88 protein-coding genes and 1 pseudogene (2 of these 89 cut by a window edge) are annotated in these 115,343 nt (G+C 44.3%); 55 read left to right on the top strand and 34 right to left on the bottom strand.

The genetic code is table 11. The annotated features are described in order from the left end of the window. The 5 genes from RB622_RS00710 to RB622_RS00690 form a co-directional block, all read right to left on the bottom strand. Positions 1-2,653, bottom strand: partial view of a choice-of-anchor Q domain-containing protein gene (locus RB622_RS00710; protein ID WP_308044553.1) — the 5' portion only. The gene continues 875 nt to the left of window position 1, outside the view; only the first 2,653 of its 3,528 coding nucleotides appear in the window; it begins with the start codon at positions 2,651-2,653; its stop codon lies off the left edge, out of view. Between the two features lie 77 nt (positions 2,654-2,730). Beyond that, positions 2,731-7,248, bottom strand: a complete 4,518-nt coding sequence (locus RB622_RS00705; protein WP_308044552.1) for a right-handed parallel beta-helix repeat-containing protein — start codon at positions 7,246-7,248, stop codon at positions 2,731-2,733. A 104-nt stretch (positions 7,249-7,352) separates the two neighbouring features. After that, positions 7,353-8,549, bottom strand: a complete 1,197-nt coding sequence (locus RB622_RS00700; RefSeq protein ID WP_308044551.1) for a hypothetical protein — start codon at positions 8,547-8,549, stop codon at positions 7,353-7,355. A 186-nt stretch (positions 8,550-8,735) separates the two neighbouring features. Beyond that, positions 8,736-9,713 (bottom strand): T9SS type A sorting domain-containing protein, encoded by a 978-nt coding sequence (locus RB622_RS00695; protein WP_308044550.1) that lies wholly within the window; start codon positions 9,711-9,713, stop codon positions 8,736-8,738. Positions 9,714-9,896: 183 nt separating this feature from the next. Beyond that, positions 9,897-14,024 carry a two-component regulator propeller domain-containing protein gene (locus RB622_RS00690; RefSeq protein ID WP_308044548.1) on the bottom strand — a complete coding sequence of 1,376 codons (4,128 nt, stop codon included), beginning with the start codon at positions 14,022-14,024 and terminating at the stop codon, positions 9,897-9,899. Between the two features lie 273 nt (positions 14,025-14,297). Between RB622_RS00690 and RB622_RS00685 the strand changes: the two genes are divergently transcribed. Further along, positions 14,298-14,921, top strand: a complete 624-nt coding sequence (locus RB622_RS00685; RefSeq protein WP_308044547.1) for a response regulator transcription factor — start codon at positions 14,298-14,300, stop codon at positions 14,919-14,921. Between the two features lie 27 nt (positions 14,922-14,948). Here RB622_RS00685 and RB622_RS00680 read toward each other — a convergent pair whose 3' ends face one another. Together RB622_RS00680 and RB622_RS00675 are read right to left on the bottom strand one after the other, a co-directional pair. Next, positions 14,949-16,229: a HAMP domain-containing sensor histidine kinase gene (locus RB622_RS00680; RefSeq protein WP_308044546.1), complete on the bottom strand. Its 1,281-nt coding sequence runs from the start codon at positions 16,227-16,229 to the stop codon at positions 14,949-14,951. A gap of 327 nt (positions 16,230-16,556) precedes the next feature. Next, positions 16,557-18,062, bottom strand: coding sequence for a choice-of-anchor E domain-containing protein (locus tag RB622_RS00675; protein WP_308044545.1), 1,506 nt, complete (start codon positions 18,060-18,062; stop codon positions 16,557-16,559). Between the two features lie 654 nt (positions 18,063-18,716). On the opposite strand from RB622_RS00675, the gene RB622_RS00670 reads away from it, so the two are divergent. Further along, a complete protein-coding gene (locus RB622_RS00670) occupies positions 18,717-21,758 on the top strand; it encodes a TonB-dependent receptor (protein WP_308044544.1) in 3,042 nt (1,013 codons plus the stop codon). Positions 21,759-21,815: 57 nt separating this feature from the next. Then, the gene (locus RB622_RS00665; protein WP_308044543.1) at positions 21,816-23,498 is read left to right on the top strand and encodes a RagB/SusD family nutrient uptake outer membrane protein; all 1,683 of its coding nucleotides are present in this window, start codon (positions 21,816-21,818) and stop codon (positions 23,496-23,498) included. A 116-nt stretch (positions 23,499-23,614) separates the two neighbouring features. Here RB622_RS00665 and RB622_RS00660 read toward each other — a convergent pair whose 3' ends face one another. Continuing rightward, positions 23,615-24,316, bottom strand: coding sequence for a hypothetical protein (locus RB622_RS00660; RefSeq protein ID WP_308044542.1), 702 nt, complete (start codon positions 24,314-24,316; stop codon positions 23,615-23,617). A gap of 162 nt (positions 24,317-24,478) precedes the next feature. Between RB622_RS00660 and RB622_RS00655 the strand changes: the two genes are divergently transcribed. The 7 genes from RB622_RS00655 to RB622_RS00625 all read left to right on the top strand — a co-directional run bounded on the left by RB622_RS00655 (position 24,479) and on the right by RB622_RS00625 (position 33,073). Then, the gene (locus tag RB622_RS00655) at positions 24,479-24,982 is read left to right on the top strand and encodes a methylated-DNA--[protein]-cysteine S-methyltransferase (protein ID WP_308044541.1); all 504 of its coding nucleotides are present in this window, start codon (positions 24,479-24,481) and stop codon (positions 24,980-24,982) included. 160 nt (positions 24,983-25,142) lie between these two features. Beyond that, positions 25,143-25,970 carry a pseudouridylate synthase gene (locus RB622_RS00650; RefSeq protein WP_308044540.1) on the top strand — a complete coding sequence of 276 codons (828 nt, stop codon included), beginning with the start codon at positions 25,143-25,145 and terminating at the stop codon, positions 25,968-25,970. Positions 25,971-26,241: 271 nt separating this feature from the next. Beyond that, the gene (locus RB622_RS00645) at positions 26,242-26,679 is read left to right on the top strand and encodes a hypothetical protein (RefSeq protein ID WP_308044538.1); all 438 of its coding nucleotides are present in this window, start codon (positions 26,242-26,244) and stop codon (positions 26,677-26,679) included. A 90-nt stretch (positions 26,680-26,769) separates the two neighbouring features. Continuing rightward, positions 26,770-28,152 (top strand): TolC family protein, encoded by a 1,383-nt coding sequence (locus RB622_RS00640; protein WP_308044537.1) that lies wholly within the window; start codon positions 26,770-26,772, stop codon positions 28,150-28,152. Between the two features lie 6 nt (positions 28,153-28,158). Beyond that, positions 28,159-31,329, top strand: coding sequence for an efflux RND transporter permease subunit (locus RB622_RS00635; RefSeq protein ID WP_308044536.1), 3,171 nt, complete (start codon positions 28,159-28,161; stop codon positions 31,327-31,329). 12 nt (positions 31,330-31,341) lie between these two features. Then, entirely contained in the window at positions 31,342-32,460 is a 1,119-nt protein-coding gene (locus RB622_RS00630; protein WP_308044535.1) for an efflux RND transporter periplasmic adaptor subunit, read from the top strand. Between the two features lie 28 nt (positions 32,461-32,488). Then, positions 32,489-33,073 (top strand): TlpA disulfide reductase family protein, encoded by a 585-nt coding sequence (locus RB622_RS00625; RefSeq protein WP_308044534.1) that lies wholly within the window; start codon positions 32,489-32,491, stop codon positions 33,071-33,073. Between the two features lie 187 nt (positions 33,074-33,260). Here RB622_RS00625 and RB622_RS00620 read toward each other — a convergent pair whose 3' ends face one another. Continuing rightward, positions 33,261-33,884: a response regulator transcription factor gene (locus RB622_RS00620; RefSeq protein ID WP_308044533.1), complete on the bottom strand. Its 624-nt coding sequence runs from the start codon at positions 33,882-33,884 to the stop codon at positions 33,261-33,263. Between the two features lie 57 nt (positions 33,885-33,941). Continuing rightward, positions 33,942-34,358, bottom strand: coding sequence for a hypothetical protein (locus RB622_RS00615; RefSeq protein WP_308044532.1), 417 nt, complete (start codon positions 34,356-34,358; stop codon positions 33,942-33,944). Between the two features lie 430 nt (positions 34,359-34,788). Between RB622_RS00615 and RB622_RS00610 the strand changes: the two genes are divergently transcribed. Both RB622_RS00610 and RB622_RS30260 read left to right on the top strand, forming a co-directional pair. Then, complete coding sequence (locus tag RB622_RS00610; RefSeq protein ID WP_308044531.1) at positions 34,789-35,352, top strand: TetR/AcrR family transcriptional regulator; 564 nt, start codon at positions 34,789-34,791, stop codon at positions 35,350-35,352. Positions 35,353-35,373: 21 nt separating this feature from the next. Further along, positions 35,374-35,586 (top strand): annotated as a pseudogene (locus RB622_RS30260) (NAD-dependent epimerase/dehydratase family protein); the annotation flags it as partial. 144 nt (positions 35,587-35,730) lie between these two features. On the opposite strand, the gene RB622_RS00605 reads toward RB622_RS30260, so the two are convergent. The 4 genes from RB622_RS00605 to RB622_RS00590 form a co-directional block, all read right to left on the bottom strand. Continuing rightward, positions 35,731-36,027: a hypothetical protein gene (locus RB622_RS00605; protein ID WP_308044530.1), complete on the bottom strand. Its 297-nt coding sequence runs from the start codon at positions 36,025-36,027 to the stop codon at positions 35,731-35,733. A gap of 281 nt (positions 36,028-36,308) precedes the next feature. Beyond that, positions 36,309-38,435, bottom strand: a complete 2,127-nt coding sequence (locus RB622_RS00600) for a DNA topoisomerase 3 (RefSeq protein ID WP_308044528.1) — start codon at positions 38,433-38,435, stop codon at positions 36,309-36,311. A gap of 183 nt (positions 38,436-38,618) precedes the next feature. Further along, entirely contained in the window at positions 38,619-39,230 is a 612-nt protein-coding gene (locus tag RB622_RS00595; RefSeq protein WP_308044527.1) for a hypothetical protein, read from the bottom strand. An 11-nt stretch (positions 39,231-39,241) separates the two neighbouring features. Continuing rightward, positions 39,242-39,733 carry an RNA polymerase sigma factor gene (locus tag RB622_RS00590; RefSeq protein ID WP_308044526.1) on the bottom strand — a complete coding sequence of 164 codons (492 nt, stop codon included), beginning with the start codon at positions 39,731-39,733 and terminating at the stop codon, positions 39,242-39,244. A 238-nt stretch (positions 39,734-39,971) separates the two neighbouring features. Between RB622_RS00590 and RB622_RS00585 the strand changes: the two genes are divergently transcribed. Further along, positions 39,972-40,622 carry a hypothetical protein gene (locus RB622_RS00585; protein ID WP_308044525.1) on the top strand — a complete coding sequence of 217 codons (651 nt, stop codon included), beginning with the start codon at positions 39,972-39,974 and terminating at the stop codon, positions 40,620-40,622. Between the two features lie 338 nt (positions 40,623-40,960). Here the strand turns inward: RB622_RS00585 and RB622_RS00580 are convergent, their stop codons facing one another. Next, complete coding sequence (locus RB622_RS00580; RefSeq protein WP_308044524.1) at positions 40,961-41,176, bottom strand: hypothetical protein; 216 nt, start codon at positions 41,174-41,176, stop codon at positions 40,961-40,963. 231 nt (positions 41,177-41,407) lie between these two features. On the opposite strand from RB622_RS00580, the gene RB622_RS00575 reads away from it, so the two are divergent. Further along, positions 41,408-42,514, top strand: a complete 1,107-nt coding sequence (locus RB622_RS00575; protein WP_308044523.1) for an alpha/beta hydrolase — start codon at positions 41,408-41,410, stop codon at positions 42,512-42,514. Positions 42,515-42,599: 85 nt separating this feature from the next. Here the strand turns inward: RB622_RS00575 and RB622_RS00570 are convergent, their stop codons facing one another. Both RB622_RS00570 and RB622_RS00565 read right to left on the bottom strand, forming a co-directional pair. Then, a complete protein-coding gene (locus RB622_RS00570) occupies positions 42,600-43,700 on the bottom strand; it encodes an NADH:flavin oxidoreductase (protein WP_308044522.1) in 1,101 nt (366 codons plus the stop codon). A 22-nt stretch (positions 43,701-43,722) separates the two neighbouring features. Further along, the gene (locus RB622_RS00565) at positions 43,723-44,016 is read right to left on the bottom strand and encodes a metalloregulator ArsR/SmtB family transcription factor (protein WP_308044521.1); all 294 of its coding nucleotides are present in this window, start codon (positions 44,014-44,016) and stop codon (positions 43,723-43,725) included. 625 nt (positions 44,017-44,641) lie between these two features. Between RB622_RS00565 and RB622_RS00560 the strand changes: the two genes are divergently transcribed. Then, positions 44,642-44,884, top strand: coding sequence for a hypothetical protein (locus RB622_RS00560; protein ID WP_308044520.1), 243 nt, complete (start codon positions 44,642-44,644; stop codon positions 44,882-44,884). A gap of 183 nt (positions 44,885-45,067) precedes the next feature. Then, positions 45,068-45,706 (top strand): DUF1080 domain-containing protein, encoded by a 639-nt coding sequence (locus RB622_RS00555; protein WP_308044519.1) that lies wholly within the window; start codon positions 45,068-45,070, stop codon positions 45,704-45,706. 9 nt (positions 45,707-45,715) lie between these two features. Here RB622_RS00555 and RB622_RS00550 read toward each other — a convergent pair whose 3' ends face one another. Continuing rightward, complete coding sequence (locus RB622_RS00550) at positions 45,716-46,186, bottom strand: hypothetical protein (protein ID WP_308044518.1); 471 nt, start codon at positions 46,184-46,186, stop codon at positions 45,716-45,718. Positions 46,187-46,506: 320 nt separating this feature from the next. Between RB622_RS00550 and RB622_RS00545 the strand changes: the two genes are divergently transcribed. The 8 genes from RB622_RS00545 to RB622_RS00510 all read left to right on the top strand — a co-directional run bounded on the left by RB622_RS00545 (position 46,507) and on the right by RB622_RS00510 (position 55,204). Then, positions 46,507-46,788, top strand: coding sequence for a DUF427 domain-containing protein (locus RB622_RS00545; protein ID WP_308044517.1), 282 nt, complete (start codon positions 46,507-46,509; stop codon positions 46,786-46,788). Between the two features lie 179 nt (positions 46,789-46,967). Beyond that, complete coding sequence (locus RB622_RS00540) at positions 46,968-47,924, top strand: ATP-binding cassette domain-containing protein (protein ID WP_308044516.1); 957 nt, start codon at positions 46,968-46,970, stop codon at positions 47,922-47,924. Beyond that, positions 47,921-49,501: an ABC transporter permease/substrate-binding protein gene (locus RB622_RS00535; protein ID WP_308044515.1), complete on the top strand. Its 1,581-nt coding sequence runs from the start codon at positions 47,921-47,923 to the stop codon at positions 49,499-49,501. The genes RB622_RS00540 and RB622_RS00535 overlap by 4 nt, the downstream gene beginning before the upstream one ends. After that, the gene (egtB, locus tag RB622_RS00530; protein ID WP_308044514.1) at positions 49,482-50,639 is read left to right on the top strand and encodes an ergothioneine biosynthesis protein EgtB; all 1,158 of its coding nucleotides are present in this window, start codon (positions 49,482-49,484) and stop codon (positions 50,637-50,639) included. The genes RB622_RS00535 and egtB overlap by 20 nt, the downstream gene beginning before the upstream one ends. A gap of 81 nt (positions 50,640-50,720) precedes the next feature. Further along, positions 50,721-51,665, top strand: a complete 945-nt coding sequence (locus tag RB622_RS00525; RefSeq protein ID WP_308044513.1) for an L-histidine N(alpha)-methyltransferase — start codon at positions 50,721-50,723, stop codon at positions 51,663-51,665. A gap of 153 nt (positions 51,666-51,818) precedes the next feature. Further along, positions 51,819-53,237, top strand: coding sequence for an ATP-binding protein (locus RB622_RS00520; protein WP_308044512.1), 1,419 nt, complete (start codon positions 51,819-51,821; stop codon positions 53,235-53,237). 33 nt (positions 53,238-53,270) lie between these two features. Then, the gene (locus RB622_RS00515; RefSeq protein WP_308044511.1) at positions 53,271-54,932 is read left to right on the top strand and encodes an FAD-dependent oxidoreductase; all 1,662 of its coding nucleotides are present in this window, start codon (positions 53,271-53,273) and stop codon (positions 54,930-54,932) included. Further along, entirely contained in the window at positions 54,932-55,204 is a 273-nt protein-coding gene (locus RB622_RS00510; protein ID WP_308044510.1) for a UBP-type zinc finger domain-containing protein, read from the top strand. The genes RB622_RS00515 and RB622_RS00510 overlap by 1 nt, the downstream gene beginning before the upstream one ends. Before the next feature lie 97 nt (positions 55,205-55,301). Here RB622_RS00510 and RB622_RS00505 read toward each other — a convergent pair whose 3' ends face one another. Further along, the gene (locus RB622_RS00505; protein WP_308044509.1) at positions 55,302-58,694 is read right to left on the bottom strand and encodes an SNF2-related protein; all 3,393 of its coding nucleotides are present in this window, start codon (positions 58,692-58,694) and stop codon (positions 55,302-55,304) included. A gap of 205 nt (positions 58,695-58,899) precedes the next feature. On the opposite strand from RB622_RS00505, the gene RB622_RS00500 reads away from it, so the two are divergent. After that, complete coding sequence (locus RB622_RS00500; RefSeq protein WP_308044508.1) at positions 58,900-59,724, top strand: DUF481 domain-containing protein; 825 nt, start codon at positions 58,900-58,902, stop codon at positions 59,722-59,724. A 39-nt stretch (positions 59,725-59,763) separates the two neighbouring features. Here the strand turns inward: RB622_RS00500 and RB622_RS00495 are convergent, their stop codons facing one another. After that, positions 59,764-60,204, bottom strand: a complete 441-nt coding sequence (locus RB622_RS00495) for a transposase (RefSeq protein WP_308044507.1) — start codon at positions 60,202-60,204, stop codon at positions 59,764-59,766. A gap of 409 nt (positions 60,205-60,613) precedes the next feature. Between RB622_RS00495 and RB622_RS00490 the strand changes: the two genes are divergently transcribed. The 7 genes from RB622_RS00490 (at position 60,614) to RB622_RS00460 (ending at position 68,529) form a co-directional block, all read left to right on the top strand. Then, positions 60,614-61,534 carry a family 2A encapsulin nanocompartment shell protein gene (locus RB622_RS00490; RefSeq protein WP_308044506.1) on the top strand — a complete coding sequence of 307 codons (921 nt, stop codon included), beginning with the start codon at positions 60,614-60,616 and terminating at the stop codon, positions 61,532-61,534. Then, the gene (locus RB622_RS00485) at positions 61,518-63,593 is read left to right on the top strand and encodes a family 2A encapsulin nanocompartment cargo protein cysteine desulfurase (RefSeq protein ID WP_308044505.1); all 2,076 of its coding nucleotides are present in this window, start codon (positions 61,518-61,520) and stop codon (positions 63,591-63,593) included. The genes RB622_RS00490 and RB622_RS00485 overlap by 17 nt, the downstream gene beginning before the upstream one ends. Positions 63,594-63,692: 99 nt before the next feature. Next, a complete protein-coding gene (locus tag RB622_RS00480) occupies positions 63,693-64,535 on the top strand; it encodes a serine O-acetyltransferase (RefSeq protein WP_308044504.1) in 843 nt (280 codons plus the stop codon). A gap of 361 nt (positions 64,536-64,896) precedes the next feature. Continuing rightward, positions 64,897-66,066, top strand: coding sequence for a glycoside hydrolase family 18 protein (locus RB622_RS00475; RefSeq protein WP_308044503.1), 1,170 nt, complete (start codon positions 64,897-64,899; stop codon positions 66,064-66,066). Between the two features lie 16 nt (positions 66,067-66,082). Beyond that, the gene (locus tag RB622_RS00470) at positions 66,083-66,853 is read left to right on the top strand and encodes a ThuA domain-containing protein (protein ID WP_308044502.1); all 771 of its coding nucleotides are present in this window, start codon (positions 66,083-66,085) and stop codon (positions 66,851-66,853) included. A gap of 274 nt (positions 66,854-67,127) precedes the next feature. Continuing rightward, entirely contained in the window at positions 67,128-67,406 is a 279-nt protein-coding gene (locus tag RB622_RS00465) for a filamentous hemagglutinin (RefSeq protein ID WP_308044501.1), read from the top strand. Positions 67,407-68,010: 604 nt separating this feature from the next. After that, positions 68,011-68,529: a DUF892 family protein gene (locus RB622_RS00460; RefSeq protein WP_308044500.1), complete on the top strand. Its 519-nt coding sequence runs from the start codon at positions 68,011-68,013 to the stop codon at positions 68,527-68,529. 37 nt (positions 68,530-68,566) lie between these two features. On the opposite strand, the gene RB622_RS00455 is transcribed toward RB622_RS00460, so the two are convergent. From RB622_RS00455 to RB622_RS00440, 4 genes are all read right to left on the bottom strand, one after another. Then, complete coding sequence (locus RB622_RS00455; RefSeq protein WP_409021406.1) at positions 68,567-69,841, bottom strand: replication-associated recombination protein A; 1,275 nt, start codon at positions 69,839-69,841, stop codon at positions 68,567-68,569. A 175-nt stretch (positions 69,842-70,016) separates the two neighbouring features. Beyond that, positions 70,017-70,598 (bottom strand): RNA polymerase sigma factor, encoded by a 582-nt coding sequence (locus tag RB622_RS00450; RefSeq protein ID WP_090341629.1) that lies wholly within the window; start codon positions 70,596-70,598, stop codon positions 70,017-70,019. Positions 70,599-70,754: 156 nt separating this feature from the next. Then, positions 70,755-72,389, bottom strand: coding sequence for an adenine deaminase (gene ade, locus RB622_RS00445; protein WP_308044499.1), 1,635 nt, complete (start codon positions 72,387-72,389; stop codon positions 70,755-70,757). Between the two features lie 261 nt (positions 72,390-72,650). Beyond that, positions 72,651-73,532, bottom strand: coding sequence for an AraC family transcriptional regulator (locus tag RB622_RS00440; RefSeq protein ID WP_308044498.1), 882 nt, complete (start codon positions 73,530-73,532; stop codon positions 72,651-72,653). A 323-nt stretch (positions 73,533-73,855) separates the two neighbouring features. Between RB622_RS00440 and RB622_RS00435 the strand changes: the two genes are divergently transcribed. The 7 genes from RB622_RS00435 (at position 73,856) to RB622_RS00405 (ending at position 80,395) form a co-directional block, all read left to right on the top strand. After that, entirely contained in the window at positions 73,856-75,508 is a 1,653-nt protein-coding gene (locus RB622_RS00435; RefSeq protein ID WP_308044497.1) for an altronate dehydratase family protein, read from the top strand. A gap of 108 nt (positions 75,509-75,616) precedes the next feature. Next, complete coding sequence (locus RB622_RS00430) at positions 75,617-76,390, top strand: SDR family oxidoreductase (RefSeq protein ID WP_308044496.1); 774 nt, start codon at positions 75,617-75,619, stop codon at positions 76,388-76,390. Positions 76,391-76,547: 157 nt separating this feature from the next. Next, positions 76,548-77,411, top strand: coding sequence for a fumarylacetoacetate hydrolase family protein (locus RB622_RS00425; RefSeq protein ID WP_308044495.1), 864 nt, complete (start codon positions 76,548-76,550; stop codon positions 77,409-77,411). A 60-nt stretch (positions 77,412-77,471) separates the two neighbouring features. Beyond that, on the top strand, positions 77,472-78,299 hold the full coding sequence (locus tag RB622_RS00420; protein ID WP_308044494.1) for an amidohydrolase family protein: 828 nt from the start codon (positions 77,472-77,474) through the stop codon (positions 78,297-78,299). A gap of 12 nt (positions 78,300-78,311) precedes the next feature. After that, positions 78,312-78,644, top strand: a complete 333-nt coding sequence (locus RB622_RS00415; RefSeq protein ID WP_308044493.1) for an L-rhamnose mutarotase — start codon at positions 78,312-78,314, stop codon at positions 78,642-78,644. Positions 78,645-78,832: 188 nt separating this feature from the next. Next, positions 78,833-79,615, top strand: a complete 783-nt coding sequence (locus RB622_RS00410; RefSeq protein ID WP_308044492.1) for an endonuclease/exonuclease/phosphatase family protein — start codon at positions 78,833-78,835, stop codon at positions 79,613-79,615. A 3-nt stretch (positions 79,616-79,618) separates the two neighbouring features. Further along, positions 79,619-80,395, top strand: a complete 777-nt coding sequence (locus tag RB622_RS00405) for a (Fe-S)-binding protein (protein ID WP_308044491.1) — start codon at positions 79,619-79,621, stop codon at positions 80,393-80,395. A gap of 53 nt (positions 80,396-80,448) precedes the next feature. Here the strand turns inward: RB622_RS00405 and RB622_RS00400 are convergent, their stop codons facing one another. Beyond that, the gene (locus tag RB622_RS00400) at positions 80,449-80,844 is read right to left on the bottom strand and encodes a hypothetical protein (protein ID WP_308044490.1); all 396 of its coding nucleotides are present in this window, start codon (positions 80,842-80,844) and stop codon (positions 80,449-80,451) included. A 242-nt stretch (positions 80,845-81,086) separates the two neighbouring features. Between RB622_RS00400 and RB622_RS00395 the strand changes: the two genes are divergently transcribed. The 9 genes from RB622_RS00395 to RB622_RS00355 all read left to right on the top strand — a co-directional run bounded on the left by RB622_RS00395 (position 81,087) and on the right by RB622_RS00355 (position 94,363). Beyond that, on the top strand, positions 81,087-82,460 hold the full coding sequence (locus RB622_RS00395; protein ID WP_308044489.1) for a lactate utilization protein B: 1,374 nt from the start codon (positions 81,087-81,089) through the stop codon (positions 82,458-82,460). 17 nt (positions 82,461-82,477) lie between these two features. Next, positions 82,478-83,062 (top strand): LUD domain-containing protein, encoded by a 585-nt coding sequence (locus RB622_RS00390; protein WP_308044488.1) that lies wholly within the window; start codon positions 82,478-82,480, stop codon positions 83,060-83,062. A gap of 144 nt (positions 83,063-83,206) precedes the next feature. Continuing rightward, positions 83,207-83,920, top strand: a complete 714-nt coding sequence (cmk, locus tag RB622_RS00385) for a (d)CMP kinase (RefSeq protein ID WP_308044487.1) — start codon at positions 83,207-83,209, stop codon at positions 83,918-83,920. Further along, positions 83,917-84,996: an FAD-binding oxidoreductase gene (locus RB622_RS00380; protein ID WP_308044486.1), complete on the top strand. Its 1,080-nt coding sequence runs from the start codon at positions 83,917-83,919 to the stop codon at positions 84,994-84,996. Before cmk ends, RB622_RS00380 begins: the two co-directional genes overlap by 4 nt. 16 nt (positions 84,997-85,012) lie before the next feature. Continuing rightward, positions 85,013-88,219 (top strand): hypothetical protein, encoded by a 3,207-nt coding sequence (locus tag RB622_RS00375; protein ID WP_308044485.1) that lies wholly within the window; start codon positions 85,013-85,015, stop codon positions 88,217-88,219. Positions 88,220-88,323: 104 nt separating this feature from the next. Beyond that, on the top strand, positions 88,324-89,256 hold the full coding sequence (locus RB622_RS00370; protein WP_308044484.1) for a PorP/SprF family type IX secretion system membrane protein: 933 nt from the start codon (positions 88,324-88,326) through the stop codon (positions 89,254-89,256). Positions 89,257-89,368: 112 nt separating this feature from the next. Beyond that, positions 89,369-92,131, top strand: coding sequence for a 2-oxoglutarate dehydrogenase E1 component (locus tag RB622_RS00365; RefSeq protein ID WP_308044483.1), 2,763 nt, complete (start codon positions 89,369-89,371; stop codon positions 92,129-92,131). A gap of 51 nt (positions 92,132-92,182) precedes the next feature. After that, on the top strand, positions 92,183-93,742 hold the full coding sequence (odhB, locus tag RB622_RS00360) for a 2-oxoglutarate dehydrogenase complex dihydrolipoyllysine-residue succinyltransferase (RefSeq protein WP_308044482.1): 1,560 nt from the start codon (positions 92,183-92,185) through the stop codon (positions 93,740-93,742). A 63-nt stretch (positions 93,743-93,805) separates the two neighbouring features. Further along, positions 93,806-94,363: a hypothetical protein gene (locus RB622_RS00355; protein ID WP_308044481.1), complete on the top strand. Its 558-nt coding sequence runs from the start codon at positions 93,806-93,808 to the stop codon at positions 94,361-94,363. Here the strand turns inward: RB622_RS00355 and RB622_RS00350 are convergent. Both RB622_RS00350 and dtd read right to left on the bottom strand, forming a co-directional pair. Next, a complete protein-coding gene (locus tag RB622_RS00350) occupies positions 94,352-94,681 on the bottom strand; it encodes a nucleotide pyrophosphohydrolase (protein ID WP_308044480.1) in 330 nt (109 codons plus the stop codon). The two genes, RB622_RS00355 and RB622_RS00350, sit on opposite strands and share 12 nt — an antisense overlap. 11 nt (positions 94,682-94,692) lie before the next feature. Next, positions 94,693-95,145: a D-aminoacyl-tRNA deacylase gene (dtd, locus tag RB622_RS00345; protein WP_308044479.1), complete on the bottom strand. Its 453-nt coding sequence runs from the start codon at positions 95,143-95,145 to the stop codon at positions 94,693-94,695. Between the two features lie 218 nt (positions 95,146-95,363). Here dtd and RB622_RS00340 point away from each other — a divergent pair, with 218 nt between their 5' ends. Further along, entirely contained in the window at positions 95,364-96,830 is a 1,467-nt protein-coding gene (locus RB622_RS00340; protein WP_308044478.1) for an L-serine ammonia-lyase, read from the top strand. A 7-nt stretch (positions 96,831-96,837) separates the two neighbouring features. Here the strand turns inward: RB622_RS00340 and mgtE are convergent, their stop codons facing one another. Beyond that, complete coding sequence (gene mgtE, locus RB622_RS00335; protein ID WP_308044477.1) at positions 96,838-98,190, bottom strand: magnesium transporter; 1,353 nt, start codon at positions 98,188-98,190, stop codon at positions 96,838-96,840. A 45-nt stretch (positions 98,191-98,235) separates the two neighbouring features. Continuing rightward, positions 98,236-99,039 (bottom strand): 16S rRNA (adenine(1518)-N(6)/adenine(1519)-N(6))-dimethyltransferase RsmA, encoded by an 804-nt coding sequence (rsmA, locus tag RB622_RS00330; RefSeq protein WP_308044602.1) that lies wholly within the window; start codon positions 99,037-99,039, stop codon positions 98,236-98,238. A gap of 87 nt (positions 99,040-99,126) precedes the next feature. Here rsmA and RB622_RS00325 point away from each other — a divergent pair, with 87 nt between their 5' ends. Continuing rightward, on the top strand, positions 99,127-102,741 hold the full coding sequence (locus RB622_RS00325; protein ID WP_308044476.1) for a PAS domain S-box protein: 3,615 nt from the start codon (positions 99,127-99,129) through the stop codon (positions 102,739-102,741). A gap of 64 nt (positions 102,742-102,805) precedes the next feature. Here the strand turns inward: RB622_RS00325 and RB622_RS00320 are convergent, their stop codons facing one another. Then, positions 102,806-103,036 (bottom strand): hypothetical protein, encoded by a 231-nt coding sequence (locus RB622_RS00320; RefSeq protein WP_308044475.1) that lies wholly within the window; start codon positions 103,034-103,036, stop codon positions 102,806-102,808. 237 nt (positions 103,037-103,273) lie between these two features. Here RB622_RS00320 and RB622_RS00315 point away from each other — a divergent pair, with 237 nt between their 5' ends. Next, on the top strand, positions 103,274-106,144 hold the full coding sequence (locus RB622_RS00315; RefSeq protein ID WP_308044474.1) for a TonB-dependent receptor domain-containing protein: 2,871 nt from the start codon (positions 103,274-103,276) through the stop codon (positions 106,142-106,144). 132 nt (positions 106,145-106,276) lie between these two features. On the opposite strand, the gene RB622_RS00310 is transcribed toward RB622_RS00315, so the two are convergent. The 4 genes from RB622_RS00310 to RB622_RS00295 form a co-directional block, all read right to left on the bottom strand. Then, positions 106,277-106,936 carry a LysM peptidoglycan-binding domain-containing protein gene (locus RB622_RS00310; RefSeq protein WP_308044473.1) on the bottom strand — a complete coding sequence of 220 codons (660 nt, stop codon included), beginning with the start codon at positions 106,934-106,936 and terminating at the stop codon, positions 106,277-106,279. Positions 106,937-106,997: 61 nt separating this feature from the next. Continuing rightward, positions 106,998-107,489: a 5-(carboxyamino)imidazole ribonucleotide mutase gene (gene purE / locus RB622_RS00305; protein WP_308044472.1), complete on the bottom strand. Its 492-nt coding sequence runs from the start codon at positions 107,487-107,489 to the stop codon at positions 106,998-107,000. Positions 107,490-107,528: 39 nt separating this feature from the next. After that, positions 107,529-108,674, bottom strand: a complete 1,146-nt coding sequence (locus RB622_RS00300) for a 5-(carboxyamino)imidazole ribonucleotide synthase (protein WP_308044471.1) — start codon at positions 108,672-108,674, stop codon at positions 107,529-107,531. Positions 108,675-108,778: 104 nt separating this feature from the next. Beyond that, on the bottom strand, positions 108,779-110,839 hold the full coding sequence (locus tag RB622_RS00295) for a BatA domain-containing protein (RefSeq protein WP_308044470.1): 2,061 nt from the start codon (positions 110,837-110,839) through the stop codon (positions 108,779-108,781). A gap of 313 nt (positions 110,840-111,152) precedes the next feature. Here RB622_RS00295 and RB622_RS00290 point away from each other — a divergent pair, with 313 nt between their 5' ends. From RB622_RS00290 to pgl, 4 genes are all read left to right on the top strand, one after another. Beyond that, positions 111,153-111,707, top strand: a complete 555-nt coding sequence (locus RB622_RS00290) for a YcxB family protein (RefSeq protein ID WP_308044469.1) — start codon at positions 111,153-111,155, stop codon at positions 111,705-111,707. A gap of 542 nt (positions 111,708-112,249) precedes the next feature. After that, a complete protein-coding gene (gndA, locus tag RB622_RS00285; RefSeq protein WP_308044468.1) occupies positions 112,250-113,662 on the top strand; it encodes an NADP-dependent phosphogluconate dehydrogenase in 1,413 nt (470 codons plus the stop codon). Between the two features lie 16 nt (positions 113,663-113,678). Continuing rightward, complete coding sequence (zwf, locus tag RB622_RS00280) at positions 113,679-115,184, top strand: glucose-6-phosphate dehydrogenase (protein ID WP_308044467.1); 1,506 nt, start codon at positions 113,679-113,681, stop codon at positions 115,182-115,184. A 12-nt stretch (positions 115,185-115,196) separates the two neighbouring features. After that, positions 115,197-115,343, top strand: the start of a protein-coding gene (gene pgl, locus RB622_RS00275) for a 6-phosphogluconolactonase (RefSeq protein ID WP_308044466.1). 582 nt of this gene lie beyond the right edge of the window; only the first 147 of its 729 coding nucleotides appear in the window; it begins with the start codon at positions 115,197-115,199; its stop codon lies off the right edge, out of view.

Genomic DNA, 115,343 nt, shown 5'->3' with positions numbered 1-115,343 from the left:
GCCTGCGAACATACCTGCCGGTGTTGTATTGGACAATGTTCTGTTCTGTCCAGCTTTGGGCGGTCAGATATCCTTGTACCTGGCTGGCACCGGTCGGCTCTACTATCGCGAGCAGGTTACAGGCAGTATAAAGGTAATTTTTTCCTGGTGAAATCCAGTGAGATGCCGACGGGGCATTGGAGGCGGGTGAAATCACACAGTTATATTCATAAGCACCCCGGTCAACCCGGTTACTTAAAATACGAACGTTCCCAGCCAGATCTCTGTCGCCCGACTGCACAGCGTAGCCGCTTTCATTCGTTTGCGGATCTCCCGTATTAATGGCAGGACTGCCTGATTGCAAGAAGTAAATGCCATCGGTAAAAGGTGCATCGGTATAAGTGCGTGTATTCGTGAAAAGGGGATCGGTTTGTATATTACCTGTTCCTCCACTATAACTTTGTATGTTACAGTAGTTGATAACGGAAGCCGTGGCCCCGCTTGCATCAACGACGCCGGAACTGTTGCCATATACGATGGAGTTGTAGAGCGCCAACCGGGTGCCTGAAACAATATTGTAAATGGCTCCGCCGATGGAGGCGCTGTTGGAAACAAAGGTAGCGTTACGCACGACAGGCATGGAGCCATTGTTGCTATACATACCGCCGCCAGTATTAGCCTTATTGCCGGAGAAGAGCGTATTGGTAATGACGGGGTTTGAACCGGAAGCATTGTTAATACCGCCACCGTTTCCCGTCGCCAGATTTCCCCTCAGGGATACAGCGTTCAATACAGGGTTGGATGCTGCATTGTACATACCGCTTCCATGGCCGTCTGCCTGATTAGCTGAGATCAAAACACCGTTAAGCTGAGGTGAAGAACCCGCCGCATTGTACATGCCAGCTCCGTTTGAAGTGGCTGTATTATTGCTTATTGTTACATTGTCCAGCAGTGGTGCTGCGTTGTTATGGTACATACCGCCGCCATTGCCTGCAGTATTGGCTGAGAAGGTGACATTCGATAACATAGGGGCACCGGAATGTATGTAGACGCCGCCGCCAAGGTTTCGTGCGATGCCGTGCCCCGTCAGGGAAAGGTTTGAACTACCGCCATCGGCGTTACCTGCCGTCACGGTGAAGCCGTTTAATTCAGCATTCCCAAGCGCACCGGCCGCTAACACGACGTGGTAGGAATTATCCGCAGGGTCATCTGCAATACCCAGATCGCCGCTGAGTGTACTTTTGTTGGCAGTCAGTTCCAGTCTGCGTGCTTCAAGGGTTGTTTCCGTACCAGCAAAACCACCATATACTTTTACATTGGATTTCAAGACAAATGCTTTGTCGCGGTCGGTTGTGCCATTGCCTGCCATGGTTGTTGGTTTGTACGTACCTTTGGCGACCCATACCTGTGTCGTGCCGGTGGTATTAATCATCGCCTGAAGGTTGTCGGAAGCATTGGCCCAGCTGCTGCCCGAGCCAGTTCCGCTAGGGGTCTCCCGCACATACCGAATCGGGAACGGGTTCTCCGGAAGTTCGTATGCCCCCATATCGATGACACCTCCGTTGGCATAGTCAAATACCCGCGGATTGCCTGCCAGGTCAGTTGTCACGGCGCTCAGACCTGGGAATCGGGCATTACTCCCCTTGTTGATAACAGGGCTGGCAGGCTGTAAACTGTAATCACCGTTTCCTACAAACAGGGGATCTGTCTCGCCACTGATATTGTTACCAGTGGTGGTGGTATATCCCTGCACCAGACTATGCTGGTAATCATAGAGCTCTCCTGAAATTCCGTTTCCCCAGATGATCGAATTCCGGATTACAGCTGTTCCCGCAGAATTACGCCATTCGCCACCTAAAGTTGCCGGGCTGTTGCCACTGATCGTGACATTGGTGAGGGTGGGGGAAGCCGTGTTTAGAAAGCCACTGCCAATCAATGCTGCCGTATTGCCGGTAATCAGTACGTTGGTAAAATGTGCGTTACCCAAAATGCCGATTGCTACACCGCCACCCAGCGATCCGCTGCTATTTCCGGAAATGACTGTGCGGGTTATTTCCGCTTCTGACTTTTCTGAAAAGACCCCTCCTCCTCCTAATTTTGCTGTATTGTTTTTGATGATCAGATTATTGAGAAGGGGAGATGCGCCTACCAAAGTAACACCCCCGCCGTATTTTTTATCAACAGCTAGTCCATTAATCGTTGCGTTTTCCTCATTATTTCCTGTCGGGTCAGCCTTCCCGTTTTGGATTACAAAGCCATCCAGAACGGCCGTGCCAACCTCGCCTGCGGCTACGACCACATGGTATACACCCGTGTTGGCAGCTGTAAGTTTACCATCCAGATAGGTGGCTCCGGAGAGACGACCATGACTGAGGTTGGTAATGCCGTTATCCGGGTCAAAACCTCCATAGATTTTGACATTATTGGCCAGCAGAAAAGTACGCTCTTCTTCAGGGATGGCGGTTCCTGAAGCGGTAAATTGCGGAGAATAACTGCCTTTGGCAACATATATCTGCTGTACCACTGTAGAATAGTGAGCGACCTGAAGCGCTCCGGAAAGTTGTCCGAGAGGAGTGTTCCAGCCGATACCGGTACCAGTGGCTCCCTCCTTTACATACAGAGTGCCATCAAATGTACCTTGTGATTCATAGGATCCCATATCAATGGTTCCCATTAATATCCTGTTATTGCCTGCCAAGTCTTTGCTGTTTATCGTGGTATTGTTGGACAAACGGCTGTTCTCTCCGGCATTTATGCAGGGACTCCATGGCAACAGGGTAAAATCCCCATTCTCTGGATCGCTAAAAAAGGGATTGAGTGTCCTGCCGTCCAGATTTCCGTTACCTCCGGCGCCGCTTCCCTGTACCAGACAGTTGTATTTGGTCGTGGCATAATCGTAATCACCTTCGTAAATACCCGGACCATAATTGGCCGTGTTTCCCCATACAATACTGTTGCGAAGAACGGCCGTAGCGCGGTCGTCGTGGCAGAGATCACTTTCCCCCGCTGGCAGGTATAGTTGCCGTTATAAATCCCCCCGCCGTTGACTGCTTTATTGTGGGCGATGGTTGTATTGTAAGTCATGGCTATGGCGTTTTCGTCATTGTAAATGCCACCACCGTCGTTTCTGGCCTCGTTTTGATCAATGAGACTATTATAAATGCGGGAGGAAATGTATAATGGAAACGCACCTGTCAGATCATAGTTGGCTATCCCTGCCCCGTTTCTGGCCGTATTTTTTGTAATTCTTGAGTTCCGTATCTCACAGGTTTCACGGCCTTGTGAATAAACATTGTAAACCCCGCCACCTCTATTCCCGCCTGCATTTTCACTGATCAGTGCCCGGGTAATAAAGATCTGGCCCGCGTTGTTCCCCCTGGGGCTGGCGCCATTCCATATCCCGCCGCCATTGTCATTCGCTTTATTTTTACTGAGGGAGGCATCCGTAAAATAGAGATAGGCACTGTTGACATTGAAGATCCCGCCGCCTGCACCGGCAGTCTGGTTCTCGTCAATACGGCCACCATTGACCATGACAGTCGATTCTGAAACCCGCATGCCTCCGCCATCTGAACCCGCATAATTACCTGTTACCTGGGTGGTATCCAAATGTACCACAGTGGAAGGTGTACTGATATACAAGCCGCCGGCATCGGCCGCAGCATAGTTATTGGTGACTATTGAATGTGAAATTTTCCCCTTTGCGCCATCCCTGAGCCCTATTCCCCCTCCGTCACCTGCCCGGTTCTGGGTAATGGTTGACTTGTCGATGGTGACCACAGAGGCATATCCGCTGATTCCTCCACCCCGGTTGGAAGCCTGATTACCCGTAATATATCCATTTCTCAGAATCACTGATTTTGAATTCTGTATGTAAAGGCCACCGGCATTGTCCCGGTAAATATCCATACCATTTACCGAAATGGTGCCATTTCCACTGGCGTATCCCCCTCTTATGGAAATCCCGTCCAGTAAAACATTTCCTATGCCTGCGGCAATCAAGACATGGTAGGCGTTTTCCGTATTGCCCGTGATGGCCAGGGAAGAGCCGCTGCCACTCACGTTATCATTGTTGTTAAAATCTCCGGTTAATATGGTGGCATGCAGGTTACCATTCGCTCTTTGTGTAATTGAAGTTTCGGTCCCGGCGAATCCGCCAAATATTTTCAGTCCGTTTTTCAGGACAAACGAATTGTCCCTGTTGTTAAGTGTAATAATATCCGGTGCATTGGCTTTTCTGGTGGGGCGATAGCTGCCTATAGCTACGAATAATGTGTCGCCGCTACAGGCTGCATTGATGGCTTCCTGCAGGTCGCCAAACGCATTTCCCCAGCTTGATCCGCTGCCTGAACTTCCTGATTTTACATAAATACGGCGGATGTTCGGTATGGCGTTTCGCTCATAAGCACCCATATCGATAGCATCTAAAAACCGGGGATTACCGGCCAGATCGGTGAGCGGAAGCATTCTTGAAATACCGGTGGTGTCTCCCGCATTTTCCACCCAGCAATTCTGCGAACGATAATTGCCGTTTGTAAAGGGGGCGGACGAAAAAGCCGGCGAGGTTAGAAACCCCGGATCTTCATTGACAATATACATACCGGTTGCACCACCTTGAACGACACTGAAGGAGGTGGTTCCAGCGCCCGAAATTCCATCACTATTATCCCAGATGATACAATTTTGGATGGTTTGCAAACCACCGGAGCGATAAATTCCTCCTCCGGTGGTCGCATTATTTCCACTGATTGTACAGTTGTAAAGGGTGGCACTATTGGCATTGTAAAGGCCACCGCCACCATTGCCTGCTTTATTTCCCGACAGCAGCGAGTTGATCACCAGTAATCGGGAATCATTGGCATTGTTAAGCCCCCCACCATTATTCGTAGCGGTGTTTCCGGATACAACGGAGCTGATAACGCTGGTGGAGCCCTCGTTACGGTTATAGATGCCCCCACCGTTTGCGGCCAGGTTATTTTGGATATGGGAACTGCTTAGCGTCATTTTATCGCCACTAGCCCAAATTCCCCCTCCCGATTCAACAGCCTGGTTTATGCGAATGTTGCTCTGGATAATAGAGGTTATTCCCTCGCGCAGGGTTAGTCCACCGCCATCGTCAGCCTTGTTTTGTTGAATCGTGCTATTTTCAATATTCAGATAAGATCTATAAGTATAAATGCCCCCACCAAGATTGGAAGCATGGCTGTTTTGCACTGTGCAATTCCGGAGGGTAAGGCTGGCGGATTCTATTTCAACGCCTGCTCCAATGTTCCGATGGACCACCTGATCATTCACGGTGATATTATCCCCTCCGTTGGCCCGGCCTCCTGTGATTGTAAAACCATCGAGTAGCGCATCGCTGGCACCTGCGGCAATCACGACATGATAGGCGTTTTCGGCGTTACCCGTGTAAGTGATCGCGCCCTGACTTGTTACTGAAATACCGTCATTATCATTAAAATCACCACTCAATGTGGTGTAACCTGAAGTGGTGAGTATTCTTTGGGATACAGCGTTTTCCGTTCCGTTGAATCCGCCAAATATTTTCACACCTGCTGTCAATACAAAAGCATTGTCACGGTTGCCAGCCGTAACGACGGTGAGCGCATTGGCTTTTCGGTTAGGTCTGAAAGTGCCTTTGGCTACAAATATCGTGTCACCACAGGCGGTAACATTGATCGCCTCCTGTAGGTCTCCAAAGGCATTATTCCAGGTGGAACCATTGCCGGTTCCACCTGTTTTTACATAGTAGCGTCGGCCCGCTGGTCCCTGGGTTTCCACTCCGGTATATTCATAAGCACCTCGGTCGATGCGAATGTGATACCTGGGGTTTCCGGCAATGTCCGAACCGGGGATCTGGCCGGAAATATCGGTTGTGTCACCTGAGTTGATAGCCGGATTGCAAAACGGGAGCAACCTGTAATCACCATTGATGAAAGGCGCCGTACTGCGATTCGGGGCGTTAACAAATGTGGGGGCGGCATGCAGATTACCGACCCCACTGTACTCACGATCAATCACACAATAAGACATATCATACTTGCCATATACTTCCTTGTCGTTTTCCCAAAGTATAGAATTTCTGATTTTTAGACTGCCTTTTTCACCATCGACCCGATCAATTGCACTGCCAGTATTGCCAGCAAGTGTACAATTGATGATCAGGGTCTCGCCATCACCTGAACGAACTCCATTACCACGATTTCCTGCGATTACGGAACCAATCAGATGGAGTTTTGAATCCTCCTTTGATGTAGCTGAAAGTCCGCCAGCCTTGAACAGCTTATTTGAATAATTGCCGATAGCAAAGGATTTGATAAAGTACAATACTGCCTCGTCCACTTGAACCCCGCCGCCACCTCCTTCACCCACCACCCTATTGGATGAGACGGTAGTACCCGTCAGGTAGCCACTACCGCTCCTAAGTTTGAGCCCTCCTCCTTCATCTGCCAGGTTTTGCCGGATAAAAGAGTTATTGATAACTATGGTTGAGTGGTCGCTGTAGATACCGCCTCCCATATTACTGGCCCGATTGTTTTCCAGAATACAGTTATTCAAGGTAGTTTTGGATTTTATGCTCGAAAATCCACCTCCATTATTCCGATGAACATCTAACGCATTAACAGTAATCGGGTTCGTGTTGTTTGCATGCCCGCCGGTAATGGTCAGGCCGTCAAGAATACCGCCGCTTAAACCGATGGCCGTTACAACATGATATGCGTTTTCGTCAAATCCTGTCTGTTCAGGTAAACCGTTGACCAACATCGTCTGGTCGTTCCCGCTAAAATCCCCGCTGAGAATACTGGCATTAGCCGGGTTACTGAGATTTCTTTTAGTGGTAGCGGTTTCTGTTCCTGTGAAACCTCCATAAATGCCGACATCGTCTACAAGTAAGAAAGTGTTATCCCGATCGTTCGGGGTAATCACCGTGATGGCATTGGCTTTTCGGTTGGGTTTGTAGGTACCGCGGGCGACAAAAATACTGTCGCCGTAAGTGGCCAGATTGATCATCGCCTGAAGGTCTCCACTGGCATCGTTCCAGGACGAACCGTTTCCGATACCACTGGCAGCGGGTTTTACATAAAAGATAGTCTGTGCTTCGGCGTTCACTGAAAAAAGCAAACCTAGCAGAAGCATGTTTGATTGCAGGAGCAAGGTGCCGACGGTGGACCGACCTGCTCTTGTTTGGTTGTTAAAGCCGGGAGTCAGTAATCCTGCAATCAATCTGACGAGACGTGAAAGATAAACGAAGGTGCAAAGCTTGTACATAAGGGTCGGGATTAAACCGGAATAACGGTCTGATAGAAGAGGGAAACACGAAGGGCAATGCATGCCTCCAATCCGATGCTCGAAGTGAAAAACATTTCTTTAATTCAAGGTTTTAAGACGATAAGACTTTTGGCGTTGGCTCCAGTGCAGCTGCTACCGCCAATGCCGATCTCAAAAGTAGTGGATCCCGTGCTAATCGGTGTGCCTGCTATGCTGTAGGCCAGGTTACCACTTGTCTGATTAAAGTTACCAGCAGGCAAGGTAGCTGTCAACCCGTTTACGGTAAAAGTCTGTGCTGTATAAGCACTACGGTAACCTCCTGTGTATGATATAGTAAGCGTGCCCGAATAGGGCATGCCCGCAGTGGCTGAATTTGGTTCTAAAGTAGTAGAGGCACAATTAATCGAAATATCAGGGACCCGATACCCTACGAAAAGCCTTTTGGCGTTAGTACCAGTGCAGGTATGGCCACCAATGGTGACCTCAAAGGAAGTGGTTCCCGCGATTATACCAGCTATGTTGTATACCAGGCTGCCTGTCCCTGTACCACTAAAGTTGCCAGCCGGCAGGGTAACCGCCAACCCGTTTACGGTAAAAGATTGTGCTGCATAAGCATCGCCGTTGCCGCCTGTGTACGGTAGCGTTAGCGTGCCGGAATAAGAATCGTGGATAGCCCCTTGATCTGGTGTTAAAGTAGCCGAAGCACAAGCAAGCGAAGCGATTGGGTCTACCGTAAGCACTTTTGCGTTGGCACCAGAACAGCTTCGGCCGCCCATCGTGATCTCAAAGGAAGTGGATCCCGCCCTGATCGGTGTACCCGCTATGTTGTATACCAGGCTGCCTGTTCCGGTTCCATTAAAATTGCCTGCCGGCAGGGTAGCGGTCAACCCGTTTACGGTAAAAGACTGTGTCGCATAAGCACGGCCGTTGCCACCCGTGTATGGTACAGTAAGCGTGCCCGAATAGGGAATGCCGCCAATAGCCAATGTTTGCGATAAAGTAGCCGAAGCACAAGAAAGTGAAGTGAGGGCACCAGTACCAGCACCAAAACATTCCGACCATGCACCTGCCTGGTAGGCTTTTACACATTCTTCGGATATATCATAGATCAGCATCCCGTTTACCGGGTTGGCTACGGCCGCTGTATTGGCTACCCGATTGAGCAAAAGAGCCTTGTTGGCCGTGCCCAGCTCCAGATCAGAGCTTGCATGGGGAGTTGTTGTACCAATGCCCACCTGAGCCATCGATACTGTCAGGCTGCTTATCGATGCAAAAAGAAACAATAGAAATCTGATTTTCATGATTATTAAAGGGTTTATCAAGTAGTTGTTGTTAAATTATCGTAGCGTTATATATTTGCTCCTGAGGTGGTTGGTGTATACTGATTTTACATTGTTATCTATTTTAAATAATAATGCAAAAGTTTGCTCCTGCTCATTTTATATGTGTAAGAGATTTATTTTTCATCATATTGAATGGCTAAAATATTATTGTTTGATAACCTTTATAACCTGTACGCTGCCATTGAGGCGCTTAACCTGCACCATGTAAATGCCTGAAGGAAAATCTTTCATGTCAATCTCCCGCGCCGAAAGCGCATTAGCAGACTCAAAAAATGTTTTTCCCTGATTGTTAAAGAGTTTAACGCCGGCAACTTCATGCCAGTCATCGACCTTGATTTTTAGCTTTTCAAGAACCGGATTGGGGTAAAGCGTTGTTTCAATACCCTTGGTAAATGTCAGATCCCGGATCTTACTCAATGCAAAACTTCCGTCTTTATCGACCATCTTTAACCGGTAAAAATTGGCCCCTGCTTCCGGATGATTGTCCGTATAGTCATAGCCGCGCGTCATCCGGCTTTCTCTCCAGGCTGGCATCTCATTCAGCGTTAGCCAGTTTTTCGTATCCCTACTACGCTGTATTTCAAAGAAATTGCTGTTCGTTTCATAAGAGGTTGACCAGGACAGCTGGGCAACTCCACCTTCTTTTTTTGCGGTAAAATCAATCAATGTCACCGGAAGCGCTCCCGGAAATGCCGCAGTAGCCGATTTGAAGGTCATCGGCCCGGCCAGATCGTTATAGATGTAATGCGTCGTCGTATTGACAACACTACCGGTAGTTACAACAGCTACGGCATCCTTGTGCACTACCTGTAGCGTAGCTTCTACGTTGCCATTCAAGTCGGAAGCCTGATAAAAAAGCCCTAGTCTGCCCTCAAAGCTAAAGGCATCATTGAAGTTGTAAACACGGGCAATACCCGGAGGAGACCCCGGAAACGGAGTTCCCGAAATTGTCAAGGTTTTGTTCGTTAAGGTTAAGGCGGTCGTCGGCTTTAACGTCAGTCCGTCTAGGTAAACATCCGTATTCTCTTTAATAAAAAAACTTTCTGACCCAACAGTAAATTGTGCGTCAGCATTAAAGGGATAAAGCAATGCCAATTGGCAAATAAGAAGATATCGTTTCATAGAGAGGTAACATTAAAGACAAATGTACTCCTCAGTACCAGATGCCGGATAGGAAAAAACGGACGTTTAATGGGAAAAATCACGCATCGGTCGGATGCGTGATTGTGTATATGGTTGATTATTAGTGATTTTTTTTATTACAATGGATTCCCGGCAGCCATGCGCAACAGGAGCGTGGGTTGGCTACACTTTATAAGTCAGGATACGGTCCTTTTCGGAGGGTAAAAAGCCGAAATGCTTTTTAAATACTTTAGTGAAATAACCGGGGTCTTCAAACCCAACCCGAAAGGCTACCTCCGAAATCGTGTCGGCTTCGCAACGGAGTAGCTCGAGCGCTTTTTGCATGCGATAGTCACGCATGAGCACCAACGCGGATTGGCCTGTGAGTGCTTTTAATTTTCGGTTCAGTTGTGAAGGGCTGAGATGGAGCGATCCGGCTAAAACCTCCACACCAAATTGAGAATTCGTCAGATTTTCGTCGATGACCTCGATTGCTTTTTGAATGAATACCCTTTCCATTGGCTGGATTGACATTTCTTCCGGATCTGCAAGATCCCGCCTGCTGTATCTTTCGTGCAGGAGTTTTCGATTATCTATTAGGTTATGCACCCGGATCTGCAATTCCCGGGCGGAAAAAGGTTTGGCGATGTAATCGTCGGCCCCGGTTTCCAGACCTATCAGTCTGTCGTGCAGGTCCGCTTTTGCCGTGAGCATCACCACCGGAATATGCGAGGTGGCTTCGGTTGTTTTTAGCAAGCGGCACAATTGTAGTCCATCCATTTGGGGCATCATCAGATCGGAGAGGATCAGATCCGGGATCAGTTCACTGGCCATTTTGATGCCTTCCGAACCGTTGAATGCCTCGGCATACTGATAGGTATTCCCCAGGCATTCACGGATAAATTTTCTGAGTTCCGGGTGGTCTTCCACAATAAGTATCAATGGAAGTTCATCTCCCGACTGGTCTATCTTCCTGATAGGGTCATCCGATACCCGTTTTTCGTTACCTAGTATGATAGTATTGACGATACCGCCTTCGGACCGACCCGCCTTAAGAATAATCCTAAACGTCGCTCCGGCTCCATGAATGGCTTCTGCCGACCCGCCATGGAGCAAGGCCAGTTCCTTTACCAGTGAAAGCCCTATCCCGGAGCCCTCGCTGCTCCGATGCAAGGTATGGTTACTTTGAAAAAAGCGGTCAAATATTTTTGGAATATCTTCTTCCGGAATGCCAGGCCCCGTATCTGAAATCTGTATCTGGATTTGTTTGCCGTCGCGGTCATAGTCCAGTTCGATGGCGATCCCGCCTTTTTCATCCGTAAACTTACAGGCATTTGACAGTAGATTGTTGAGGATGGTCGTGAGGGCCTGGCTGTCATAGACCAATGGGTTATCTGCCAGGTAGTCCGCTGTTTCGGGGGCAATTTTCAAAGATAATTCCAGCTTTTTACGCTCGGCATAGGAGTGGAATGCCAGTACAATGGCCTTTACGTCGTTGACGATAAGGTGGCTTGAGGGCTGCAATTCATATTTACCGCTTTCGAGTTTCGATAAATCCATCAACTGGTTGATCAGCCTGAGCAAATGGGCGCTGTTATGTTCTATTTCTTTGTAACGGTGCTGGGACTGGTCACTCATTTCGGATGCTCTCAGCAGTTCCAGATGCCCGTTGATGAGCGTGAGCGGTGTTCTGAACTCATGCGTAATGTTGGCAAGAAAGTGAGACTTCATTTTGTCCAGCTCCATAACAGTCGCGGCTTGCCTCCTTTCATTCTCCATCTGATGTTTCAGGATGATGCGATTCCTGTATCGTGACCAGAGATAAGCCATACTGCCTAGGAAGATCATAACATAACATATCCGGGCGAGCAGGGAATTCCACCAGGGCGGCGAGATTTCAAATACAACTTCGGCACTTTGGGTGCTCCACCTTCCGAAAGAGTCTGTTCCTTTGGCCTGGAATATATATTTACCAGGGCTTAGGTTGGTGAGGGTGACGTTGCGATTATTTCCCAGTTGAATCCAGGCAGTATCCTCGTTGGCAATGCGGTAGGCGTAACGAATCTTTGTGGAGGCGGTGTAATCCAGAGATGCAAGTGTGATGCTGATGTTATTGGCATGATGGGGCAATGCATTGACACGGCTCGGGGACAAATCAGAAAATTTCCCCTCTTGCTCACCGAGTAGTCGTATGTCAGATACGACGATCGGGATATTGTTTTGCGGTATGCGGATATTCTCAGGATAAAACCGGTTATACCCGTTGATCCCGCCGAAAAACAGTTCTCCATCGTCACTTTTGAAATAAGCGCCCGTATTGAATTCATTGCTTTGAAGCCTGTTTCCTATATCGAAATTAATAAACTCCCGGGTAACTGGATTGAATTTACTAAGACCTTTATTGGTACTCAGCCACAGGTTTCCGGCCTGGTCGGGCAGTATGCCGTAAACGGTATTGTTCGGTAAACCATCTTTGGTTGTGAAATGTGTGAACGATTTGGTTTGTTTGTCGAACCGGTTGAGTCCCACCGGCGTGCCAATCCAAAGAACCTTGTCGGGCGTGACAGGATCGGATAAAATGCACTTGATTTCATTGGATCCCAGCGTACGTTTGTCTGCCGGATTGTTGCGAAATACGCTGATGAACTTTTCCTGTTTTGGATCAAAATGAAACAAACCATTTGTCGTTCCAACCCAGAGTGTCTGGTCCTCATCGGGATGTATCGTCGAATACAATATGTCTTGAGCCCTGCTATCTATTTCAGAAAGAAAAACATATTTACGCTGAACCCGTGATACAGGATTTAGGCAAACCAATGCGAAGGAGGTACTATACCATATATTCTGATGCTTATCAATCGATATGCTCATAATCACATTCCTGCTGGCATTGGCGAAGAGCTCACGCTTTCCTGTATGAGGGTCAAAGCGTAAAAGACCATACATACCCCCCATCCATATATATCCTTGTTGATCTTTAGCAATGCACCGGACCGTAAGTTCATAATTTACTGCCGGAAAGGAAGGTCCCGCAACAGGTAAGTTCATGTGAGCAAAAAAAGAAAATGTACTCAGCATTAAACTTCCTGCTGTACCCGGTGAACCTATGTCGGCATATAAGGCGTAAACGCTTTTTGAGGGTAACGATTCATGATTTGGATGGGCTAAAATGCCATTTTGGAACAATGAAAGATTGGGAGAATAACTAATAATCCCCAGGCCGCTACTCCCCATCCAGACTGTCCCGTCTCGACCTGAACGCATCGAAATAATTCGCCCATCCGGCATACCCAATCCATTTATGCCTTTATATGGATAAAACTGAACACTTTTATCCTGCACACGAAAAATCGCTAGTCCATTGTTGTGTGTGCTCACCCATATCTCGCGTTCGTTGTGACGATTGACCACTGGAAGAACAGCAGTGGCATTTGGGGCTAACTGGTATAAGATAAATGTCTTCTGAGAAATATTGAATTGATAAAGACCCAGCGATGAAGTCATCCAAATTCCACCCTTATCATCCTGTGATATCTCCCCTATATCGTTCTTAAAAGGCGAAAAATCATCATTTCGTACTTTGGTTCCGGGCTTGCCATTGCGGTAAGAAACCACATAGGTGGGATAGTCTCTTAAGGATTCATCTTTGCGTTTTTTGATTATGTCATATTGGATTATGCCCCGGTTCGAATTGATCCAAAGTAATCCATTGCCGGCAAGCAAAATATGTCTTGGTATGGGCAGCAATTCTTCTTTATCCGTTACAAAACGCTGTATGGAAAGTTTGGTTTTATCATTTACGTGGCCCGGCTGAAATCCGACAATATCGCCATTCAGAAAGGATACCCACAACCCCAGCTTGCTATTACCCGTAATAGAGCTGACAAATGTGTTCCCGGGCGCCCTGCTTCCCGGGTCTATCTTTACGAAGACATCTGTTTCTTCTTCATACAAATTCAGTCCACCGAACATGGTTCCTACCCACAAATTTTTGAGGTCGTCCTCATAAATACAGGTAATGTAATTGTCGCTGATGGCCGTAGGATCGTGGGGATTGGTCTTATATATTTTGAACGAATATCCATCATAGCGATTCAGGCCGTCCTTTGTTCCAAACCACATGTACCCTCTGTGATCCTGAAATATGGTATTGACCATGTTTTGCGACAAGCCGTGGTCAATGCCGAGCTGCTTAAACCGGTGTTCACTTTGCCAGGCAAACCCCATACGGGATAGCGACAGGAATGCAATGAGTAAGACAAGGATGCGCGTACAGGTATGGTCAGGAAGATGAGAAGGGGGGGCACTCATAAGTATAGAAAAAATTAAAGGGAGGGTAGGGTGTTTTCCTGCGCAATTTGCTAATAATTTTTCAACTTAGGTAATTCGGGCTTGTTACCCGGAAAAAGTGGGTGAAGTGAGAGGTAACCGGGCGGGTGTTTATGATTTGAACAAAGTACTGGTTGGTGATGTTAATTCTGTTTTTGACTATGATTAATCCCACGCTATACATATCTTCCGGCTCTCGGGTTATCAAACGTTTCTGAATACCCACTTTTACATTAAATGAACGAACCTTTAAAAATGAAACACGTCCTTATCGTTGAAGATCATCATTTAATTAGCATGAGTCTGCGGATCGTTTTACACCAAATAGACGAAAATATAAACGTATCTGAAATCCAGAATTTCGACGATGCAATGCAGGAAATAAGGGCCCGGCATTTTGATTTTATTATTCTGGATATTTATATTCCCGGGGGAAAAGGGATCCAGATGGTCGGCCTGATCAGAAAGGAGTTACCTAAGGTTGCCATATTGATTTGTTCTTCAGCTGAGGAAGATCAAAATGCAGAGCGGTTTATCCTGGCAGGTGCGAACGGTTTTTTATCGAAGTCAGCGGCACAGGATGAAACCCGGACAGCCATTTCGACTGTCCTGAACGGGGACCGGTATGTAAGCGCGAAAATTCACAATAAACTTCTCAGCCATGGATTTAACCGAAAGGAAACAGCTGTGCGCCTGTCTCCACGCGAGACGGAGATTACGAAGCTTCTGCTGGAGGGCAAGTGGACGAAGGAAATAGCGCAAACCCTGAATTTAAGTGTAAGTACCGTGAGTACTTTCAAAGCCAGAATCTTTGAAAAAATGGAGGTAGACAGTGTTGTGGCATTATTCGCAAAGATCAATGCAGATGATTTGATTTAAGTCAGAATGTAAATTGCTGCTGGGAAATTAAATGGGAATTCTGACATAGAATGTTGTTCCACTTCCTTTCTGACTGGTGAAAGAAAGAGTTCCCATGAGCGCTTCTGTAAATTTTTTTGATAGGATTAATCCCATGCCTCCCTCACGTAATGTCCCGGATTGATTTTCCCAGCCTTCGGCGATTGCCTGCTTGGTTGCGTCGGCAATACCCGTGCCATTGTCTGTAACAGAAAACTCGTGGAAGTCGTCGTTTTGTTGATAAGATAAAGTGATGTGGCTATTCTTTGGGCAGAATTTGACGGCATTATTGATCAGGTTTCTGAGAATGACATTCAAATGATAAGGATTTGAAAAAATACGTAGGCTTTCCGGAATCAGCGAATCAAATTGTATCCCTTTGCCCTTCGCAATATCGACGTAAGCGCGCACAGTCTCTTTTAGCTGGTCTTGTACCACGAAGTATTCTTTGGCCCTTTGGCTCTTAAATTTCTCATTGGTCAGATCCAGCAAGTTTAGCAGCAGGTTTTGGGTATTGGTAACGGATTGGCTCACCTCTGTTTCCAACATGCGTTTTTCGTCGGGTTTCAGATCATACATACCCAATATTTCCAGATATTTTTTCATGGAATTCAGCGGCGTATGATAATCATGAGAAATCAATGAAATGAGCCGTGATTTTTCCTCATGCAATTCGTCAAGTAACATCGCCCTTTCTTCGGCTTTTTCCTTCTCTTTGGTATAATTATTTATAATATAGGCCAGACTTACCAGAATCAAAATCATGTTGACCGCATAGGTAGAGGCAATATCAATGAACTGTTGCTTTTTGTCGGTATAACCTCCCTGTATAAAGTTTGGATCCAGATATTCTGTTGTCAATAGCGCCGCCACAACGGTAAGATTTACCACGGTTAGTGGAATGTATTCCTTCCTCGGTGCCGCTGCCAGTGACAGAAAATGAACCAAGCATAAGGAAAGCAGGCTTGATCCGGTTATGCCGGAGCTTATCCGGTAGCTGAAAATAAAGAATATGTAAAAGAGCAGACAGTAGAGATTCAATGATAAGGTGGTTCTGTCTTTAAATCTGGAAAGGTAATAAAGGAAAACCTGGAAGGGCAGCAGGACAACCGTGATTAACGCAGCGGTCAGAAAACTTGTCATCAGGCTAAAAACCAGCGCGTAGATCATTAAAATGATAGTCGCTAGACAGATAAAGTGATAAATGCGACTTTGAAGCGAGAACGTGTCGCTACTCCCCTGAAGGTAGTGCCAGTATCTACGTAACTGGCTGGATATTTTATATTTCAAACGGATGCAGGTTAGAAGTCTGGTGTAATTCCCCAGGTAATTTGGATTGTTTTCAATTTCGATTGGCTGGCCTGAATAATAACGCTTTCAGACCGTGTAACCGGAAAATACAAAAATAGGGAAGGATTTAATTACCAACTACTACTTGCGATTGTTTTAATGTTAAAAATAGGAAGAGATTAATACCATGCGCTTGAAGTAAGAATAATTTCCATACCAGGAAATCTGTTTGCTTCTGAAATTGAATCATTTTAACGGTACAGAAAAGATCCTGCGCCGTTAAAATGATTTCCCACAAAGTGTGTGAATGTTGTGAAATGAGCTGGATCAGTGTACTACGAATATTTTTTGGGATTGACTGCTGCCCGCCTTGTAGACGACTTTAACCGAATAGATTCCGCTGTTCAAATTTAGAATATCTACGGAGTTGCTGTTCTCTTTTGACCGCGCCATAAGTTTTCCGGCCCCGTTGTATATTTCAATTTTTGATATCTCTTCTTCCTGAGCCGACTTTACCGTTATTTTTTCGGAGGCCGGGTTTGGGTAAACAATTAGTTCAGACTTGTTTTTGAAATCAAGACTTACAATCCGGCTGAAAGCGAAGGTCTCGTCGCTATCGATCATTTTAAGTCGGTATAAATTCTGTCCCCTTAAAGGTGAGGCATCTACAAACGAATAGGCGGATAGTACTGAACTTTCTTTGGCAGCTTTCACGGTACCTAGTTTTTCCCATTTTTGTCCAGTGCTGCTTCTTTCAATTTCAAAGCGGTCACTATTCGTTTCCGAGGTGGTTTTCCATTCCAGCGCACTGGCATTCTCCCGCTTTTGGACTTTGAACGAGGTCAATGTCACTGGAAGTGCTCCACTGGCATAGGTATAAACAACGCAGGCACCGGCACTGACGTAGGTTTGCACTAATGTTTCCAGATTACCACTTCCTGTTACTGCCACTGAGCTTTGCGCGAGTGTTGGTATTGTGAACGTATCGTTTCCGGTACCGACAAAATTAGTTGAAATGACCGTGGCACTATTGGTATTTCTGGCTGGATAAGCACTGGCAAATGAGTAACGGTTATAAAATGAATCTCCCGATGTTCCGTCGTAGTCTTTGACGCCATCGAAATCGCCAAGCTGGCCATCGAGGCTTACATCGCTGTTCATGACAAAAGTAGCAGGATTTATCGGCATAGTCATCGTAACCTTCCCGGCAGCCGTAATACTGTATCCATTGGCTGTGGCGGTGTTTTCAATGCCTATGGTCGGATGAAATACGGCTTCCGCTGCAAATATTTTTACATTGGTCGGGAGTGGGGTCACCGTTGATTTAGGAAGAACCAGCATATCGTTCCATTCGGTGGTTATTGATTCCTTTTGGGCACAATAAGTCAGCGTATTTTCTTTGGCAACCAATCCCAGACCATAGTCTGAAATTGTTTGGTTGTTACCGATGGTAAATTCAGGGGCAAAGTTATCGCCGTCAGCCGCGCTGTTAACCGTGTTATCGCCACCGGACCGCTGCGCTGTTACGGTGAAACCGTCTGAAGGATATACGTATTCGATGACGTAGGTTCCCGCGTTAGTTTTGAGGTTAAATTCACCGTTTGCATTGCTTAATGCACTTGCCATAGTTTCCTGTGAGACCGGATCTAAAAGTTTCACTAAAATTCCGGCCACTTTTGTTTCAGTTGTTGCTCTAATGCCATTAGCGGGTTTGGCTTCCTGCCAAATCACGCCTGTGATGGTACTTGTCAAAGCCGGCGTTTGAGCAGATGCCATGGGACTCAGGGATAACATAAGGGCAATAAGCGGAAGGGTAAAATTTTCTTTTTTCATGATATTGTGGTTCAGATATATAGACAAAAGTATATTTCGTGAATCCCGGGATCAAATTATTTCTATTAGAAATGTCTCTATATGTTGCCTTAAAATACTACTACATTGCCACTTAACTTGCTGATATATAGGGTTGTGTGTTTTGTTTTATTTATGTAGCGATCATAGAATAGCGGTTGGTTACGGCGAAAAGACGATGCGTCGGTTACTTACCTTGGCGTATAAATTCGAAATTCAATAAGGTTCTGTTTCAGGAATAAAATTCCTATCAGGTTAATTATAAAATTAATCCTATTCACAACGAGCCATACCGCTCGATTGGAGATTAAAAAGAAATTAAAAAACAGTCGAAATATTCAATAAAAAAATGAATGAAGTCTATTTTGGCGACGTTCCCGACATCGTTTGCGTAAAAAAATATCAGTAAAACCTTTGGCATTTCTTGCTAATAGCTAACCTTCCTTCTGTCAAACGAAGTAATAGTGAATATAACAACCAATTATTTCTTCGATTATTCACATTTTTTTTCGGGAAAAATTCAACTGATAATTTTTGGGTAAGACTTCTTTCACGGCTAAAAATCACATGAAGAACGCCTGTTTTTGAGTATGAATTTTGTATTAATAAATAGAATAATATAAACTGTCAGGATGTATGTTTAGAAAGTTACAAAGTGCGTCGGCCCTGGGGCTGTTACTCATGTATGGAATTTTGCCGGTTGGTAGTCAGAAGCTTTATGCCGGAGATCGTCTGAACTTTACGAAAAATATGGTCGTGTCGGCAGATGGAAAAAACGGGTCAAATGCTGTTTTTGATATTACAGGAAAGGTTACGGGAGATAACGGTGAAGAACTGCCAGGCGTAAGTATTTTGTTGAAAGGTACAACAACTGGTGCGACTTCGGATGTGAATGGATCGTACAAACTCACGATCCCGGCTGGAAATGCAACCTTGGTTTTTTCTTACGTGGGTTATGTCGGTCAGGAAATTCAGGTGAATAACCGTTCGATTATCGACGTCAAACTGTTGACGGACACCAAAGCACTGGAGGAAGTTGTGGTTGTGGGCTATGGAACGATGAAAAAAAGTGACGTGACCGGCGCGATTACTTCGGTAAAATCCAAAGATATCACCGCCATTCCGACGACGAATGCGCTCAGATCGCTGCAAGGAAAGGTTTCGGGGATTGATATTACACAAAATTCGGGACAGCCAGGTGCGGATATTAACATCGTTTTACGTGGAAACAGGTCCTTGAAAGCAGATAATAAGCCGCTTGTTTTGGTGGATGGCATTCCGTACGGTTCGTTTATTGATATCAACCCAACGGATATTGCCTCGATTGAAGTCTTGAAAGATGTTGCTTCCACAGCCATTTACGGAACACGCGGGGCTAATGGTGTGATCATCATTACGACTAAAAAAGGGTCGGCAGGGAAATCCAGTTTATCATTCAATGCATATGTTTCGATGAACAAAAAAGCGCTTTACCCGCGCATGATGAACGGCGAAGAATACGCGCAGCAAAAGCGGGAAGCATACCGAACCACCAATGGTGATGTTTACAGAAAAGATGAGGATATTTTTCAGGTGACGGAATTACAATACATTAAGGATAAGCAATTTGAGGACTGGCAAAGTTATATTTTTCACAGCGGTTTGATGCAGAATTATGAAATCAATATGACGGGCGGCAGTGAGAAAACCACTTTTGCAACGTCGTTTGGTTATCAAAAGGATAAAGGCTTACTGCTCAATGATGTTTACCGCAGGTTAAATGGTAAAGTTAGTGTCGACCATAAATTTAATAACCGCATCAGGGTAGGGGTTAGCGCTATTTATTCCTATAAAAATCAGGATAAACGCGAGAATCCTTTGAATATGGCAAACAAAATTTTACCGATTGCCAAAGCATTTAACGACGACGGAACCCTGATCCTGAATCCTGCGCCGGGTTACAGTGCACAATTTACACCATTGGCCGATGAACAGCCCGGTGTTTTCGTGAACAATATCGTTGATAAACGCTTATTTTCTTCCGCTTATCTGGATGTGAAAATTACGAACGAGTTGTTTTTTAAATCTACCATAGGGCTGGATTTTCGTGATTTTCGAAACGGATATTACAAAGGATACAATACGGTTGCGAACGCAGGGCGTAATTCAACTTCCGGTGTTAAACTGGAAAACTATTTCAACTATACCTGGGAAAATACGCTTAACTACAACAAAACGATCGGGAATCATCAGATTCAGGGACTTTTGGGAACGAGTTCACTGGGTACCAAATTTGAGGAGTATACTTCGTCGGGGAATAACCAGGCTTCTCCGATCACTTCATTTCATGATTTAAATTCGAATACCATTTCCAAAGCAATTGGCAGTACGTTAAGAGAAACTAAAATTGCTTCGTTTTTTGGACGGGTGAACTATAAATTAAGCAACAAATATATTTTCCAGGCTTCGTTGCGTACAGACGGATCTTCGGTACTGGCGGCGGGAAATAAATGGGGCTATTTCCCATCGGTTTCAGGAGCATGGCGTGTGATCGAAGAGCCATTTTTGCGGGATAGCAAAATTGTCAATGATCTGAAACTGCGCGTAAGCTGGGGGAAATCGGGGAATGCTGCTATTGATCCCTATGCGACAAAAGGAGGTTTGGGCTTATCCGGCTATGCTTTTGGTACGAGCGCTGCTTTTGGGTATTGGCCCAAGGTCATTCCAAATCCGAACCTGACCTGGGAGACGACCGGTACCTGGAACGCCGGTATCGATTTTGGTTTACTGGGTAATAAAATCTCGGGAACGATTGATGTGTACCGGTCAAGGACCAAAGATCTGCTATTGCCAAGTTTGTTGCCCACGCATACTGGTTACAGTGAGGTTCTTGAAAATATAGGTCAGGTGGAAAACAAAGGTATCGAGCTGGCTATTACCTCTCAGAATATGAACGCAAAATCTTTCAGCTGGTCGACAGACTGGACGTTTACCGTAAACCGGGAAAAGATTATAGCGTTGAACAGTGGCGTTACACGTAATGAGGCCAGCAGCTGGTTTGTTGGTGAACCAACCAAAGTTTTTTATAACTATAAAAAGATAGGCATCTGGCAGCTTGGCGAGGAAGAAGCGGCTTTGAAATTTGGAAGCAACAAACCGGGCGATGTTAAGGTGGCTGATATCAATGGAAACGGCGTAGTTGATCCGGGGGATCGTACCACTTTTTCTCAGGTTCCGAAGTTCTCATTCGGGGTTAATAACCATTTTGAATACAAAAATATTGACCTGAGTGTTTTTGTTTACGGTCGCATCGGGCATTACATCAACTATGAGTACAATAGCAGTGCTTACAAGCCAAGCGCGCTTGAAAATTCTTCGAACGTAGATTACTGGACACCGGAGAATCCGACGAATGCTTTTCCGCGACCGAACAGTTCTTACTCGACAACAAATTATCTGTACCAGTCGACGCTGGGTTATGTGAAAGGTTCTTTGGTGAAGATCAGAGATGTGTCGTTGGGTTATAATATTCCGTCGACGCTGGTGAAGAAAATCGGTGTTGGTCGTGTGCGGGTGTATGGCACACTGCAAAACTATTTCACTTTCAGCAAGATCAAGGATTACGATCCGGAACGTGGCGGTGATTTGAGTTTCCCACTCGTGAAACAGATGATCTTTGGTGTAAACATTGATTTTTAATCATTCAGGTAAATGAATCCTGATTTGAATTACTGAAATTTTAAAACAGATATTCCAATGAAAATCAAAATAGCGGCCTTGTTAATGGCTTTTTCTCTTGTCGGACTTACTTCTTGCGAGGATTATCTTTCCGAAACCAATAAAAGCGGCCTGACCGAAGATCCGTTTTTTCAAACCGAGCTGGGCATTACGGCGGCTGTGAATGCGTCATATTCGGGAACCAGGTTATGGTATGGAAAGGAATTTCCTTCGGCATTTGCCGAAACCGGAACCGATCTTTTCCTTCGGGGCGGTGACAACAAAGCGAACCAGATTTCGGATTATTCCGTCGACTTAAACGGCGCACAGGCCAATTTGAAAGACTATTGGGGACACTTGTATAAAGCTTTGAATACCTGCAATACAGCCTTGAAACTGCTCCCCGCACCTGTTTTAAGTGAGGCGCTGAACAAACAGTATGAGGGAGAAGTCCGGTTTTTGAGAGCACATTATCTCTGGCTGATTACCGAAACCTGGGGAGACGTGGTGCTTTCAACGGAACCCACGATCGGTGTGGTGACAACGGCAAAAAGATCCAGCGTTGAAGCGTTTTATAAGGTCATTTTTGCAGATCTGGACATTGCGATTGCCAATCTGGCGCCTACCAAATCAACGACGGGACGTATCACCCAGGATGTTGCCAAGGCATTTAAAGCAAGAATGTCCCTGACCCGCGCCAGTGCAACCAACAATGCAGCCATGTATGCACAGGCAGCCACATTGGCAAAAGAAGTGATCGCTTCGGGCCGGTATTCATTATTCTCCGATTTTAAATCGCTTTGGGATATGAAAAATTCTGAGGGCGGGACGAATTCAGAAGTGGTGTACTATGTCAATTATACTAATGATGATACCATGAATGGTGATTACGACGCGGCAGCGGGAAAAGGCAATAACAGTCATTTGCATTTTGTTATGGTGTATGACAAACAGCCGGGCATGGAGCGTTCCGTTGCTTATGGTCGTCCATACCAGCGTTATGTGCCGACGTTACATTTGCTCGATTTATTTAACGAAAATGTGGATCAACGTTATGCCGGTACTTTTCAAACCGTTTGGAAAGCAAACATGGCAAACCTGAAAGCCGGAACGGTTAACGGTTATCCGAAAATGGCTTTGGGCGACACTTCCATGGTTTTCCTGAAAACGGTTGCAACTCCCGAGCAAACGGCTAATGCATCGGGTCGGTATAAAATCTTTGACCGTAATACGATGTATAAAACCGATGGTACGCTTTTGCTGAGATCACAGTTTATTCAAATGAGTAAATTGATGGATCCGACGCGGTTGACGGCCAATCAGGAATGGAGTGCGCGTGATGGCTTCGTAATCCGGATTGCGGAAATGTATCTGATCGCAGCGGAGGCTTTGATGAATTCCAATCCGACAGAAGCATTAAAATATATGAACGATCTTCGTAAAAAACGGGCCATCGCAGGCAAGGAAGCTGACATGGAAATTGCTGTGAAAGATCTGACCATCGACTTTATTTTGGATGAACGGGCCCGCGAGCTGGCTGGTGAATTGTTTCGCTGGTATGACCTGAAACGCACGGGAAAACTCGTGAGTTATGTGCAAAAATACAACATGGACGCCAAAGCAAACATTAAGGAAACGCACAATCTGCGTCCGATTCCCCAGGTTCAGCTCGATGCAGTGACCAATAAGGAAGAATTCAAACAGAACCCGGGGTATAACTGATTTGTTTAAAAGATTATGGCGGATAAAAGATTTCGCTGCGTTTTCGGACTCAGCGAAATCTTTTTTTTAGTAAATGTGGTTTTGTGAAATACTTGGGTTAAGTAGTCGTAATTTTGTTATTTACCAGGAGGTAGCTTCCTTAATTCGCCCCAGACAAATTCTGAAATATTACCTATGTTGCCTATGTCACTTATCGCCGCAGAGATGTAGCCAGACTTCATTTTATCCTTATAAATGTCTTTGTTCTTTAAAAATTCAAATAATTCCATTGCTGGCTTAACGGTTGTAACGGGTCCCAAATCAAATGGATCAGAGGAGTTGGTCGTGTACTTTTTACCGGTGTTCATGCAGTGTAAATTCAATTGGTGAAAATACATCCCGTTCGCAGGAACCTGAATGGCTACCTTTCCTGATAGCATTCCGTTTTGGGTTCCACGGTTTCGGGAAATAAAAATCAACCCCGGAGGCAGTGTGAGGGTGATTGGCCTGGAAGTAGAATTTCTGAAACTCACACATAATATCACATGCGTGCCAATGCCAGATACGCGCTCTTCACCATTTTCCCTGAATGTACATTCTTCTTCGGGCCCCCCGTTTACCTGGGCTGGCACGGCTGCATTAAATGTCAAACCAGCGGGTAAATCAAATTTCGTTCCTTCCGGATCTTCATTCGAAAACGGCCCCCAGCCTTTGTAGAAAACTTCTTCCCCTGGATTATTGTCTTTACCAGGCCCCGTATGCTTGCAGCCGGAAAAGATTAAGGTTCCACAGATTGTTGACAGGATAATTTTAAAAAATAGTGTTCTTCCCTTTTTCATGACTAAATGGTTTAATTTTAGTCTGAAAAGTAGGGCAAGAGTCTCTAAGCAAAAAGTTTTATCGACGGACACACGGTTATGGCTGACACACGCCCGCAGGGGGGATAAATTTTTGCAGATTTCTTTAAATTCGTAGATTACCGTTTTTATTAAAGCAGGCAAATGGAATATTATTTTAAGACAATGGCTTCACCGGTCGGCAGTTTAACGCTGATCGCCAGTGATAAGGGGCTTTCGGCCGTTCAATGGGAGCGTGGCAATCCGGACCGTACCAGAACGGGCATTGAAAATGTGAATCATCCGGTGCTTATGGAGACGGAAAGGCAACTAAATGAATATTTTCAGAAAAAGCGTAAAGTATTTTCTCTTGATCTGGATTTCGCCGGCACTGATTTTCAAATAAAGGTTTGGCAGGCATTGCTTACAATCCCTTTCGGTGAAACAAGAACTTATGGTCAAATTGCTGAACAGATAGGGAATCCCCAGGCCGTACGTGCTGTCGGCGGGGCAGCTAATAGTAATCCGATCTCCATTGTCGCACCTTGCCACCGGGTTATTGGTGCCACGGGAAAATTGGTGGGTTTTGGAGGAGGACTTGCTAACAAAGCTCTTTTGCTGGCCTTAGAACGTCCTTATAAACAAACTTCGTTATGGGAACAGGATTAGTTTACAAGAAAAATCAAGTGCATAGGAACTTCTTTTATTAAAATAGAATTATAAGATAATGCCTGCAATAATTTTCGGGTTATACCGCTAAACTACACTTTCTTTTCTTCACGATTTAAGTCTGATCATCTGTACTGCGTACGCTTTAACAACTTTATTTTTGACAAATTCTGCACCGGAAAAAGACGATGTGTTCAGTCCTTTTCAAGAAACAATGACTGATTATACATTGCCGGATAAATTTACGTTTCCCTTCGACTATCAGCCTCATCCACTTAGTCTTCTGGCCGTGGAAAAATTACAGTCGCACCTGATCAATCAGCAGGAGTGGGACCATAATTTTGGATTAACCGATAGCGAAGAAGGCGCAATCGGAAAGATGTTTGGGGTTTTGGTGGTGAAAACAGAGCAAAATGATATTGGTTATCTTTCTGCATTTTCCGGCAAACTGGCCGGAGGAAATCACCATGCCAAATTTGTTACACCGATTTTTGACGGGATGGCGGAAGGTGGTTTTTTGAATCAGGGCATGCGTGAACTGGCAAGGATTAACGAGGAAATCAAGACGCTTGGAGAGCAGCAGCCAGTAGCATATGAAGCGCAGGTTTCTCTTTTAAAAGACTTAAGAAAGAATAATTCAAATGCTCTGCAAAAGGAAATCTTTGATCAATACCATTTTTTGAACCAGGCGGGAGAGGAGAAAAGTCTTTTCGGGATTTTTGAAGATGCCTCCTATAAAAATCCTCCGGCCGGAGCCGGGGAATGTGCCGCCCCCAAGCTGCTTCAATATGCTTTTCAGCGAAATATGAAACCGCTTGCGATGGCTGAATTCTGGTGGGGACTATCGCCCAAATCCGATAACTGGAAACACAGACACTTTTATCCTGCCTGTAAAGAGAAATGTGCGCCAATTTTAGCACATATGCTTGAAGGAATTGAAATGGATGAAAAACCCGCTTTGAAAGCCGATGTTTTGGCATTTTCATAGTCTGTTTCTATGTAAAAAAGCCGTTAGAGGAATTTTTTGGTGGTTGGCTGTGGCAACTTCCTGTACCGCTTTGTAATGGCTTTCCGGGAAAATGAGTAGGACAATTTGAAAGGTGTAAAACCCGGAAAATCAAGGCGGACGATGCAATGATGATTTTTTTAGATAAAAATGCTATTGTTGATTCAATAAAACTCTATTTATTTTCGTTACCTAAAAAGTGCCGCGGCAATAGCAGCAATGATGCATTAAACTGCATTCCCGATATTTATTTATGAAACAGTATTCAAAAAAACATGAAATTCGAGGATATCAGCCTGTTAGGGCTCTGGTTTTCTTGTTTTTTACTTTGTTTTTATTGTCTAACTGTCAGGTTAAGAAGTCGCTAAACGCAGCACTTTTAAATAAATCAGGCACGGAACAGACTACGGCCCGGATCAATAAGGGATTGCCTGGGTCTACGCGGATCATGACAAATGAGGATTGTCTGCTTGGCAAAAATTCGGCCTATTCAGATTCAGATCTTCATCTTGTATCAGACGTTGCACCCGTGCAGCCCGCCGAGCCGATCCTGCTGTCTTATCTGCCGCTTCTACTGATTTTTACCAGATTTTCTGGTGATGCACACAGTCCTTTATTATCCCTGTTTAAAGTGCTGCCTGCCAGTAATGGGAGTCCTATCTACATCAGGAACAGATACCTTCTGATTTGAGCCTTCATATTTTTCTGATTTACAAATACATAGTTTCAGGTTGTTGATACCCGATACTGTGGTGATTTCATTATTTTAAACAGATCAAATATGATAAGGCATAAGCTTTGTCTGTCAGGCATTTTTTTAGTGCTTGCCAGTTCTTCTTTATATGCACAAACGGGTTTTAAATTGTCGGAAATCTGGGGAATGACGCTGTCAAATTATCCTGGAATGACCTTGAAGCAGGCGCAGGTAGAAGAGTCCAGGTTCGTCCGTAAGATTACCCGAAATACCAGTTACTTGCCATCGGTGCAATTGCAGCTTCAAAATTCAACGGGCACCTATGCGAGCAGTAGCGGTGCTTTCTTTCCTTTGCCGGGCATTGTCAATATCAATGGCAGGGCTTCTACTATGCCTGGACAGCCAGCGACAGCATTTAATACCTTTGGTTCAGTAGTCGCGGACTGGAAATTCTTTGAATTCGGACGGAAAAAGTTAGCCCTGAAAGCTGCCGATCAGGGGATTGACCAAGCCACGAGTGATCTGGATGCACAGGCGCTGCAACTCAAAGCGCGGTCGACAAAGTTGTATTTAAATATATTGAACAGCAAGGTCAATTTGCTGTGGGCACGGCAACATGCGGCACGGACGAAGCAGATTCTCGATCTCTCAGCGAGTCTGGCGTTTGCAGGGCTAAAACCGGGGGCGGATAGTTCTCTGGCACTTTCATCGTATTTACAGGCGCTTGCCGGTCAGGAACTGTGGAATGCCAGGTTAGGATCTGATCTAACGGATCTGACCGAGCTTGCCTTCCAGGCTGATACGGCACAAGGCGTACCGCATGAACGCTATTTAAATCCCGGGCCAATCGTATTGGATAATAATCCGGTCCAGGTAAATCACCCTTACCTGGAAACGCTCGGCGGGGCAGTCAGGTATGGACAAGCCCAGGCCGAATTGGCGGGCCGCAAGGCACTTCCAGCCGTTTCTGCGCTTGGAGGATTGGCATTGCGGGGCAGCGGTATTGGTCCGGATGGTTTTGTAAATAATGATGTTTTGGCTGGATATGGCAACGGATCAGCAAATTACCTTATTGGACTGGCAGTAACATGGGACATCACAGACGCGTTTAACAGCAGCTTGGAAAGGAAACGTATAGAGCAAAAAGTTAGGACATATCAGGCAAATTATGATATGCAGAAACTAGACCTGGATACAAAACTAAGCTCGGTCGCAAAACGAATTGATGGCCAGAAGAAGCAGATTAACAGCATTGCCGCTGCGGTGGAAAATGCGAAAATCGCTTACGATCTGTATTTGTCAAGATACGAAAACGGACTGATCAGTCTGACCGAACTGTTACAGATCCAGTCGATTTTACAGCAGACCGAAAAAAACAATATTGACGTCCATCAGCTTTTATGGGAACAGATACTGATAGAATCAGAGACTTCCGGTAATTTTTTATATCTGCAAAACCAATTTAATTAAGATACTATGAACCTTATAAGGCTTGCTTTGCGAAGACCTTTATCAATAATGGTAGCTGTTATTGGTATTGCTTATTTCTCTTTTATGGCTATCCGCAAGATAAACGTGGATATTTTTCCGCGCGTGGAACTTCCCGTCATCTATATAGCGATGCCTTACGGAGGGCTGTCGCCCGCTTACATGGATGGCTTTATGGCCAATGAATTCCAGAAAGTACTCATTTTTGTCAGCGGTGTCAAGGATATTGATTTTAAAAGTATCCAGGGCTTTACGCTGATGAAGCTTACATTTTATCCAGACACAGACATGGCACAGGCCGCTGGCGAGGTTTCCGCTCAGGTATCCAGGGCCATGGGTTTTTTGCCGCCTGGCGCCGTGCCACCACAGGTGGTCCGCTTTGATGGCAGCTCAATACCCATAGGGCAGCTGGTTTTTGAAAGTCCTCAAAGATCGATTACCGAACTTCAGACTATGGCGCTTACCAAGATCAGGCCTATGTTTGTCACAATTCCGGGTGTGACAGCCCCCGCACCATTCGGAGGAAATGTCAGGACGATGGTTGTAAAGGTCAATGCAGACCTGATGCAGTCTTATGGTCTTTCAGCCGAGGAAGTAACGACAGCCATAGCCAAAAATAACTTTCCGGCTCCGGCGGGAAATATCCGGATTGGTGAACAAAATTTAATGAGTCCGCTCAATTCCATTGCCAATGATCCGCAGGAATTTCTAGATATACCCGTTCGTAAAGGTTCAGGAACCAATGTGTACGTAAAGGATATTGCCAGTGTAGAAGATGCAGCGGATATTACGACTGGTTACGCGATAATCAACGGGAAGCGGTCGGTTTATCTGCCCGTGATCAAAAAAGCAGATGCGTCGACGCTAAAAGTAGTGGAAAACCTGAAAGGCGCTATACCGATGCTCAAGGCGGCGCTTCCGGAAGATGTTGATATCCGGTATGTTTTTGATCAGTCGGGCTATATTGAGCGCTCGCTGGAAAATTTAATCCATGAAGGCATTTTAGGGGCACTGCTCACCGGGTTGATGGTGTTTCTTTTTCTTGGGGACTCAAGAGGTTCCCTGATTGTGGTCTTGACCATACCCATCGCCATTCTTTCGGCGGTTATCATGTTGTACATGCTAGGGCAGACAATTAATGTGATGACTTTGAGTGGATTGGCGCTGGCTATCGGGATCCTGGTCGACGAAGCCACCGTTACCATCGAAAACATCCATCAGCATTTTGAAATGAATAAACCCAAGAAAAGGGCTATCCTGGATGCTTTGCTGGAAATATCGGTTCCGAAACTTTTGATTCTTTTATGTATTCTGGCCGTTCTGATACCCTCTTTCATGATGAGTGGCATCCCCAAGGATATGTTTATGCCGCTTTCGCTCGCCGTGGCTTTTGCCATGATTGCATCCTTTTTAGCTTCCCAGACATTTGTACCAATCATGGCAAACTGGCTCATGAAACCGGAGCAATTAAAGAGCCACGGGCGGAAAATAAAAGGTGCAAAACGTACCCGGTTTGACGCATTTAAGATCTTTTATTTATCACTTACCCGGCGGATGCAAAGCAGGGCCGGCGTCGTGATCATGGCTTATGTGGCGGTGGTAGGGGTCATGGTCACATTGTCTTTTTTGACGGTGGGGACTGATATTTTACCCGCCAGCAACAGCGGTGATATCCAGCTCCGTATTGTCGCGCCCGAAGGAAGCCGACTGGAAAATACAGAAGCTTATCTGAAAAAGGTTACCGGAATTATTGAAGATCTGCTTCCTGAGCAATCTATTAAAATCAGTTCGGCCTTTGTGGGCCTTCAGCCTTCGGCCACCGCAATCAATCCGATCTTTCTTTTTACGAGTGGATCGCATGAGGCGGTTTTACAGGTATCCATTGATCAGAAAATCTTTAAAAAGTCAATAGCGGAATTTAAAGAATCCATACGAACTCAGGTAAAAAAACAGCTTCCCGAGCTCAAAATTAACTTTGAGCCTATGGAACTCGTTGAAAAGATCATGAGCCAGGGAGCCATGACACCGATACAGATCAAAGTGGCCGCCGGGCAATTGAAAGCTGCCAATCAATATGCGTTGAAATTAAAAGACGAGATGGATAAAATTCCCTTTCTCCGGGATGTGCGCATCGCGGAACCGGTTAATTATCCAAGCGTGAAAATCAACGTGAACAGGCAGTTAGCAGCCCAGTTTGGTTTAACGATGGAAGACGTCTCCCGTGCTTTGGCTATTGCCACTTCATCGACGCGTTTTACCAATAAAAACCTATGGATGGATCCCAAATCCGGCCTCGTCTTTCAAGTGCAGGTACAAATCCCGGAATCGGATATGCAATCGCTTGACAAACTGCGGTCATTTCCGCTTAAAGCGGGAGAGCCACGTCCGGTTCTGGAAGATGTTGCCAGTCTGGAAATGGTTAAACAGGCTGCCCAGGTCAACCGGCATGGATCAAACCGGTATGTTACTGTATTGGCTAATATCAACAAGACCGATTTGGGCAGTGCGTCGAAGGCGGTCAAAAAGGTTCTGAAAGACGCAGGCGATGCGCCCCGGGGACTGATTATTTCCACCGAAGGGCTTATGCAGCTTCTTGATGAGACAATGGTCGGACTTCAGACGGGTCTGCTCGTAGCCATTGTGGTTATTTTTTTAATGCTGACGGCTTATTATCAGTCTTTTAAAATCTCCGCTTTGATACTTGCTGTGGTACCTGCGGTGATTGGGGGAAGTATCCTGATGCTTCTGTTGTTTGGAAGTACGCTCAATTTACAATCTTACATGGGTATCATTATGTCCGTGGGAGTTTCGGTTTCCAATGCGGTGCTGCTAATCAATCAGGCCGAGTATAACAGGTTGTCGCTTGGTATGCAGGCCCGGCATGCCGGGCTGGCCGCCGCATCTTCGCGGTTAAGGCCTATTGTGATGACAACACTGGCCATGATTGCCGGTATGTTGCCAATGGCATCCGGCATGGGAGAAGGCGGTGAACAGATAGCCCCATTGGGACAGGCCGTTATTGGGGGACTTCTTTTGTCAACGCTTACGGTTCTTTTTGTTATGCCCCATCTGTTTACAAGCGTGATGCGTAAAGCAGGCAGGGATAGCCGTTCCCTGGATCCGGATGATGTTCAACCACAATTAATAGAAACTCACTAAACTATCAGAAAAATGCTGCCAATGATCATCGTAAATTATAAAAAAACATACCTCCTTGCTTTCGGGACACTGTTGTTAAGCATAGGTATCAATGGTTGTAATACCAAATCACAGGGAGAAAATCAGAGCCGGACCAAGACGCAAGAGCCTGTGACGGTAAAGGTTGTCAGGCCGTCCGTTGACCAGCCTGAATTTAAACTGACATTGCCGGGGGAGCTCAAACCTTATGAACAGGTCAGTTTGTTTCCCAAGATAAAAGGGTTTATTAAAACCATTTCCGTGGACCGCGGAAGTTTTGTCAGAAAAGGACAAATTATGGCTGTCTTGGAAGCTCCCGAAGTATCACAACGCTTTCAGTCTGCAAAATCAGACCAGCAAAAGTTTTATGAAAACTATCAGCTTAGCCGGCAAACTTATGAAAGAGTTTTAAAGGCCGCTCAAAAGGATGGATCCGTTGCCGCCATCGAGCTTGACCGGGCCAAAAGCAAATTAAGAAGCGACAGTGCCGCCTATAGATCAGCGATAGCCAATGCACAGGCATTTGGCCAACAGGAACAATATTTAAAGATCATCTCACCATTTGATGGCGTGGTCGTTGAAAGGAATATGTCTGTGGGCGCGCTTGTGGGAGAAAGTAATACGATGCCGCTGTTCGTAGTCGCTCAGAACAGTAAATTACGGTTAACTGTCGCGGTTCCTGAAAAGCATGCACAGTCTCTCGGGAAAAACACCAGGATCACCTTTATGGTCTCTAATCTTCCCGGGAAAATTTTCACTTCGGTTCTGTCCAGAAAGAGTGGGGTACTCCAACAACAGAACCGTGCTGTTACGGCGGAATTTGATGTTGATAACAGAGACGGATCGCTCGACGGAGGTGAGTATGCACAGGTGACTATGCAATTGCAACGGCCTGATTCTACATTGTGGGTTCCTTCAAGCAGTGTTGTACATGCACAATCGGGTACCTTTGTACTTGTTGTTGAAAACAATACGGTTAAAAAAGTAGATGTTCGTGAAGGGATACGAAAAGATTCACTTCAGGAAATCTTTGGTTCGCTGACAAAAACAGATCAGGTTATCAAAAAAGGTAATGAAGAGTTGCTGAACGGAAGTAAGGTCAAAATAAACTAAAATTACGCCATTAAACAGAAGCAGGATTATGAAAAAGAAATGGTTTTCGGTCTCAAACATATTTTCGACGGTGCTCCTGGTATTCTTAGCAGCTATGGTCATCGACCCTCAGGTAAAAGCCTGGACGATTCAGAATCTGATGAAAATTGGGTTCTTTCAACCCCGGATAGACAAAAAACTAGATGGTGGTATTGCGGCCGAACCTGTGCCCAATATACTTTTTAAAGATGGTGAAGGAAAAACGGTTGATTTAGCCTCGCTTAAGGGTAAAGTGGTGTTTATTAACTTTTGGGCGACCTGGTGTCCGCCTTGTATTGCAGAGATGCCATCCATTAATGCCCTGCATGACAAATTTAAAGATAATGAGCATGTAGTTTTTTTGATGATGGATGTCGATAACAATTATGAAAAGTCAGACAAATTCATGAAGCAACATCAGTATGGTTTAAAGGTCGTTAATCCCGCAGGCGACATACCGCCTGTTTTTACGCAGGGAGCGATTCCGACCACTGTGATCCTGGATAAAAGAGGACAAATGGTCTTCAGGCAGGAAGGTGCTGCGGATTACAATAGTTCAGAGCTGGTTGACATGATCACGCAACTGAGCCATTAGGTCAAGAGATTGCCCTGTAAAAATATGCAGATAGGTTCCTTGCTAAGTGACTGTCATGCCGAGGTGTTCAGGACTTTTTGCGAGATTTACAATGAAAATCCAGTTACAATCAGGTGGCGAATCTCTTTCTTTTACCACCTGATTGCGAGGATTTGTTTAAATGAGTAGTGGTTGGTATGGAAACGTGTCAGGCCCTGTGCTGAAGTAAATTTACTTTTCCCACCAGGTCTACAATGTTGTTTACTTTCATTTTACGGTATATATTATTTTTCATGGTACTGATCGTGGAAACAGCCAGTTTCAGTTCCCGGGCAATTTCAGCGGTACGGTGTCCTTTCAGCAAAAAATTCATGATCTCCGATTCTCGTACGCTTAGCAAACTGATCAGGTCCGGACCGGTAGTTTCCATCAGTAAAAATTCAGTAAGCTGATGGTCCAAGTATTTTTTGCCATTTAAAACTGTTCTGTACGCCGTTTGGAATTCAGATTTGGCAATTGTTTTGAAACAAACGCTATCAACGCCTTTACGCAGATAAGACAGGGCCCATTCTTTTTTTGTTTCCTCACCCAGGACAATAATTTTTATACCTGGTTGTTTATTTCTTATTTTTTCTATGGTAAGAAGATTGGAGTAGCTCGATAGGTCAGTATCGAAGATCAGCACGTCAAATTCGGATTCTTTTAAGATTTGCGGCATGATGGCCTGGTCTTTGACCTTTTCAATATAGACAGTTAGATCATATTCATTGATGGCGGACGCAATGCCCGTGCTGAATATATCATTTTTGATAACCAATAATATTCTTGTCATTTTCAGCGCGTAATGTGGGGGTATGATAAATAATTTTATAAGTCTCCGTAGGTCTGCTTAAACTGCCATTTCCTCGATTACCCTTTGTTTATTGAGCATCTTCTGGACGGATTCGTTAAGTTGGACCGTCACGGTGCAAAAGGGAGGGGCTAAAAGGCCGCAGGTAATGACATTGAGTTTTTCGAGCCAGACATAGTTACTAGAAGCATAGAGTAAAACTTTGAGGCCAGGTTTATTTTTCCCCAGATAAATAACAAAATTCAGTATCTCGGGGTCTGGGGCACTAAGGCCTATGATCAGCAAATTGTCATGATTTCGTTCAACGGGCGCCGGTTTTCCGATCGCCAGTTTTCTAAGCACTTCGCTGATGCTTTCTGCTTCTTCTATTGGTACTGCCGGTTGATGGGTCTGAAGCATACCGACTAACAGCTCCCGATTGTTTCGTTTTCGGTCAAAGACTAAGAGTTTTTTCATAACATCATGGTAAAAGAGGGCGTGTTTGTTCGTTTTGAAATAAATAGATACTGATAAAAATTCATTTTGGAAAATACCACGGCTCTTAAAATGTTGCATCAATTATCTGGGCTGGATGACAAGGTAAGTGCCGGACAAGTGCGTTTAAAGTGTAATGCCTATTATTTTATTACTAAAATTTTAACTTTTTCCTTTGTTGCCTAAAAATAAACGGTGCCGGATAATTTATTCATAGAACTTCACTTTACATTTTGTAGAATTATCTCGAATGAACAAGAAAGTGTATGTAAATGACGAATGGGATTGATCCTTATTGCTGTCTCAGCTGGTTTGATAAAAGTTTGTATTTACTTCGGTCAATAAGATTCCGAAAAATTTGGCTGCCAAAAATTATTAGTTTAATTTTATAGAGTGATCAGTCAATCTATAAATGAATAAGGAAGAGGAAATTAGGGCTGCGGCTTTAAAACTTTTTGTGGAATTTGGTTTTCATGGTACGCCAACGAGTAAAATCGCGAAGGAAGCAGGTGTGGCCAACGGAACTTTGTTCCATTATTTTAAGACAAAGGAAGATTTAATTGTTGCCTTGTACAACCATACAAAAGACAGCTTAAACCGGCATCTTTTAGAAACATACAATGCGGAGAATACGCTGAAAGACAAAATGAAAAACATTTATGTATCATCACTGGAATGGGGATTGGCACATAAACCAGAGTTTTATTTTATCCAGCAATTCCATTTCTCGCCGCACCTGGCGAAGGTATCATCGGAGGATATTGAGAAACAAACGAGGCTCCACGTAGAACTTTTACGAGCCGGAATTTCAGAGAACATTTTTAAACCATTGCCTGCGCAGTTGATAAGCTCAATTTTGGGAGGTCATGTGTATGGCGTGTACCAATATCTTATCAGTACGCAGCTGACACCGGAAAAAAAAGCGGAGATGATCGAGGACACGTTTGGGTTACTTTGGGCTATGTTAACGAAATAAAATATGGGTATTGACAATGGTATGAAAGTTCGGGCGATTATCACCGGCGCGACCGGGATGGTTGGAGAAGGTGTGCTTCATGAATGTCTTCTTTCTAATTGAGTGGAGCAGGTATTGGTTATCAACAGAGAGCCTTGCGGTGTTTCGCACCCCAAACTGAAAGAGGTTATTCACGCGAATTTCTTTGATTTATCCGCCATAAAGGGGCAGCTAGACGGGTATAATGCCTGTTTTTGCTATGTATCCGGGAGGCTTCTGTACCTTGAAAGAACTGGGCTTAGCGATGATTCATGCAGCGCTGTCAGAGCCTGAGAAAAAGATTATTGAGGGAAAGGATATTATAAGTCTGGGTAGCGTATAAAATTGCTTTCCCTGTTTTTAGAAGCTGCTTAATAATGGTAATTTACCAAGAAACGGTGTAGGCGCCAGCGACCTCGCTGCTGAATCAGAAATGGCTATTTCATTAATCGGAAGCTTTTCAGAAGAAAGATTGCTCTCTTCGTTCTGAAGATCTGCATAGGCCGGAGCATCCAGGGCCGGTGTATTGATGTTAAGGCTGTCTGCCAGATATTCGTTGCTCTTCTGTCTTGCAAGATCACGTTGTTTGGCCTCTTTTTCAAGCAGACAAAGCACAAAAAGCGTAACGGCAATCGCAAATGTAGAAAGGGATTTCATAGCTAAAATTTAATTTACAATAGTAAACATGTGCAAATCTAATACAAAGACCGCTAATGATCGCAAAAGGTTGGAACGGATGTGCAGAAAAATGAAGAAAAGTTATTGAATGGTAACAAATGAGTTGATTGAATAGGATTAATTCTATATTAAACAAAATGAATTCTATTGGACGGTTTAAATTTATTTTGTATTGTATTAATTTTAGATATGAAGAAAGAGCTGATGCACGGTTGGCTTGTCGAAACTGATTTTATGTATAGTGATTTTTTACAGGAAAATTATTCAACCCCAATATTAAAGTCTCCGCCCATGACCAGCTTTGCGTCAATCGGCGATGCACTTCCGGGGATCAGCAGCCCTTTGATTTTGGCTGTTTTTCCTTTGCTTAACAAATCGTAAACATGTTTGTCGGTTAGTTTTTTACCCATCAATTCGAAAGGAATTTTAAAGCCGCAAACCTGGAAATTGCCACAGCCATATGCTGTTTTCCCTTTTTTTAGTAAATGTTCCTTGCACTTGGGACATTTGAGAGTTTCTATCGATATTTCCTCCTTCGGCTCTTTGGGTTTGGGCTCTCTTTTTACCTTTTCTTCTTTTTCAACCACGACAGGTGTTTCCTGTGCAATGCTGATCATCCCACCACGGTTTGATAAAACTTCTTTGGTCAGGTCTACTACCATCTGGATAAGCTCCTGCTTGAAGGTTTCCATCGAATATTCGCCTTTTTCAATCAAACGCAGTTTTCTTTCCCAGTTTCCGGTCAGCTCAGCACTTTTCAGTAGCTCATTCTGGATGGTGTCTATCAGATCTATCCCGGTTTGTGTGGCAAAGAGATTCTTCTTTTTCTTTTCAATATACTTTCTTTTGAAAAGCGTTTCTATGATATTGGCCCGGGTGGAGGGGCGTCCAATCCCGTTATCCTTTAACAATTCCCGCACCTCTTCATCTTCAACCATTTTTCCGGCGGTTTCCATCGCTCGGAGCAGTGTAGCCTCTGTGAAAGCCTTCGGCGGCGAGGTTTTTCCCTGATGAACCCGCGGTTCGTGCGGGCCGCTTTCTCCCACGACAAACTCGGGCATTAACTTTTCTTCTTCAGCGGCTTCTTTTTTTGCGCTGGCATCATTGGCATAAACCTCACGCCAGCCGGGTTCGAGAATTTGCTTTCCGGTTGCTTTAAACTCAACCTGCCCCACTTTTCCTAAAACCGTTGTGTTGGATACCTTACATTCAGGATAAAATGCGGCAATAAAACGCCTTACGATCAGGTCATAAATCCGCTTTTCATCAATGCTGATATGATTTGGAAAAACCCCCGTGGGTATGATGGCGTGGTGATCTGTCACCTTTTTATCATCGAAAACCGTCTTTGACATGGGGATCGGTTTTTCCAGAAGCGGCGCCGTCAGGTTGTTATATGGTTTCAAATCCTGCAAAATACCGGCAATCTTGGGATGCAGATCTTCCGAAAGATAGGTGGTATCCACCCTTGGATAGGTTACAAACTTTTTCTCATATAAATTCTGAATATGTTTGAGCGTATCCTCTGCCGAATATCCATATTTTTTGTTTGACTCAACCTGCAAGGAAGTCAGATCGAAGATTCTTGGATTGCCTTCCTTTCCCTCTTTTCTTTCAAAGGAAGTAATTTCAAAAGGGTGTTCTTTTAAATAAATCAGGCCTTTTTCAGCCTTTTCCGCTTTTTTGATCCGGTCAATGGTAGCGGTAAATTCCGTTTCCCGGTATATGGTTTTTAGCTCCCAGTATTCCTCGGATACAAAAGCGTTGATCTCTTTCTGCCGCTGCACGATCACGGCCAGCGTTGGGGTTTGCACCCTTCCGATGGATAACACAACTTTTCCCTGACCAAATTTTTTGGTGAAAAGCCGGGTCGCGTTCATACCCAGCAACCAGTCACCAATAGCCCGGGCGCTGCCTGCTGCATAAAGATTATTGTATTGCTCGCTTTCTTTCAGTTTTTCAAAACCTTCCCGAATTGCCTGCTCGGTCAGTGAAGAAATCCACAGACGTTTGACAGGAACGGCACATTTGGCTTTCAGTAAAACCCAGCGCTGAATAAGCTCTCCTTCCTGGCCCGCATCACCGCAGTTGATAACCTCCTCGGAATTTTTGACAAGATTTTCGATTATTCCGAACTGTTTTAGTGCACCCGGATTGTCAATCAGTTTAATACCAAAATTTGAAGGGATCATCGGGAGATCTTCCAGCCGCCATGATTTCCAGCGCTCATGATAATCGTGCGGTTCTTTCAGGGTACAAAAGTGCCCGAATGTCCAGGTTACCTGGTATCCGTTTCCTTCATAATAACCATCCTTACGCTGTTTTGCTCCGAGCACTTCGGCTATATCTTTCGCTACACTTGGCTTTTCAGCTATGCAAACTTTCATATTCGTTGTGTCAGATTACTTTGGTTAAACAACCTGGGCAGTCTGAGAAATTCAGTTTATGCTTCAATCATTTTGGGAATGCAAAGGTCAGGAAATTTTCGGGAAAATATGGCTTTCATTTTTATCGGGTGATGGGTGCGGGCGTAGGGGCGGGTCTTGTACCCGCTCCCATACGATGGATTGTTATTGTTCCAATTCAGCCAGATTTATTTTTAATTCGGCCAGATTTGTATCGGGTAATTGTTTGAAAACTTTTTTAGCAATCAGATACATGGCGCTCACAAAGATGCCGTTTACAGCTACTACCACTACTGATTTTGTCCAGCCATAGGTTTCAAAATTACGCACCAATAAAGAAATGCCTAAGAGAAAACCGATAACCATGCTGATTTTCCAGACTGTATCCATAACCGATTGGTAGGCTTCATGAAACTGAATGATTTTTTGCAGGCTTTCCCGAAGATTGCTTTTGGTAAGCCGGACTTTACGGATGGCAATCATTTCACGGATAATAATTTCAAGTCCCGCTATTACCAGTAATGCGTAAGCAGCTGCTGGGACATACTCGTACCAGTTGGTATAGTCAAAAGGGTTGCCGGCCAGAATGGCAATAAAAAGCGTGAGTAACCCAATAAAGTACAAAGCCAACTTTTTTAGTTTGGCCTGGATTTTAGAGACAGTGCTTTTGGAGTGCTCCTTCATCATGGAAAGTGCAATTTGTTCACTTAATTCTTGTGTAGCGGCCACTTTTTCATCCAATGATTTCCAGCTCGCTTTAAGTTCGTCAAGATGCATAGCAGTTGTTTTTAACAGGTGATGGATTTCATTATTTTTTCAAGTTTTACTTTGATCCGGTTTAGCTTTACGCCGACATTCGACTTGCCGATACCCAGGATAATCGCCATTTCTTCATAGCTTTTATCTTCCAGATAGAGCAGTACCACCGCTTTTTCAATCTGGGTCAACTGGTCGATGGCTTTGTACAGCACAGCGGTTTCGACGGGCATATCGTCCGCATCAGACAAGTCGGGCAGGGGAGAGCTCATGTTGGAAAAGGCGATCGGTGGTTGTCTTTTTTTCTGCTTTCGATAATTGGAAATGGCCGTATTCATCCCGATCCTGTACATCCAGGTGCTGATGTTGGCCTGCTGTTTGAAAGAGGGATAAGCTTTCCACAATTGAAGCACAATTTCCTGAAACAGATCCTGCCGGTCGGCGGCTTCCATGCAATACACCCTGCATATTTTGTAGAGAATCCCTCGATTCTGATTCAGCAGGTTGATAAATTCTTTTTCCATTATCAATTCGGTCGTGTTTGTAAGGTTAGTCGCTGGCAGTGGGAAAAAATTACATGCTTCAAGGTGAAATTTTTTAACGCCTAACCCTATTTACATGCAAGGGTGTCCGCTTCGTAATGTCTGGTTCAGCGTTTGTAACATATTCCGACTTATATGATCTAAAATAGTTGCCAGTCCATATTCAGGATTCGTAGCGGATTTTGTATTTTGAGTAATTATTTCGTTTAAACGCAACCAAATGGATCACGATTTTTCAGCAGAAGCGGCCAGAGCGGCTTATGAGAAATTACTTGCAGAAGGTAACACAAAAACCGGGGCGGCAGCAAAAAGCGAAAAAACAAACAGGAAAAAATTAAGGTGGGAACAGATCCGGACCGATCAGTTCGGGGTAGATCTGTTCCAGACGAGCATTCCGTTTGGTTTGGAAGAAGAGCTATACCTTAAAAGTGAGGGAAGTTTTTGTGCGTATCATATTTGCACATCACTGATCGTGTCTAAAAGAAGTGATCAGTATCAATTTGAAGTATTTAGTCAGCTTCATGATGAAGAATCATGGAATGAGAACTATGATTCATTTAACCGTGTAGAAATTACAGAAGATATCTTCGGAAATTTAATTGAGGCATATTATTACAAAAACAAAAAGGTAGGCATTATTACCAGCGATGAATCGGAGTGTGACGTTGTCAGGGAATTTGAATGGTATCAATGCCCGGAGAAAGATGGTTTTCGCCTTGAAGGTACCTATACCTTATTGTATACTGAAAAATTATTTTTTAAATGGCTGAACGATGACCAACCAAAACCAACAATACAAAAATTTGGTCCTGGTTTTGGATCCGTTTGGTTCCGGGATTCTGACGTTGTGAGTAAAGTACCGGCAAAGTAGGTCGGGGCGATTTTGGAGGTTATTTACAAGTATTATCTAAAAAGAATACCAACTTTGGGAACGCATCAGTAGGTACGGAGCCCCGGATATTTCCTTGAAATTGGTTTATGTGAGGAAATGTCAGGATCGGTCACGCCTACGGGGTTTCACATCCTGGTGCGTTGCTTCTTTTCTACAATATTGTTCATCCCTTTGGGATTGTGTAAATGGTAAATGTCAGTATCGGTCAGGCCTACGGGGTTTCACATCCCGATACGTTGCTTCTTTTCTACAATATTGTTCATCCCTTTGGGATTGTGTAAATGGTAAATATCAGAATCGGTTCCTTTTACGGCGTTTCACATCCCGGTGCGCTGCTTCATTTCTACAATATTGTTCATCCCTTTGGGATTGTGTAAATGGTAAATGTTAGAATCGGTTCCTTTTACGGCGTTTCGTGTCCTGGCAGGCTGCTTCATTTCTACAATATTGTCGATTCCCTCTGGATTGGGCAATTGGTAAAGATGGTATTTAGGAACGACAAGTAGGCGGATTGTAGTTTGCCATAGTTTCATTATTCATTGATTTAACAGCATGTCATCTATTAGGAACTCCGTAAACCCGAAGGGTTGAAAGTATTATAGCAATCATTGTAAAATTTATCAAGCCAAAATCGCGAAGAGGTGACAGAGCCTGACCCGGAAAGTACGAAGCAGTATCGGCGTAATTCTTCATGAAAAACGAATGAAGATGAAGGAAGTCGTCAACTTATTTATTACTTTCGGAAAGAACGCTAACGCTCGCTTATGAAAAGTAACCTCACTTGCAAAATTGACACATTTTCAGTTAAGATATTCATCATCATTTTGTTATGGTCTCCGCTGGTGGGAAATGCCCAGGAGGAAAATGGTGAAAAAAGTCTGAGCTCGAACGAGATCATTCAGGAAGAGAGGTTCGTTGAAATAAACGGTATTGAGCAGTGGATTACCATAAGAGGAGATAAGTCAAAACCTGCCGTGCTGTTTATTCATGGTGGTCCCGGTAGTCCCATAAGTCCGTATTCGGATAATCTTTACAAAACGTGGGAGAGGGATTTTGTGATCGTACAATGGGATCAGCGCGGTACCGGAAGAACTTTTGGGCGTAAAGCCCCGCAGGAGCTGACACCTGAATACTTAAAGGCAAATCCACTGACGCTTGACCAGATGGCAAATGATGGAATTGTCTTATCACAATATCTTCTCCAATATCTGGGGAAGCAAAAACTTATTCTTTTTGGTACTTCCTGGGGATCCGCCCTTGGTGTTAAGATGGCTGCCAAACAACCGGATCTTTTTTATGCCTACGTTGGACATTCGCAAATCGTTAAGCCCGGTATTGATCTGGCTTTTTATGATAAAATTTATAAAATAGCAGAAAGTCAAAGTGATAAGGACGGATTAGAGGTTCTAAACGGAATTGGAAAACCACCGTACGATAGAGCCAGGAAGGTAGGTCAGTTGCTGAGGATCGTAAAAAAATACGAAAAGGCTGCTTCAGTCCCCGCTCCTGAGTCCTGGTTTGTAGTGGCGCCGACTTATGACAATGAAAAAGATAACCAAAACCGGAGCGATGGCGATGACTATTCATTTGTAAATTATGTGGGAGACACCCGGCTGGGTGTGGCTTCCATGTGTGCGGGAATTGACTTAATCAAAGACAACACGGAGTTTAAGATTCCGGTGTACTTAATCCAAGGCAGCGAAGATCTTTTAACGCCTAGACGGGAGTCAGAGAAATATTTCAATAAAATGACAGCTCCCTCAAAGAAGTATTTTCTGCTGCCCAAGACCGCACATGGTTTTAACGCAGCCGTTTTGGAAACACAGTATAAAATATTTAAGAGCATAAAAACGGGCAAGGCTGATCTGTAATTATCCTTGCCTGTTTTGTCTAAAGCTGAAATAGAAACGGGTTTAGCAGCGTGGGAAGCTGCTAAACCCGTGAGAGAATTTTATATCAAAGCAGTGCGCCGAGGGCTTCCTTCGAGAAACCAACCAGTTCCTCAGTCTTGTTATCGTGGATTTTTTTAACCCAGTTCGGATCAGCCAGAATAGGACGGCCAACGGCTACAAGGTCAAAATCGCCACGCTCGAAACGGCGTATTAACTCATCCAGTGAGCTTGGTTGGGAACTTTCGCCTGCAAAAGCCGCGAGGAACTCTCCGTTCAAACCAACCGAGCCAACGGTGATCGTTGCTTTTCCTGTCAGTTTTTTAGCCCAACCGGCAAAGTTAAGGTCAGATCCTTCGAATTCAGGTTCCCAGAAACGGCGCTGCGAACAGTGGAAAATATCCACGCCTGCTTCTGCCATTGGAACCAGCCATGAGGCCATTTCTTCGGGTGTTTTAGTCAGTTTGAAATCATAATCCGCCGGTTTCCATTGCGACAAACGCATGATAATTGTGAAGTCTTCCCCCACTTGTTTTCTTACTTCTTTGATAACCTCAATGGCAAAACGGCTGCGTTCAGCTATTGTTTTACCCCCATACTGATCCGTACGATTGTTGGTCGCTTCCCAGAAAAACTGGTCGATCAGATAACCGTGGGCACCGTGAATTTCCACACAGTCAAAACCCAGTCGTTTTGCGTCGGCTGCTGCGCGGCCAAAGGCAAGAATCGTATCAGCGATATCAGCCTCCGTCATCGCCCTGCCATTGGCCAGGTTTGGGTTATTGTATTCAGAAGGTCCTTCAAAAGGAACCGCCAGTGTCCATCCGCTGTGGTGGTTGTACATCACACCCATGTGCCAGATCTGCGGGCCCATACTGCCACCTTCCGCGTGGACATCGTCAATTACTTTTTTCCAGCCTTCCAGCGCTTTTTCACCATGAAAATGCGGGACATTGGCATCGTTGGAGGATGATGGCCTGTCGATCACGGTTCCTTCCGACAAAATCAGGCCTACCTGACCTGCTGCTCTGCGGCTATAATAAGACGCCACGTCTGCTGTCGGAACGCCGTTCGGTGAAAATGACCGCGTCATGGGAGCCATAACGATGCGGTTTTTGATATTAAGTGATTTCAAGCTGAAAGGCTTGAATAGTTGTTCAGAATTCATATATATAAAATTGATAATAACACTAGATTTCGGATTCGATCATTTTGCTCAATGCAGCAAAAGCCTCGTCGTTTCTTTTGTAATAGGTCCACTGTCCAATGCGGGTTGCTTCAATCAGTCCGGCTTTTTTTAGTATGGTCAAATACTCGGAAACCGTCGACTGTGTCAGTCCTGCTTTTTCCTGGATCATTCCGACGCAAACCCCCGCACCGTTGCGGTGCTCTTCGGCGAAATGGAGCTCAGGGTTTTTAAGCCAGTTCAGGATCTGCAGCCTGGTTTTATTGGAAAGTGCCTTGAAAATTTCGATCTGGTCCATACGATTGAATATTGGAATATCGAGACTTCTCGATATTCCAATGAACATAACTTATATTTTGAAAAGTTCCTGGTCCGGAATTAAATAAATTGTGCAGATGGTAATAAAATAACCAAACGGAGGTGGTCTCAGATCTTTATTTTTGATCTTTTCGATGCTTTTTACGGTGGATATTTGATTGGATGGCGAGGGCTAACATGCTTTTTTACAACCGATAAATGGATTTGGGACATTTATTTTTAAGTTTTTTTAAATTTTTTTAAAAATATTTTTCGGATTTGAAACTCCGGAAATAAGTCTGCCATAGAAAATTTTGTAAATCAGGTTAATATTGAAATGTTCATTGGTTATTACTAGTAGTGAAATGTAACTGCTGTGCAAACCCGTCAAAGACGAAATATAATGATATGAAAAAATTAAGAATTGCAAACTTAAAATAAGTCAATTTATTAGTATAGTGCAATTGTGTATCGTTCTAGTGCTCTGATTTTGTGCCCTATTTTAATGGTTTTGTCAGAATGTAATTTGTTTTAATGTGCTCTGAACGTTTCTGTTCGAAATATTGTAGTATATTTGTACTCGAAATAAGAGTTGAAACAAAAGAAAAATAAAAATAGACACAACAATGAAAAATACAATTAACATTTTGGCCGGTGCTATGATAGCAATGACCATTTCTACTTACGCGACAGCTAATACAGAAGAAAAAGTAATCGTTTCTTCAGTTAACAATTCTCTTCCGGTTTCAGTAAAACCTTTGGAAACTCCTGCGCCGCAAAAAGTAACGGTTACAAAAGCTCAGAACTACACTGCGCCACAAAAAGCAAGCATCGTAGAGCTAAAATTGAAAAGTGATTCAAATAAATAATTTGAATTGAGCGGGGGCCTCCGGAGAAGGAGGCTTTTATTGGTGGGATGAAAAAAGGGGGATCGTATCTTCCTTTTTTTATTTTATGCCCATCCGTGAAGTGCACGTACATTTTTATTTTTTTGTGCGGTAAAATAAAAGATGTCATGGCTTTTAAATGCAAGTACCTAACACTTCAAAGCCATGCGTAAAAACTTGCCTATCCTTTCTGTTGCCTTCTTTTCACTATTGTCGGCATGTATTTCCTTATCTGCAAAAAAGCAGGAAGTTCTTTTTAATGGTAAAAATTTTCATGGCTGGGAAGGGGACACGGTTAAAACCTGGCGCATTGAAGATGGCGCTATCACAGGCGGATCATTGACTGAAAAGGTGGATCATAACTATTTTTTGTGTACGCGGAAAAGCTACGACAATTTTGTGATCAGGTTAAAATTCAAGCTTTCGGGCACGGAAGGTTTTATCAATACGGGCGTGCAGTTCAGAAGTGTCAGAGCTGCAAAGCCTGATTATGAGATGATTGGTTACCAGGCAGATCTCGGAGATGGTTATTGGGCTAGTCTCTATGATGAATCCAGAAGAAATAAAACGCTTGTAAGTCCGGATTCAATGCTGGTTAAAAAAATACTGAAACGCGGCGACTGGAACGATTATGAGGTCAGGTGCGAAAACCGCCGCATTCGTATTTCGCTCAACGGCCAGCAGACCGTAGATTATACCGAGCCTGATCAATCAATTCCCCAAAAAGGATTGATCGGATTACAAATTCACGGTGGCGGAAAGGCACAGGTAGCCTATAAAGACATGGTTTTACAGGAATTATAACTTTTAAACTTACTTCTGCTTTTTGAATTTTAGCTCCACTTTTGTCATTTGCGGATAATTGTAGGCCGTACTTTGCGTTTTCATGCTGAAAGCATCGTCTGAAACATCTTTTGGGTCGATATGCCATTCGCCGCCCTTGGCCGCGGCGGTATCAGCTGAAAATACAGTAATATTCTTCGGGTTTACCTTCCATTTCAGGTACATCGGTTTGGCGTCGCCAATGAAATAACCCGAGAAAGATCCGTCCCTGGTGAAACTTACGTTTTCCATATACCGCTCAAAGCTGATGCCTCCAAATTGTTCAATGCGTTTTCCGTCTTTGAAAACCGGCGCGTCATTGGCGTAAATCTCGTCAATAAACCATTTTGGATTACCTGTTAATTTCTCCGCTGCTTCCGTGGGATCAGTCGCCGTTTTGTTACAGGCGACCAAAGCTGTACAAAGTAGCACAAGGAGCGTAAGCGTTTTGATCAAATTCATAGATTTTCCTGGTTTTAATGTTGGGTTCAGGGTAAATAACAGTTTTCGTACAAATAACACAAAAAGAACAGGCCTTCTTTCTCTTTTTACCTTTATTCTTTCGCCGAAATTCTGATTCGCTAACAATTTAATAACGACTCAAAAATCATTATTGTCAATTTAAAATCAAAAATTGCCGGCTGCTGAAAGCCAAAGAAATATAAAATATTACTATCGCCGGGGAGTTTTATTAACTCGCCGGCTTTTATTTTATCGGGCAGAATTTTAATGTTATCGGAAGAATTGTTGTTACCTGATTTTACACGTGTCTAACCAATTTTATGAAAGCAATCTGGAACCATCAGGTGATCGCCGAAAGCAATGAAACTGTTGTGGTGGAAAATAATCATTATTTCCCCTTTGAATCTATAAACAAGGCATATCTTATTCCTTCCGATACCAATACAACCTGTCCCTGGAAAGGTGAGGCGTCTTATTACACACTGGAAATTGAAGGCAGGTCAAATCCGGATGCAGGCTGGTATTACCCGGCACCGAAAGAGGCTGCCGAAAACATCAAAAATTATGTCGCCTTCTGGAAAGGCGTTCAAATAGAGTCCTGATTAAGGTATTTTAGCGAGAAAAAATACTACGTAATCGTTATCGATTCCGGGCGGACAGGTACATAAGAAACAGACAACCTGGATCTTGTTATGGCACGCGACAAGTAAATTGATGTATTGTGAAAGGGGGAGGCGATGATTTGTTTTGCTTAAAATGATAATAACCGATACAGATCCCGATGATCATTGCCCAAAATATCAGCAAAGATTTTAATGGAATTCAGGCAGTAAAAGACATTTCCTTTCAGGTAAAGGAAGGGCAGACCTTGGTATTACTCGGTACCAGTGGTTGTGGGAAGACCACTACACTGAAAATATTGAACCGGTTAATTGAGCCTTCATCTGGGGCTGTACGCATCAACGGGGAAGATATTTTTTCCCTAAAACCCGAAATGCTAAGACGCAGTATTGGGTATGTTTCTCAAAACAGCGGGTTGTTTCCGCATTATACGGTCGCTGAAAACATTGCCATCGTTCCAAAATTATTAGGTTGGGATCAGAAGAAAATCAGACAGCGATCTGAGGATTTGCTGAGACAGCTTAAACTCTCGGTTACTGAGTACGCGGGCAAATATCCGGATGAATTAAGCGGAGGAGAAAAACAGCGTGTCGCCTTAGCGCGTGCACTGGCGTCAGATCCGCCCGTTTTACTAATGGATGAGCCGTTCGGCGCGCTGGACCCAATCACCCGGGCAGCGGTACAAAAGGAGTTTCTTGAACTTCCCGAATTGAAAAGTAAAACAATTGTACTGGTGACTCATGATGTGCAGGAAGCTTTTGCGCTGGGGGACCAGATTTGTCTGATGGATAAAGGAGGGATTATGCAGACGGGTACACCAAAGGAGCTGATCTTTGGCCCGGAAAATGAATTTTCGAGAAATTTTTTCAGCCATCAGCGCCTGCAGCTGGAATTGAGTGCGCTCAAATTTAAGGATATCTGGAAGGAATTACCGGATGCAAAACGGGGTTCCGAGGCCAGTTTAGAAAGTGCCCAAAGCTTGTGGGAAGGTATGGAACTGCTAGCTGAAAACAATCAGGAAATGCTCTCAGTAATCAATGCAGACACTGATTCTGTTAAGGAAATTACAATACAGACCATTCAGTCTGTTTATCTTGAAATAAAAAGAAACCGATGAGCGAGCAGCTGAATTTATGGCAGTTTATGTTGCAGCAATCCGATAAGCTGCTTGATCAAACGATCGCGCATATCGGTTTAACCTGTGTTTCGCTGGTTATAGCCGTTGCCATTGGCCTGCCGCTTGGCATTTGGATTGCCGAAAGAAAAAGGACAGCGTGGGTTGTGTTGGGCATCGCGGGAATTTTGCAGACGATTCCAAGTATTGCCCTGTTGGGTTTTATGATCCCGCTTTTGGGAATAGGGGCTTTGCCTGCAATTGCGGCACTTTTCCTTTACGCGTTGCTACCCGTAATTCGAAATACTTATACCGGAATTACCGGGGTAGATCCAGCGGTAACAGAGTCGGCAGCTGCGATGGGGATGAGCAAATGGCAGATTTTATTGAACGTTCAGCTTCCGCTGGCGATGCCGGTTATTCTGGCGGGGATCCGAACGGCAACGGTCATCAACGTGGGCGTGGCAACACTGGCCGCCTACATTGCAGCGGGCGGGCTGGGCGAATTTATTTTTGGCGGTATTGCCTTGAATAATACGAACATGATTCTGGCGGGTGCGATTCCGGCTGCGCTGCTGGCGATTCTGCTCGATTTTTTACTTTCCCTGTTTCAGAAAGCAAGGTTAAAGCGCATGCGGAAAGTGGCGGTTATCCTGCCCGTTTTACTGATATTATTTTCGTCATTTTACATCATTCCCTATGCGAAGGAAAAAATATTAGCCGGGTTTACGCCAGAATTTATGGGACGGGAGGATGGTTCTCTGGGGCTCAAATCCAAATACAAACTCAACATTCCGACCGTTGTGATCAGCGATGCGGTGATGTATAAAGCTGCATTTGAAAGGAAACTGGATGTGATCAGTGGTTATAGCACCGACGGTCGCCTGAAGGCCTATGATCTTGTCACGCTAAAAGATGACAAAACGATTTTTCCTCCTTATTACGCGGCTCCGCTGGTCCGGCAGGATGTGCTGGCAAAATATCCTCAGTTGCAGCCCGCGCTGGACCTGCTTTCGGGGGTGATCAACGATTCTGTGATGACCGAGCTAAATTACCGTGTGGATTATGAGAAACAACTCCCGGAAAAAGTAGCGCTCGACTTTATGCTGGCAAAAGGGCTTTACAAAAAGCCGCAAAGCGGTTCGGAGGGAGGTGTAATCCGGTTGGGGTCGAAGATTTTTGCTGAGCAGTATATTCTGATCAATATCTATAAAATGCTGATCGAAGGCAATACAAATTTAAAAGTTGTAACCAGAACTGGCCTTGGGGGAACAAAAATCTGTTTTGATGCATTAACCAACAATGAGATTGATATGTACCCGGAATATACCGGGACGGGGCTTTTGGTGATTTTAAAACCGGATAAAAAAACGCTTGATCCGATTATCGCCGACCGCAATAAGGTGTTTGATTTTGTTCGAAAAAAATTTTCCGATCAATACCAGTTAAGCTGGCTAAAACCCATCGGCTTTAACAATGCATATGCCCTGATGATGCGCCGGGCTCAGGCACAGTCCCTGAATATTAAGACTATTTCAGATCTAAAAAATTATTTGTCTAATGAAAACCACCAACATTAGAGAAAGATATAACCTTGTCAGGAAGTACACTGAACGGATTTGTCAGCCTCTCGAAACGGAAGATTATGTACCGCAGCCGGTCCCGTTTGTAAGTCCGCCCAAATGGCATCTGGCGCATTCCACCTGGTTTTTTGAAACCTTTATCCTGAAAAATCATCTGGCGGATTACCACGTTTTTGACCAGAGTTTCAACTACCTGTTCAACAGTTATTACAACAATGTCGGTGATCGGGTGCTGCGAACCGACAGGGGAAATATTACGCGTCCCAAGGTCAGTCATGTGTATGCTTACCGCCAATATGTGGATGAGCATATGAATATTTTGCTGGCGACATTGTCGGACGAAAAGGCGCTGTCGATGATCGAGCTGGGGCTGCATCATGAGCAGCAGCATCAGGAACTGCTGCTCACCGATATCAAATATATTTTAGGTCATAATCCCACATTTCCGGTTTACGATCCCGACCATAATCTGGCGGATGATCTTAACGGAGAAACCGGTTTTGTCCGGATCACCGAAGGTGTCTACGAAATAGGGCATCAGGGCGATGATTTTTGCTTTGACAATGAACTCGGCCATCATAAGGTGTATGCGCAGGATTTTGAAATCAGCAAGGCGCTGGTTACCAACGAAGAATTTATCACTTTCATCGAAGCGGGGGGCTATCAGGATTTTAATTTGTGGCTGGATGAAGGCTGGTCCTGGGTGAATGAAAACCAGATAAGCGCGCCGATGTACTGGCATAAGATTGAGGATCAATGGCATTATTTTACCCTGGCCGGTTTGCAAAAAGTCAATCCGAAGGCCATGCTGAGCCATGTCAGTTTTTTCGAAGCCGCTGCATATGCGCAGTGGAAGGAAATGCGGCTGCCGACCGAATTTGAATGGGAAATTGCCTCGTATCATTTTGCCTGGGGCAAGCGATGGGAGTGGACCAACAGCGCCTATCTGCCTTATCCAAATTTTACAAAGGCAAAAGGAGCAGTGGGAGAATATAATGGTAAATTCATGATCAACACCATGGTGCTCAGAGGTGCTTCGGTCGCCACTTCGCCGGGTCACAGCAGACATACCTATCGTAATTTTTTTCACACCAGCGAGCGCTGGCAATACACCGGAATCAGACTGGCGAAGTAGCTTTCGGCAATCGGCGGTCAGCTTTCGGCTACCTATACCGGGATCTGAAAGCCGACCGCTTTTTAAACTCACTAAAACCCCATGACCAACGATACTTTTGCTAAAGATGTAGACCAGGGCCTTAGGGCGCCCTTAAAACATATTTCCTCAAAATATTTTTACGATGATATCGGCAGTGTGATTTTTCAGGATATTATGAAAATGCCTGAATATTATCCAACGCCTTGCGAGTTTGAGATTTTATCGATCCACAGGGAAGAGATTATTTCAAGGCTCGATTTTCATGAGCCGTTTAATATCATTGAATTTGGGGCTGGGGATGGTATAAAAACCCGTCAGTTATTAAAAAAACTGATCGAAAACCGGGTGGATTTTACCTATGTTCCGATTGATATTTCCCAAAAGGCCATCGATGCGCTCGAAGCGAATATGATCAGCCATCTGCCGGGTTTAAAAATTAAATCGCTTGTAGGAAATTATTTTTCAATGGTCGAAGAGCTGGCCGTGTTTAAAAGACCGGGTTTGTTTTTATTTCTTGGAAGCAATATTGGCAATTATACCGACCCTGAGGCCCATGAGCTTCTTGGGCAATTTAACAGCCATATGCGAAAAGGAGATAAATTGCTGATCGGTTTTGACTTGCAGAAAAACCCTGCCACGATCCGCAATGCCTATGATGACAGCCAGGGTATTACCAAGGCTTTTAACATGAATCTGCTTCAAAGGATCAACCGCGAGCTTGGAGGCAATTTTAAGAAAGAATTTTTTGATTTTTACGCACATTATAATCCTGTCAACGGAGAAGTACGGAGTTATCTGGTCAGCTTAAAACAACAGGATGTTCATTTGAATGCGACGAATCAATGCTACTCCTTTCGGCAAAATGAGTTGATATGGACTGAATTATCCAAGAAATATACCTTTGCAGAAATTGAAATGCTGGCAAAAATGAGCGGATTTAAACTGATCGAACATTTCATGGATTGCAAGCATTATTTTACGGACAGTTTGTGGACCAAACCCTGATTTATTGCTGTAATAATTAATTTGGCGGACTTGTTCCGCAGCGATAGCCCGTTAATTTTCACTAATTTAGCTTGTAAAGTAATTGCGTTCAGGAATTTTTCCCCGGCTTATTGATTTAGAACATCCGATATCCAAGTCCTAAAAAATACCACCATGAAGGAAGTCGCAACAAAGCAGGTTACTGTTGAAGATTTGAAAAACATTGAAGTTTTGAAGGAAGTGCCTGATGAACAGCTGCAATGGTTTATTGATGAAAGTGAGCACAGGATTTTTGCAGAGGGGGATTTTTTTGCGAAAGTCAACGATCCGATCGTTCACACGCACATTATTATTCGGGGCAGGGTCGAGTTTTACCGATTGCAAAATAATGAAAGACTATTTGTCGCAGACTTGGTGGGCGGTGCGATTACGGGCCTTTTACCGTTTTCAAGGGCTAAAAGTATTTTTGCCAACGCGATGTGTCGGGAAGAAACGGAGGTAATTTCTTTGCCCAGGGAAAAGATGAGGGACCTGATTCAGCTTAATTATGAACTGACTCAGGTGCTGGTTCATGTGATGGCTTCACGGATCAGGGAATTTACGGAAAGAGAGCAGCAGAGTGAGAAAATGATGGCGTTGGGAAAACTCTCGGCCGGGCTTGCCCACGAACTTAATAACCCTGCGGCAGCCATCGTGAGAGGTTCTGTTTCCCTGGAAAAACATTTACAATGTTTGCCCGATGCGTTCAAACAGCTCATATCGATCAAACTTGATGCGGCTGATGTTGAAAGCGTTAATGCGAAAATCCATAAGGCGCTCGATAACAAGGAACGCCCCAGCTTGACGATGATGGAGCGTGCCGATAAGGAGGATGAAATCACGGACTGGCTTGACGCGCAGGAAGGGATAAAAAATGTATACGATATGGCCGAGAATTTTGTTGAGTTTGGCCTTTCTATTGCAGATCTGGAAGAAATAAAAAATTATATACCGGCCGGGAAATTATCTCCCCTGTTAATCTGGATTAACAACAGTTTTACGACGGAGCGGATGGTTTCGGAAATCGGGCTGGCTTCAAAAAGGATCTCGGAGCTGGTGAATTCGGTGAAAACCTTTACCCACATGGATGGAGGTGGTGATAAGATCTTTGCTGATATCCGTATCGGGATCAGGAATACGATGATCATGCTCAACCATAAGATCAAAAAGGGAAATATTACTGTCGTGGAAGATTATGATGAAACTTTGCCGCCGGTAAAAGCAATGATCGGAGAGTTAAACCAGGTTTGGACCAATCTGATCGACAATGCTACGGATGCTTTGGAAGGTCGTGAAAATCCTGAATTGACTTTGAAAACCCGGCGTGACCGGGAATTTGTTTGTGTTTCGGTTATTGATAATGGCGTGGGAATTCCTGATGAAGTCCTGAAAAAAATATTTGACCCTTTTTTTACTACGAAGAAAATCGGGCAGGGGACAGGCCTGGGACTGGATGTGGTTTCAAGGATCGTAAAACAGCATAAGGGAACCATTACCGTTCATTCCGAACCTGGCAGGACGGAATTTGTGGTTTGTTTTCCAATTGAGGGATAAATTATATCTGAATTCGTTAACTAAAAATCAAATATGGGGTTGCCAATTATTTTTTCAATTGACGATGATGCGCAGGTTTTGAGGGCTATCACCCGCGACCTTAAAACGAAGTACAGGGACCAGTATCGCGTTCTGAGTACTTCGTCGGTAAAGGAAGCGCTGGAAAGTTTGCTGGATCTTCAGAATAAGGGAGAAGAAGTTGCCATTTTTATATCAGACCAAAGAATGCCGGAAATGCAGGGCGTAGATTTTCTGCAAAAAGCAAAAAAGATATTTCCGGATGCTAAACGTGTGTTGCTAACGGCTTACTCGGATACGGATGCGGCTATTAAGGCCATCAATGATGTGCAGCTGGATTATTATCTGATGAAACCCTGGGATCCACCTGAGGAGAAACTATATCCGGCCATTGATGATTTGCTCAACGACTGGCAGGCGCATTACCGCCCGGATTTTAAAGGTATTAAAGTGCTGGGTTATCAGTTTTCACCCAAATCACATCAGATCAAGGACTTTTTATATGGAAATCTGATTCCGTATAACTGGATGGATATTGAGTCCAGTGAACAGGGAAAGCAGATTTGCGGAACAAATAATTTTGAAACGGCTGATTTTCCCGTCGTTATTTTCGAAGATGGTTCGTTGGCGAAAAATCCGTCTGTACTTGATATTGCTACCAAAATCGGCTTGAACGCCGCGGTAAAACAGCAGATCTATGATGTGATCATTATCGGTGCGGGGCCGGCAGGGCTTGCTGCGTCGGTGTATGGCGCTTCAGAAGGGTTAAGCACGCTGCTGATCGAAAGAAGAGCGCCGGGCGGGCAGGCCGGAACCAGCTCACGTATAGAGAATTATCTTGGATTTCCTTCCGGATTAAGCGGCGCAGACCTGGCCCGAAGAGCGGTGACGCAGGCAACCCGGTTTGGAACGGAAATTCTTTCTCCGCAATCGGTTAAGGAAATAAAGATTAAGGATAAGTACAAAACGATCGTTCTGGAAAACGGGACAGAGATTAATGCCAAAGCTGTGGTGATTACGACCGGTGTAGATTACCGTAAACTGGAAATAAACGGTATTGAGGAGTTTACGGGAAAAGGGGTTTATTACGGTGCTGCCAATACAGAAGCGACTTCCTGCGGAAATAAGGAGGTTTATGTTTTGGGCGGAGGAAATTCGGCCGGACAAGCGGCGATGCATCTTTCCAAATTTGCCAAACAGGTCTACATTTTGGTACGAAAAAATGATCTGACCTCATCCATGTCATCCTATCTGATTGATCAGCTCACGGCGACCGAAAATGTGCAGGTTTTGGGATGTACTGAAATTGTCGAAGCCTGTGGCGAGAAACACTTGCAAGGCCTGAAACTGATTGATTTGAACACGAAGGAACAGCGTGCTGTTTCGGCTGATGCACTTTTTATTTTTATAGGTGCTAAACCCTACACGGATTGGGTTGGTCTGGAAATCATCAAAAACAGCAAGGGCTTTATTGAAACCGGCCGTGATATGAATGGTTATAGCCAGTTTAAACAGGTATGGAAAGCGGATCGCGACCCTTATCTCCTGGAAACAAGTTCACCGGGGATTTTTGCGGCAGGCGATGTACGCGCCGGTGCGATGAACCGGGTGACGTCCGCCGTCGGGGAAGGTTCTATGTCGATTAGTTTGGTTCATCAATATTTAAGCGAGATATAATGGCGGAACAGATTTGCAGTCACATCAGTGCGATCACTGACATTAAAACGGCTGAAAAACATGAGTGCGAAGCGTGCGTCAAAGCAGGCGGTAGATGGGTTCATTTGCGTACCTGCCAGACTTGCGGCGTAACGCTTTGCTGTGATGATTCTCCTTCAACGCACATGACCAAACACTACCATGCCACAGGGCATCCGGTTGTAAGCTCGGCTGAGCGGGGTGAAAAGTGGTTGTGGTGTTACGAGGATGAATCCTTTGTCGAGTACGATTAACAAAAGCTACTATGATCCCTTCGGAATTTTGACTCAATGTGCAAACGCTGGGAAAAATTCCGAAGGGATCATAGTATTATAGAAAAAATAGCCCAGATCATAGCAACCCAATCAAATCACCTTTCGAAAGCGATTTCAAAATTGATGTATCGGTTTTAACCAGATCATTGGCTAAATCTCTTTTTGATTCCTGCATTTTCATAATCTTTTCCTCAATCGTATCCGGGCAGATCAAACGCACCGCAACGACATTTTTCTTCTGGCCGATCCTGTAACTTCTGTCAATGGCCTGGTTTTCAACGGCAGGATTCCACCACGGATCAATCAGGTAAACATAATCAGCTTCAGTCAGGTTTAGTCCTACGCCACCCGCTTTCAAACTGATCAGAAACACCCGGATACCCGCATTGCTTTGAAACGATGCTACTTTTTCTGCCCGGTTTCTTGTTTGTCCGGTCAGGTATTCGAATGGGATATTTCTGGCAATAAGTTCTTTTTTTACCAGATCCAGCATGGTCACAAACTGTGAAAAAACCAGGATTTTATGCTGAGGCGCCTTGGTTTCAATTTGCTCGATCAAAACCTCAATTTTGGCTGAGGAATCGCCGTAATATTCCTGGTCATTGATCAGCGAAGGCGCGTTGCAGATCTGTCTAAGTTTGGTAAGCCCGGCCAGGATATTCATGCTGTCACGTCCCAGATCGCCTTCTTTTTTGGTAAGAAGAAAATTCCGGAATTCATTGGAATAAGAATCATAAACCTTACGCTGTTCCGCTCCCATTTCACAATAAAGGATCATTTCGGTTTTATCGGGAAGTTCGGTCGCAACTTGCTGTTTGGTCCTTCTTAGTATAAATGGATTAACTTTTTTCTGCAATTCCTTTGCCCGTTTACTGTCTTCAAAGCGGTCAATGGGAATGGCAAAATGATTTTTAAACTGAATTTTACTGCCCAATAACCCCGGACAGGCAAACGAAAGCTGCCCGTAGAGATCAAAAGTGTTGTTCTCAATCGGCGTACCTGTCAGCACGATTTTATTTCTGGAATGAAGCAAACGAGCCGCTTTGTAACGCTGAGATTCCGGATTTTTAATGGCTTGCGATTCGTCCAGGAAAATATAGTTGAAACGGTATTCCTTTAAAAATTTCACATCCGAAAGCAGCGTGCCATAAGAAGTCAGGACGATCTCATACTGGTCAAATTCATGGTGATCTTTAACCCGGGCAGACCCGTATACGGTATGGATTTTAATGGATGGTGCAAATTTTTCGACCTCCGCCTGCCAGTTGAAAATCAGTGAAGTCGGCACGATGATCAGGTTGGTATTCTGATGCCCTTTGTCTCGCTGCGAAAGAATAAAGGCAATGATCTGGATCGTTTTTCCAAGCCCCATATCATCGGCCAGACACCCGCCAAAGCCAAATTCGTCCAGGAAATTAAGCCAGTTTAAGCCCTCTTTCTGGTACGTACGAAGCGAAGCATTCAACGCTTTTGGGACTTCAACTGGTTGGATGGACTCAAAATCTGAGAATTTGGATTGATAAAGCCGCAGCTCATTTTTGACCGGCTGACTCAACAGTTCATCCTCATACAATTCCAGAACACCCGAGAAATTAACTTTGGGTATCCTGATCTGCTCGCCGACAATTTCCCCGGATTCAAAATATTTTGCAAATTTTACGATCCATTCTTCCGGCAAAATACCCTCCGTTCCATCACCCAGCTGCACAAATTTGCTTTTATTCCGGATGGATTTATGAAGATGTTTCAGCGTGACCGTTTCCTTCCCAAACTTGATCTGGATACTGGTATTAAACCAGTCCGTTCCACTGTTGATCGTAACCGAAACAGTGGCCTTGTTTTGATTTAACTTATTATTTGTTAATTGGTTAAAGCCAAGCACTGTGATGTTTTGATTACGCCATTCCTCGAAAGCATCCAGAAACCACCCTTCATCCAGAAATCTTTCCTTGCTCAGGTAAAAATGATCCTTACCAAGCTGGTCATAAAAATCAGGGTGCTGCCTGAGCAATGTGGCTGTGAACTGCACTTCCAGATCATCATCGCGCTCGACAGTGAAAGGTCTTCCTTTGCTGTCGGTGGAATAAATCTGCTTTTTGGACAGCACCGGAATTTCGATATTTCCATAGCGCATCACCGGCGTGATCAGAATGTAATTATCCAGATCTGAAAGGTAAATGATCGGTGCATTTTCTCTTTCAAAACCGTTTTCTTGGCGTTGTACCTGCGTTGCCGGTTTCAGATAGGCATACGTAACACGGATTTTATCTTCAACTTTTGAAAGGATCGTATGCTGAAATTCCTCAAACTTGCTTCCGTGAACCAGGATTTTATTATTGTTTTGTTTGAAAAAATCAATCACGCGCAGCACGTCCGTATCCTCGATCAGGTGCATGGTGTCATTGATCATCACGAAATAATTGTATCTGATTTTCAGGATTTCCAGCGCAAACGGTTTTCCATCGACAATAAGCTGGCCGGAAACTTCATGAAATTTGTCTTTCACATCCACAAGCAAAGTCAGGTCAACCGGGAGAGTCCGGAGAATAACGGGTACGAGGGAAGCGGCCGAAATACTCTCGGAAACCTTGGTGTCGTGGTAAAACACGTCCAGTTTAAGCGGATTTTTTACCAGCGATTTCAGGCCGTCGATGTCGGAATCTGACTTTCCGGAGCGGTACTGGTTCTGGAATTTTGAGACGCCGGTGTAAAATTTCAACTCTTCGGCGTTGTCGAGTTTCCAGATAGAATCCAGTGGGTTAACCGCGCTCAACGGATTTTTTATTTTCCCGTCCCGGGTGGTTTGCGCATCAAAAAGCCCGACGTAAAAATGATCGTAATACTTATGCTGTCCGAAAACGATGATCATTCTCGAGACGTCCTTTGAAGCAGCCGTCTTTGGCAAAAGCGGATTTTGTCTTGGAACCAGATTTTCCTTTAAATAGGTTTTGGTTGCATCGTTGACCGCAAAAAGATGCTTTAATTTGGGTTTGATCTCAAAAGCCTTGTTGGCATGTTCCAACCGAAAATAATCGTCCAGATTGCTTTCATTGTCAAGGCCATAATCAATGGCGACGAGTTTTATCTGGGAAAAACGGAGTTTGTCATCGAAGAAAACCCGCAGGTCTTTTCGGTCCATGATGTTATACAAAACCTGGACCTGATGCTCACACGGCGTCTTTTTTTCGGCACTGCACGGGCAGGAAAGGGTCAATGCGTGCGCACTTTGTTTGATGGAGACCACAAGGTCCATCGTCACGGACGGAATTGTGAAAGTCCCGAAATTGACTTCAATAACTTTTGGCTGAATATCAAAAAAACCGCGTTTGCTGGTTTCCGTCAACGAGGAGCTATAATTTAAAATGAAAGCATGATTTAATGCTGAAACGTTAAAATTTTCAAAAACATAATCGTTCCGGTGAAATTTTAACTCGTTGATTCGCTCGCTTATACCTGGTTTTTTCAGCATTCTTACAGAGATTCCTGGGATTAAATATACCTGGAAACTTGGTTCCAATGTGTGAAATTAAGTTTATTTGAAGGAATTATCAGCATCGCTGCGGCTTGCACCCGTACGAAATTTTCAGTTGCATTGACGACAATAAACAACGCCCGAAATTGTTAAGTAGGAGAGCAGGCTGAGTTTTTGGCGTGGTATTACAGTAAAACTTGTTATGAGAAAACCATTTTTCAATTTCTTTTTTAAGTCGTTAACTTTTGTCTTTTTCGCTCTTTGTCAGCATGTTTACGGGCAGCAAATCGATAGCTCATCGGTTCCTGCCGCAGATTCTATAACCACTTTCCCACCGGATACGCTGGTTACGCCTTCCGTTTTTAAGCTTGATACGCTGAGCTACCGTTTTATCGGGGACGGAAATTTTACGCGCGGTAATGTAAACCGCAGCCTGATGGTTTTGCGGGCCGAAATCATTCTGGCGGGGCCGGTAATCTCCATTGCGACCAATCCACGATTTACCTATGGAAAGCAAAACGGGATTTTGGCTGAGCGGGATTCCTATGTGGATTTATTTATCGACGTTTTTAAGAAAAAAAAGACTTATGTTTTTGGTTTGGGTACCCTGGAAACAAGCAATTTGAGAGGTATCACTTTGCGGGCCATGGCGGGCGCCGGGGTCGGTTACCGGGTTATCAATACGAGCAAAAACCGGTTGCTGCTTACCAATGCTATTGTGCATGAATCGACCAATTTTAGAAAATTACCCACAAAAAGCGTTCAGCGAAATTCATTCCGCGTAAAGGGTAAACACTCTTTTGCAAAAGACCGGTTCAGGATCAACCACATCACTTTTGTGCAGCCTGCAATCACAGACTTTTCAAATCTGCGCTGGAATACGGTTGTATCTTTGGAGTTTCCGGTCAACAAATGGGTGGTTTTAAGGACGAGCTATGAAAACTCGTACGAGAGTGTTGTGGAAGCTTCAAGAAGAAAGTCCGATTCCAGGTTAACGTTCGGTGTTTCGATTGGCAACCGGCAATAACCGGACATGAACAGCCCGGTTATTCAGTTAACCATCAATTTATAAATTGGTTTCTACTTTTTGCACGATAAAATTCCCGTTCACCACTTCCAGAAAGTCAATGAGTATAGCGTTTTGATCATTATTTTTAAGGTAAAACTTTATTTTTCTCAAAAAGTCATACAGCGGTTCACTGTATTTATGTCCGGTCTGCTCCTGAAATTCTTCGATTTTAAGATCATTCCCCTTTTTTATTAATAGGTGTAAGGCAATAAAAAAGTAAGAAACCGGTAATTTGCTTCCTTCCAGTAAAGTACCACTCTGCAGCGTGGTGCGAAACCTGCATTTTTTACATTGAAACTGTTGCTTGGAGGCTAACCAGTAATGATTGCTGCAACCGCATTTTTTGCAGGCAATACCCTTTCGCATGCGATATTCTTTAAACGCTTCGGCGGCTAAATCTTCATTCTTATAAGCATCGATAAGGTCTTTTGAAAGCATAGTCTATAAGTTCTGAATTCCACTATGTGCCAAATTTACATACTTATTTCAATAAAAATATAAAGTCTATGGAATTAGTATATAAATAATTTTTGTGGTACAATATCCGATTGACAATTCCATAAAATCTATTAAAACCATAGGGCTTTGTGAAGAATTTTCTTCCTTATTTATGTTAAATTACAAAATAAAATTCCTGTTTTAGCATACCTCTGCCGCTGAGTACCAGAATTATTTGGACCGCCGTTTTTTGGAGACAAGTGACTGAACAGGCCCTGTGGTAGACTCCCTGTTTTAGCCGTTTGCTAAAAACGGATTCCTGTATGTTTGCAGTGTGGTTTCTAAGATTTTAGGCCACAGCCGTTTCGAATTGTCAAGTTAATATTCTGTTCAATTAACAAATAAGCAAATGCCAAAATTAAACGAAAAGCAGACTGCGCTTGGTGACGTAGCGGCCAGGCAGTTAGCCATCGCAACGCGTACGGTGCCTCAGATGGTATCGATAACCCCGCGCTGGCTTACTCATTTATTGAACTGGATTCCTGTGGAATCCGGCGTTTACCGTCTTAACAAAGTAAAAGAGGGTAGTGTGGCGGAAGTGGATTGTTCCGGTCGTGATGAGCGTGAGTTACCGCATACCTTTATCGATTACGTTGAACATCCGCGTGAATACAATCTGAATGCGGTCAATACGGTTTTGGATGTGCATACCCGCGTCTCGGATCTTTACAGCAAACCCTATAACCAGATCAGTGAGCAGCTTCGTCTGACGATCGAAAGTATTAAGGAGCGTCAGGAAAGTGAGCTTATCAACAACGAAGAATATGGCCTGCTGGCAAGTATTGTTCCGTCACAGCGTATCTCGACGCGTAACGGAGCACCGACCCCCGATGATCTGGATGAGCTGATCGCCAAAGTGTGGAAGGAGCCGGGTTTCTTTTTGCTGCATCCCAAAGCGATCGCTGCTTTCGGCCGTGAATGTACCCGCAAAGGCGTACCACCTCCAACGGTTTCACTTTTCGGGTCGCAGTTCATTACATGGAGAGGTATTCCGCTTTTCCCTTCTGATAAATTGCCGATTGAAAATGGGAAGACCAAGATCTTACTGCTGCGTACGGGCGAAAGCCGTCAGGGCGTGGTAGGGTTGTATCAGCCAGGCTTGCCGGGCGAGCAGTCTCCGGGCTTATCAGTACGTTTCATGGGTATTAACGACAAAGCCATTGCATCTTATCTTGTATCGCTGTATTGTTCGCTGGCGGTATTGGTGGATGATGCGATTGCGGTACTTGAAGACGTAGAAATAGGAAACTATCATGAGTATAAATACTAATCAATTCCCCGCGGACGGAAATATTTCGGGATTGCCTGATGTGGCAGAGCTTGAAAAACTCGCCAATGAGCTATTCTCGTTACTGCCCAATGAGGTTCCGAAAGCCAATTTTTCACCCGATCTGGCTGATCATCCAAGGTTGGAAAAATCATTGAACCTGGTTCATGACAGGCTTCCTTCGTTGTTTAGCAAGGGTGAAGGGTTTAATGTGCATGATCCGCAGACCAGTTTGCCGGATCCACATTTCCCCGTCGAAAACACGCCGGTTTCCCGGTTTGGGGTATCGCCTTCCGGTGTTCAAAAGGATCGTGAAGTAAATCTGAGTGGCTTGCAAAGCAGCAGGCCTGATCAGCTTACAACACAAACGGATCATCCCGGACTCAGCCATGCCTCACCCTCTGTTGCGGGAAGCGGCGTTTCGCCTTCGGCCGTGCAGCATGGTAATGCCGTAAATCTGAGTGATCCGCAAACGAGTTTTCATGACCCGCATATAGGCGTTCCCAAGGCGCCGGCTTCAACCGGACTTGGGCATGTGCCCCACTCGCTGGCAGGAAGTGGAATTTCTCCGTCGGTTATTCAAAACGGTTCGGCTCCTGGTGATGCTTTTCCTTTTTCTGCTGAGAAAGCTTTTGAGCCGGATGTACACGATCTTTGGAGCTCACTCAATACCTTTCAAAGCACGCCTCAGCTTCCGACAAATCCGGGGCTGGGCAGTTCTCAGTATTATTTTTTATCCGGTGCGGGTTTTCAGGGGAATGATCCGTTCTCGACAACGAACAGTCATGGCTCGCAGCTTGCCGGAAAATCTTTTCCCCATATCCAAAACGGTGCAGGTGCTGCTCCGTTTGATGTGAATTTAATTAAAAGGGATTTTCCGATTTTCCAGGAAAGCGTAAATGGTAAACCCTTGATCTGGCTGGATAATGCGGCAACCACGCAAAAACCCAGGCAGGTTATTGACAGAATTACCTATTTCTACGAGCACGAAAATTCCAATATTCACCGCGCCGCCCATGAGCTTGCAGCCCGCGCCACAGATGCCTATGAAAGTGCACGTCAAAAGGTTCAGCTATTTTTGAATGCGGGTTCTGTCAATGAGATCATTTTCGTTCGCGGGGCTACCGAAGCGATTAATCTCGTGGCAAAAACCTGGGGAGAGCAGCACCTGACTGCGGGCGATGAGATTATTGTCAGCCATCTGGAACACCACGCCAACATCGTTCCCTGGCAGCAGCTCGCCGCAAAAAAAGGATTAAAGCTCCGTGTTATTCCCGTGGATGACGACGGGCAGGTTTTGCTGGATGAATACGCCAAGCTGTTAAATCCAAGGACCAAACTCGTTTCGTTTACGCAGGTGTCCAATGCCCTCGGTACGGTAACGCCTGCAAAACGGATTGTAGAGATGGCGCATGCAGCCGGCGCTAAGGTACTTGTGGACGGTGCACAATCGGTTTCACATTTGCGTTCAGATGTACGTGCCCTGAACTGCGACTGGTTTGTTTTCTCCGGTCATAAGGTTTTTGGACCAACAGGCATAGGTGTGCTTTACGGAAAAGAGGACTTGCTAAATGAAACCCAGCCCTGGCAGGGTGGAGGAAACATGATTCAGGATGTAACTTTTGAGCATACCAAATTCCATGATGCACCTAACCGTTTTGAAGCCGGAACGGGAAATATTGCGGATGCCGTTGGTCTGGGTGCAGCGATTGATTATGTCAACAAGACCGGCATCGATGTGATCCATCAGTACGAGCATTATCTTCTCCTTTATGCGACCAATCTGATGAAAGACATTCCCGGCCTGCGTCTGATCGGCACGGCACCCGACAAAGCGTCTGTTCTTTCATTTGTTTTTGAAGGTTATAAAACAGAAGAGGTGGGTGCGGCGTTAAATCAGCAGGGAATTGCCGTGCGCTCGGGGCATCACTGTGCGCAGCCGATTTTAAGGAGATTTGGGGTTGAAACCACAGTCCGTCCTTCGCTGGCATTTTATAATACCTGCTCGGATGTGGACCTGCTGGTGGAAACACTTTACCGCCTTCGCAGCGCAGGCAGATAGATTATTGAAAAGTTCAGGATAAATTACCCAGGATAACCGGCTGGCGGTTCATTGCTTTTTTAATTTAACAGACAGCCGGTTATCTTCTGACCATGACCGATGAATAAAATAACAAATACGCAGTCGTTAATTAACCTGCTGCGTAAAACCCACCATGCCGAATGGGAAGCCACGCCATCGTCTCATGATGCCATTTCGTGGCTCAATGACCTTGTCCAGTTTTTGTTTCCAAGTAATCATTTGCCCAAGAAATCATCCTATGAGGGGATTTTAAAGAAAAATCAGATTGATCTTGAAAATATTCTGCTGAGTTATCTGGAACCTTCCGGACTGGATATTGTCGGTGTGGTCAGTGAATTTTACAATGCGCTGGAAGGGATTTATCAGGATTTACGCCTTGACGCCAGTAAGATCTACGAGTATGATCCGGCCGCGACCAGTGTCAATGAAGTCATTGTTTCGTATCCGGGGTTTTATGCCATCACGGTTTACCGTATCGCCAACAAGCTCACCCAGCTGAAAATACCGGTATTGCCCCGTATCGTCAGCGAATATGCACACGGGAAAACCGGCGTGGATATTCATCCGAATGCAACGATCGGTGTTCCGTTTATGATCGATCATGGCACGGGAATCGTCATTGGCGAAACGACGGTCATTGGAAAAAACGTCAGTATTTATCAGGGTGTAACGCTGGGAGCCTTGCAGGTTGCCAAAGACCTTGCCGATATTAAAAGACATCCGACTGTGGAAGACAACGTGATTATCTATGCCCGGACTACCATTCTGGGGGGAGATACCGTCATCGGTAGAAACAGTATCATCGGCGGAAGCGTATTTTTGACCAAAAGCATTGAGCCTTATTCGCAGGTTTTCAATACGCATCAGTTACGGATCACGCCCCGTGAAGTGATCGAAGAAAGTAACACCAACAGTTTGTAATTTAATTTCTTACCTTCATATGACCGTCTGGGTGGCCCAGGTGAAAGCCGATAGAGCTGCAAAAAAATCCATCAACCCGCAAAATCCCAAAGGGATGATCTATCAGTTTAAACAACTTCTTTATCAAATTGAATCGATATCGTCTTTCCGATGCTAATTCTTTTTTCAGCCAAATCTGACAGCCGATCGCCGACAGCCGAAGTTAATTACCTAAGAATTTGCGAGCAGCGCCTGATATTCTCCCAATGTAGTCGTTATGTGCAGGTGATAAATTAGATTTCAACGGAATTTTGTTAGAAATTTGGACTGTATCGGAAATTTAGATTCCGGCTGTTTGCATTTCTAAACAAACCCTTATCAAATGACTTCATTATTTCAAAGATCCAAAATTCAAAAGGCAGCATTTTCTCTTCTGGCAGGTGTTGCCCTGGGCGCATCGGTTATGTCCTGTGGTGGGAAAGAGAGCGAAAAATCAGCGGTAACCGAGGCTAAACCGGTGATCATTGGCTATGTTGGCGGTTTCCACGGTCTGGTTAATACCGATGAAATTGCTGCGAACAAGCTTACCCATATCAACTACGCGTTCGTAAATGTGCAGGATGGAAAGGCTTTTCTTACCAATGAAAAGACCGATTCAACCAATTTCAGGAAGCTGAACCTGCTTAAAAAGATCAACCCGGACCTTAAAATTCTTATTTCAATCGGTGGATGGGCCTGGAGCGAAAACTTCTCTGATGCGGTGCTTACGGACAGTTCGCGGTTGGAATTTGCGAAAAGTTCGGTTGACATTATCAGAAAATATAAACTGGATGGCGTTGACATTGACTGGGAGTATCCTGCCATGCCGGGTGAGGAAGGCAACGTTTACCGCCCCGAGGATAAGGAAAACTTTACGCTGATGTTTGAGGCGATCAGAAAAGAACTGGACGTTCTTGAAAAGGAAGATGGTCAGAAAAAGCTTTTGACGACGGCCGTTGCAGGTTGGGAAGAATTTATTCCGCATTCGGAAATGGGTAAAGCGCAGCAATATCTTGACTTTGTCAACCTGATGACCTACGATCTTTTCTCAGGTGATACGACCGTGCACCATGCCGGACTTTATGCAACCGATAAATTCAAAACGAGAAAATCGGCTGACAATGGCGTGAAGGCTTACATGAATGCAGGTGTTCCGGCGGGAAAAATTGTGCTTGGAATTCCGTTTTATGGCCGCTCATTCACTTTGGGGAAAGACTCCAAGACTATTCTGGGCCAAATGTCTGTTGCGAAAGCTTACATCGATGGCTACGGCTACATTAAGGACAGTCTGGTAAATAAAAAGGGCTATAAGGAATATCGGGATGAAGTGGCGAAAGCGCCTTATCTGTACAATGAAAAGACCAGGGTTTTTATCGGTTATGATGATGAAAAATCGGTGAACGAAAAATGTAAATATGTGCTGGCCAATAAACTGGGTGGCGTGATGTTCTGGGAATATAATTCGGATCCGAAGGGCTATTTGCTGGATGAAATTAATAAATCGCTGAAATAAGTTAAAGGGACTTTTCATGAAAATAGTAATGAAAACCGTTGCCTTTGCGATTGGCCTGATTATTTTTTTTAATCAGGCGACTTTCGCACAGATCAAACCAGCCTTTAAAGTCATTGCCATCGCTGAAAACGGGGGGCATCATATCCAGTATTCAAAAGCGGCAAGGATATGGCTGGACAAGCTGGCGGCAGAAAACAATTTCGCCATTGATTACATTGAAAACACGGAGAAAATCAATGATGCATTTTTAAGCCAGTATCAGCTTTTTATCCAGCTTGATTTTCCGCCCTACGCCTGGACACCGACAGCAGGTGCCGCTTTTGAAAAGTATATCAAGGAAGCAAAGGGTGGCTGGATCGGTTTTCACCACGCGACTTTGCTGGGCGAATTTGACGGTTATCCGATGTGGAACTGGTTTTCGGAGTTTATGGGCGGCATCAAATACAAAAATTACATCCCGACTTTTGCTTCCGGGAAGGTTAGGGTGGAGGATAAAACACACCCGGTTATGAAGGGTGTTCCTTTAAATTTTACGATCAAAACCGAGGAGTGGTATATCTACGATAAAAGCCCGCGTCCCAATGTAAAAGTACTTGCCAGCGTGGATGAAACAACCTACCGGCCCGATTCTAAAATAAAGATGGGCGATCATCCGGTGGTTTGGTCAAATTCTAAGGTTGCGGCAAAAAACGTTTATATTTTCATGGGGCATTCGCCGGATCTTTTTGAAAACGAAGCCTATACAACGCTTTTCAAAAACGCTGTTTTCTGGGCTGCGCAAAAGTAGAGCATATCGGGTTTTTAATACATCACCCTTCTTGCAATTCGTTTTTCATTGGTAAAAACGCTTGGGAAGGGTGATTTTCGGTAAGTTTACGACCGTTTTTGACATTTTCCGCTGGATGTTAACCCCAGCTTAAAGCACAATACAGGGTGGTGAAACAGCTTATGTAAACGAAAAGTTTAATTGAACAGCCTGATTTAGACGATAAAAATGAGGCATGGTTATTTTAAGAATGTGGTAAAGAATACTGCATTCTTATTTTTTTAACAGCTATATCATGAAAAAGATAATTAACCCGGGTGACGGATCAGAACAGTCGGTCGTAAGCCAGGGATATCAGCATCCAGATCCGTTAAGCCCGGCCGAAACGCCACCGCGTGACCCGCAACCGGAATATCCGAACCCGGAGATTCCTCAGGAAACTCCGCCATGGGAAAAGGAACCTGAAACGCCGCCAGTGGTACCCGAGCCGGAGTTACCGCCTGGAAGGCCTGATGAGCCGGAAATAAGTCCGGAGCCACTGCCGGGAAAAGAGCGTGACGAGCCGTTGTTATAAGACCTGTCTTGATTTAATGTTTAACTAAAGTCGACCAATCTGCGGTTGGCTTTTTTTTACGTACAAATAAAATTTTTTCGATTGTAAATGTGTTAACACCTAAACGCTTATGCTCCTCGCTTGTTCCTGCATTATTATAAATAATTCAGGAAATTTTTTGAATGCCCAATTTACACACTACTTAGGCCCGGCATCAGTAAAATCTATTTCAAGGGTTATATTTTTGGTTTTAATAAGGTTAAAAATTACAGCGTTTGGATATTCTTTTTGATCAATATTCTTTCTAATTCAACAATTAATGAACAAAAATACGATGCAGGTCCCAGGTTATCGGCGACAAGTGTGCATCGGATTTATCTGGTTATTATTTTTTTTAGACCTGTCTTTTGAAGAAGGATTTACCCAAGTATAACTTGCCACGATGATTTTGAATTAATAAAGTTTAATTGTTTTTGGAATATTTCGATATAGGTAGGATGACTTTTTTTCTTTTTTTACGTCCTATAAATGAATTAATTAAGTTGTTGGATTTGTGGTTGTATAGAATAAAGTTTGTAGAATTGTAGAATAAATTTTATTATCTATAAGTTATTACACGCTATCTATGGAAAAGAATCAAAAGAAAATTAAATACCAGGAACTGTTTCTGTCTGACTTCAGAAATAGTTATTTTGGCGAAAAGAAAATTGAGGAGGCATTACGAGAGATGGAAACAAGGTCGAATATGGAAAAATTAACAAAAGCGCTGAAAAGTATTTGGAAGCAAACGGACGAGCATGTTAAGAATCTGGAATCAGTTTTTCCCAAAGTTGAAATCAAGGAACCGCGACCGGAAAGTCCGGTAAAAGCGGAGATTAAAGTTAATTTGGAGTCCCAACCGGTTAAGACAGATAACATGCAAATGGAAAAACGGCGAATTGACATCAATGATTTGAAAAATCTGAGGGTTGTCTCTTACGATCATCTGGTCGAGTTGGTGGATGATCTGAATATTGATGAGGTTACGGAGATTTTGACCTCTGCTGCCGGAGAAGAAAAAAACAATCACCAGTATCTGACAAAGCTGGCTGAAAAACTATTGAAAAACCGCGATGCTAAAAAGGTGCCTGATTCAAATTCGTGATCAGAAGTTTTGAATCAGGCCATTACACCGGAGTAAGTCAGTATTCGTACCAGTCGCTCCACCAATGTTGAAGCTTTCTTCGTATTTCCTCCTCTCGTGCATTATTTCCGGGCTCAAACAACTTCGTTCCTTTCAATTCGTCAGGTAAGAAATTCTGTTTGGCAAAATTTCCTTCGTAATTGTGCGCGTATTTATACTCTTTCCCATAGCCGATCTGCTTCATCAGTTTTGTCGGCGCATTACGTAAATGAAGCGGAACGGGCAAATGAGCCGAATTTTTTGCGGCTTCAATAGCATCCGCTATGGCCAGATAACTCGCATTGCTTTTTGGTGAGGTGGCCAGATAAATGGCAACCTGGGATAAGATAATCCTGGATTCCGGATATCCGATGACATTCACGGCCTGCATACAGGCGTTGGCCATGATCATCGCCGTTGGATTGGCGTTGCCAATATCCTCAGATGCCATGATGAGCATTCTGCGGGCAATAAATGAGGGATCTTCACCGGCCACGATCATGCGGGCCATCCAGTAAACGGCTCCGTTGGGATCACTTCCACGCAGTGATTTTATGAAAGCGGAGATGATATCATAATGCTGCTCGCCGGATTTATCATAGCGGGCAATGTTTTGCTGGGCTACTTCGGTTACCCATTCATCCGTAATTTCGATTTCTTCGACCTCGCCTTTTCCCAATACAACCAGTTCAAGCAGGTTAAGCAGTTTTCTGCCGTCACCTCCCGAAAGCCGCAGGAGGGCGTTGTAAGAAGTAAAAGTTATCTTTTTTTGTTTGAGCCATTCGTCCTTTTCCAAAGCACGGTTGATGATGGCTTTTAGCTCCTCTTCGCCAAAAGCTTCCAGAATATAAACCTGGCACCGCGATAGCAAAGCAGAATTTATTTCAAAGGATGGATTTTCAGTCGTGGCACCAATCAGCGTTACCTGGCCTTTTTCCACCGCACCCAATAAAGCGTCCTGCTGGTTTTTGTTGTAACGATGGATCTCGTCTATGAATAAAATAGGAGGAAACAAACCGGAAGGCCGCGCCAATATTTCACGCAATTCTTTTACCCCCGAACTAATAGCGCTCAGATTATAAAACTGTCTTTTCGTAGCGTTGGATAATAAAAGAGCCAGCGTTGTTTTTCCAACACCGGGAGGCCCCCAGAAAATCATGGAAGGGATCGTATTTTGTAAAATCGCTCTTCTTAAAGGTCCGTTTTTACCAAGTAATTTTTCCTGTCCGATGTAGTCGTCCAGCACATGCGGGCGTAATCTTTCGGCAAGAGGTGTGGCAATCGGGGATATCATAGTTAAGGAACTTGGTTTTGTTTGTTGTATTTTAATAACAACAGTTGTGACGGATGCATTCAATTTCTTAAAAATAGGCCCAAAACGTTAACGGCCTATGTTTTCAGCGAAGCGGAAATAAAAAAAGCGTAACAGAATTGCTACGCTTTCTCTCAAATGTAAAAATATTTTCAGATCAGAATGTAAGTCGGTCTAAGGTCATTTGTTTTTTTAAATTTCCCAATGCGCCAAATACTAGGTTATAAACCGATTGTATGTTGATCTTCATCAGGTCAGCAATTTCATGGTTGTTGAGATTCATATAGAATTTCAGGAAAATTGCCTCACGCTGGCGACGCGGCAAGCCGTTGATCGCAACGTTTAAATGTTGATTTGTCGAGTCAAATTCTTCCTCGGAAATCATATGGTTTTCATGAGATGGCGTGTGAATGTGCCAGTATTCCACCGGAATATCCTCATTGCTTGTATGCTTTTGCTGTGCGTTCAAATGACGAACTAATTTCCTCTTAATCGAGGCCATAAGATAAAACCGAACAGATGTGGTGTCACCCAGCGTTGTTCGGTTTCTCCAGAGTTCCACAAATAAATCGTGAATGCAATCCTTAATAAGCGGCTTATCAATCGTAAACTGTGAGCAGTACTGGTAAAGGATGTGAACGTATGAGCGGTAAAGGCATGCATAAGCGTTTTCGTCTCCTTTTCTGAACTGATCCCAAAAACAAAGTTCTTCTTCTTGTTTGTAGCGTAAGTGAGCCATTGTAAGGTTAGGAATTAACTAAGGTTAGGAATGATAATTATTAAGGGTCATTTTTACACTTGTAAATATATTTATAAAAAAACGTATTTAAAAAATATTTTCAAGAAAAAATTACATCCAATAGATTAATCATGCAATTATAGTCAATTAAGTAACTTATTGTACCATCAAAGGTACAAATTCAAACTTGTCACCGTCAAAAAGGCCTTTGTCACTTAGTTTAATAGAAGGAATTACCAGTAAAGCCATAAAAGATAAAGTCATGTATGGCGACTTTAATGTGGACTTTAGCTGCGTTTTTACAAACTGGTCAATTTTCGTGTACGATTCCGCGACCGCATAGCCGTCAACATCGGTCATAAGTCCGGCAATCGGAAGGGGCAGCATATGTTTTTCGCCGGTTCCGACAGCCGATACGCCACCTTTAGCTTCAATTAATAAATTGACGGCCTCACAAATACTATTGTCGTCACAGCCAACGACGATAATGTTATGAGAGTCGTGGGCGACCGTCGAGGCGATGGCGCCCTGCTTTAAACCAAAATTCTTGATGAAAGCAATCGCCGGCGCTAAGTTTTGATAACGGTTGACAACGGCTATCTTTAAGATATCCTGATCGGTATCAGAGACGATGAAATTTCCTTCGGTTTTATAATTTTCAACCAGTGCATTGGTGATCAGCTGACCTTCCAGGGCTTCAATCACACGGAGCTTTCCGCTGGTTTGTGTCGAAACCGGGCAGGCGAAATCTTCCGGCTTTTTCGGGCTGCAATTAAACTGGTTGATATGTTTACTGCGAAGATCAGGCAAAAGTGAAACTCCGTTTTCGGCTACTAGCACGCCATCCAGATAGGTTTGGAGGATGTTAAAGTCAATGATGTTATTGATGACAACAAAATCAGCCGGATCTTTTTCACGTAAAAGCCCTACGGGAAGATTATAATGTTCAACTGGATTTATACAGGCCGCTTGTAAAATATGCCAGATATCATGACCCAGTGCTAATGCTCTTTTGATCAGAACGTTGATGTGGCCCTCCACCAGATTGTCAGGATGTTTATCGTCGGAGCAGAACATGATGAGGTCCGGGAATTCGGCCAGCAGTGGAATTAACGCATCGAAATTTCTGGCGGCACTTCCTTCACGAATCAGGATTTTTACACCATAACCAATCTTTTCTCTGGCTTCTTCATAGGTAAAACATTCATGATCGGTAGAGATGCCGTTGGCTGCATATTGTCGGGCCGCTTCTCCGCGAAGTCCGGGCGCGTGTCCGTCGATAGGCTTGTTAAAATGTTTTGCCCAGTTGATTTTGGCGACCATATCAGGATCACCATTTAAAACGCCCGGAAAATTCATAACCTCGGCAAGATAACCAATATCATCACTTGCCAGCATTTTTTTTATATCTTCCGGATCAACAACGGCGCCTGCCGTTTCAAAAACGGTCGCAGGAACACAGGAGGGCGCGCCAAAACAGAATTTAAACGGGACACGTTTTCCGTCTTCGATCATGTATTCAACCCCTTTCACACCGATAACATTGGCAATCTCATGCGGGTCGGAAACAGTCGCGACCGATCCGTGAACCACGGCCAGCCTGGCGAATTGTGACGGTGTGAGCATAGCGCTTTCTATGTGTACATGCGCATCTACAAATCCGGGTAAAATATAAGGCAGATTTGCGTTCTCTTTTCCTATTATATATATGTTTTCAATAAGCGAGTTTTTAACCGTGATTTCAGCTTCCTGAATGGTTTTATCAAAGATGTTGATAAGGTTGGCTTTCATTTGATGATCAGATTTTGGCAAATACCTGGTTGTATTGAATCTGCAAGGTCTGCTATAATCTATTTTAATGCAACCGGAAAGGAAATCTTTATTGTCTGAGGGGATTTTTTACCCTTGCTGGCTGTGTTTTTTTACCCGTCGGATGGGCGAAAAAGCCATCCGACGGGGTCGCCCGGTCCGACGGCTTTTCCGCCGTCGGACCGGTAACGAAGGCAGAAAGCAATAGTCTGAAAGTTAAAAGATGGGGAAACTAAAAAATAGTCAGGAAATCAGCGAACTGGCCCGATATCCTTTTTGGTATTGCAGCGGACTTTTTCCGGTATGGATTTTAAAATACCGGTTGAAATTGGCAAAGTTATTAAAGCCGCTTTCGTAACAGATCTGCGCCACGCTCAGTTTTCCGTCGATTAGCAGTTTGCATGCGTGACCGATCCGAAGTTCAAGCAGGAACTGCGAATACGTTTTCCGGCTGCGGCTTTTAAAATACCGACAGAATGAATTGGGGCTAATGTTGGCAATTTCAGCGATTTCCTCAATCGTGATTTTTTGCTGGAAATTACTGAGTGAATATTTATAGATCTGGTTGATGCGATCCTCGTCGTGCTGGTCGTATTCCTCCTGATAATGGCTGTTGGAAAGCAGCTTGATGTCTTTGCTATGCGCAAGTGTTTCCAAAATCTGCAATAAGGAGATGACAGGATTTCCATCAGTCTGGTCCAGCAGGTTTTGCAGCAAAGTTTTGATCTGCTGATTTTCCTTTCCCAAAAGTTTCATGCCCCACTTGGCTTTGTCGAGCAGTTCATTGATTGCCTTGTTTTCCGGAAGGTTTCGAAATGTATCGCCAAACAGATCCGCAGAGAAATGCAGCACAGTCGCCTGGGCATAGAGCTTGGAATCTCCCTTGAAATATTTTTCGTCACAGCGCCAGTAATGCGGCAAATTCGGACCGATTAAAAGCAGATCGCCGCTTTGGAAGTTCTGGATATTGTCGCCTACAAATTGCGTTCCGGAGCCCTGTTCGATGTGCACCAGTTCAATTTCCGGATGATAATGCCAGCGGTTGTAGAAGTATAAAACTACATCCCTTCTGATGCTAAACGATTGCTGTAAACCCTTAGGAACTTTGAGTAATTGCGGTTTCACAGTTCAAATGACAAGATTTTATCAGTTAGGTTAACATTTGTGCCAAAATTATTGAAAAATTTGCTATAATTATGAAACAACGCCTCTTTATATTTCTATTCATTTGTATTAAAATTCAATAAGAAATATTGGTATTTTTATTTTGGATAACAACATGTACTATTTCGGCATATTTGCAGTATATAATAAAGATGTATGCTTTAGCTATGCCGGGTAAAAGCCGAATACCTCGTCTCTGTTAACAGAGGAGTGCATTCCTTTTGCGTGGAGTTATTTCAGATTCACATCATGAACATTTATTAATACTTATTTCTATTGAGACTATGGCGTCCAATCTTTTAAAAATTCATCCTGCTGATAATGTCATCGTAGCATTAAGGGATATCCCGACAGGTGCCGAGGCGGAGTGGGATGGCGTGCGTTATCTTTTGCCTTATGGCGTTTCTTCCAAACATAAGTTTGTAACGGAAGATATTGAAACGGGCGGTGCAATCATTATGTACGGTGTTTTGGTGGGAAGAGCCAAGCAGCCGATCAAGCGCGGTGAGCCGATTACGACTTTTAATTTGAAACACGATTCACAGGATTACAGCACTGCGAACCGTAAACCATATTTATACACCCAGCCCGATGTAAGCCGCTGGCAGGGCAGGACTTTTAACGGATATCACCGTGCCGACGGCCGTGTGGGTACTTACAATTACTGGCTGGTACTTCCCCTGGTATTTTGTGAAAACCGGAACGTACTGATCATGAAAGACGCTTTTGAGCGTGAGCTTGGTTATGCGCAAACGGATATGTACCGCGGACAGGTAGCTGAATTTTTGAAAGCGTATCAGTCGGGTGATATGTCACGTATGCAAAATCTGGGCGGTTTTACGGAGCCAACCCGGGAGCAGCAGACAAAAAATCGCCCTTTCCCGAATGTGGACGGAATCAAATTCCTGACGCACGAAGGCGGTTGCGGAGGCACGCGCACGGATGCTAATACCTTATGCGCGCTTTTTGCGGCTTATGCCGTGCATCCGAACGTTGCGGGGATTACGGTTTTGAGCCTGGGTTGTCAGAATTCTGAACTTCAAACTTTGGAGGACGAAATCAAAAAACGTGATCCGAATTTTAACAAGCCGTTTTATGCTTTTGAGCATCAGAAAGGAACTGAGTATTCACTGGTTTCCGGTGCGATCAAGTCAACTTTCCTTGGCCTGACGGAAATGAACAAGCAGGAACGTCAGCCTGCGCCGTTGTCAAAACTTTCGGTGGGGCTTAAATGTGGAGGTTCTGATGGTTTTTCAGGAATTTCTGCGAATCCGGTCTTAGGGCATTTATCTGATATTGTGGTAGGCTTGGGCGGCCAAACGCTTCTAGCCGAATTCCCTGAACTTAACGGCGTGGAGCAGGAATTGCTTAACCGTTGTGTTACTGAAGAAAAGGCTGCCAAGTTTGAAAAACTGATGCGCGACTATGCCGGCAAAGCCGAAGCCGTAGGTTCTGCATTTGCCTTTAATCCATCGCCGGGCAATATCAAAGACGGCCTGATTACCGATGCGATTAAATCGGCCGGTGCTGCCAAAAAAGGAGGGAATGCTTACATTACTGATGTTTTAAATTATACGGAAAGGGCGATAGAGCCAGGTTTAGCTTTGGTTTGTACGCCTGGGAACGACGTAGAAGCGACAACCGGACAAACGGCGGCTGGTGCGAATATCATCCTTTTCACAACGGGATTGGGCACACCGACAGGTAATCCGATCTGTCCGGTTGCAAAAGTGGCAACCAATACTATTTTGGCAAACCGTATGCCGGATGTGATTGATTTTGACTGCGGTCCGGTTGTGGATGGCTCTCAGTCTCTGGAACAAAATGCTGACCATTTACTGGAATATGTGATCAAGGTTGCCAGCGGTGAACTGACAAAAGCACAGCAGTTGGGCCAGGACGACTTTATTCCATGGAAAAGAGGCGTATCACTTTAGGCAGTTGTAACGCATATTGTAGCCCCGGGATTCATCCCGGGGAGTAAAGTTTTTAATCAGCAGCCTTTTCATTCAGATTGCTGATCTTAATATTTAATTGTAAAATACATGTTTAATTTAACCGGCAAAGTGGCTTTGGTAACGGGAGGCGCAAGCGGAATTGGCCTGGCCATTTCGCAGACTTTCGCGAAACAGGGAGCGCATGTTCACATTCTGGAACTCAATATTGATCTTGCCAATCAGGTTGCAGAAGATATAAAAAAAGAAGGTGGCAGTGCAGAGGCGCACGCCATTGATATATCAAAACAAGCTGACGTTGTAAAGGTTATTGACGGAATCGCTGAAAAACAGACGATCAATATTCTTGTCAATAACGCCGGGATTGCACATGTCGGGCGGGCGGACAATACCGCTGAAACGGATTTTGACCGCGTGATAAACGTTAATGTCAAAGGAGTTTATAACTGTCTGTTTGCTGTAATTCCGCATTTGAAAAAAGCAGGTGGTGGTGTTATTCTGAACATGGCGTCCATTGCGGCGACTGTCGGGATACCGGACCGTTTTGCTTATTCAACGGCCAAAGGAGCAGTTTACTCGATGACTTTGTCTGTTGCTAGGGATTATCTGGCCGATGGAATCCGCTGCAACAGCGTTTCTCCAGCGCGGGTGCATACCCCTTTTGTGGATGGATTTATTTCTAAAAATTATCCGGGACAGGAAGCTGAAATGTTTGAAAAACTCTCGAAAACACAGCCAATCGGCAGAATGGCTAAACCTTCCGAAATCGGCGCGCTGGCGTTATACTTATGCTCGGACGAAGCGTCTTTCATCACGGGTTGCGACTATTTGATTGATGGGGGATTTGAGAAATTGAATAACTAGAATTTTAGCTTTTAGCGGTAGGCTAATAGCCAGCAGTCAGAAACTGAATAGATAAAAATATAAATCTCAAAAGTTAAAAACAAAACTTTTATTACCTATAAAACGGCTACTTGCCAGAAGCTAACGGCTAAAAGCTAATAGCCAAAATCTAGAACCTATGAAACTTTTCCGCTTTGGCGCTTACGAACAAGAAAAACCTGGTGTAGCATTATCAAATGGCGAGTTGCTGGATGTGTCTGCTTTTGGTGAAGATTATAATGAGAAATTTTTTGCAACCGACGGATTGAATCGTCTGGCTGACTGGCTGACTGCAAACGCGGCATCTGCGCCACGTCTGGAGCCTGGGTTTCGTTTCGGCTCGTGCATTGCCCGTCCTTCTAAAATTGTTTGTATCGGGATGAATTATGCGAAACACGCTTATGAATCCGGTGCAACAGAGCTTCCAAAAGAGCCGATCGTATTTTTTAAATCGACCTCTGCCCTCGTGGGACCAAATGATCAGGTTGTTATTCCGCGTGGTTCTGAAAAAACAGACTGGGAAGTTGAGCTAGCCGTGGTGATTGGTAAAAAAGCGAGTTACGTGGAAGAAGCCGACGCCTTGAGTTATGTGGCTGGTTATGCTGTTCATAACGATTATTCAGAACGCGCATATCAGCTGGAACGTGGCGGACAATGGGTAAAAGGGAAAAGTAATGACACTTTTGCGCCAATCGGGCCGTATTTGGTTACCACTTCGGATATTCCAAATGCCAATAACCTTGATCTGTGGTTATCATTAAACGGAAAAAAAATCCAGGATAGCAATACTTCTGATATGATCTTCCAGGTTGGTTTTTTGGTAAGTTACCTGAGCCAGTTTATGACGCTGCTTCCGGGTGATGTGATTTCGACAGGAACGCCAGCCGGAGTAGGGTTGGGTATGAAACCACAGCTTTATTTGAAACCAGGCGATATCGTTGCGCTTGGAATCGAAGGGTTGGGAGAGCAAAAGCAGGAAGCCGTTGCTTACAAAGCAGTTTAGACAAGCATTTTTCGCTATGGAAACTTGTTTTCCATAGCGAAGCAACATAAAATTTAAAAAATGGTAATCGATTCCCATCAGCATTTCTGGATTTATGATCCGGTAAGAGATTCCTGGATTTCGCCGGAAATGGAAAAAATCCGTAAGAACTTCCTGCCGTCAGATTTGAAACCTGTTTTGGAGCAAAATGGTGTGGATGGGTGCGTCGCGGTTCAGGCTGATCAGTCCAATACCGAAACGGAATTTTTGTTGCAGTTTGCCGAGGCCGATGATTTTATCAAAGGCGTCGTAGGCTGGATAGATCTTCGTGCAGAGAATTTGTATGAGCGCCTGGAGGTTTACTCGCAGTTTGAGAAGCTGAAAGGTTTCAGGCATATTGTACAGGGCGAACCAGATGACTTTCTGCTTCAATCCGATTTTGTAAAAGGGGTAGGGCAGTTGGTTGCATTTGACTTTACCTATGATATTCTGGTTTATCCGACGCAGCTTGAAGCCAGTTATACTTTTGCAAAACAGCTTCCCAATGTACGTTTTGTGCTCGACCATATAGCGAAGCCTTATATCAAAAAGGGTGAGATTGAAGCTTGGGCGAAGGATATTAAAAAACTGGCCGAGCTTCCGAATGTCAGCTGTAAAGTTTCAGGCATGGTGACGGAGGCAGACTGGTATTCCTGGCAGCATGCTGATTTTGTGCCTTACCTGGATGTTGTGTTTGAAGCATTTGGAACAAACCGCCTGATGTTTGGCTCTGACTGGCCTGTATGTTTGGTCGCTGCCGAGTATGGGGCAATGAAGGATGTCTTGACTCATTACGTGTCGAAGCTTTCAAAAAACGAACAGAATAAGATCTGGGGAGAAAATGCAGTTAAGTTTTATTCGCTCGATTAAAGAAAAATAAAGATGAAAAGATATTGCCTCGCCCTGGATTTGGTCAACGACGCTAAAATGATTGCGGAGTACGAAGAGCATCACCGCGTGCCACGTCCGGAGATCAGGAAAAGTATTCTGGATGCTGGTATAACGCAGATGGAACTTTACCGGATTGAAAACAGACTTTTCATGATCATGGAAACAGTCGATGATTTCAGTTTTGAAACAAAAACGGCCATGGATGCAGCCAACCCGGATGTCCAGGTTTGGGAGCAGCTTATGTGGAAATACCAGCAAGCCCTGCCCTCGGCCAAGGAAGGGGAAAAATGGATTTTGATGGATAAGATTTTTGCTTTGGTTTAGCAGAATTTTATACAAAGGGTTTAGCCACAATTGAAAAATAGCTTTTAAAACTAGCAAAGACCAGCGTTACTCAACAGAAATTAGGTAGAACCTTCTTAGGAATTAACCAAAGACAGATTGTAATTTTTTAATCCAATGGTTTTAAATTACGGTTTGACAGGAGTCGTTTTACTTAGCTATTTGATAGATTGAAAAAGTTAGTACTGATTATCAGCTTAATATGCTTAACCATCACGTTGTTCTCTTCACAGGCTCGTCGGCCGGTTGAGATCAAAGTCATGAGTTTCAATGTCCGCCATGGCCTGGATTTGAACGACGAGTCAAATCTGATGGGGATTTTGAAAATAATAAAAGAAAACTCGCCTCAGTTGATTGCCTTACAGGCAGTAGACAGTTTAAAAAATAACGGAAAAGTACAGTTTCAAATGCGACAGCTTGCTATCCAGACGGGCATGTATTATGCATATGGTGTAGCAGATAGTACGGAACATGGGTCTCAGGGGGTAGGCCTATTGTCGAAATGGCCTTTTGAAAAAACGCAAAAGTTTAATTTGCCCATGACAAAAGGATCGGATGCCAGAGTCTTGCAATGCGGACTGATCCGCGTCGCTAAAAATCTGACTTTCCGGTTTTGTAACGCGCGTCTGGAATATGCTTCCGTCGTGGACAGGGCGCTGCAGGCTGCTTTTGTAAACCGGTTACTGGAGTCGAGTATTCAGCCGGTGGTGTTGGGGATGGACATGGGCGCGCGACCTAACGAACAGCCTTATTTTTCGTTCCGGAAAAAGTGGCAGGATGCTGCCCGCGGCTCTCAGATGGAAACATGGAGTGAAGGCCTTCCCGGCGACAGGCTCGATTATATTTTTGTATTGATGAACAATAAGGTGCGCGTGAAGAAATATAAGGTGATTAAAAATCACCCGGAAGTTTCTGATCATTATCCCATTATGGCAACGATTGAATTTTGGTAAAATATGGATTATTCACATTTGAAAATCGGATTATTTATTCCTTGTTACGTAGACCAGTTTTATCCGCAGGTTGGCATTGCAACGCTGGAATTATTGGAAAAACTGGGTTGTAAAGTCGGTTTTCCGTTAAATCAGACTTGCTGCGGGCAGCCGATGGCAAACTCGGGGTTTGAACATCTGACCAAGGATTGCAACAATTTGATTTACGATTCATTTGCGGAATTTGATTATGTCGTGTCTCCTTCGGGAAGCTGCGTGCTGCATATCAAGGACCACTTAAAGCTGGAAAACCGCCCGGACGAATCCAAAAAGTTTCGCAGGAAAGTTTATGAGCTTGTCGAATTTATTACCGATGTATTGAAAATTGATGAAATCGCCGCTGACTTTCCGCATCGTGTTGGTTTGCATCAGGGCTGTCACGGGCAGCGTGGACTGCATCTTTCGCAAATGTCGGAGCTGAATGCGGCACCCTATAACAAACCTGAGACATTGCTGCGTAAGGTCCAGGGCCTGGAATTGATCGAGCTGGATCGAAAAGATGAGTGCTGTGGTTTCGGAGGAACGTTTTGTGTGAGCGAAGAAGCCGTTTCGGTAAAAATGGGGAAAGACCGTGTTTCTGACCATATCCGTCACAATGCCGAATACATTACCGGATCAGACATGAGCTGCCTGCTTCATTTGGAAGGTATTTTGAAAAGAAAAAATTCCGCTGTTCAGGTCAAGCACATTGCCGAAATTTTGAACAGTGCTGTAAAACAAATACCGGTACCCAATCATTGAGCACCGGCATTTTACAAAGTTTACGGAATCCAGAATCTGAGAAGCCTCAGTCGTTAGTTGATTGAAGAAACGACGCGGCTCGTTTTTGTCAGGATATCAAACGTTTGTGAAGACTTCTCTTTTCCGTCCGTAATTTCGAAGGTATAAGTACCGTCCAAAAGCGTCGAAAGATCGAAATATTTCACATAACTCGGTGTAGCACGTTTGTTTTCTGAAAAAAGAACATTTTTGTCTGTGTCCAGAATACGTACCACTACTGTGTTTGCTTGTGCATTATTATAGGAAACTCGGAATTGCATTGGTTTAACTTGCAGGACGTTCAACTTGTTATTGGTTGACTCAGTTTTGTCCGCAGTTGCGATGGCGGTTTGTGCATTTACTGTAAATGCTGAACCTGATATTAGCATACCAATCAAGGCAGCTGAAAAGAGCGTGTTTTTGGTTTTCATAGGAGTGGAATTTAATTGTGTCTAAAAAAAGTTAAATAAAACTTTGATCAGACTCTGATGCCCCGATCAAAAAACTTTGTTGAATCAAAATTACAACATATTGCAATACAGTAAAATAGCCTTCTTTGTGATTTGTAAAAAGTTGTTTATTTAACAATTATCTAACTTGGAATAATGCAATGAATGTGAAAAGTGTAATTGAGATTCTTTAAAAAATACTATTATCTATTTGTTAACAAACCATGTCGAAAGCTGTAATTGATCATGCCGAGGCCTCAGAGACCTTCAATAAAGACGAATCCTATGTAGACTGGCATGACGAAACCTTGTGGTTCGTGCGTAAAAAGCGGGACATTTCTTCCAAACTGTTGCCCGAATGGGAAGCGTTAAGGGAGACTGCTTCACAGATAAAGGATTACGTACTTTCTCATATGGACGATCTGCTTGAAGCCTTTGAGAAAAATGCAAAAGCCAATGGTGTGCATGTGCACTGGGCGGCGGATGCCAAGGAGCATAACGAAATTGTACTGGCTATCCTCAAACAGCACAAGATTGACCGGATGGTCAAAAGCAAATCGATGCTTACCGAGGAATGTCATATGAATGAATTTCTTTCCCAAAATGGTATCGAGGTGATTGATACCGATCTTGGAGAAAGGATCGTTCAGCTTCGTCAGGAACCTCCAAGCCATATTGTGTTGCCTGCCATTCATTTAAAGAAGAAAGATATAGGCGATCTTTTTCATGAGCATTTGGGAACAGATGCCGGCGCGACCGATCCGCAGTATCTGACAGAAGCAGCCCGTCAGCATTTACGTGATAAATTTCTTACCCGGAGAGCGGCACTTACCGGCGTGAATTTTGCCGTTGCCGAAACAGGCGCGTTTGTCGTGTGTACCAATGAAGGAAATGCCGATATGGGCGCGCACCTGGCCGACGTACATATTGCATGCATGGGTTTTGAGAAAATTGTTCCGTTGCAGGCGCATCTGGGTGTTTTTTTAAGATTGCTCGCCAGAAGTGCAACGGGCCAGCCGATCACCACGTACAGCAGTCATTTCAAAACGCCGCGTGAGGGGCAGGAAATGCATTTGGTTATTGTCGATAACGGAAGAAGTACCCAGCTGGGCCGTGCGGATTTTCGTAATTCACTGAAATGTATCCGTTGCGGTGCTTGCATGAACACTTGTCCGGTTTACCGCAGAAGCGGAGGGCACAGTTATCACAATGCAGTAGCCGGTCCGATCGGCTCGATTCTGGCACCCAATCTGGATATGACCAAAAATGCGGATCTTCCTTTTGCCAGTACGCTGTGCGGAAGCTGCTCGAATGTTTGTCCCGTTAAAATCGATATCCATGACCAGCTTTATAAATGGAGGCAGGTTTTGGTCCAGGGCGGGCATGTGCCGCAGGCCAAGGAAATAGGGATTAAGGCCATGTCTATGGTGCTGTCGCAGCCCCGGTTTTACCAGTGGTCGGGCAGGTTGGGGCGTTCTGTAATGCGGACCCTGCCATTTATGGTAAACAATTCGCTGAACCCCTGGTACAAACAGCGCGAAATGCCCGAACCGCCAAAGGAAAGTTTCAGGGATTGGTACGTCAGAAACCGCAAATAATTTAGGATAAGAAAATCATGAGCTCACGTGAACAAATTCTTCAGCAGGTAAAGCTGAACAAACCTTCCGAAACTTTCTTGCCGCTGCATTATACTTTTGATAGCGGTTATGAAAATACGGAAGTAAAATTTAAAGAGATTTTAAAAGCCATTTATACGGAGGTGATCGTGGTTGACTCGCTTGCCGAGCTTAAGGAAAAGGTGGAAGAAATGTATGCGGGTGTTGTCAATAAGGTAACAACGGTTGCCGAGTTGTCTTCTTGGGCTGATTTTAGTTTACAGGTGGAGGATCCCCACGAGCTCGAAATGGTGGAAATTGCCATCCTGCAAGCTGAGTTTGGTGTAGCCGAAAATGGTGCGGTCTGGATTTCGGATAATCATTTGCAGCATCGTGTTTTGCCCTTCATTACGCAGAATCTTGCTTTTGTTATTCCCAGAAATGCGCTGGTCAACAACATGCACGATGCTTACAAAAGACTTTCAGACACGACGGGCTGGGGCTGCTTTATTGCAGGTCCTTCTAAAACTGCCGATATTGAACAGTCGCTGGTGATCGGTGCACATGGCGCCCGGAGTATGGTTATCTTTTTAGTGGAGAATTAGTTAGAAAATGTAGTGAAGGTTGTTTTCAAGTAAGTATATAAAAAAGTTCGTCTCCCGCTTACTTTCTTATACTTTTGCAGATAATAGTATTTTGCATTTTAGATCCTGACCGGGCAATCCGGCCAGCTGTTAAACCTTGAAAGTATGCCCAAAATAATTGTTGCGATTGATGGATATTCCAGCTGCGGAAAGAGCACAACGGCCAAGCAGGTTGCTCAGCAGCTGAATTACGCATACATCGATACAGGAGCTATGTATCGGGCAGTGACATTATTTTTTATTCAGAATCATATTTCGATTTCCAATCCCAGGGAAATTCAAAAAGCGCTGAGCGATATTCATATCACATTTCGCCGCCATAAGGAAAAAGGTACCAATGATACTTACCTGAACGGACTTAATGTAGAAGACGAAATCCGGAAAATGTATGTTTCTGAACAGGTCAGTACGGTGAGTGCCATCGGTGATGTGCGCCACGCGCTGGTAGCCCAGCAGCAGCGGATGGGAAAAAGCAAGGGGCTTGTCATGGACGGCCGCGATATTGGTACGGTTGTTTTTCCCCAGGCTGAACTAAAAATATTCATGACGGCCGATTCGATGATCCGTGCACAGCGCCGCCAGCTTGAACTGCTGGGAAAAGGTGAGCTGATCGGTTTGGCAGAAATTGCTGAAAATCTGAAAATGCGTGACCATATCGATACGACCCGTGATGAAAGTCCGTTAAGGCAGGCAGAAGATGCGATTTACATCGATAACTCGCTGATGACGCTGGATGAACAGGTGGAAATGGTGGTGCGGCTGGCAGATGAACAAATAGGTTTGGTACTTCGTAGTCGTGAAATAAATGACATTTCATGACAGCAAACCCTGATAAGTTTTATGATTATCTGATTGTAGGGCAGGGCATCGCCGGTACTTCACTGGCCTGGCATTTACATGAAACCGGTAAAAGGGTTTTGTTGGTAAATGACTCGTCTCTGCCATCCTCTTCAAAAGTTGCTGCCGGAATTTTTAATCCGCTGACCGGTAAAAAGCTTGTTAAAACCTGGCTGGCGGATGATCTGTTTCCCTATGCCCAACAATTTTATAGCGGACTGGAAGAAAAGCTGGGTGTGAAAGTTTTGCATGAGGCCTCTATTTTCCGGCCGTTCCGCTCCATTGAAGAGCAAAATTCATATCTGGCCCAAACAGCCGATCCGGGAATTTCAAAATACATCAGGCCAGCGTCCGGACAGCAAAATGTTCCTGAACATGTTCACGCGCCGTTTGGCGGGATGGAAGTAATCCGTTCCGGTTGGGTGGATCTTCCTTTGTTACTGGACAAAAGCCGTGACTATTTCCAAAGTATCAGTCAATATATCGAATCGCCTTTTGATGCCGCTGATCTGGTTGTTTCTGAGGATGATGTCCGTTGGAAAGATTTTCGCTTTGACAAGGTTATTCTTTGCCAGGGCTTTAATGCAAGAGACAATGACTGGTTTAACTGGCTTCCTTTTACGCCGGTGAAAGGGCAGATACTGGAAATTGAAACTGAGAAATTGGCCGGTAATCAGATTGTAAATCAGGGTATTTTTATTCTCCCCGTTTCAGACACGCATTGCAGGGTTGGGGCAACTTATTCATGGGATCCTTTGGATTGGGAAACCACTGACGCTGCCGCTCAGGAGCTGGAAGGCAAGCTGAAACCTTTGTTGAAAGTGTCGTATATCATTACCGGTCAGCTGGCTGGAATTCGCCCCTCCTCTCATGACCGCAGACCTATGGTCGGTATCCATCCCGGGAATCCAAGGGTGGGTATTTTTAATGGTCTTGGAACAAAGGGTGTCACACTTGCACCTTTTTTTGCGAACCAGTTTACAGAATATCTGGAAATGGATAAAGAATTGAGCGAAACAGTGAATATTAAGAGGTATTTTTCGTTATATTTCCGTTGAAGTAAGCAAGAGAAAAATGAGAATAAAAATTATACACAAGCTAACCTTATCGGGTACTTTTTTTGCGCTTCTTTTTGCAAGCGTGGAGACGACCGCACAGCGTTATCCTTCTCAGGAGGTATTCGGGAAAAACCGTGTGCAATACAAAACCTTCAACTGGAAGATTTTCAGAACGACCAATTTTGAAATTTATCACTACCAGGGAGGTACGGCATTGGCTAAGCTTACGGCGCAATATGCTGAAAGTGAGTTTGATAAAATTACGGATGTTTTAGGCTGGACGCCTTATAACCGCGTGAAAATTTTCCTGTATAATTCTCCGCAGGAACTTGAACAAAGTAATATGGGATTGTCAACTTTTGATAATCTTGAAGACAAAAAGCTTGACCTGCGCCAGTCTCGTGTAGAGGTTGCTTACACGGGCGATCAGATTGGTTTCAGAAAGAAGCTGGTTAAGGACATCAGTTTGCTGTTCGTATATGATATGCTCTATGGCGGAAATATGAAGGAAGCGCTGCAAAGTTCGCTTTTACTTACCCTTCCCGAATGGTTTATGTCAGGCGCGGCGGCGTATATTTCAGAAGGCTGGTCACCGGAGCTTAACGATTACATGCGGGATTTTCTGAAAAATCGTAATGTGAGAAAACCGACGCTCCTTACCGGAAACGACGCAGCGCTGATCGGTCACTCGATCTGGAATTATATCGCAGAACGTTATGGAAAAGATAAAATTTCCGATATTCTTAACCTGACCCGGATTATCCGTACAGAGCAAACGAGTATTACCAGTACCTTGGGTGTTCCTTCATACAACCGTTTTTTAAGAGATTGGCGTGCCTATTATCTGAACATTAATAAAAAAGCGGAGCAGTTTTATACTGATCCAAAACCAGCCTGGAAATATAAATTAAACGAGGTGACGGCCAATGACGCCAATGCGGCCATTAAAATATCACCGGATAAAAAATGGACAGCCGTTAGCGAGATCAAGAACGGACGTTACCGGGTTTATCTCTTTAACAGTGAATCAGGATCTAAAAAAATAATCCGCCAGGGCAAACTTGATATCATTGGTGGAAGAATGAAAACACAGCCGCCGCTTTTAGGTTGGTCAAGAAACAATACACTGGCGATTCTGGCTTCTGAAAACGGCCGTCAGAATTTTTATCTCTACGAAAATCTGGATTCGAAGAAAATCAAGATAAAGCTGAAAAGAAATATTCGCGGACTGGATCAGATTAGCGATATGGATATTTCATCGGACGGAACGATGCTGGCGGTTAGTGCGGACAAGAACGGACAAAATGATTTGTTCCTGGTTAGCGTATCGCGCACGTCCCTGATTGCACTGACCAATGACTTGTACGACGATGTTTCCCCGAGATTTGTTCAGGGGTCTTCCAGAAAAGTTGTTTTTGCTTCGAACCGCCCGACCGATTCGCTGGGCATCGACAAAGGAAATTTTAAAACGCTTTCCGCTGGTTTATCGGTATTTGAACACGACGGCTCCCCGCGCGCGGAAACCCTGGCAAGATTAACTCCTGCTGACCCGAAAGTGAAAGTGGCGCCGGTTTATGCAGATGATAATGATGTGTATTACCTGTCCAATGCAAAAGGAGTAAGTAATGTTTTTAAATACAACAGGGCTTCCAACACCAGCACGCAGATAACCAATTACTTTCAAAGCATCCGAAATGCAGACATCACGCTGAAATCCGGGGGGGCTATTGCTTATACATATCTTAATGATGGCTACAATACGGCTGCCTTTAAAAATGGTTTTGATGGCAATACATCTGTGGATACGCCGTCATTGTTGAAAGAAGATGTTGCTGGTGACGGAACCAAATCCGCAGCGGCCGCAAAACCTGATTCGGCGAAAGCGCCTGTGAAAACGGAAGTGCCTAAACTGGTTTTAAAAGAAGGGGAAGTTGATACGGATAATTATCAGTTTGATGAGGATGTTTTGAAAACATTCGAATCACGTCAGCGAAGAGGAACGTTCCCGTCGTCGCCAGGTACTTTAAGCAGAACCCGGGCAACGCGTGAAAATATAGCCATCAAAGGCCCTTACAACTACAAAGGTTTATTTATTACCAATGATGCCAGTTCCGACTGGCGCATCGATCCGATCAGAGGATTTGGTTATGCGCAGTCGATTTCAATGAATGACCTGTTGGAAAATCATGTGATCAAGGCGGGACTGTTTATTTCTTCCAATTTCAGAAATAGTGATCTTTTTGCGGAATACAATAATAATGTGCACCGTATTGATTTCGGCGTGCGTATTGACAGGAAGGCATTGTATTATGATTCAGAAGTTGCCCCTCAGAAATACCGTTTTAACCAGGTAATGATTTCTGCATCTTATCCGTTCTCGACAACCAGCCGGTTTACCGTTTCGCCGATGTTTACATCAACCCGGATGATCGATCTGATCTTGTCAAATCCCGACTTGAAGTCGAATTATGGTGGATTAAGAACGGAATTTGTATTTGACAATACCCGTAAAAGCGGTATGAATATGATGCAGGGAACCCGCTTTAAAATACGCTATGATAATTATCTAGGCTTATCCAACGGCAACGAAAGCTTTAATCGCGTAAGTCTGGATTTAAGACATTATCAGAAAGTACATCGCGATGTGATTTTTGCAACAAGGATTGCCATGAGCCATTCAGGAGGTAAAGCGGCTAAACAAAGTGTTATGGGCGGTATGGAAAACTGGATCGGTAATAAAAAGGATTCCCGTACCAGTGGTACCAATGCGCTGGATTTCAGTAAGGACAACCGGGATATTTTCTTCACGGATTTTGCGACGAATTTGCGTGGGTTTAATCTGAACCGCATGTCAGGAACGAGCTATATGTTGTTAAATGCAGAGCTTCGTGTTCCATTGATCAAATACCTGTACCGGGGCGCTATTACTTCAAGTACGCTGCGTAACTTCCAAATCGTAGGATTTGGTGATATTGGTACGGCCTGGACTGGAAAAGGGCCATTCAGCGAGAATAGCAGTTTGAATACAGAGATTATTGGCAGCGTTGAAGAACCATGGAAGGCAACGGTGACCAATTACAAAAATCCATATCTGATGGGTTATGGAATTGGCGCGCGTACGACGGTCTTCGGTATTTACGTGAAATTCGATTATGCCTGGGGCGTTGATAACGGATATACCAACAAACCGATTCCTTATGTAACTTTGGGATACGATTTTTAAGTGATGTTTGAAAAATAATAAATTTAATGTGTTACAAATGGCAGGAGAGTGATTCTCGTGCCATTTTTTTGTCATAGTGCCAAACTTATTCCCTACAATCGATAATGATGACAAGTTTCCAGAGCCGCATTTTTTCTTTCTTAACTATACTTGCCATTTTTGGTTTTAGCGCAGGTAAAACATACGCGCAAAGAGAAGTTTTATACGAACAGTATTTGCAAAATCCGATGGCCATCAACCCGGCTTTTACCGGTGTAAGAGAAACATTTAATATGACGGCTATGTTTCGCCGTAAATGGTTTACAATCCCTAATTCTCCTACAAGCCAGACTTTTGCGGCTGACGGTACTTTTGGGAATGGTAAATTCGGAGTCGGGTTTCAGGCGTTAAATGACCAGACGAGTTATTTTACGACCACTGCGTTTTCTGCCTCCTTTGCCTATCACCTGGCGATTTCCGATACATGGAAACTGGCTTTAGGCGGCCAGGGCGGTATTAACTTATTGCCAGTTTTCGATGTGGGTTCTTCTTTGAACAGCAACAACAGGGCTTTGGGAAGTGTAGGGATAGGAGCCTGGCTTCGCTCTGAGAATTTGTACCTGGGCGTGTCTAAGCCTGAGCTTTTATCGCAAAGTTTTGGCCAGCAGCAGATCGCTACTTATTACCGCCGTCCTTTGTATGTGATGGTTGGTGGGAGTTATGATCTTGCTGATGATGTCAAACTTTTGCCAAATCTGCTTCTGGTTCAGGAAAAAGATTACAAGCTAAGAGTTGATGTCGGCGGCCGGGTTTGGTTCAATGAAAAAGTAGGTGTAGGAGCAACTTATCGTACAGGCGGAGGGTATTCTTATGGAGGTTCAAATATTAATTATTTACAATTATCGGCCGAAGTGATGGTCGGGCGCAATGTAAGGCTTGGGTATTTTTACAGCACCAAACAAATCGAGCAATTTAACGCCACTAGTAGCGAACCTAAGGGAATTCACGAGCTAATGTTGAAGTTTGTTCCAAACCCGAATGGGTTCCAAAAGTATTGAGACAAACAATATAGGAATATCTACTTTCATGTTTAGTAAAAAGGAGATTTTTTGCGTTTTGTTTACATAAGTCTCGTAACTTTGCGGGGTAAATGAAATAATCACATTTGTGATGGATAAATATACATATATAGCAAATTCCGACGCCGCTTACATAGAGGAATTATACAATTCCTATAAGCAAGATTCAACCTCCGTAGACGAAGGTTGGCAAAAGTTTTTTGAAGGGTTTGATTTTTATCAAAAGTACCCTGCCAACGGCAAAGGATATGCCAATGGTGCCACGAATGGAAAAGAAGTAGCACCCGCCGGCAAGGTGGACGCAGCTCAGATCCGAAAGGAAATGGAGGTGGTGCACTTAATTCGTGGATACCGTTCAAGAGGGCACTTACTGGCTACTACTAACCCGATCCAAAAGAGAAAAGACCGCAAACCACAATTGGAACTGAGCGATTTTAGTCTTGGACCTGAGGATTTGGATTCTGTTTTTGAGGCTGGGACAGAAGTTTTCGGACGTCCTGCCACCCTGCGTGAAATTGTAGATTCGCTGCAAACGATCTATTCAGGAAACATCGGATTTGAATATCTCTATATCCGTGACCGCGAGCAAAAGAACTGGTTACGGAAGAAAATCGAAAAGGAAGCGCTTAACATGTCCTTCTCGATCGATGAAAAAAAACATATTCTTTCGAAGTTGAACGAGGCCGTTGTTTTTGAGAATTTCCTTCATACGAAATATCTTGGTCAGAAACGTTTCTCACTGGAAGGTGGGGAAACGACGATTCCGGCCCTTGACGCAATGATCAACAAAGCTGCGGAAATGGGTGTGGTTGAGGTAATGATCGGGATGGCTCACCGTGGACGACTGAACGTGCTGGCCAACGTGATGCAGAAAACTTACGGACAGATCTTCAACGAATTTGAAGGTAATTTGCCTGATCAGGTTTGGGGAGATGGCGATGTGAAATACCACATGGGTTATGCAAGTCAGATCACTGCTGAAAATGGAAACCAGGTTCATTTGAAACTGGCACCCAACCCATCTCACCTTGAAGCGGTAAATCCGGTTGTTGAAGGTTATATCCGCGCAAGAGCCGACGGCATGTACGAGTCGGATTATGATCGCGTGCTTCCGGTGATTATTCACGGAGATGCTGCGGTTGCAGGCCAGGGTATCGTATATGAAGTAACACAGATGTCCGGTCTTAACGGATATTATACAGGTGGTACGATTCATTTCGTAATCAATAACCAGGTTGGTTTTACAACTGATTTTGTTGATGCGCGTTCAAGTATTTATTGTACGGATATTGCCAAAATTGTTGATGCGCCGGTTCTTCACGTCAATGGTGATGATCCTGAGGCGGTTGTGTTCTGTATGCGACTGGCTGTTGAATATCGTCAGACATTCAACAAGGATATCTTCATCGATATGGTTTGCTATCGTCGTCATGGACACAACGAGGCAGATGAACCTAAGTTTACGCAGCCGGTTCTTTATAAGTCGATTGAAAATCACCAAAATCCACGTGAGATCTATCAGAAAACACTTGCGGACCGTGGTGATGTGGATGCCCAGCTGGCAGCCAATATGGATAAAGAATTCAAGACGTTGCTTCAGGAGCGTCTTGACATGGTAAAACAAAAAGCATTGCCGTATGTTTTACCAAAATTGGAACAAGAATGGCATACGCTTAGAAAGTCTACACCGATAGATTTTGAGAAATCGCCAGAAACAGGTGTTGCGCTTGAAGTACTTGAAAAAGTTGGAAAGGCACTGACCAGTACACCGGAAGGTTTCCATAGACTGAAACAAATTGACAAACTTCTGAAAGATCGTGAACAAATGATTTTCCAGAAGAAGGAGGTAAACTGGGCAACTGCCGAGTTACTTGCTTACGGATCAATTTTGACGGAAGGAAATATCGTTCGTTTAAGCGGTCAGGATGTTCAACGCGGTACTTTCTCTCACCGTCATGCTGTTTTGCACGACGTTGAAAATAATGATTCTTACAACAGTTTAGCGCATATTCAGGAGGGGCAGGGACCTTTCATGGTTTATAATTCACTTTTGTCGGAGTATGCCGTACTTGGTTTCGAGTTCGGATATTCGATGGCAAACCCGAATGCGCTGGTGATCTGGGAAGCTCAGTTTGGTGATTTTGCCAATGGTGCGCAGGTAATTATTGACCAGTTTGTTTCTTCAAGTGAAACGAAATGGGATCGCTGGACCGGTCTTGTGATGCTTCTTCCGCACGGATATGAAGGCCAGGGCCCGGAACACTCCAACGCCCGTCCGGAACGTTACCTCCAGTTGGCAGCGGATTACAACATTATTGTTGCAAACGTGACCACGCCGGCTAACTTCTTCCACCTGATGCGCCGTCAGTTGAAATTCCCGTTCCGCAAACCTTTGATCGTGATGTCGCCAAAGTCGATGTTGAGACATCCGCTTTGCGTGTCACCGCTAGAAGATCTGACAGCTGGAACATTTAAGGAAACAATTGGAGATAGTTTTGTTGATCCTAAAAAGGTGACAAAGGTGTTGTTATGTACAGGAAAGCTGTATTATGAATTGTATGAAAGACAGCAAAAAGATAAGCGTGATGATGTTGCCATCATTCGTTTGGAGCAAATGCATCCTTTCCCGCAAAAACAAATAGATGAACATCTTGCACTTTATGAAAATGCGAAAGTATTTTGGGTACAGGAAGAGCCTTTTAACATGGGTGGCTGGACGTTCATGCTCCGTATGTACAATGGCAGCAAACCATTGGAAGTAATTGCGCGCCGTTCAAGTGCGTCGCCATCGACAGGATTTGCTAAAATCCATGCGCAGGAACAGGCAGAAATTATTCGCAGGGCATTTGAATAGATATTCAAGTAGTTATTAAAGACATAATTCGTTCATCATATTGCTGATAAAATGGCTGAAATTGAGATAAAAGTACCGCCGGTAGGCGAGTCAATTACTGAGGTTACGATAGGGAACTGGTTCAAGAATGATGGTGATTTTGTGAAATTGGATGAGGTAATTTGCGGATTGGATTCAGATAAAGCGACATTTGAACTGACTGCGGAATCAGAGGGTGTTTTACATATTAAAGCACAGGAAGGAGATACATTAAATATCGGAGATCTGATCGCGACGATCGATCCATCCGGAAATGGCTCGGCTGCGAAAGCTCCGGCTGCTCCTGCGGCAGCGCCAGCTCCTGAAAAAGTTGAAGAAAAAGCGCCTGCGGCTGCACCCGTTGCGGCTGCTCCGGCTGTTGCTGGTAAAATTTATGAAATGAAAGTGCCCGCGGTTGGTGAGTCAATCACCGAAGTGACGATTGCTTCATGGAGTAAAAAAGATGGAGATCACGTTGAACTGGATGAAATTCTTTGTGAGCTTGAATCTGATAAGGCAACGTTCGAACTTCCTTCTGAGGCTGTTGGAACACTAAGAATTGTAGGTAAAGAAGGCGATACATTGGCAATCGGCGCTATAATCTGTACGATTGAAGTGGGTGCATCGACAGGTGCTTCTGCACCGGCGGCGGCTCCTGCTCCAACGGCGACTGCCGAAGCTGATAAAGGATATACAGAAAAACATACCTCTCCGGTTGCAGCTAAAATTCTGGCAGAAAAAGGGATCGATCCTAAGGATGTCAGCGGTTCTGGTTCAGGTGGAAGAATTATGAAGGATGACGCATTGAAAGCAGGTGCTAAACCAGCCGCTGCTGCTCCCGCTGCGAAACCTGCTGCCGCACCAGCGCCTGCGAAAGCGGCACTTCCTGGTGAGCGAGGACAGCGCCGTGAGAAAATGTCTTCACTCCGTAAGACGATCGCAAGACGTCTGGTGGCTGTGAAGAACGAAACAGCCATGCTTACCACTTTCAATGAAGTGGATATGAAGCCGGTAATGGATCTTCGTAACAAATTCAAAGATAAGTTTAAGGAAAAACATGAAGTTGGTTTGGGCTTTATGTCATTCTTTGTAAAAGCGGTAACGGTTGCTTTGAAAGATTTCCCTGTTGTGAATGCATACATTGATGGCGAGGAATTGGTTTACAACGATTACACGGATATCTCTATCGCAGTGTCTACGCCTCGCGGTTTGGTGGTCCCTGTGATCAGAAACGCAGAAAATCTTTCTTTCTCAGCCATTGAAAAAGAAATCGTTCGTCTGGCGGTTCGTGCCCGTGATGGAAAGTTAGGTCTGGACGAAATGTCTGGCGGAACGTTCACCATTACCAATGGCGGAACTTTTGGTTCGATGCTTTCGACACCGATTATTAACGCGCCGCAATCGGCTATTATGGGAATGCATAATATCGTTGAACGCGCTGTGGTCGTAAATGGTGAAATTGTTATCCGTCCGATTATGTACCTGGCCCTTTCTTATGACCACCGTACCATTGATGGAAAAGATTCAGTAAGCTTCCTGGTTCGGGTAAAGCAATTGCTTGAAGACCCAATGAGGTTATTGCTTGATATGTAATATAGAGGCCCATCTTTCGATGGGCCTTTTTTATGTCTCAGTATTGTAAACCCGCTGCAACAGATGAACAAGATTTTCTACGCGCTTCTTAAATGCTTTATTATCTTTTTATTTGTTAACAATGCCGTGCAGGCACAGTCGGTTGATGAGCCGGAAATAAAGCATGAAATTGCCCCATTGTATCCCGAAATTGAACGGAAGTTTACGAAATACAATATTAATGGCAGAAGTCTGAGAACAAGAGAAATTCTCGACCGTCTTGGTCGTGCAGATTCCAGCGCCTTTTACCAGTATAAAAATGGCCGGCGAAATCAGAAAATAGGTGCAGGGTTGGTGGCAGGTGGTGGAACGTTTTTGGTTGTTGGTGGAATGGTTGGGTTAATAGAAGTATTGGGTGACGTTTTGGCCCCAAAAGAAGAAAATATTAGCCCGGCGGTTGTGGTTTTGATGGCTGGTGGTGGTGGATTGATGGTTGTTGGGGTAATCAAATCAATTCTTGGTGCAGAAGAAAAGAGGAAAGCGATTATGACTTACAACCAGATTATGAATCAAAAACGAAAGCATATGGGGTTTTATATGAAACCCGGCTTAACCGGGTTTTCAATTGGTTTAAGATTTTAATTTTTCATTGGCTTTATGCCGGTCCTTATCCCGCTCGGTTTTCTTGGCCATGTTTTTCTCAAACGCCTCTGTAAGATTAACTCCCGTCTGGTTTGCAAGGCAAATAAGTACCCATAGCACGTCGGCCATCTCGTCGCCAAGGTCTTTGTCCAGATCCGTTTTTTTGAAGGACTGATCGCCGTAAGTCCTGGACATGATTCTGGCCACTTCACCTACTTCCTCCGTCAGGATCGCCATGTTGGTAAGCTCTGAAAAATAGCGTACGCCGTATGTTTTTATCCAGTGATCAACTTGTTGTTGTGCTTCTTCAATAGTCATTATGTGGTAAGTTAAATTCTGTTTTTAGAGTCAATTACAATCGTGACAGGCCCGTCGTTTAATAGAGCCACTTTCATATCTGCACCAAAAATACCGCACTGGATTGGGGCTCCCAATTCTTTTCCAAGAAACGCTATCATTTTTTCGTACAACGGTATGGCTGTTTCCGGTCTGGCTGCTTCGATAAAAGAGGGGCGGTTTCCCTTTTTTGTGTTCGCATGAAGCGTAAACTGACTGATTAGAAGAATATTTCCGTTAACGGATTTTAAATCCAGATTCATTTTTCCTTCCGCATCTCCGAAAATCCGCATCCCGATTATTTTTTTGCCGAGCCATTCGGTATCTTCCTGGGTATCGGTATGGGTTATGCCCAGCAGGACCAGAAACCCGTTGTCAATTTTGCCTTCTACTTTTCCTTCTATCGTTACGGATGCTTCACTTACGCGCTGGATTACTGCAATCATGAATTATTAAATGAAATAGTATTCAGGAATTTTTTCCTGTTAAAGATTAAAATAAGCGGTCGGCAAAATAACAATAAATTAAACAGGAATTTATTCCAGTAAATTTTATTTCAAAATCGCAATTAACAGGAAATAATCCTGAGTGTATTGAAACGTTATATTATGGGTTGTAATATTGTCAGGAGTGCAGTAGTCGAACCTTTTAAAATTTTCAATCCATGCTAGTGTCAGATAAACAAAATACCGGAAAACCAGTTGAAAGGGAGGAAAGGATTTCCGTTTTTGACATCTTTAAAATTGGTGTGGGACCATCCAGTTCGCATACGCTTGGTCCATGGCGTGCTGCCCAGCTGTTTTTGAAATTGCTGGAAAGTGTAAGCAGTTATGATCAGGTCATTTCTGTGAAAGTTTATCTGTTTGGCTCCCTTGCCAAAACAGGGAAAGGACATGGAACCGATCTGGCTGTTCAGCTGGGATTGAGCGGTTACGATCCGGTAACGATGGATACCCGGCAAATCGACGGTATTAAAGCAGCCATTTCCAGGAACAATAAGTTGTTGCTGAATAACCAAAAGGAGATCGATTTCAATCCGAGTACCTGCATCCTGTTTCAAATGCAGGAGTCTCTTCCTTTTCATCCCAACGCCTTAACCTTTGTAGCAGCGCTGACCGAAAACGAGACGGTGCGTGAGACGTATTACTCCGTGGGCGGAGGTTTTGTGATCAGGGAAGAGGGCAAGGAAGAAATCAGCGCGCCCTGTGTCGAACTGCCATTTCCCGTTGACCACGCGTCTGATTTGCTGGCCTGGCACCGGAAAACAGGTATGACCATTTCGGATATTGTTTATGAAAATGAAAAAATATGGAGAAGTGAATCACAGATAAGGCATGATTTGCTTAATATCTGGAAGGTTATGCAAGAAAGTATTTTTCATGGTTGTCATACCGAAGGTGTTCTGGCAGGAGGCTTACAGGTAAAAAGGCGTGCAGCAGCCTTGAATCAAAAGCTTTTGAATGGGCGCGCGTATGATGGCTATGAAGAATGGGTAGCGGCCATTCGTTCCAGTGGCAGTGGTTTTAAATATACGCTGGATTGGCTGAGCTGTTTTGCTCTGGCTGTAAATGAAGAAAATGCATCATTCAGCAGGGTGGTTACCGCGCCTACGAACGGCGCTGCGGGCGTGATCCCGGCTGTTCTTCAATATTATCTTTTGTTTTGTAATGGTACGGAAAGCGATATTATCAAGTTTCTGCTGACAGCCAGCGAAGTGGGGTGTATCTTTAAAAAAGGAGCAACCATTTCAGCAGCAATGGGTGGTTGTCAGGCGGAAATTGGCGTATCGTCTGCTATGGCGGCGGCTGGTCTTACGGAGGTTTCCGGTGGTACGGTCGAACAATGTATGATGGCGGCGGAAATTGCTATGGAACATCATCTGGGTATGACCTGCGATCCTGTCGGCGGACTGGTTCAGATTCCCTGCATCGAAAGAAATACGATGGGCGCCATTAAGGCCATTACTGCATCCCAGCTCGCGATGCAAAGCAATCCCGAAAACGCAAAAGTGTCTTTGGATAATGTGGTGAAAACGATGTGGGAAACGGCCCTGGATATGAATTTCAGATACAAGGAAACTTCCGAAGGCGGCCTTGCCGTGAATATTCCTATCAGTTTGAGCGAATGCTAGTGCATTTTTATAAGTGTAATAGCAAATGTGCAAGTCCGAAATACACGCCGTAACCAATTAAGTCATTGGCTGTTGTAATAAATGGGCCGGAGGCAACCGCGGGATTAATACCGATTCTGTCTAATAAAATCGGGGTAACCGTTCCCATAAAAGATGCCAGGAATACGACGGAAATAAGTGCAGAAGACACGACCAGGGCGAGTTGCAGTTCATTTCCTATCAAAAGATTGAAACCAAAAACGATTCCGCTGATGATCAGTCCATTGATCAGCGCGATTGAAAACATGCGGATAAGCCGCTGCCAGACGTTAATGTCCAAACCGGTTTTGTCAGCAATGCTTTGAAGAATAATAGAGGATGTCTGGATACCGACATTTCCGCCCGTTGATCCGATGATCGGGATAAAAGCGGCCATGGCCGGGATTATTTTCAAATCACCTTCGAAGAAACTGATAAATTTCGCAGCCAGGATTCCCCCCATCATACCCACCAGCAGCCACGGCAAACGTGCCTTTGTTTGCTGCCAGATCGTATCATCTTCTTCCACGTCGCCCGTGATACCGGCCATGGCGAGGGTATCGGAGTTGGCCTGTTCGGTGATTACGTCGATAACGTCATCGATGGTGATTCTGCCTAAAAGCTTGCCTTGTACGTTAACAACGGGCAAAGCATCAAGGTCATAACGCTGCATGAGCTCAGCCACTTCTTCTGCCGGCCGGTAGGTTTCTACAAAAATCAGGTCCTTGTCATACAGGCTTTCGATTTTTGTGTCCTTATTGGCCAGTACGATCTTTTTCAGAGAGAGCAGCCCAAGTAGAATGCCGTTATCGTCGATCACGTAAACAGAATATACTTTTTCAACGTCTTCAGCCTGTTTTCTTAACTCTTCAATACACTGGTTTACCGTCCAGCTGATACTGGCTTTTACCAATTCTTTTTGCATCAGACCGCCGGCGACATCTTCGTCATAATGCAGCAGATCCAGAATGAACCGGGCCTGCTCCCTGTCTTCCAGCAGCGCAATAACTTCCTCCCGAACGCGGATCGGCTGCTCATTGAGCAAATCCACAGCATCATCAGAATCAAAAAGATTTACATAACTTGAAATTTCTTCTGATGTAAAAGCCTTTAAAAATTCGCGCCTTTCGCCCGGATCCATGGCAGCGAGTATTTCTGCGCCAAGGGCGGTATCAAGCTGACTGATCAGATATCTGGCTTCTGAGGTTTCCAATTCGTATAACAAGCCGGTAATATCCGCCGGGAAAAGCTCGGCCATTTCGGTGCGAATGGCTTGGGGCTTTTCAGTGACGATCAGTTCCTGAACTAGTTCAACGTATTCTTTGGTTAACTCAAAATTCATAAATCTTTACTGGCAAAAGGGGTATTACAATGAGATAAAGTGGTGTTAGCTGTTTGCTTTTTTAATTTCCTCGGCAAGAATGGTCAGTTCAACGAACTGGGCAACGTTCAGCTGTTCGGCACGTTTCGTTAATAAAGGTAGCTCCGGGAACTCGCCGATTGGTTTCAGTGCGTTTCTGAGTGTCTTCCGTCTTTGATTAAAGGCCGTTTTTACAACTCTGAAAAATAATTTCTCATTACAAGGCAGTGACTTGGTATCATTTCTTGACAAACGAATCACACCCGATTGTACTTTCGGAGGCGGATCAAAAGCGCCCGGCGGTACCGAAACCAGGTAACTGATATCGTAATAAGCCTGAAGCAATACGCTCAAAATCCCGTAGTCTTTATTTCCGGGAGGAGATGCGATACGCTGTGCCACTTCCTTTTGAAGCATGCAAACGACCTCAGGTACCTGATCAGGCATTTCCAAAACCTTGAAAAATATTTGCGAGGAGATGTTGTAGGGGAAGTTTCCAATAATCGCGAACGGCTCCGGGAAGACCTCGGCCGTATTGTATTTCAGAAAATCACCTTCAATGATCCGTGGCGTCAGTTCTTCATAATGTTTCTTTAAATAAACGACCGACTCGGTGTCTATTTCTATGACATAGGTACTGTATGCAGATTTTTGCAACAAAAACTGCGTGAGCACACCCATGCCCGGACCAATTTCCAATACTTTATTATATCCGCCATGACCTGTAAGACCGTCCACGATCTTGTTGGCGATATTCATGTCTTTCAGGAAATGTTGTCCCAAATGTTTTTTGGCACGAACTTTCGAATCGTTCTGTTTTTTATAATTTATTTTCACGGGTCAAAATTACGTCTTAATTCGTAGATTTATCGAATAAAGAATATGAAGTAATCTTAAAAATACGGTTTCCGGCAAATTATGGAAATGATATCGTCGCTGACTGACTGGCAGTCAATACATGCCACACTACAGCACTTAAATTTGATAGGGATAACTTTCACACCGGATTTTATCATTCGTGCGATAAGTCCATATGCGTTAAAGAAAACAGGGTGGCTTGAATCTGATTTAATCGGAGAGAGTATTTTTGACAGACTGGTCCCAAAAGACGAGGAAGATGAGATAAGTCAGATGCTGGAAGAGGGAATTCAGGGCAAGCGAAAACTGGAACAACGTGAAGTACCGTTTCTCGCTCAGAAAGGTACGCTGCGTACTTTTTCGATCAATTCTGTGTTGATTCAAAATGAGGACGAGAGGATTGTGTACATCACGCTGGTTGGGGATGACATCACCAGAAAACGCAGGATGGAGTCGTCGATTACCAAGTCCAATGCCCAGCTTCAGGATCTGGTGGATAACACGAGTGACCTTATCCAGCTGGTTGCAATTGACGGGAAATTCATCTTCGTCAATAAAGCCTGGCGTGAGGTATTGGGTTACCGCCTGGACGAAATTGCTTCGATGACCATGCAGGATATTCTGCATCCGCAGCATCGGGAAGAAGCCACTATTCAGCTGGAATTGATTCGTGAAGGAAAAGCCAATCCCAATTTTAAAGCGGTATTTTTAAGTAAGGAAGGTAAAAAGGTTTTTGTCGGCGGTAGCGTAAACTGCCGTTTTGACAATGGGAAACCCACCGCGTTCCGCTGTATTTTAAATGATTATACCGAAAAAATACGGGCGGAAAAAGCGCAGAATCTTTATTACAGTATCGCCAACTGGACGGTAAATACCCAGAACCTGGATGATTTTTATCATACGATTCACGAGGAATTGGGGAAAATAATTGATGTTAAAAATTTCTTTATCGCGCTCTACGACCAGAGTAAAAGTTATTTATACTTCCCATATTACGTAGACCAGTATTTCAAAGGAAACGTACGTTTTACCAAACGCCGGCTGGGGAATGGAGTAACGGAATATGCGATTGCGTCCAATAAACCGCTGTTTCTTTACGATGCGGATATTGAAAGACTGGCAAAAACCAACAGTTTGCATCTTTACGGGGTAACGCCAAAATTACTGTTATGCGTGCCGTTGCGGATTGGTGACAGGGTTACGGGCATTATCGGCGTAAAGTCATATGACGATGCCAATATGTTTGACGCCCGGGATCTGGAACTATTGGAATTTATTTCCGGTCAGGTAGCGCTCGCGATTGCCCGGAAGCAAAGTGAAGAAGAATTAAGTAAATATGCCGCCCGCCTAAACGCGATTTTTGATAGCAGCTCGCACTTGATATGGTCGGTTAACAAGAGTTTGCAGCTAACCTCATTCAACCTGAATTATGCGGATCTGATTTGGAGTCAGGTGGGGGTACGTCCAACTTTGCAGGTAAGTGCCGAAAAATTTGGCTGGCGGATGGTTGGTCAGAAAAACAGAAGGACGCTCGATACTAAATACAGGCAGGCACTACGCGGCGAACCGCAATACTTCGAATTTAAAATCGATAAGCAGGACGGCGGCGAAATGTGGCTGGAATTCTATCTGAACCCGATTCAATACTCTAATGGGGTTATTGAGGAAGTTTCGGGTATAGCCAGAGATATCACCAGACGTAAGGAAGCCGAGCTGTCGTTACGCCACAGCGAAGAGTTGTTCCGCGGGATTTTTGAAAATTTGCAGGACATTTATTGCCGTATTGACCGTCAGGGGCGTATCTCCATGATCAGTCAGTCGGTGTTCAAACGCATGGGCTATATGCCTGATGAAGTGATTGGAAAACAGATTACCGATTACTTTAAGGATAAAAAGAAGATACATTCGGCGTTGATCAGGCTCCGGAAAACCAAAAGTTTGCGAAACTTTGAAATTAGCCTGAACCGGAAAGATGGCACGGAGCGTCAGTTCATGGTCAACATGCTCATGTTTACCAATGACAAAGGCAAGGCGGTGGAAGTGGCCGTACTGGCCCGGGACATCACGGAACTGAAACGCAATGAGCAGGAATTGTTAAAAGCCAAGGAACATGCCGAGCATTCGCTGAAAGTGAAGGAAGGTTTCCTTGCCAATATGAGCCACGAGATCAGAACGCCGATGAACGGGGTGATCGGGATGATTGATTTGCTGGGTGAAACGCTGCTGAATCCGGAGCAAAGAGACTACGTCTTGACCATTAAACGGTCTTCTGAAACCTTGCTGGACATCCTTAACGACATTCTTGATCTATCTAAAATTGAGGCAGGCAAAATGGTGCTGCATGAGTCCCCGATTGCACTCGATGAATTGCTGGTCAAGCTGGTGTCGTTGTTCGGGCAAACCGCAAAAAATAAAGGGAATGAACTGACTTATCATATCGCAGCTGATCTGCCTCAGTTTATCATTGCGGACCAAACAAGATTGTTGCAGATTTTGTCTAACCTGACTTCAAATGCGCTAAAATTCACCGAACGCGGTGCTGTAAGGATTTTCCTTTCGCTCGTTGAAAAGGATGGAAAGACCTATAAAATTAAGGTAGAAGTTCAGGATTCCGGCATCGGGATCAGCGCGATTGACAAACAGATTTTGTTCACCTCGTTCACGCAGCTTGATAATTCTTCCCGTAAATCTTTTGGTGGGACTGGGCTGGGATTAGCCATATCCAAACAGCTTTGTGAGTTGATGAACGGAGAAATCGGCGTTGAATCAACGATAGGCGAGGGGAGTACATTCTGGTTTACTTTTGAAACCAAGAGCACTTCGATTGCCCAGGTTAGTTCCGGAAGCCAGATGGAAGAGGTGCCGATAGAAAATGTGTTCTCGGATTTTCATCCCGTGATCCTTTTGGTCGATGATAATGCGGTAAACAGAAAAGTTGCCAACGAAATCCTGAAAAAATCGGGTTGTTTTGTGGATCTGGCGGAAAGTGGTTTTGTAGCACTTGAAAAGGTCGATAACAAGATCAATACCCACGGAGAAAGCTATGATATCATTTTCATGGACATTCAGATGCCTGACATGGATGGCGTTGAGACGACCCAGGAGCTTAAAAAACGTTTCCCGGGAATAACTTCCCCGATCGTGGCCATGACGGCCTATTCGATGAAGGAAGATCGTGATCGCTTTTTGAGTCAGGGAATGGATGATTACATCGCCAAACCGATTCGTGCGCAGCATTTGATCTGGAAAGTGAAAGAACTTATCGGGAATGTGGAAGGCCGGAAACTGGAAACAAAGCAAAAAGAAATCGCCCAGGAAATTTCTTTGCCCGTTCTGGACAGAGAAATTATTGATCAGTTAAAGGCAATTGGCGGTGCGGATCTGGTCTTTTCGGTTTTTGAGGATTTTGTAATGGAATCCAATGAACTGGTTGACGGTGTTGTCGCTGCTTACGCGCAAGGAGACATTTCTACGGTCAAAAGTAACCTGCATACGTTAAAAGGAAGTGCCGGCACGGTGGGAGTTTCACAGGTTGCCGAGATTGCCAAAGACGCTGAATGGCGCTTGAAATCAGATGATACCAGTACACTTTCAGAAGCACTGCCGCAGCTGGAAAGGGCTTACCGGAAGTTTTTGGAGGGTTATGAGGAGCTGCTGGCGGACTGGATGAAGTAATGTTTGTCGATAATAGGGTATATCTTTTTGATTTGGGTATGCCCTATTGTTTGAATTAAAGAAGTTACAGAATTGTGATTTTAAGATCAGTATGGTTCTGAATTCGCTTAAAATCTGAGTGGCTGAAAGTGTAAAGTTCTTGGCATTTTGCAAAAAGCTGTTTTTGACTAATCACTGAGGTCTCTTTTGCTTCTTCAATGGTAATGTTTACCTCTTTGCCGACAAATTGTTTTTTGACGGTTTCCAGAAAAGTGTCGTTTAGAGAATCTATCGGAAGTTTGTAAGTCAGTTGCATGGCGGCCTTTTTTAGATAACAATATAACGATTATTTCATTCATTATAGTTTGTCAGGACTTTTACGGATTGGGAAAGGTCTTTTTTACTCAAAATGAAACATTATTTTCATCGGTAAATTTTCACCGGTCATCGGTGTGAATTGCCATTTTGCAGATTGATTGTGATTAATTTTTCTGCCGGTTAAACTTTTATGGGTAAAGGTGCTCTAACCCTGCACAAACCTTTACCGGAAACCATGAGAAAAATTGCACACTACGTTTTGTTGCTGATTTGCCTGGCTTTGCCTGGTTTTGCTCAGGCACAATCGCAGATTATCGGAACCGTTCTGGACAGTACAAACCGCTCGCCTGTTGTGGGAGCATACGTGGCAGTCAGAAAAAATACGCCGGATGCAAAACCGGAATATGTCACCACGGATGGGAACGGCAAATTTGCCATTTCGGGGCTCAGTAAAGACACTTATCGAATCAAGGTTTCGTATTTAAGCTATAAGGATTCTGAAAGAACAATCCTTATAACAGACGATATGCAAAATGCAGGCACCTTTTTTCTTACAGAAGCTGTTGCCAATTTAAAGGAAGTAAAGGTAGTGGGGGCGGTGACGCCGATGGAGCAGAAAGGTGATACGACACAATTCAATGCAGCGGCTTTTAAAACCAATCCCGACGCAACGACGGAAGATCTTATTCAAAAAATGCCGGGTATTACCGTAACGAACGGAACGGTTACGGCGCATGGCGAAACGGTCAATAAAGTTTTGGTAGACGGAAAGCCATTTTTCGGAGATGACGCAGCACTTACGCTGAAATCGCTTCCGGCTGAAATTGTCGATAAAATTGAAGTTTTTGATAAGTTAAGCGATCAGGCTCAGTTCACTGGTTTTGATGATGGCAGCGGGCAAAAGACCATCAATATTGTTACCAAAACAAACAGACGCGTTGGCCAGTTTGGGAAAGTATTTGCCGGCTACGGATTGGATGACCGTTATCAGTCGGGCGGCAATGTCAGTTTCTTTAATAAAAATCAGCGTATTTCGGTTATCGGGCTTTCCAATAATATCAATCAGCAAAACTTTTCAAGTCAGGATCTTTTGGGCGTATCCGGTGGCGGGAATGGCGGCAGAGGAGGCGGAGGTGCAGCGGGTAATTTTTTGGTAGGACAGCAAAGCGGGTTGACGGGTACAAACTCGTTTGGTTTGAATTATGCCAATAAATTTGGCGAAAAGGTGGATGTTACGGGAAGTTATTTCTTTAACAGAACGAGCAATAACAACTACCAGACCACCAATGAAGATTATTACGGCAAGCAGCTATACAAGGAGACAAATAGTTCCGGAAGCACAAATCTTAATCACCGTCTGAATTTCAGAGTGGAGTACGCGATCGACAAAAAGAATATGTTGATTTTTACCCCGCGGCTTAGTTTCCAGAACAACCAGTCGGGGACTTTGAAAAATGGTTTTACAAATTTGAACGACGGAACGGCGCTTAACAGTACGGATATCGATAAATTCAACAAAAATAAGGGCTATAACTTCAATAACGATATTTTGTTCCGTCACGCGTTTGACAAAAAGGGACGTACCGTTTCAGTGAATTTCAACACACAGATCAATGACAAAAACGGAAGTGGTAATTTGTATTCTAAAAACCGGTACTTTACCAACCTGGAATTGCCGGGCGACACGATCGATCAACGTAGTTATACCGCCTCCAATGCGGTTGTTTTAGGCGGAAATTTGGTTTATACCGAACCTTTGAGCAGTACCGGGCAGTTGCAGTTTAATTATGGATTGACGGTGAGTAACAGCAATTCGGATAAGGAAACGTTCAATAACATTCGCCCGGATGAAAGTATGTACACGCAGCTGGACACTTTGTTGTCAAACAGTTTTGATAACCGATATACAACCAACCGGGGCGGGCTGGGGTATCGTTACCGCAAGAACAACTGGTCCGCAAACCTGGGTGTTGATTTTCAGAACACCAATTTGTACAGTGAACAATTGTCTCCCGTGAAAGCAAAAGTCGATCAGACATTTACCAATTTTTTACCAAATCTGATGCTGACCTACCGCTCAAAATCAGGCACGCAGTTCCGTACTTTTTTCCGTAGCTCGACCAATCAGCCGTCTATTTCCCAGTTGCAAAATGTAGTGGATAACAGCAATCCGCTTTCGCTAACCGCCGGAAATCCTGATCTGAAACAAGAATACAGAAACGCGCTGAACATGCGTTACGCACTGGCTGGTGCCAACAGACCGTTTAGTTTCAACGCGATGATTTTTATCAATCAGACCAATAATGCCATCGTTAATTCGACTTTCATTGCGCAGGAACCAACAACCTTGCCAAATGGTATTGTTTTGGAAAAAGGAGCGAAATTAACCGCACCCATTAACGTGGACGGAAGCTGGAATGCACGGACTTTGATTACTTATGGTAAGCCGGTTTCAAAAATAAAACTGAACGTGAATTTAACTTCGGGTTTTAACTATGTGCGATCTCCGGGTATGATCAACAATGTTTCGAATTTCTCCAATACTTATGCTTACAGCCAGGGTTTGGTGCTGAGCAGTAACGTGAGCGAGAATCTTGATTTTACGGCAGCCTATTCCGGTAATTACAATGTGGTCCGCAATTCGATCCAGCCGACTTTGAACAATAATTATTATACAAGTTCGGTCACCGCGCGTGTAAACTGGATTTTTGGAAAGGGATTTGTAATTTCATCTGATATCAACAACCAGTCATACCGAGGTTTGGGCGCGGGTTATAACCAGAACTTTACCTTATGGAATGCGAGCGTTGGTAAGAAATTCATGAAAAATAATGCCGGAGAACTGAAATTGACTGTTTTTGACATCCTGAAACAAAACAACAGCATTGCCCGTAACGTAACAGAAACTTATATCCAGGACGTGACCAGCCGCGTTTTGACCCAATATGCAATGCTTACGTTTACTTATACACTTCGGAATTTCGGTAAAATGCCAACCCGTGAAAATTCAGACAGACGCCGTGAAGGTTTTGACGGTATGGGCGGAGGTTTTCCAGGTGGCGGCAGAGGCGGAGATAGAGGCCCTGGTGGTCCGGGAAGCTTCTAAATCAGGTATTTTAATGACAATAAAAATGGCAGGATGATCATTCACCCTGCCATTTTTTATTTATGGCTTGCACTGATTTGCAATCAGTCTAGTTATGGTTTCGCGTTTATAACGCGCAAATCAAACATATAATCAGCGTCTCGTAGGAAAAGGAATAACCAGCTCCTCGCCACGGCTTGCCATATCTTTTGTTTTACCATTGGCTTTCATGATCGCCTCTTTGCTTACATCATATTTACCGGATACCACCTTTAAAATGTCGCCAGGGCCGACCGTATGAACGGCCTTCACGCGAATTTTAAGTTTATCGCCAGATTTTAATTCTGTAATAGATGGATTTAAGCCCTTTAAAGTTTCCGTGGTAAGGTTATAGCGACTGGCAAGTGAAGAAAAAGTCTCGCCGCTTTTTACGGTTCGTGTAATTTCTTTTCCGCCTACTCTCGATGCAATCACCTTTGGATCCTCGGTCTTTTTAGGTTCTTCCTTTTTAGGTTCCTCTTTTTTCTCCTTTTTCTCTTCTTTCTTTTCCGCAGGTTTCGGAGTTTCCTTTACTATATCTTCTTCTTCGGCTGCATCCTCTTCCGTTGTACTTTCCGCCACAGTCTTGTTTTCCGTGGTATCAACTACGGACGAAGTAAGTTCCTCAGAATTTGATGAACCATCTGAAATATATTCATATCCCACATAAAGCATTGCCAGGACCAAAAGAACTAACACGAACAAGGTAATTACCGGCAAGTTTGATTTTTCTGTCGGACGTATATTTCTTTTTTTCGGGCTGTCGTCTTCCATAGCTAAGGATGATTCAATTAAATTAGTGACTGTACTTTAATACGAAAATAATAAACCGGTACTACTTTACAACTTCATTTTTCAATTCCTTATTCATCGTCGCCACCTTATCTTTCAATCCCTCCTTAAAGATATCCAATCGGTTGGCAACTTCCGTATCACTGGCTCCGATAATCTGAGCGGCAAGGATACCTGCGTTTCTTGCACCGTTCAACGCCACGGTGGCGACAGGTACGCCCGATGGCATTTGCAGAATCGAAAGTACCGAATCCCAGCCATCAATAGAATTGCTTGAAAGTACCGGCACGCCAATCACAGGCAATGATGTAAGCGATGCCACCATACCCGGTAAATGTGCCGCGCCGCCCGCTCCTGCGATAATAACCTGCAACCCTCTTTTTCTCGCTGTCGCCGCGTATTCGAGCATGCGCTCAGGTGTGCGGTGTGCGGAGACGATCTCCATTTCAAACGTTATGCCAAGCTCGTTTAGTGCGTCTGCTGCCTCCTGCATCACCTTCCGGTCCGACAGGCTACCCATGATTATTCCTACCATTTTTTATGCTAATTTATTTAAATCCGACGTCAGCCGGGATTATTTTTTCTGCGGTTCTCCGCTTATTACCCTTATATTTTTCTTGACGAAATCTACCTTTTCTTTCAAAGAAGCGATGCTGTGATCCATGATCGTGATATGTCCCATTTTTCGGAAAGGCTTCGTAATTGCTTTCCAGTATAAAAACGGAAATACCTGTTCGGTAGCAAGCAATTTTTCCATCCCTTCATACACGGCCGGACCTTCATAACCGTCTTCGCCCAGCAAATTGACCATGGCCGAAGGACCATAGATTTCCGTACTGCCCAGAGGCAAATCCAGAATAGCTCTCCAGTGTTGTTCGTATTGTGAGGTGGCATTGGCGCGGATCGTGTGATGGCCACTGTTATGGGGACGCGGTGCGACTTCATTGATCAGCACTTCGCCGTCTGCCGTCAGGAATAACTCAACAGCCAGCAAACCTACGATCTGGAAGGATTCGGCTGTTTTTTTTGCGATTTCCTGTGCTTTTTGATCGATTTCAGGCGTAATTTCAGCAGGCGCAAAAAGGTATTCAACCAGGTTAAGTTCGGGATGAAAAACCATTTCCACCGTTGGGAAACACATGATTTGTCCCGATGGATTGCGGGCAACAATAACGGCAAGTTCCTTTTCAAAGGGAACGGCTTTTTCAAGCAATCCGGGCTGGTCAAAAGCTTTTTCGATATCAGCCTCGGACGTTACCCTTTGTACGCCGCGACCATCGTATCCGTCACGGCCAAGTTTATGAAAAGCAGGTAGGAAATCAACAAAATTTCTTACATCCTCACGGTTTTCTGTGAGCACGAATGCTGCCGTAGGAAGTCCTTTTTCTACGTAAAACTGTTTCTGGATTCTTTTGTCCTGTATTTTCCGGATTACAGAAGGCTGAGGATAAATCTTCTTTCCTTCTTTTTCCAGCGCTTCCAGAGCTTCAACATTTACTTTTTCAATTTCAATGGTAATCACATCCAGGTCTTGACCAAACTGGTACACCGTATCATAATCCTGTAAAGAACCTTGGGTGAATTTTGGGGTAATTTTACGGCAGGGCGCTTCTGCGTCGGGGTCTAAAATGTGAATATCAAGGTTCCAGTCTATGGCGGCTTGCAAAAGCATAAGTCCTAACTGACCACCGCCAAGAATACCTATTCGGGATGAAAGCATTTATTAGTTCGATTGTATTTTTGCAAAATTGGTGGAAAAACTGCGAACTTAAAACTGTTTCTGCCAATAATCATGATAAGATAAGGTACTTACCTTGTTTTGTATTACTTCATCAATCTGATTAGTACGATTTCTACCAATAAAAAGAAGAGTGCGGCGTAAAGAAAATATTTCCAAAGGCTGGTCCCAAGGTTCTGTTGCTGAAATTCCTGAGCAAAGGCATCATCATCGATCTTATCAAAAACCTGAACATTTTTTTGTCCGGAGAAAATATTTCTGAGCTCAGTCGGCGTGTAATAGTCGAGTTTCGACTCGCCGTTGTTGTGGTTGAGCGCCAGTAATTGTTCGACCTTGTTGTCTTTGATCAGCTCAAAATAACCTGCGTCCAGGCCATTGCCCGTTTGATCGCCCTGAGGAATTTCGAGCAAGAGCTGGTTGCCCACAATTTTTTGAACGGGAATGACCTCGGTTTTATTTCGGCGAAGCTTATACACGCTATTCTGGCTTTCGTTATTGACAGTCAGCGCAATCGGGTTTTCGTCAAATGTAAAAGCCGTCCGCTGGGCTCTGACGCTCAAAGCAGCCATTTTATACATGATCGGAACAAAAATCGCATGTTGTGCCATAGACCCGAATTCTGGAATAAGGGGGGCTGCAAATAAATAAATTTTGCCCTTTCCGGAGGAAATCTGACTCAGATAAGGTTGTCCGCTGCGAAGCGAAAGCAGTATCTGGCCGGCGCTGTTCCAGTTCCAGGCCGGGGAGGCTTCCGGTAAATTCAGGTTTATTTCCTGACGAATGGATTCTTCAAAAACGTCACTGAAAAACGGATTATTTCTGTCCGGTGCGGCAATCGCGATCATTTCCCGGTTGGCGGTTTTTTCTGTATTCAAGCCATTAACACCAAGATTTTGCACCAGTGAAGTATAACTCCCGGTATTAGGAACGGCCGGAGGAATGATCGTGAGGCTTCCTCCTTTTTTTACAAAATCCTGAATTTCGGCAGCCAGCATACCCGATGGCTGCTCGACACCTTCAAGCAAAACCATATCTGAATTTTTTATCAGACCCGGATCCACGTTCTGAGCCGTATAACTTTGCAGTGCAAACAAACTGTCATTGGCATAGACGTTGTCAATGTAATTGCCGGCATATTTCTGTCCGTAAATGTGCAGGATGCGGATCAACGGCGATGCATTTAAAACGAAATAATAGTCATTGTCAAAGGTTACCGGAAAATCGTCGAAAGTGACTTTTCCCTGTTTATAACCCTTTCCTTTGAGGTTAAAATTAAACTTTGCTAGGGCACTTCCGTTGGCCGGTACATTAACGGACGCCGTGGAAGACTGTGTATTATCCAGACTCAATTTTAACACCACTTTTTTAGCATCGCCGCTCCCTGAGTTGCTCACCTTTACAAAAAGGATATTGTTCTGCAACTCGCGAATGAAAGGCGTGTTCAACCAGACGGAATCAACAAAAATATTTTTTTCGGCAACAGCCTGCACAGGTACCAGGAAGAGCTGATTGAGCGAATCTGTTTTTAATTTGGAAAGATCACCCGTTGTGCTTTTTTGAAAATCAGAAAACCAGAAAAACTGATTTTTACCTCCGTTCTGGTGTTTAGAAACCAGATTTTCCTGACGTTTATAAACCTGTTCCAGCGTGCGGGGCGTGTGCGAAAGACCGATCGTGGTAAATCGGTCACGGATTTTTTCTGCCGGATAGAGTCCTTGTTCCTGCGCTGAAAAGTCGTTGGTAACCAGTTGCAGGGAAGTCGCATTTTTGAAAAGTCCCAGCAGTTCGTTCAGGCGGTTTGTAGCAATGTCCAGATAGCGTTTGCTATTCGATTCGTTCTGCATACTGAACGAGTTATCCAGATAAAGGCTCGTAATCCCTTTTCTGTTGACCGATGCGTCACTTTTTCCGGGAAGAAATGGCTGTGCAAAAGCGAAAACCAGGCAGGCGATGGCCAGAATACGCGCCGTCATAACCAACCAGTGTTTGATTTTACGAATCGAACGTGTTTGTGTTTCTACCGCTTTCAGAAAAGCGACATTGGTAAAGAAAATACGTTTTGTACGACGGAAATTGAATATATGTATGGCTATCGGAACAGATATGGCCAGCAAACCCCACAAGAATGACGGAAAAAGAAAACTCATTTAGGTTAAACGTTTATTTGCGCCGCTGGCTTTCGGCCATCGGCTGTCGGTTTTAGGCAGTAAGGACTTTAATATCTTAAAGAACGCAAATTTTTCAATTATCAGTGGATAAACTTTCGTTTTTTGTTCCTTACGTGAGCAATCTGAAAGCTGCTTGCCCGAAGCAAACTGCCGACAGCACTTTTATTTTGGCCGCTTTCTCGTAAGTCGACTCCTTTTTTCTAACTTTGTAGTTCATTTAATGTCGGCTGAATAACTGATTCGTTTGGCAGGCTATTGCAAATAAAGAAATTGATTAATTTTTAACAGAATTATGGCCAAAGTATCGGTGAACAAACACCAGCCTGTTTATCAAATGCCTACGAATCCGGCAGCGGTTCGTACGAAGAGGTATGCGTTGCCAACCAAAAAATACATTTCCATTGCCATGCGGCATTTTTTTAAGTCGCAAATTAAGTGGGCAGCGGTTCCCTTGCTATTGATTATTATTAATGCAGCGATAAGCCTGACAGGCGTTTATCCTAATATCTGGATTTACATTGTTATTCTGGTCGGGGTTATCCTTTACCTACTTTTCTGGGTAATCCAGTTTACGGGAATCACGCAGCTTGAACAGTATAAGCCGATGTTTGAGAAATTTTCATATGAAATTGACAGCCGTCAGATTTTGATGAAAATCAACGCAAAAGAAGGCAGTATCATGAAATGGGAACAAATTCAGGATGTATATAAGGATAAGGATTCGTATATCCTGATTATTTCGAGAGGGCAATTTGTGCATCTTCCTTTTTCAATCTTCACCTCTGATCATGATGTGAAAGTTTTTGAAAGAATTTTGAAGCAGAAAGAATTTCTTACGGAAAAATAGTCTTTCAGTTTGGATATAAAAGAGCGGAAGCCGGGAAACCTGGCTTCCGCTCTTTTGTTTTTCTACAATATCGGTCATCCCTGCGGGATTTTGTTTTTCGGAACGTTCCATACATTTTTCTACAACGTGAACTATCCCTACGGGATTTGGTTTCATCACCATCGATCATTCTTCCACGCGATAACAATCCCGAAGGGATGAAATTATTGTAGAAAATGGTTAAAACTAGTAAGTGTCCAACCCTGAAAGGGTGACATATGGGACGCGTTGCCTTTGAACAGCTAACAAATTTAATGATCATTTTTAGCTGACTCTAAAAATGACTTCCATTCCTGTCACCCGAATGAACATATTTGCCAAATTGATCTAAATCAATACATTGCTGATTTAATTTTAATGAATAACTCCGTTGTTTTTAGGACGAAGATATTTTTTGAAAAAACGTTTTTCGCACATTGTGAACCAAAGCCGCTTGCAAATCGTAAAACCAGTGTGAAAAAAGCCTATTTTTACGGCTTCATGTTTCAATAGACCGTTAATTTATGTCAAGTAACCTCTTCGATTTTGGAATGATTGGGTTGGGAGTAATGGGTAGAAACCTATTGCTAAACACCGCCGATCACGGGTTTTCTGTTATTGGTTTTGATAAAGACGAGACCAAAACTGCTGCACTTGAAGCTGCGGCAACAGCAGGGACAACCGTGAAAGGAGTTCCGGATCTTGCACATATGGTGCAGCAATTACAACGCCCACGTAAACTGATGATGTTGGTTCCAGCCGGAAAACCGGTTGACGACGTGATCGAATCATTGTTGCCTTTGGTAGAAAAAGGTGACGTGATCATCGACGGGGGAAATTCACATTACACCGATACTTTGCGCCGCGTGAAATATCTGCGCGACAAAGAAATCCATTTTATGGGTGTTGGTGTTTCGGGTGGTGAGCAAGGCGCGCGCACGGGTCCAAGCATTATGCCAGGTGGGGATCTGGAAGCATATGCACACGTGAAACCTTTGCTTGAAGCGATTTCTGCCAAAGTACACGGAGAGCCTTGTGTGGCCTATCTTGGAAAAGAAGGTGCCGGGCACTATGTTAAAATGGTTCACAATGGTATTGAATATGCCATCATGCAGCTTATCAGTGAAGCTTACACGCTGCTGAAACATGCAGGTTTGAACAATGACCAGCTTCATGAAACTTTCAAAAGATGGAATGAAGGTGCATTGCAATCGTTTTTGGTTGAAATCACAGCGGATATTTTTTTGCAGAATGATGACAAAACCAGCGCTCGTTTGCTTGATATGATCTCTGACAAAGCGGGTTCAAAAGGAACGGGGAAATGGACTTCTCAGGATTCCATGGAATTGCCGGTTGCCGTACCTGTGATTGACAGTGCCGTGGCTATGCGTACCGTTTCCGGTTATAAAGACGAAAGAGTAAAAGCCTCTGCGATTTATGCGCAGGCTGGTGCTGCCATTACTGTTTCGACCGACGAATGGGTTAAGCAGGTTCATGATGCCTTGTATTTTGGTACGATATTAAGTTATGCGCAGGGACTTGCGATGTTGTTTCAGGCATCAAAAGAACTGGCCATGGATATTCCTTTGCCGGATGCGGTAAGTGTTTGGCGTGGTGGATGCATCATCCGCTCAACCTTGTTGGGAACTTTCACGCAGGCTTACAAAAAATCACCTGAATTGCCCAATATCTTATTGGACGCTGGTGTTGCGGCGATCGTAAAAGCGGCTGAGGGTAATACACGTGCAGTGGTGGCACAGGCTGCGCTTAGCGGAATTCCTGTTGCGTCGCTGATGTCCTCACTTGCATATTTCGATGCATACCGCAGCGAGCGTATGGCAACCAACCTTATTCAGGCGCAGCGTGATTATTTCGGTGCACACACGTACCAGCGTACAGACATTTCAGGGGCCTTCCATACAGAATGGAATCATTAACAGAGCGTAACTTTTTATGAAAACAAATAAAAGACCACCTGCTTCCATACTGTTTATTTTTGGGGGAAGCGGTGATTTAAATTATAGAAAATTAACACCGGCGTTATACAATCTTTTTCTTGACGAGTGGATGCCCGACCAGTTTGCCATCGCAGGTATCGGTCGCAGTGCTTATACGAATGAAGAGTATCACGGACATTTGCTGGATGGTATTACCAAGTTTTCCAGACGTAAAGGCGAACAAAACGGTCATTGGAAAGATTTCAGCCAGCATGTTTCTTATCTTCAGATGGATGGAGACGATCCGGCAGCTTATCACAAGATCACGGATCTGGTAAAGGAAAAAGAAGAGGAGTGGGGACAACACCCGAACGTTATTTTTTACCTGGCCGTTGCGCCTCAGCTGGTTCCCTCAATTGCAAGCAAACTTGGTGCGCTTAACATTTGCACGGATACACGGTGCACGCGAATTGTGGTTGAAAAACCTTTTGGTCATGACCTGAAGAGTGCACATGAGTTGAATGCGTTGCTTTCAAGCATGTTTACAGAGGAGCAGATTTTCCGTATTGATCATTACCTTGGTAAGGAAACCGTACAGAATATTCTTGCATTGCGTTTTGCTAACGCATTGTTTGAGCCGATCTGGAACCGTAACTACATTGAACATATCCAGATCACAGCGGCGGAAAGCGTTGGTTTGGAAGGGCGCGGAGGATATTTTGAAAATTCCGGTGCCTTGCGTGATATGGTTCAAAACCATATTTTACAGATACTTTGTATGGTGGCGATGGAAGCTCCTGTTTCTTTCGACGCCAACGAAATCAGAAATAAAAAGGTTGATGTACTGAATGCAATCCGCCGGATTACCCCCGATAAAGTGCATGAATACGCAGTGCGTGGTCAGTATGCAAAAGGGTGGAAAAAAGGCACGCAGGTTGTGGGATATCGTGAAGAAAAAGGCGTTAATCCTGAATCGGCGATCGATACTTTTGCAGCAGCGAAATTCTATATTGATAACTGGCGCTGGCAGGGTGTTCCGATCTACGTACGTACCGGAAAATACCTGAACCAGAAAGCAACCCACATTACCTTGCAGTTTAAATCTGCGCCGCATAACGCATTTCCAACGGAATCTGCGGATACATGGAGATCGAACAAGCTTACCATCAGCATTCAGCCGGAAATGGATATCAGCATCCGTTTCCAGGTAAAACGCCCTGGTCAGACCATGACACTGGATCCAGTGGATATGACGTTCAGCTATGACGCAGCCAATGGCGAACACGCGCCGGAAGCCTATGAAACTTTGCTTCTGGATGTGATGGAAGGCGATGCGACCTTGTTTATGCGAGGCGATCAGGTTGAGGCGGCCTGGAAAGTGATCATGCCGATCCTTGAAACTTGGGAGAAACGTAAGCCTGTGGACTTCCCGAATTATGCACCCGATTCATGGGGGCCGGAAGACGCTGACGCGCTTATCGCACGTGACGGACATGCCTGGGTTAATTTGCCATCAGCTTAAAATTTGAAATTAATGGGACAACTGCACATAGCAAAAGATGCCAAAGCACTAAGTTTAGAACTGGCTGAATGGCTCAACAAGTATATTCAGGAGGTTTTAACAAAAAAGGACCGGTTTACTTTTGTACTTTCCGGTGGGAGTACGCCGAAGCAATTATAT

It is taken from the genome of Dyadobacter sp. LHD-138, from assembly GCF_030929615.1.
Taxonomy (GTDB): Bacteria; Bacteroidota; Bacteroidia; order Cytophagales; family Spirosomataceae; genus Dyadobacter.
Note: the sequence above shows the minus strand (reverse complement) of the source record. Positions and strands in the feature narration are given on the sequence as shown.

Bases quoted from the DNA above. Each gene is read 5' to 3' on its own strand.
- RB622_RS00705 (WP_308044552.1), bottom strand. From the start codon at position 7,248: ATGTACAAGCTTTGCACCTTCGTTTATCTTTCACGTCTCGTCAGATTG.
- RB622_RS00700 (WP_308044551.1), bottom strand. From the start codon at position 8,549: ATGAAAATCAGATTTCTATTGTTTCTTTTTGCATCGATAAGCAGCCTG.
- RB622_RS00695 (WP_308044550.1), bottom strand. From the start codon at position 9,713: ATGAAACGATATCTTCTTATTTGCCAATTGGCATTGCTTTATCCCTTT.
- RB622_RS00690 (WP_308044548.1), bottom strand. From the start codon at position 14,024: ATGAGTGCCCCCCCTTCTCATCTTCCTGACCATACCTGTACGCGCATC.
- RB622_RS00685 (WP_308044547.1), top strand. From the start codon at position 14,298: ATGAAACACGTCCTTATCGTTGAAGATCATCATTTAATTAGCATGAGT.
- RB622_RS00675 (WP_308044545.1), bottom strand. From the start codon at position 18,062: ATGAAAAAAGAAAATTTTACCCTTCCGCTTATTGCCCTTATGTTATCC.
- RB622_RS00670 (WP_308044544.1), top strand. From the start codon at position 18,717: ATGTTTAGAAAGTTACAAAGTGCGTCGGCCCTGGGGCTGTTACTCATG.
- RB622_RS00665 (WP_308044543.1), top strand. From the start codon at position 21,816: ATGAAAATCAAAATAGCGGCCTTGTTAATGGCTTTTTCTCTTGTCGGA.
- RB622_RS00660 (WP_308044542.1), bottom strand. From the start codon at position 24,316: ATGAAAAAGGGAAGAACACTATTTTTTAAAATTATCCTGTCAACAATC.
- RB622_RS00655 (WP_308044541.1), top strand. From the start codon at position 24,479: ATGGAATATTATTTTAAGACAATGGCTTCACCGGTCGGCAGTTTAACG.
- RB622_RS00645 (WP_308044538.1), top strand. From the start codon at position 26,242: ATGAAACAGTATTCAAAAAAACATGAAATTCGAGGATATCAGCCTGTT.
- RB622_RS00640 (WP_308044537.1), top strand. From the start codon at position 26,770: ATGATAAGGCATAAGCTTTGTCTGTCAGGCATTTTTTTAGTGCTTGCC.
- RB622_RS00635 (WP_308044536.1), top strand. From the start codon at position 28,159: ATGAACCTTATAAGGCTTGCTTTGCGAAGACCTTTATCAATAATGGTA.
- RB622_RS00630 (WP_308044535.1), top strand. From the start codon at position 31,342: ATGCTGCCAATGATCATCGTAAATTATAAAAAAACATACCTCCTTGCT.
- RB622_RS00625 (WP_308044534.1), top strand. From the start codon at position 32,489: ATGAAAAAGAAATGGTTTTCGGTCTCAAACATATTTTCGACGGTGCTC.
- RB622_RS00620 (WP_308044533.1), bottom strand. From the start codon at position 33,884: ATGACAAGAATATTATTGGTTATCAAAAATGATATATTCAGCACGGGC.
- RB622_RS00615 (WP_308044532.1), bottom strand. From the start codon at position 34,358: ATGAAAAAACTCTTAGTCTTTGACCGAAAACGAAACAATCGGGAGCTG.
- RB622_RS00610 (WP_308044531.1), top strand. From the start codon at position 34,789: ATGAATAAGGAAGAGGAAATTAGGGCTGCGGCTTTAAAACTTTTTGTG.
- RB622_RS00605 (WP_308044530.1), bottom strand. From the start codon at position 36,027: ATGAAATCCCTTTCTACATTTGCGATTGCCGTTACGCTTTTTGTGCTT.
- RB622_RS00600 (WP_308044528.1), bottom strand. From the start codon at position 38,435: ATGAAAGTTTGCATAGCTGAAAAGCCAAGTGTAGCGAAAGATATAGCC.
- RB622_RS00595 (WP_308044527.1), bottom strand. From the start codon at position 39,230: ATGCATCTTGACGAACTTAAAGCGAGCTGGAAATCATTGGATGAAAAA.
- RB622_RS00590 (WP_308044526.1), bottom strand. From the start codon at position 39,733: ATGGAAAAAGAATTTATCAACCTGCTGAATCAGAATCGAGGGATTCTC.
- RB622_RS00585 (WP_308044525.1), top strand. From the start codon at position 39,972: ATGGATCACGATTTTTCAGCAGAAGCGGCCAGAGCGGCTTATGAGAAA.
- RB622_RS00580 (WP_308044524.1), bottom strand. From the start codon at position 41,176: ATGAAACTATGGCAAACTACAATCCGCCTACTTGTCGTTCCTAAATAC.
- RB622_RS00575 (WP_308044523.1), top strand. From the start codon at position 41,408: ATGAAAAGTAACCTCACTTGCAAAATTGACACATTTTCAGTTAAGATA.
- RB622_RS00570 (WP_308044522.1), bottom strand. From the start codon at position 43,700: ATGAATTCTGAACAACTATTCAAGCCTTTCAGCTTGAAATCACTTAAT.
- RB622_RS00565 (WP_308044521.1), bottom strand. From the start codon at position 44,016: ATGGACCAGATCGAAATTTTCAAGGCACTTTCCAATAAAACCAGGCTG.
- RB622_RS00560 (WP_308044520.1), top strand. From the start codon at position 44,642: ATGAAAAATACAATTAACATTTTGGCCGGTGCTATGATAGCAATGACC.
- RB622_RS00555 (WP_308044519.1), top strand. From the start codon at position 45,068: ATGCGTAAAAACTTGCCTATCCTTTCTGTTGCCTTCTTTTCACTATTG.
- RB622_RS00550 (WP_308044518.1), bottom strand. From the start codon at position 46,186: ATGAATTTGATCAAAACGCTTACGCTCCTTGTGCTACTTTGTACAGCT.
- RB622_RS00545 (WP_308044517.1), top strand. From the start codon at position 46,507: ATGAAAGCAATCTGGAACCATCAGGTGATCGCCGAAAGCAATGAAACT.
- RB622_RS00540 (WP_308044516.1), top strand. From the start codon at position 46,968: ATGATCATTGCCCAAAATATCAGCAAAGATTTTAATGGAATTCAGGCA.
- RB622_RS00535 (WP_308044515.1), top strand. From the start codon at position 47,921: ATGAGCGAGCAGCTGAATTTATGGCAGTTTATGTTGCAGCAATCCGAT.
- egtB (WP_308044514.1), top strand. From the start codon at position 49,482: ATGAAAACCACCAACATTAGAGAAAGATATAACCTTGTCAGGAAGTAC.
- RB622_RS00525 (WP_308044513.1), top strand. From the start codon at position 50,721: ATGACCAACGATACTTTTGCTAAAGATGTAGACCAGGGCCTTAGGGCG.
- RB622_RS00520 (WP_308044512.1), top strand. From the start codon at position 51,819: ATGAAGGAAGTCGCAACAAAGCAGGTTACTGTTGAAGATTTGAAAAAC.
- RB622_RS00515 (WP_308044511.1), top strand. From the start codon at position 53,271: ATGGGGTTGCCAATTATTTTTTCAATTGACGATGATGCGCAGGTTTTG.
- RB622_RS00510 (WP_308044510.1), top strand. From the start codon at position 54,932: ATGGCGGAACAGATTTGCAGTCACATCAGTGCGATCACTGACATTAAA.
- RB622_RS00505 (WP_308044509.1), bottom strand. From the start codon at position 58,694: ATGCTGAAAAAACCAGGTATAAGCGAGCGAATCAACGAGTTAAAATTT.
- RB622_RS00500 (WP_308044508.1), top strand. From the start codon at position 58,900: ATGAGAAAACCATTTTTCAATTTCTTTTTTAAGTCGTTAACTTTTGTC.
- RB622_RS00495 (WP_308044507.1), bottom strand. From the start codon at position 60,204: ATGCTTTCAAAAGACCTTATCGATGCTTATAAGAATGAAGATTTAGCC.
- RB622_RS00490 (WP_308044506.1), top strand. From the start codon at position 60,614: ATGCCAAAATTAAACGAAAAGCAGACTGCGCTTGGTGACGTAGCGGCC.
- RB622_RS00485 (WP_308044505.1), top strand. From the start codon at position 61,518: ATGAGTATAAATACTAATCAATTCCCCGCGGACGGAAATATTTCGGGA.
- RB622_RS00480 (WP_308044504.1), top strand. From the start codon at position 63,693: ATGAATAAAATAACAAATACGCAGTCGTTAATTAACCTGCTGCGTAAA.
- RB622_RS00475 (WP_308044503.1), top strand. From the start codon at position 64,897: ATGACTTCATTATTTCAAAGATCCAAAATTCAAAAGGCAGCATTTTCT.
- RB622_RS00470 (WP_308044502.1), top strand. From the start codon at position 66,083: ATGAAAATAGTAATGAAAACCGTTGCCTTTGCGATTGGCCTGATTATT.
- RB622_RS00465 (WP_308044501.1), top strand. From the start codon at position 67,128: ATGAAAAAGATAATTAACCCGGGTGACGGATCAGAACAGTCGGTCGTA.
- RB622_RS00460 (WP_308044500.1), top strand. From the start codon at position 68,011: ATGGAAAAGAATCAAAAGAAAATTAAATACCAGGAACTGTTTCTGTCT.
- RB622_RS00455 (WP_409021406.1), bottom strand. From the start codon at position 69,841: ATGATATCCCCGATTGCCACACCTCTTGCCGAAAGATTACGCCCGCAT.
- RB622_RS00450 (WP_090341629.1), bottom strand. From the start codon at position 70,598: ATGGCTCACTTACGCTACAAACAAGAAGAAGAACTTTGTTTTTGGGAT.
- ade (WP_308044499.1), bottom strand. From the start codon at position 72,389: ATGAAAGCCAACCTTATCAACATCTTTGATAAAACCATTCAGGAAGCT.
- RB622_RS00435 (WP_308044497.1), top strand. From the start codon at position 73,856: ATGGCGTCCAATCTTTTAAAAATTCATCCTGCTGATAATGTCATCGTA.
- RB622_RS00430 (WP_308044496.1), top strand. From the start codon at position 75,617: ATGTTTAATTTAACCGGCAAAGTGGCTTTGGTAACGGGAGGCGCAAGC.
- RB622_RS00425 (WP_308044495.1), top strand. From the start codon at position 76,548: ATGAAACTTTTCCGCTTTGGCGCTTACGAACAAGAAAAACCTGGTGTA.
- RB622_RS00420 (WP_308044494.1), top strand. From the start codon at position 77,472: ATGGTAATCGATTCCCATCAGCATTTCTGGATTTATGATCCGGTAAGA.
- RB622_RS00415 (WP_308044493.1), top strand. From the start codon at position 78,312: ATGAAAAGATATTGCCTCGCCCTGGATTTGGTCAACGACGCTAAAATG.
- RB622_RS00405 (WP_308044491.1), top strand. From the start codon at position 79,619: ATGGATTATTCACATTTGAAAATCGGATTATTTATTCCTTGTTACGTA.
- RB622_RS00400 (WP_308044490.1), bottom strand. From the start codon at position 80,844: ATGAAAACCAAAAACACGCTCTTTTCAGCTGCCTTGATTGGTATGCTA.
- RB622_RS00395 (WP_308044489.1), top strand. From the start codon at position 81,087: ATGTCGAAAGCTGTAATTGATCATGCCGAGGCCTCAGAGACCTTCAAT.
- RB622_RS00390 (WP_308044488.1), top strand. From the start codon at position 82,478: ATGAGCTCACGTGAACAAATTCTTCAGCAGGTAAAGCTGAACAAACCT.
- cmk (WP_308044487.1), top strand. From the start codon at position 83,207: ATGCCCAAAATAATTGTTGCGATTGATGGATATTCCAGCTGCGGAAAG.
- RB622_RS00380 (WP_308044486.1), top strand. From the start codon at position 83,917: ATGACAGCAAACCCTGATAAGTTTTATGATTATCTGATTGTAGGGCAG.
- RB622_RS00375 (WP_308044485.1), top strand. From the start codon at position 85,013: ATGAGAATAAAAATTATACACAAGCTAACCTTATCGGGTACTTTTTTT.
- RB622_RS00370 (WP_308044484.1), top strand. From the start codon at position 88,324: ATGATGACAAGTTTCCAGAGCCGCATTTTTTCTTTCTTAACTATACTT.
- RB622_RS00365 (WP_308044483.1), top strand. From the start codon at position 89,369: ATGGATAAATATACATATATAGCAAATTCCGACGCCGCTTACATAGAG.
- odhB (WP_308044482.1), top strand. From the start codon at position 92,183: ATGGCTGAAATTGAGATAAAAGTACCGCCGGTAGGCGAGTCAATTACT.
- RB622_RS00355 (WP_308044481.1), top strand. From the start codon at position 93,806: ATGAACAAGATTTTCTACGCGCTTCTTAAATGCTTTATTATCTTTTTA.
- RB622_RS00350 (WP_308044480.1), bottom strand. From the start codon at position 94,681: ATGACTATTGAAGAAGCACAACAACAAGTTGATCACTGGATAAAAACA.
- dtd (WP_308044479.1), bottom strand. From the start codon at position 95,145: ATGATTGCAGTAATCCAGCGCGTAAGTGAAGCATCCGTAACGATAGAA.
- RB622_RS00340 (WP_308044478.1), top strand. From the start codon at position 95,364: ATGCTAGTGTCAGATAAACAAAATACCGGAAAACCAGTTGAAAGGGAG.
- mgtE (WP_308044477.1), bottom strand. From the start codon at position 98,190: ATGAATTTTGAGTTAACCAAAGAATACGTTGAACTAGTTCAGGAACTG.
- RB622_RS00325 (WP_308044476.1), top strand. From the start codon at position 99,127: ATGGAAATGATATCGTCGCTGACTGACTGGCAGTCAATACATGCCACA.
- RB622_RS00320 (WP_308044475.1), bottom strand. From the start codon at position 103,036: ATGCAACTGACTTACAAACTTCCGATAGATTCTCTAAACGACACTTTT.
- RB622_RS00315 (WP_308044474.1), top strand. From the start codon at position 103,274: ATGAGAAAAATTGCACACTACGTTTTGTTGCTGATTTGCCTGGCTTTG.
- RB622_RS00310 (WP_308044473.1), bottom strand. From the start codon at position 106,936: ATGGAAGACGACAGCCCGAAAAAAAGAAATATACGTCCGACAGAAAAA.
- purE (WP_308044472.1), bottom strand. From the start codon at position 107,489: ATGGTAGGAATAATCATGGGTAGCCTGTCGGACCGGAAGGTGATGCAG.
- RB622_RS00300 (WP_308044471.1), bottom strand. From the start codon at position 108,674: ATGCTTTCATCCCGAATAGGTATTCTTGGCGGTGGTCAGTTAGGACTT.
- RB622_RS00295 (WP_308044470.1), bottom strand. From the start codon at position 110,839: ATGAGTTTTCTTTTTCCGTCATTCTTGTGGGGTTTGCTGGCCATATCT.
- RB622_RS00290 (WP_308044469.1), top strand. From the start codon at position 111,153: ATGGCCAAAGTATCGGTGAACAAACACCAGCCTGTTTATCAAATGCCT.
- gndA (WP_308044468.1), top strand. From the start codon at position 112,250: ATGTCAAGTAACCTCTTCGATTTTGGAATGATTGGGTTGGGAGTAATG.
- zwf (WP_308044467.1), top strand. From the start codon at position 113,679: ATGAAAACAAATAAAAGACCACCTGCTTCCATACTGTTTATTTTTGGG.